This is a genomic window from Chloracidobacterium sp. (assembly GCA_016711345.1).
Taxonomy (GTDB): Bacteria; Acidobacteriota; Blastocatellia; order Pyrinomonadales; family Pyrinomonadaceae; genus OLB17.
Genome location: JADJTD010000001.1, coordinates 1672471 through 1787813, shown reverse-complemented (window position 1 = coordinate 1787813; position 115343 = coordinate 1672471). Strand labels below are relative to the sequence as shown.

Below are 115343 nucleotides of genomic sequence, written 5' to 3'. Positions count from 1 at the left end.
TTCGTCATCATTTATCTTCTTGAAGGCTGTTCGATAAGTAGTTTCGGCTTTAATGTAATAGGTTCTTGCTTCATCGATATTGCCGAGCTGATGATACGATAGCCCCAGCGAGAAGTATATTTCGCCGGTTTCTGCGTCGGTGTCATCGAGGACGGGCTTGCTAATTTCGAGGGCCTTGTTCAATAGGATAATAGCCTCATCCGCTTTTCGCTGCCACAGCAGCGCGCACGCTAAAGATTGATATGCGGACGACCTTTCCAGATAACGGTCTTTGGGCAGTTTCTCGGCGTATGTAACGACAAGACGGCATGAAGCTTCTGCTTCCTTTACCTTTCCTTCGCCTGTGAGCTGGCGGCATTTATCCCATTCGGCAAAATATTGTTTATTGTCTTGCGCATCTTCTTTATCCTTTTTTAGGATTTCAGCGATTCGTTTTTTGTTCGTGGTGGCTTCGACCGTGACAGTCTGCGAAAAACCGTACTGAACTCCAAAGAAAAAGGCTAGGCCAAAAAACAAGTATTTCATTAGAGATTCCCCCGTCGCCTTTGCTCTTCCTCGATAGAAACAAACAACGCTTTAAAATTGCCTTTGCCGAATCCTTTACACCCCTTGCGCTGGAGTATCTCGTAGAAAACCGTTGGGCGATCCTCGACCGGTTTTGTAAAGATCTGCAGTAGATAGCCTTCATCGTCGCGGTCAACGAGTATGCCTAGCTTCTTTAACGATTCGATATCTTCGTCGATCTCGCCGACACGGTCCAGCAGGTCATCATAATAGGTATCGGGAATCGTCAGGAATTCTACGCCGTTTGCCATCAATTGTGTGACGGTGCTTCGGATGTCTCGACAAAGAAGAGCGATATGCTGAGCTCCGGCCGAGCGGTAAAAATCGATGTATTCCTGTATCTGCGATTTACCGCCTTTGCCTGTCGCAGGTTCATTGATCGGGAATTTGATATTGTGCTGGCCGTCGGACATCACGATCGACATCAACGCCGAATACTCGGTCGAAATGTCCTTGTCGTCAAACGTAATGTAACGGAAAAACCCAAGCACATCGCGATAAAAATCACACCAGTGGTTCATCTTGCCAAGCTCGACATTGCCGACGATATGATCGACGAGCATTATGCCAGTGGGGTCTCCCTCGACTTTTTGCTCGACAAAACCGGGCAGGAACGGCCCGGAATAATTGTGGCCGTTATTGTTGTTGTACGAGATGAACGAATGAATCGTGTCGCCGTAGGTCGCGATCGCGGCATGACGAACATTGCCGTTCTCGTCTGACAAATCGTGGGGCAGTGTAACGGCAGTCGCGCCACGCTTCACCGCCTCGTTAAAAGCGTGATCGGCATCTTCGACAAGAAATGCAATGTCGCGAACACCGTCGCCATGCTGTTTAATGTGCTCGGCCGCCGGATGCTCAGGCGAAAGCGGTGTCGTCAGCACAAAATTAATATTCGTCTGGCGCATCAAATACGAAGTCGTCTCGCGATTCCCCGTCTCCAGTCCCGAATAACCTGCACGCGAAAACCCAAATGCCTTGCGGTAATAAAACTCCGCCTGCTTCGCATTGCCGACGTAAAACTCGACGTGGTGTATCTTCTTCAGGCCCAAAGGGTTTTGAACCGTTGTGTTAATCGCTGTATCTGTTTCTGTCATCATTGGAATGTCTCGATATACTTTTTTGTCACTGCTTTTAGTTCAGCATATGATCGGATTACATACAAAACCGGCTGCATGTCACTGTAATCGTAGGGCGTGTTTATAACTTCCTCTAAATCAAATGGACGGCGTTCTACGTTGTCTGTAAATGAGTGTTCTAGTTCGCCGTAGCTTGATAACAGGCCAGCTCCGTATGCCTTGATCTCGCCTTCATGTTCGACCATGCCGTACTCGACCGTGAACCAATAGAGTCGGCCAAGCTCTTCGAGCTGTTTGTCGTTCGCAATACGGGCTCCGTGACCTATGAACTGTGAAAAGTCGGCAAAATTTGCGTTTGTAAACATCGGAATGTGACCGATGGCTTCGTGGACGATGTCCGGTTCGGGCGTGTATTCGGGCCGCGAATGATGGCGGATGTATTGCGTGGAAAGCATCGTTCGATAGGAAAGCCAGCTCAGAAATCCGCGTGTCTCGACCAAACCTTCGATCGGCGCAAGCCGAAAACCCGTCAATTCCTTTAGTCGGCGGTTCATTTCGGAGAGTTGGGGAATCCGTTCGGTCGTGATACCGAGATCGCGTTTTGCCTGCAGATAAAACGGCGAGGCGTGCTTTTGATGCAATTCCTCCAGTCGCGTCGCCACATGCTGCCAGATGCCCTGTTCCTCGTCGGTGTAATCAACGTCGGTTATCTCGCCGGTTTCACGAAAGCGTTTTGCAAGGCTCGCTATGTAATCACGCCGTTTACGGTATTCAGGGTCGCTCGCTCCCGGATGATCGAGATGGAGTTCGTTGATATTCTCGAACTTCAAATCCTTAAATTCCGGCAAGTCTTCGTCGGACACGCGGAAATTCTCCAGAGCAAAATCGCCATCAGATGATGGGCTTGAAACGGTGTCGGTAAGCATTTTTGCGGCTGCTCCTTTCATGGTGTCGATGAGTGCGGTCGAAAAACTCGTTATCTGCGAATAAACTATTCTAATGGTTTTAATAGAATTTCTGAATAAGGAGTATAAGTTAGTATGGTAGGATTGCTTTAGATTGTAAGTTAATTTACATGTTTTGCTTAATAATACTTGTTCGCTTCACCGTACTCCAATGAAACACCCTAATAGAAAATGATTGACGATATAGACAAGAAAATACTCAAGGAGTTACAAGAAGACGCCCGCACGAGTTACGCCGAGCTTGGCCGTCGAGTTGGACTGACGACACCGGCGGTGATTGAGCGTGTCCACAAGCTTGAAGACGCACACATCATCTTCGGCTACCGTGCTGAGATCGACACGGCAAAAGTTGGCTTGCCTATCACGGCGTTTGTGCGGATGAGCATCACCGGCGTCGATTACAGCCACATTATCGAGGTCGCGCAGGAATCAAACGAAGTGCTCGAATGCCATCGCGGCACCGGTGGAGACAGTTTTATTATGAAAGTGGCTGTTGCCTCAGTGGGGCATTTGCAGGAAGTGATAGATAGATTGACACCTTATGGCATCACTACGACTACCATAGTTTTGTCGTCGCCTGTGAAAAGACGTGTGATCAATGTCTAGCACGATCTAGATCCGTATTGAGCCGCGGAATGCTCTGGCGGCATAGTATGACTCGGCGCCGTTGTGGTAGATGAAAACATGGCCGTAGCGCCAGTCGCCGAAGATAGCTCCGCCGAGCTCGCGAATATCAACAGGCGTTTCGATCCAGCTTGAAGTTTTTGTATCAAATCTTCCGAGCTTTTGCAGCTCCCGGTATTCTTCCTCGTTTAAGATACGAATTCCCATTTCGGCGGCCATGCCCAAAGCGCTGTTTTCCGGTTTATGTTCCTTTCTGGATTCCCACGCCGCTCTGTCATAACAAATACTCCGGCGGCCTTTAGGGCTTTCCGCGCTGCAATCATAAAAAACGTATTCGCCCTTCTTTTTATCAAACCCTACGACATCCGGTTCACCGCCTGTGCGTTCCATTTCACTGAGCGACCAAAATTTTGCAGGATCGGCGTCCAGCTTTGCCTGAACCTTGGCCCATTCAAGGCCTTTGTGGCGGCTCATGTTTTTCTCAAAACGTGTCTTTAATTCGCCAAGCAGTTCTTCACGGTCTGCTAGCAACATTTCATTATTCTTGTTATTGATCTTTTTCATTATATTTAGAAACACAGTTACATCGGAATAACGGAAGTAACTGTAATTTTATTTGGTTTTTGTAACAAAATAGTCCCAAGTTGTTTTGGCGATGTCGGCAATAATTTTTTCATTGGTTGCGGCATCTTCTTTTGAATCGGTCACAAAAATACTGATGAAAAAATGGCTGCCATTCGGCAAAAAGACGACTCCAATATCGTTGACCGCCGCTGTTATTCCAGTCTTCTTGTTCGTCCCCGACCAGCCTGTCTTGTGGGCGACAACGGTGCCTACAGGTAATTGTCCTTTCAGACGGTTTTGACCTGTCGAAGTTTCCCGCATTACCTTCCAAATGAACTCGTAACTTTTTGGAGAAAGTAGCTTTTTCTTGTTGTAATAAAACGTTTCCAGTACTTTGTTGGCGGCATTTGGGGTCGTCCAATTTTGAAACTGTAGATCCCAATTATTCTGCATTACTTCTTCGTTGATCTTTATGGAAACATCTTTGAATTTATTTTTCTCAAAATATTTTTCAACCGCTTGAGGTCCGCCAAGTAATCTTAACAAAGCGTCGCAACCGACATTATCGCTTTGAGAAACCGTATATTCTAAGATCTCTGCGATCGTTAGAGTTGCTCCGTCGGGATATTTATCTCTGATCGGACTATAAAGGCCGGGCAAGAGGTCTTTTTTCTGAATTTCAACTTTTTGGTCAAGCGAAAAATTGCCTTTGTCGATCTCAGAAAGCATCAACAATCCGATATGAAACTTAAAAACACTTTGCATCGGGAAACGTCTGTCGCCGTTAATTGATACTTTGTCTTTTCCGTTATTGCCGAGAATCGAAACGCCAACCACCGCTTTTCTGGAAGTAGCGATGTGCTGTATTTTTTGCTGCAAAGCATCTTTGCTCTGAGCAAAAATTTGACTGTTGATCAGCAAAAACAAGATCAGGGCTGAGTAAATTGATCTATTCATACAATCTAAGAAAATCGTGTCCTGCGTTCTTAATGATTTCCCGACGGTATTTTTCTACTCTCAGGCCTGAAATACCACGACACGATGGTCAGGGTCAGCAGCAGTAGCGACGGAGCTATTTCACTAAAGGGATCGCCCACCACGATATGTGAAATTGCCGCTCCGGACATTGTAAAGAAAAAACCTGCGTATGCCCATTCTTTTATCAAAGGATATTTTGGAACAAGGACTGCAATTACGCCCAAAATTTTCCAAATGCCCAGCATTGTCAAAAGATATGCTGGATAGCCTAAATGAGCCATTCTATCCACATCATCTTTCATTTTCATCAACTGCACTATCCCGGTCGATGTCATTCCTAACGCCAGCCAGAGAGTCGAGATCCAATAGATAATTTTGTGTGTCTTTGTCATAGCGTTATCTTAATTTGCTTACCGTTTCCTGTAATCGGTTATGGGCCATATTCAGGCCTTGGGCAAAGGGCAGCTGCAGCATTTGGTCTCTATCTGCGACCGATCTATATACGATCTGCATTGTGAGAAGGCTTGCGTCGTCAGTGAGCGATTCAAATTCCAGAAACTCAAGCTGTACGGGAAACGGCGTATTTTCCATTTCAAATGTCCGCGTGATCTTCTGGTTAGGCGCAAATTCGTGGATCGTTCCGTTGGCACGAAACAGCACATTTCCATCCGCGTCGCTCGTTTCAAATTGGTAGCCGCCGTGCTGTCTGTTCTCCAGTTTCAACACTTTTGTTCCCATCCATTGCTCGACGATCTCGGGCTCTACATAAGCTCTAAAAAGTAATTCGAGCGGCAGATCAAATTCTCGTGTGATCACCAGATCTTGTTGGCCGTCTTCGGCTTTTATCTGTGTCTTTCTTTCCATTTATTTCATAACCACATAGGAACATAGGGTACATAGTTAGAATGCTATGTGAACTATGTACCTATGTGGTTTATTTCTTCTTGTATTTTTTCATTACGGCTTCCAGTTTATTAAATCTGTCATCCCACATTTTGCGAAACGGCTCGATAAACTCGGCCACTTCTTTCATTTTTTTTGCGTTGATCTGATAGCGGATCTCTCGACCGCTTTGCTCCTGACTAAGCAATTCGCACTCGGTGAGGATTTGCAGGTGTTTTGAAACTGTCGGCCTCGCCGTGTCAAAGTTCGCAGCGATCGCCCCGGCAGTCATAGAATGCGAAGCCACCAACACAAGTATCGCCCGTCGTGTCGGGTCGGCTATGGCTTGGAAAACATCTCGTCGTAAATTCATTGCGTAGCTACTTGACTACAAATATATATGAAGTCATTTAACTACGCAAGTGCTGTGGTAATTTTTCTGTGAGTGGGAAATTTTTTCGCCGCTAGGCATTCCAAACAATTTGGCTTCGCAGCCTTAAGATCACTCTTTCTTTACCCAAAGACTCAAAAACCGAAAGCATTGACGGACCGACAGCAACGCCCGTTAGCAAGGTGCGTGCGCCGTTCATGATGACGCCGAGCTTTGTGCCTTTTTCTTCGGTGAAGGCTTTTACGACGGTTTCGATGTTTTCTTCGTCGAAGGGTTTGTTTTCAAACTCTGCTTCGAACCGGTCAGCGAGTTCCGGAAGCCACATTTTGAGGTCGGGAAATTTCGATAGGTTTTTTTCAATCGCCGCAGGATCAAAATCGTAGTCTTCGCTAAAGTAGGCTCGGCCCTGCGATGAAAAGTCTTTCAATGTAAAGAAACGCTGACGAATTAGGTTGATAGTGTTTTCAAACCATGCTTTATCGTCATCCTCGTATTCATCACGCCACAATTTAGCGGCTTTTAGTTCGGGTTTAACGAATGGCAGCAGATCATTGATCGGCATCGTGCGGATGTATTCGGCGTTCATCCATTGTGCCTTGTCGTCGGTCCAGCGGCGCGGGTCATTTTCGGTGAAATTGAATACGGCGTTCGAGCGATGAATTCCGTCGAGCGAGAATTTTGTGATCAACTCGTCCAATGAGTAGATCTCTTGCTCTTCGCCTGCCGACCAGCCAAGCAATGCGAGAAAATTGCGAAATGCAGCAGCGAGAAAACCGGCGTCACGATACGTTGTCATCGAAACGACTTCGCCGTGTTTGCGTTTTGACAGTTTGCCCTTGTTCGGAGCCATTATCAGCGGCAGATGGGCAAATGTGGGCGGCGTGACACCGAGCGCTTCGTATATAAGAATTTGTTTGTGCGCGTTGGTGAGATGATCTTGTCCGCGTATGACGTGCGTGATCTGCATCTCGATGTCGTCGCAAACGACAGCAAGATTATAGAGCGGATGACTATCAGAGCGGAGAAGTACCAGATCTTCGGTTTCGGCGTAATCGCGTTCCTGCAATCCGTACACACTATCTTCGAAAGAGGTTTTGCCCGTTGCAGCGACTTTCAAACGTATCGCAAAAGGCTCTCCGGCAGCGGCTCGTGCATCACTTTCTTCGGTCGAAAGGTCGCGATACGGATTGTCGCGCATATTCTTTTCGCCTTGTCCGGCTCGGGCACGATCTTTGATCGCGTCTTTTACATTTGCGTCAGACGGCGCGACTTTTGGAGTGAAATCGCGATAGGCCTTGCCTTCTTCGAGCAATTTTAATGCTGTCGCACGGTGCTTGTCAGCATTGTCCGACTGGAAGATGATGTCTTCGTCGTGGTTAAGCTCGAGCCACGCAAGCCCGTCGAGAATCGAACGTGTTGACTCTTCAGTAGAACGCGCAAGGTCAGTATCTTCTATTCTCAATAGAAACTTACCGCCCGTGTGTCTGGCGTAAAGATAGTTAAAAAGTGCGGTCCTCGCGGAACCGATATGTAAATAGCCTGTCGGAGACGGCGCAAAACGAACGCGTGTAGTCATAAACTCTGATTTTCACGCAAACGGGTAAATAACGCAAAAACTCAGTTATTTCGGTAACGGGTAAATTTGAAAATCTAACTAGTTTTTTCTCCGTGTTCTCTGTGTCTCCAACTCAGTGACCTTTGTGTTGAGCCGATCCTTTAACACAGAACTCGAATGCAAGACCCAAAGGGCACGGACGCTATACGGGTCATTGCCGGTCCATTCGAGATCAGGGTATTTATGCCATAAAAGAAATCGCGGGTTAATTTGAGATCAGAGGAGATCAGAGTAACGGCGACGGCATTTATGCAGCGGTTCCGAACTATTGCCACGACTTTCTTCAATAAAAAACGGCGATTTATCGATGGCTTTTTGGGGGTTGTCCGATGGCTTTTAGGGGGTCTCCGATGGCTTTTTGGGGTTACAAAATGGCTTTTTTGGACGTGTTTACAGATAAACCCTTGCAGATCATATATTTAGCCTAGAATCACAGCGCCATTGACAAGCGGAACCGCTTCTCGTCTTCGATCCGCGTTGTCGTCAATGACATACGGCATCTTTAGCTTCTTTTTGATAGTTCAAACCGTCCGTCAGCTCTTTCTGCTTGGTTTCCAACCGGGAAATGCCATTGGAACATACGCATATCGATCTACTATTTTAATTCCTTTTAGACGAACGTCCTCCAAGATAGACCGCTATCAGCTTGGTCGAGAAAGAGATCCCGACCATAGGAAGCAGGCTTAATAAAATTCCGCTTGCCGCAACTATTGTCACATCCACAAGAAAATAGACCAGCCATACCAGTAGAGCAGCCTTGATCGCTAACTGCGGTCCGACACGCTTGCCGATCCAACGTCCAGCTAAATACATCAGAGGAATGCCGCCAATAATACTCGCGATCGGCCCGAATCTGTTAGCTGCCTCGTGATAAAACAGTTCTTCGTGCCCAGGATCGATCACATGGCCGTAAAGCACCATAAACAAAAAGAATAGGAATACACTTAGTATGCCGACGACGATCGCAGTCGGCAAAGCTATCCATAACCTTGGTCGTATCGAAGTTTGGTCCATTTTCATTGATCTCATACTTGTTCGGCTGCCGGCAAAAGCTCTTTCTTGCGTAAAAGGCCTGCGCTTATCAAGGTTACGATAATGCCAACGGGCATTATCTCAACCATGCAGATCAGGAAGAAAAGTACAGGGTTTTTGAACAGGCCGGCCATCATTTCGACTTCTGCCTTTGCACTTTCGATCTGATCCTCGGAGGCTCCTTGTTCTTGCAATTTTCCTACTTTTAGATCAGAGAATTGCTTCATAAACCGCTCGTCAAAGCCCGGATTCGCGACTCCGTACGAAGTTGCTCCGCCCCAATACAAAACGCCGGCGATCAGCGAGATCAGCACACCGACCTGTACTCCCTTCCAAAATCTGAGTTGTCCTCCGGAATAATTGTCGCGGTATGATTTAATACCAAAGAAGACCATCGAGAGCGCGATCAGCATACTCGCATAACCGACAACCTCAAGCCTCTCAAAACCGATGGCACGCCGTTCGACGAGAATCGCCGTCACCCAAACCAAACCCGCGATTATTAAGCCCCCGATCAGGCCAAACGTTAAAACTACTTTTTTCATAATATTTCCTCCTAAGTTTGAGCAAATATACAGGTTTATTTAACTCCGGCGCATCAGCCGAAAGTATGAATTTACCGATTTTTCACCAAAATCAGCCGAAAGTATTATGGAATTAAACGGAATTCTTTTGCACGCCTGATCGCTTGGGTGCGGCGGCTGGCGTCTAGTTTGGCGAGAACATTTGAGACGTGCGTTTTGACCGTACTGTTGGAAATAAAGAGCTTTTCGGCTATTTCAAGGTTCGACAGGCCATGGGAAAGTAGTTCGAGAACCTCGTATTCGCGTTTGCTGATGCCAAATTTCTTGAGATTTGCGTCGTCCAGCTCAAATGGTGCTGATATTGCCGGTACAGATATTTCGACGATCTTTGGACGAGTTAAACGAAGGCCCGCCCAAACTCCCAATGCTGTAAACATCACAGCTACCAGTCCGATATAAAACTCAAGCGGGATATCACGGACAAAATATCGGTACTCGGCCACCTTCAGCAGGGCGAGAAGTGCCGCCATTGCGATGCCGTAGATCAATATTGTTCTTCGCATTGGGCCAGAAATAAGAAAAGCTACCAAACCAGAAGATTGATAGCCAACACAAACCAATTTCAAATCTGATATATCAAATTTGAGATATAAATTAAATGGCGGAGACGACAGGATTCGAACCTGTGGTAGTTTTTAAGACTACAACGATTTAGCAAACCGCCGCTTTCAGCCGCTCAGCCACGTCTCCGCATCTGCCGGAAAGGCAGACTTCAATTCTAGCCTAAGGGCAAACTTTGTCAAGTTTATCGCATCGTAGAAATGAGAGTACCGCGCTCCATTACAGGCTTGACAGGCATCTTTTTTGGGAACAAAATACGAGTTTGACGCGCGCTCGTCTCTAATCAATGGGTTTTTCGATAAAAGGGAAAAGAGTTTTCCTGACTCTGTTCATTTTGCTCATGCCGTTGTCGGCGGCATTTGCTGCTGCGCCTACGGCAAATTCCAGTGTTGTTACGTCAAAGACTGGAACAATAAGGGGAGTTATCCGGGACGATGGCGGAAGCCCAATTGCAGCAGCCACAGTTGCGATCTTTCGTGCGGGCACCTCGCGACTTTTAAAGCAGGTTGTATCGTCTCCTGACGGCAGCTTTCTGGCAAAGATAGTCCCTGGAACCTATACTGTCCTTGCCGTTGCACAAGGGTTTAACCCCACATACCTTTTTGGTGTCGAAGTTGGCAAGGCCGCTGATCTGAGCTATGGATTTAAACTTGAGCGAGCAGGCAGCGGAGACACTCTTCCTGAAAAACGTCTGGATAGAAATAGCTCTAAATGGCGTATTCGCGGTGCACAGACGCAAAGGTCTATTTACCAAAATCAAGAAGGTAATGAGCCTATTGACGAAGATGTGACTGCTGCGAACACTTTGCCCAACACCGATTCGGAAGAGCATACGTCACGTCGAAGAGGCCAGACGGTTGTCGAATCGTATGTAGCCGGATCCGAAAGTGGAAACTATGCAGTGGTGAATTTTGCGACGCTAATTCCGGTCAATGAAAATACTGAAGTAGTGGTTGCCGGACAGACCGGAACGGGCAAAATTTCTCCGCAGCGATTCGAAGCTGATATGAAACTGCGTTCTGGCGAAAACCATCAGCTTCGATTTAATTCTGCTGCAAGTTGGTTGGGAAATATTGTTGCTGCGAACAAAGAAAAGCCGCTCGGACAGTTTTCGTTTCAGGCACTTGATGAATGGAAAGTTCGCGAAGGAATAGTTCTTGTTTTTGGCATCGATTACTCACGTTTTGTTGGTGCGGGTAACGATGATTCATTATCACCGCGATTAGGGCTTCAGTACGATCTCAATTCAAAGACGCGTTTCCGAACTTCTTACACCACTCAGACAGAAGAAAAAACATGGGCCAGAGCCATTGAACTTGAAGGCGAGAGTGTCTCATTTGTCGAGCCGGTCTCGGTTGCAGATCTTGTCCTTGCTGACGGCAAGCCGCAGATCAACAAGAGCCGCCGCCTCGAATTTGGCATCGAGCGTGTGATAGACGACTCTTCGAGTGTTGATACTAATGTGTTTTTTGATACAACTCTGGGAAGGGGCGTGGGCCTGAACAGCTTATCATTTGACACACTTGGCGGAGAGGGATTTGGCGATTTTGTCGCCGATCAGCAAGGCAAGGCTCAGGGAATCAGCATTGTTTACACGCGACGTCTCAGCAAACTGCTTACGGCATCTGGCGGCTATTCATATGGCAGCGGCCAGGCACTTTCCACGGAGGCTATCACCGATCCGTCCCATGTCTTTGAAAACGATTTCTTTCAGTCATTCTTCGGCCAATTGGCGGCCGAATTAACGTCTGGTACGAGTTTTAGAACCGTCTTTCGTCTCTCACCGAGAGCGACAGTTTTTGCTATAGACCCATTTAGGGGCAGACTTGCTATCTACGATCCCGGCCTTAGCGTTATGGTCACTCAGATCCTGCCCACTTTTGGGCTGCCCTTACGAGCAGAGGCGATTATTGACGGCCGAAATCTGCTGGATTTCCAGTCAGGCATCTTTGGTGAAGAGGGAAGTCTAAAATTAACAGGCCATCAGCGAATGCTCCGTGGCGGCATACAAGTCCGATTCTAGTCATAATTGCCGAAGCCCGAACGTTAGCAAGGGCGATTCATTCAACACTGTTTGTACCGCTCTAAATGGCAGTGCGGGCTTTTTCATGGACTCGTCCAAATTCTCGGATTATCAAGCAAAAAGTTGAATAAGTCGGGGTAATATAACCTTGTGCTGTTTATGGTAAAGGTCATTTTTTCGAGAAAAACAGACGTTTCCAGTTACCTATTGATATAAGGATGATTGGAACGTGTTTTGCGTTGAAAATATTACGGCGAAATATGCCTTGATCGCATGAAAGAGAAAATGTTGACAAGTTGGAGCCTGATATGGCTTCTGGCCTGCGTGCTGTTTGTAACAGCCGCTGCCCTAAACTTGTCTCAACGATCCTTTCAAAATCTGCCTCCGACAGACGGAATTAGTTGGATCCAAAGATCCGACGGCATTTACGCAGCTAAGGTAACTCCTGGATTAGCAGGTTCGCGAGCCGGGATTTCGGTTGGTGACAAGCTGCTCGGCATCGGTCTCGATGGCGAAAAAACTGAAGAGGTAACCTCGCCTGCCGACGTGCAGATGTTTCTGGAGACGGCCGGAGTTGACGGAAACCTCACATATTTTTACCAAAAGCCCACTTATTCGTTTGCCAATAATTACTACTTCGCGGATCTCCGGCATATAGATCCGATCCAAAGATGGAGCCCGTCGATAATTTTTCTCTCGATCGTCGGAGTGATCTGGCTGGGAGTGGGTATTTTCGTGCTTTTCAAGCAGGGAAGCCGTTCGCCATTTGTCTTGCATTTTGCGACGGTTTGTCTCGCCGCGTTTATTTTTCACACCTACAAGGCAATTGGGATCGGCAAGGATTTTGACCTTGCTATTGATCTTCTAGATAACATTGCTCTTGCTTTTTTTGTTCCGCTTTTTGTTCACTTTTGCATTCGCTATCCGATACGAAGCGCCGTTTTTACAAATCCGCGTTGGAAAACATACGTTCTGTATGTTCCGGCGACAATATTTTCGCTGGCCCTGATATTTTTCTCTCTCGTTCCCCAGTTCTGGCCGGACTCTTCGCTGACTGAAAGACTTGCTCGTCTCATTGACAGTGTTGACCTATTTGGTGTGTTGTATCGTGAGAATTTCTATCATTTTGTTATTGGAATTTCGGCGGGAGCCAGTTTACTAGTGTGGCGTTTCTTCCGTTTTCGTCAGCCTGTCGTACGCCAGCGGCTAAAGTGGACCATGTGGGGTACAATCGCGGCGATCGTGCCGGTCGTACTAATGCAGTTGGTCGAACGGCTTGGTTTTCCTATCCCTGATGATAATTTCAGTACGGCGATAACCACCTTGCCCCTTGCCTTGATCCCGCTGAGCTTTGGCCACTCGGTTGTCAGGTATCGTTTGATGGACGTCGATGTGGTCGTCCGGCGCGCTTTGGTTTATGCAATGACTACTATAGCCATCGCAATGATGATCGGCGCAGTAGCTCTAGGTCTCGTGTTTTTAGCTGTCGGGAATAACCTCTCAACGACGGAGATCACTCTCAGGGCTTTGATCGCCCTGATCGCGATGGCTGCAATTGTCCTCCTCAGTGAGCCTTTGAAAAAATTTCTGCAAGAGCGTGCGGACAGATTCTTTTATGGCGAGCGTTATGACATGCGTCAAGGCTTGCTTGATTTTGGGAAGACCCTGTCTGCCACAACCGCCCTTGGACCGCTATTGGATGGCTTGACTGAGCGCATCTGTCAGGTACTCGATGTTCAAAAAGTCGCGGTTTTTGTCGAAGACGAAAAGGCAGTCGAACATTATCGAATAGCAAAGTCTGTCGGCTTTACCGAAGAGTATAAGATACCGGCTGATTTTCGAACGATGATACGTCAAAAATCAACGCTGAGCGGTGTTGTAAGAGCGGATGAATTTGACCGGCAAGACCATGAGATAATACACGCCGTTTCAAATGGAAACGGCTCCGGCAAAAAACCCTTGCGGCAGGAATTGCACTATTTTGTTCCCTGCGTTGTAGGCGGCAAGATGGTTGCCGTGATCGGATTGGGACGAGCTAGTGACGGCTCGCTGCTGTCGTCGGAGGATCTTGAGATCCTGAAGACGATATCCGGCTACGTTGCCGTTGCTATCGAAAACAGTCAACTTTACGGCCAGCAAAAACAGCATACGGAAGAGCTTGCACTGCTCAAAGAATTTAACGAATCGATCGTCGAATCGGTCAATGTAGGCTTGCTTGCCGTTGACGAGAATGGGCGTATTACACGATGCAATTCGCCGTTCGAAGAAATGATCGGCCTTGATCGCAATCAGGCGGTCGGTAAACTAGTAGAAGAGATTTTTGACGAAAGCTTCGCCCTAAATCTGGAGAATATTCTCGGAAAGTCTCGCTGGCATCTGACCGAGGTACGAAACGCCTACAAACTTCATACTTATGATGCGGGCGGGCATTCATTGATCCTTAACGTAGCCGTTGCGCCGCTTCGATCGATCTCAAACCAGCAAACCGGTGCGATTATCGTGCTCGAGAACGTTTCGTCTCGAGTTAAGCTCGAAGAAACGTTGCAGCAAAGCGAGAAACTGTCCAGTATTGGCCTGCTTGCGGCCGGCGTCGCTCATGAGGTCAACACCCCTTTGACAGGTGTTTCGAGTTATACGCAGATGCTGCTAGGCATGATCCCGGAAACTGACCCAAAACACGCGCTGCTTCAAAAGATGCAGCGCCAGACAGATCGTGCATCGAATATTGTCGGTAATCTTCTTAATTTTTCACGCTCGGGCAATTCGGAAGAATTTGGAGAGATCGACCTCAATAAGCTTTTGAACGATACCCTTCAATTGCTTGAACCGCAGATCAGAAAATCAAATATCGAGATCTTAAAGGACTACTCAGCAACTCCCCCAACGATCTCAGGCAGCGGTGGAAAACTGCAGCAGGTTTTCACAAATTTGATACTCAATGCTCGCGACGCGATGTTTAACGGCGGAACAATCACGCTTAAGACGGCTGTTGATGAAAGCGGAGTTGTTGTAGTGGAGGTGTCTGATACGGGTGAAGGTATTCCCGCTGAAAACCTAAAGAAAGTGTTTGACCCGTTTTTTACCACAAAAGAAGTGGGTTCCGGCACCGGTCTTGGCCTTGCCGTTTCATATGGAATTATCCAGGAACATTCCGGAACGATAGAAGCCCGAAGCACGCCTGGCGAAGGTGCGACTTTCAGACTTGTATTTCCAACGGCTAATGCAAACGACCGTAAACGAGCGATCAGTTAGATACTTTCACACAAGAGTTTCCTTCTTTACCGTTCTAGCAAAATACACCGCCACCAAAAACGCAACAAACATTATTGCAGACGCAGTCCAAAACGTTCGATAAAGCGTAAAATCGTCGATCGCATTGAGTGAGTTGTTTAGAAGAAAACCGCCGACTATCGGCCCGATCGCTCTGGCTAAGCTGGCTGCGGATTGCATTATTCCCAAGGCTCGTCCCTGCTCATGCTCGTCCGCCGTCTTTGAAGCAAGGCTTGTCAATCCCGGTGAAGCAAGTGCGTTGCCAAATGACAAAATGGCTGTTCCGATAAGTAAACCGCCGAGACCGCCGGCATTTGGTCCAACAAGCGGGACTACGAACAGGCTCACGACCATTAACAAGCAGCCGACAACGACCAACGGAACTTCACCGAATCTATTTGCGAGCCGTCCAAACAATAGCCCTTGCCCGACAATTGCCACGGTGCCGACAAACGCAAATAGATAACCGTTCTGTTCAGGCGTGTATTCGTAACGGTATGCTGTATATAGAACAAACGCATAAGTCATTATCGAAAAAGACGTTACAAGCAGGAAATAAACGATATTGACTTCCCGAAATTCTTTGTGCCTAAGTGATTCAAATAAGTCGCGGATGCGATTTTTACGCTCGGAAATTATGGCTCTTGAACTCGGTTTTAGTGATTCCGGCAGAATGAAATAGAGAGCGACTGCATTGATGAAAGAAAGAGCGGCGGCAAAGAAAAACGGAACATGAACACCATATTTGCTCAGTATTCCAGCTATTGCCGGGCCAAGAATAAACCCGAGTCCAAACGCGGCTCCAAATAATCCCATGCCTTTTGCGCGGTTTTTCTTTGAGGTAACGTCAGCGATGTATGCCTGAGCGGTCGAAATATTTCCGCCGGTGATGCCGCCGATAATGCGGCCAAGAAAGACAAGAAAAAGAGTATTTGCAAACCCAATCACAAAATATCCAAGTGCCGACCCGAGCAGACTGATAAACAAAATTGGCCGCCGGCCGTATTTATCTGAGAGACGTCCGAGTACGGGCGAGAAAAAGAACTGCATCAGCGAGTAAGAGGCCACCAAAAATCCTATGTCGCGCGGTGTCGCACTGAATGGCGGCGTATTGGCGTAGTACGGCAAGATCGGGATGACCATTCCAAAGCCAATGAGGTCAATAAAAATTGTTGTGAATATAATAAGGAGAGGCGTGGTAAAGAATTTTTCTGCTTGGTCGTCTTCGGTAATTTGTTCCTCTTGCATGTAACTTTTAAGAGCGGAAGTTAAAAATGCCCGCCGCGACAACTTATAGTAAAATAGCAGGGAATTAACAACAACATCTCGTAGTAGATTCGAAAAGCAATGTCAAAAAAATACCAGTTAAAAGCTATAATATTCGTGACCTTTGCCATCCTTTTTTCTATGTATCAAGAAACTCCGGCTCAAAGGAAGAGGCCAAAAAGCACAAAACCAGCCGCAACGGAAGCAAAACCAGTCGCGCCTGAGATCGCTTACACGATCTCGATGCATAAGCCGTGGACGCATTTGCTGGAAGTAGAAATGAGTGTCAAATGGGCGCAAATGCCCGAAAAGATCGAACTGAAAATGCCTGTGTGGACTCCCGGCAGCTACATGGTGCGCGAATACGCTCGGCATCTTCAAGATTTTTCGGCTAAGGACGTCGCCGGAAATCAAGTGACGTGGCGCAAAGTGAATAAGAACACATGGCAGATCGACAGTAAGGCGGTAAAGGACCTGCTGGTGACATATCGAATTTACGCCAACGAGCTTACCGTAAGGACCAACGAACTCAATGACCAACATGCATTCTGGAATAACTCTGCGACACTTCTTTTTGTAAAAGATCAGATAGCAGCACGGTCAACAGTAAAAGTAAATCCTTACGGCAACTGGAAAATCGCAACGGGTTTGCCTCCGGTCGCTGATGCACCAAACACTTTTGTAGCCGAAAATTTCGACGTTCTTTATGATTCGCCGTTTGAGGTCAGTGATTTCAACGAGACAACATTTGATGTCCAAGGAAAGAAACACCGCATCGTAATCACTGGCGAAGGCAATTACGACCTGAAAAAACTTGCAGCAGACACGGCAAAAATCGCCGAAGAGGGCTACAAGATATTTGGTGAACTGCCTTATAACGATTATCTCTTTATCATCAATCTTCGCGGCGGCGGCGGTCTCGAACATTCTAACTCGACTGCACTTCAGACCGACCGGTTTTCGTTCAAGCCGGACGCTAGATATAAGGGCTTTTTGGGGCTTGTAGCTCACGAGCTTTTTCACGCTTGGAATGTAAAGCGCATTCGCCCTGATTCTCTCGGGCCATTTGATTACGAAAATGAAAATTATACAAAGCTGCTGTGGGTTGCCGAGGGAATGACCGCATATTACGAAGGTATTCTACTGCGGCGAGCCGGGCTTATTACAGAAAAGAAGTTTTTGGAGGATAAAGCCGCGCAGATAAAGCAACTTCAAGAAACACCAGGTAGATTTGAAACCAGCCTGGAAGAAGCAAGTTTTGATGCTTGGATCAAATATTATCGTCAGGACGAAAATGCTGTGAACAATCAGGTCTCATATTATGATAAGGGTGAAATTGTAAATATGATGCTCGACGTGACGATTCGTACCGCGTCCAATGGAGCCCGATCTTCCGACGATGTGCTGAGATACCTTTATACGGAATTTTTTAAGAAAGGAAAGAACTATACTCCAGAGGATTTTCAAAAAGCAGCAGAACTGATGGCAGGAAAGAGCCTTGCCGATTTCTTCGACAAATATGTGCGCGGTACGGATGAGATTGATTATTCGGTAATTGTTAACGGTATCGGGCTTGAGCTTGCAGCAAAAGAATCAAACAGCAGCAAAGCTTACTTTGGAGCGGAATTGACTCAGAATAGCGATCGTTTGACGATCAGATCGATCCCCGCTGGCACACCTGCATTCGAACAGGGCTTGAACACCGGCGACCAGATCGTTTCGATTGACGGCTATCGTGCCAGCCAGACATTTTTGCAAACTTATATTGGCAGTAAAAAGCCGAATGATACGATAAAGCTCACGATCTTTCGGTTTGATAAGCTTCGTGAGATCAATTTTACATTGGGAAGCGACAATAGGAAGGAATACGACTTTTTGCGAGTTTCTGAACCGACGGACGCACAGAAGAATCTGTATAAACAGTATCTCAATGCAGACTTCTAGTTTTATGTATTTTTCAAAATTGCCCTTGGCAGCCTTGGTCTTTGGCGTGTCGCTTACTTTCGGGTGTCAAAACAAAATGTTTCAGCCTGAGCCGGTTGCTCCGCCTGAAATGAAAACCATTCCGGCCGTGCGTCTGAATTATCGCTACGAAGCCGACGTTCCCGCGCCTTCTATTGAAAATAATAACTTAGCTTCAGAAGAGAGAAATCCAGAAGTGCTGTCCGATTTTGATGCGAACCGTCAATTCGAACTGCTTGAACGCTCCATTGCTTCGCCTGATAAGAAACATATCCTTGCGGTCTATCGAAACATCGCAGATACCATGGCGGAATACCGATTGGACATATACTCACCGGACGGAAAGTTACAGAAAAAACTTACTTCGGATGCGATGGCGGTACATTTTCCAGATTCGATAGTATGGTCACCGGATTCGACGACTTTCGCTTTTGTAGCAATGACAAGGGCCGCCAAGACCGATAGCGATATTTCTGTTCCATCGCCGGATCCTACATATGCTCCGACTGTTGCAGACAGCGATTCAGCTCCTTTTGAAGACGAAATGGAGTCCAACAAAACTACAACAGCTTCGTCACCAACGCCGCCGACGGCTCCGACAGGGGTTCTCACCTTTCGCACCGAACAGATATATATTTGCGGGGCTGATGGAAGCGGTTTGAAACCATTAACAGAAAACGAAGGACTCATCTATTTTTATTATGCGTGGTCGCCGGATAGCTCGATGCTTGCCGCTTTGGCGACGACGGCTAGGGAATGGAAATACGCAGAGATCACGGCAGCAAGCAAAAGTGAAATGATGATCCCGGTCGGACGTCTGCGTACAATTGAAAAAAATGGACGTGAGCGGCGGCTTGATGACAATTTGACGGCCGTACATCCTGTTTGGTCGCCTGATTCGGCAAAGGTCGCTGTTGCTTTTGAAACCCAAATTCGAATCTACGACGCAGGCGGTGCCAATCCTACACAAGCGGCCATACCGCTTCGAAACCAGCTTTTGATCTCGTCGCAGGCTTACGACCGCGACCAGCAGCGGTTGGCACAATCTTCGAATTCCGATGCGAATGTGTCAACAAATACTTTGCAGCCGGATCAGCCTTTATCGACTTTGCCCGACGAAAAGTTGCTGGTTTCGTACAATCCTATAGTTGAGCTTTTATGGCCGGAGGACACATTGCTCTATTTGAAAACAGCTTATTTGAGGCGGCCGATAAATGATCCAGTCGGTGTAACGAGCTTTGCCCGCTGGCATCGTTTACCTTTGTCTATCCAGACCGTTACGCCTGCAAAATAACTATGAAATATGAAACGATCGCCGATATTTACTCGGCAAATGAAAAGGCACGCGAATATTTGACAGCAACCGTTAGTAGCATTTCTGATGAAGAAGCAGTAGCTTTGCCCGAAGGCGAAAAATGGACGATACAAAAGATCGTCGAACACCTTTCGATGGTAGATTTTGGCATTTCGCGCATATGCGCGAAATTGATCGGGGAAGCCAAATCAACAGGAAAGTTCTCTGACGGTACTGTGAATCTTTCGCCGGATTTTCTTGAGAAGTTAAATGGAATCGGCAGTGTAAAAGTAGAGGCGCCTGAACGTGTCCAGCCGACCGGTACTATTTCGATAACCGAAGCCTTAGTGAGAATGCACTCCAATCGTCCTGCAATTGAAGCAATGCGCTCCGATCTTGAGAAATACGACCTGAACGAATCGAAATTTCCGCACCCTTATTTTGGAAATATCACAGCCGCGGAATGGCTAATTGTCGCAGGCGGGCACGAACTTCGCCATACTGCTCAGATCGAAAGATCGCTTGCCAAGCTTAGAAAATAAAAAACCCCGGCTAAAAGGAGGGGTGTTTAGCCGGGGCAAGACCTCAAACTGCTTCATAATAGCTTCCCGACCATCAGAAAGTTTGAAGTCGATGTTGAGATGATTTACCTCAGCAAGGCGTTGCAAAAAAACGGGCTGTCTGAACTTAAGTGCTCAGACAGCCCGTTACTATTGCTAAACAAAATACGTTCCTTGTTATGGTTCAGCGATCAGATCCACATTTACCGCTTGCTCTACAACGCTGACAGTTAACGGTGTGAATCTCCAGCGTCGAGAGACCGCACTGATAGTGTAAGTTTCTCCCATGTTAAGCCCGCCGAATCTAAAGGCTCCAAGATCATCGGACGATATCGTATGACTCTTGCCGTTGGCCGCTGTCAACATGATCTTAGTATTAGAAATACCTTCGCCAAAGCTTGTTAACAAACGGCCACTTATTTCTGCCTGATTTGGTACTGCAGATGAAAGTACAACTTGTCCATCGACCGGTAATGCCCGTGGATTACCTTCATTAAGCAGTAAGCTTTCCCACTTGAGCGGTGAAACCGAACCAGGTGCACCGACAGCGGTAAATCTAAGATTCAAAAGGATACCGTTCTCATTGATCGGCATCGCTCCAAAAACTGCCACCTTAAGGATTCCCGGGGTTAAGGGATTAACTACCACCGACAGATCGCGGCTGACCGTGTCTGATAAAGACACAGGATTGGCCTGAGGCTGGATCACGGCAGGATCGTATTGCAGCTCAAATTCGTAAGCGACGATGCCCTTACTAGGAGCACCCTGTATTTCGATCGGAACAGTCACGTGTTGGTCAGGCCCAGCCGTCATTTGCGGTGCTTTAATAGCTATAGCCCTCTCGGGTCCGTTTGCAGCACGGCCCGGTAAGGAAACGGGGTCATTCCAGTTTCCGGTGACATCGCCCATCAGCAATGCGGAAATGTTCTCATTAGAGACATTCGCAAAGACGTTCGGGTAAGTCCTACTTGTCGGGTTAAAGATCCAGTTTCCTGTCGTGTCACCCATTGGCTCAAGCTGAACCACATATCGCGCCACCAATGTGGCATCAAATGATGAAATGCTGCCTGAACCGCTTACATTCGCCACTGTCTGCTGAGTCGGGTTAAAGGGGATAAGCATGACGACATACTGCGCGATCTGGGCTGCATCGAAGGCGTTTACTGCTCCATTCACTCCGCCGGACTTGGTTGGCGTAATTGTATACTGACCTGATCCAAAACCATTCAGCGAATATGTGCCCAAAGAGTCGGTTGTAGTAAATACTGGCGGCGAACCTGCGGCGCTCAGAGTAACATTTGGCACATTTCGAGGTGCGGGTGCCGTCAGGATATTGCCGTATGTTACCGTTCCCGAAATCGTGCCTGAGATCACATCGACTCTGCCGCTATTTAGTAAGCCGCAAGGCGGGCCTTCGTTGTACTGGAACGACGATAATGCCACCGAACTCATCGCTCCCGGCAATCCGATAACATTGAAGTTGATATTGACCAACGCTCCGCTGCCGATAAATTGATTTCCTCCAAAGATCGAGATGATCATTGTTCCGGCTCCCGGATTCTGCACATTTATCGTCCGTCCACCGCCGTTCGAACTACCGACGCTGCCGAATGTTACTCCGTTCGGCGTCAAGACTGCCGGATCAAAAGTGACGGTGAAGTCTGCTGAAACCGCTCCCATGCCGGTCACATCCGACGTGTTAACAGGTACCGTAGCAGAAACTCCGGTCAATGAAGTTTGATCCGGGATCGAAACCGTAACACATATCGGCGTTGCAGTCGCAGTCGCAGTCGCTGTAGAAGTTGGCGTAAAGGTTGCCGTCGAAGTCGCCGTCGGTGTGAAGGTTGATGTCGCCGTAGCCGTAGCGGTTGGGGTAAACGTCTCTGTAGCCGTTGCCGTTGGAGTAAACGTCTCTGTAGCCGTTGCCGTTGGAGTAAACGTTTCCGTGGCTGTAGCCGTTGGAGTAAATGTTTCCGTTGCCGTAGCAGTTGGAGTAAACGTTTCCGTTGCCGTAGCTGTCGGCGTAAACGTCTCGGTCGCAGTAGCTGTCGGCGTAAACGTCTCCGTTGCGGTTGCTGTTGGAGTAAACGTTTCCGTTGCGGTTGCTGTTGGAGTAAATGTCTCCGTCGCTGTGGCCGTTGGTGTAAACGTCTCCGTTGCGGTTGCTGTTGGAGTGAATGTTTCCGTTGCAGTTGCTGTCGGAGTAAACGTCTCCGTCGCAGTTGCTGTCGGAGTGAATGTTTCCGTAGCTGTTGCTGTCGGTGTAGACGTTTCCGTCGAAGTTGCTGTCGGAGTAAACGTCTCGGTCGCAGTAGCTGTCGGTGTAAATGTCTCCGTGGCTGTCGCGGTTGGAGTAAACGTTTCCGTAGCCGTAGCCGTTGGAGTAAATGTCTCCGTTGCGGTTGCTGTTGGAGTGAATGTTTCCGTTGCGGTTGCTGTTGGAGTGAATGTTTCCGTTGCAGTTGCTGTCGGAGTAAACGTCTCCGTCGCAGTTGCTGTCGGAGTGAATGTTTCCGTAGCTGTTGCTGTCGGAGTAAACGTCTCCGTTGCGGTTGCGGTTGGAGTAAACGTTTCCGTTGCAGTTGCTGTCGGAGTGAATGTTTCCGTAGCTGTTGCTGTCGGAGTAAACGTTTCCGTCGAAGTTGCTGTCGGCGTAAACGTCTCGGTCGCAGTAGCTGTCGGCGTAAATGTCTCCGTCGCAGTTGCTGTTGGTGTAAACGTTTCCGTCGCAGTTGCTGTTGGAGTAAACGTCTCTGTAGCCGTAGCCGTTGGAGTGAACGTCTCCGTTGCCGTAGCTGTCGGCGTAAACGTTTCCGTTGCCGTAGCCGTTGGAGTAAACGTTTCCGTTGCCGTAGCTGTCGGCGTAAACGTCTCGGTCGCAGTAGCTGTCGGCGTAAATGTCTCCGTGGCTGTCGCGGTTGGAGTAAACGTTTCCGTAGCCGTAGCCGTTGGAGTAAATGTCTCTGTAGCCGTAGCCGTTGGAGTAAACGTTTCCGTTGCCGTAGCGGTTGGAGTAAACGTTTCCGTGGCTGTCGCAGTCGGAGTAAACGTTTCCGTCGAAGTTGCTGTCGGCGTAAACGTCTCGGTCGCAGTAGCTGTCGGCGTAAATGTCTCCGTCGCAGTTGCTGTTGGTGTAAACGTTTCCGTTGCCGTAGCAGTCGGAGTAAACGTTTCCGTCGCTGTGGCCGTTGGTGTGTTTGTTGCAGTTGCGGCCGGCAGTGTTACGCTTCCGTTTGTTGTTAGAACGGATGGTATGCCTTCATTGAACCGGAAGCCAAAGAAAAACTGTGATGAAGGATCAGTGTAATCTTCGAATGTAAGAGCAGTCGACTGTCCGGGAGATCCAACGACATTGAATCTCAGATTAATGAGTGTTCCCGCACCGCTGAGTGCTGATGTTTGGAAACCACCGATTATCAAATGGCCCGCGTTGCTAGAATTCGACGTCACCGATGTTCCACTGCTCAACGTTCCCGTCGTACTAAAAGCGGGTGAAGCGGGAGTTACGATTGCCGGATCAAACGAGACCTGAAAATCATAAGAAATAACATCCAGACCAGAGAGGTCGCCCACGGTCACCGGAATTACTACGACACCGGGCGTTGCTATAATGTTCGGCATCGATACAGAAACTGGCGTAGCTGTCGCAGTCGGTGTCGCTGTATTGGTCGCTGTATTCGTAGCCGAATTAGTTGCGGTTACAGTCGGCGTCGGAGTTTCTGTCGAAGTCGGCGTTGGAGTAAATGTCTCGGTTGCGGTTGCGCTCGGTGTTGCAGTGTTTGTTGACGTTGGTGTCGCCGCCGGAATGGCGACGCTTCCACTTGTTAGGGTAGATGACGGCACTCCCTCGTTAAACCTAAAACCATAATGAAAACCCGAGTTTGGATCAGTGTAATTTTGGAATGTCAGACCAGTAGATTGTCCTTGCGAACCGACGACATTAAACCTGAGATAGATCAGGGTACCTGAACCGCTGAAAACCGAGGTCTGGAACCCGCCAAGAATCAAATGGCCTGAAAAGCTCGTATTCGGGGTGACGAACGTCGAACTGCTCAAGGTTCCGGCCGTATCGTAGGCCGTTGATGCAGGCGTAACGACCGTTGGGTCGAATGTTATCTGCATGTCCCACGAAATTATGCCCTGTCCTGTCAGGTCATCTACCGTGATCGGAACCACGACAAGACCGGGTGTTGCAGTGATGTTAGGCAGCGAAACATTTACTGCTAACGGCGCTAAATTTCCCGACGTACGAACCACTACCGGACTTTCAGTTATCGAACTACTAAAAGTCGCTTCTGAAAACTGTCTGTGTTCAGCGGCGATCTTCCAAACATCGATCTGGTTAGACTCTGGGTCAGCTACGCTAAGCGCATCCGATGGAGCGTAAAAAGAAATGACACTTGTCCCTGTGTTCTGCACAGAATCAGCCTTACTAGCCGACGCAAAATTGAAAAATGCGAGTACGGCGCAGCAAAAAAACACAAAAACAATATAACGCTTACGATCAGACCGTAGCATAACTTAAAAATCCTCCCTAGCTGGCAGAACAAAACCCTGCTCTCGGAGCAATAAGATCCGGTTAAAAGAGTTTAATACGAAAGAATGTCAAGGTCAACAAAATTCTTTGGGCAATATGAGTGTGAGAAAAAAACATATGTTCAATTGTGACAGTGCTTTAGCGCAAATAGCGGTCTAGCGGTTTGTGTGAGGTAACCGTCGTTTCGCGCCAATTGCCAAAAGCCTTCCGAAACAGGATTAACCTATTTTATTGCAATAATTACGTCTCGTTAGGCACATCGTGTTAATCACAACCAACCTTGCGAATTTAGTCGGCGAATCTCCACAATTTTTAGAAAAAACCATGAGATCCGCCCGTGATAAATCACCTAAACTTTATTAAAAAAAAATACGATCAACGCCGTTTTTCGACAGCGATCATATCCAAATTCAACAATTGACCGTTAGTACTAACCATAACCGGTGTAAAAGACCTGCCTCGAGAATCGATGCTCAAAGTAAATGTCTCGCCGATCTTAAGATCACCGAATCTGTAATAACCGAAGCCGTTTGAAACCGCACTTAACGTTCGGCCGGTCGTATCGGTCAGCTTAACTTGAGCGTTCGGCACACCTATACCGAACGCCGTCAAAACTCTGCCGCTGATCTCAGCCAGCTCGGGAACGGAATCCGATAATTCAACCTTTCCGTTCGCCGTAATTGTTGTCGAATCGCCCTCGTTGAACATTATACGTTCCCAAGTGAGCGGCGAGACCGAGCCATTTACACCTAAGGCGGTAAATCTGAGGTTCAGGAGTACGCCGTCGCTCTCGATCGGCATCGGACCATAAGCAGCGACTCTCAACAGCCCTGCTTCCTCTGCATTGACAACAGCCGTGAGTCCGCGGCTGTTTGTGCCTGCAACATCGACCGCATTGGTCTGTGGCTGGATCACGGATGGATCGTATCGGAGATCAAATTCATAGGCGATGATGCCTTTATTTGTTATACCGCTGATATTTACCGGTATTAGAACTTCTTTATCATCCGGTGTTACCAGGGTTGGAGCACTAACCGCAATACGATCCATTCTGACAACTTCATTCTCAGATCGGGCAACGTTGACCCAATTTCCTGAAACCTCACCCATCAACAGTGCGGAATAATTTTCATCCGAGATATTACTGTTTACCGATACATGCGTACTGCTCGCGGGATTGAATATCCAGTTGCCGGTTGTTCCGAAGGGCGGTGACGAAACAATGTACCTCGCCAGTTGGGCCGAATCGAACGATGAAACAACTCCATTTCCGCTAACATCGGCTACAACCAACTGATTACCGGTCAACGGAGCACCTCCGGTAGTATGCTGCGAGATACGTGCGGCATCAAATGACGAAATTGAGCCATTTGCAGCGCCTGTTTTAGACGGTGTGATCGTGTACGATCCAGCCCCAAATCCGCTCAGCGAATATGTACCGTTCGAACCCGTCGTCGCAGAAACATTTGGTGAGCCGACACCACTAAGTAAAACGTCAGAGACAAAGCGTGTCGCGGCTGGTATAGCATTACCGTATGTCACGGTTCCGCTGATCACTGGCGGCGGCGTAGGCGTATTTGTTGCGGTAGGTGTAAAAGTCGGCGTGTTCGTCGATGTCGGTGTAAAAGTCGCAGTATTGGATGCTGTAGGTGTAAAGGTCGCAGTATTGGTTGCTGTTGGCGTAAAAGTCGCGGTATTCGTCGCCGTTGGTGTGAACGTCGGCGTATTTGTCGCCGTTGCTGTGTTTGTCGAGGTCGGCGTAAATACTGGCGTATTCGTGGCTGTCGGTGTCGGACCGCTTACATTACAAGTGTAGCTTCCGGCGACCTGTATTGAGTCAATTCTCCAACCGGGCGATGCTCCGCTGCCTGTTGTATTGTCATCGGCTCCGAATCGCCATTTTAGACGGACATTTTGTCCGCTAGCCGCCGCCGGAAGTCGAACGATAGATGTTATGTACCCAGCCGAGTTGCCAGTCCAGGCGCTTCGGCTAGCGATCGGATTATTTGCTCCGGCACCGAGACTGCCGTTGTAACCATTTTGTACAAATGCACCGCCTGCAGTTATCACATCCTGAAAAGCACCGGCACCGATGCTGATCTCAAGGACACCGCCATCCCAACCGGGCTCTGTATCATAATTATTGCGAAAAGTTACGGTTGCCGCCGCCGAGTTGATCGCAATCGAAGGAGATGTAAGATCTGTACCGCCGCCGACCGTAGTTGGATCAAGTGCGAAAGCTACATTCGGTGCTGTATCAGGCGTCGTGTTTGAAGTGACAAAATTGATTCCGCTCTGAACAACCGCAGCCGCCCAACCTGCCGGAAATGCCGGTGCGGTAACTCCATCGAAATTTTCAGTCAACGTAACAGTGGGCTGGCCGACTGAGAAGGTTCGCGTAAAGCTTGTTGCACCGAGGCTACTGTTTACATTGAGCGTCAAGGTGATAGTGCTACCGCAAACTGTGCCTGGCGGAACGGAATAGCTTACTTGCTGGCTAACGGTCGCGCCGGTGACAATCGTTCCGTAATTTGCAGAGCCACCGCCTACTATTTGAAGTGTAACGCTTGCCGCATTCGATCCTGTTGAATTAGTCAATGGAATTGCTAAGGATAGTAGCTCGCCGGGTTCAGGAAAACCATCATTATCACCGCTTGCATCCGAGATGGTCAGATTTGGTGTTTGATAAAGATTCGGAAGGTCAAACGCCTCTGTGACGCGGGTTGTTCCGCTACTGCCGTTTACCTGAATGCTCGCGCTTGCGCCGATGCCGCGAAGTGCAAATCCGCCCCAGACATCGGCAACATCAATAGCGGCTTCTGGTGCAAATGAACTCGCCTGAGCTGCTGCCAGGATGGCGTCGCGCTCCGAGAGAAAAGTCGGCCCGATCGGCGCAAGTTTCATTCCGTCGGTGACTAGTTGTAATACCTTTCGGTTTCCATCCGCCCATCCCAGTCGCGTTACAAACTTTGCACGGACTTCCCACAGAGCGCTGCTCCATATCTCGCCCAATGCGTGAACCTGATCGGCCGTCGATGACCCATAAGGCCCGCGGGTATATGCACCGTCCGTAAGACTAATTTGGGTGGAATCTGCATCCGCAAAGGTCAGCGGATTGTGCGGCCGGTTATTCGGGCCGCCCGTGAAAGCTATCACGGCCTTTGGGAAACGACGGATTCCATAATAATAATTATTGGTATATGTCCCTGATTGGCCCAGATATGTGTCGTAACCCCCGGTCGTGTAAACGCCATTGATCGGGTCTCCTGGTTCTGACAAGAGGCTATGTCCGTAAAAATCACCCCAACCTTCGCCCATACCGCTGGACATATTTGTCGAAAGGCCGCTTCCGTTGCCGTGAAGGCGATTCGACGTTCCGTGCGTAAGTTCGTGTATTACAACATCCGCATCGACGTTGCCGTCAATGTCAGGATTCGACCCGGTCCAGATATACATCTGCATACGACCGCGTCCACCGTCTGCCGGAGTTGAAAAATTTGCATTGTTCGTTCCCGAAGAATCCTGGCCTTCGCCTCTAACGCGGTCATTGCCAACTCCGCCACGACCAAAATTGTCGTTCTGGAAATTGCGTGCCTGCTCAGTAAAACCGAGGCGGTAAAGCTCGTCGTGGTACCAGTTGGAAATATAAAACAACTGCGTGACCGTACCTTGCTGAAAGGCACTGCCTGGATAAGTTTGTGTTGCCGGGATCGGTGCATCACCGGTATTGGTATTCGGGTTTAAGGGGTTGTATGAAAAATTGAATGTTCGGCTAGTGCCTGCTGCTTCGCTGTTCGTATCGACGCCGTCAGTTCCGTCACGGTCGAGACCGGCCTGTATCGCATTGCCATCAGTCTTGTTGAGGCCATCTGTGATCCAACCGAGATTGTTGAATGTATAAGGGGCTTCGTTACCGATCCTGGTAATTGAGGTGCGGCCTATCGCAGCTCCCTGGCTGCCATTTGGCGATGTTGGGCCGGGCGTCAAAGGGAATGGGTTATCAGCGACATTGATCATCGCATTCGGGTTGGCATAAACACTGTATGTCGCCGACTGTGTCTGATCTTGCGTGATATTCTTTCGCCACAGCATCGTTCCCGTTGCCGCGTCGACGATCACATAATACGCATTGACCGGCTGCCATATCAGCACTCGCCAAGCCGGAATCGCAACGCCGGGCTCGGTCGGGAAATACATCTTCTCAGCCGTAGGCGCCGAATCGCCGGTGCCGAAAACTGTCTTAATATCGGTCGATTCCTTTGAGTTTACTCGCAGGTTTAGTTTCGATGTGTCATTGTTGATCAATGCTGCAGCGGCTCTGACTGCAGCTAGTGGATCATTGAAATCAGTTGATAGTGAATTGTAATCAAGGGAGGGAGCAAGATTATTGATCACACGTATCATCTCACCGCGCCTCGTAAAGCCTGCTTTGACCTCGCCTCGAAATACAGGAACGCCGTTGATCTCCTGATTAAGTTCTACAAAAGAAAGATTGCCGTCGGGATTAGTGTAATCAGAAAAGACCTTTAGTCCGTCTATCTGGTTTGCGTTTGTTCCGACAAGCTCTGTGTTCTGTTTTAGGAAATTTATAAGGACGTTTGCATGGCTAGTCCGAGCAGGCGTCGTCGGGCCGGTTAGGAACGCGCGGCCTTGTTTTACATCAGGAGCAATAACTTCGGGGATGCGAATATCTTCGTTGTATTCGATCTTGAGTGTCGGCACACGCTGTTTTAGAGCTTCTTCTCCACGGACAAATGCCTCTCTTGCATCTGCCACTTCCGAAGCACTTTTACCTGAAACATTCCGAAACTCCGCAATCTTATTGATCTTGCTCTTATCAACACGAATGTCGTAATTAGGTAGATCTGCTTCATGGCTTTCGGTTCTCTGGGCAAAACCTTTCGCAGCATTGGACCGCATCTGAAAGGGTAAAGCAAAAACAGCGGTGAAAACACCTAAAACACAGAGGCAAAACAGCGCTCTGCGACGCGATTCGAACATAAAAAGACTGGCCATGTATTTATCCCCTTAATTCAGCAGTGTGGCGTACGTGAAAAAAAATCCTAACCGCGTCTTCACGTTCCTATTTTGTGCGGCAAAAAGCTTGATCTGTAAGACCTGTAGCGTTGATTACAGGTAAGAATACTCTCACGAGGGAAATTATTCAAGAATATTCTGAATGATGTGTTCGGATTGAGAGGGTTAACACTATCCTAGAATTCGCGGCGTATGATAAGATTTTCTTTACGATAGTATAAAGGAAATCGAACGCCTCGGCCTTTTGCGGCATGGTGTTGCGGCTTATATGGATAAATTTTTGGTTCGCGGCGGCAATCCGCTAAAAGGAAAGATCGAGGTCGTTGGCGCAAAGAATTCGGCACTTCCGTGTCTTGCGGCGACTCTTCTGACGCCGGAAACAGTGACCCTTCACAACGTGCCGTATGTAAAAGATCTAATCACGCAACGGCGCCTGCTCGAAGATCTCGGTGCGACCGTTCTGACGCCCGAATTGCGTACGCATAAGGTAACGGCCCGTAACATCCAGCTTTTCGAAGCCCCTTATGAACTCGTCAAAACAATGCGTGCGAGTGTTTTGGCTCTTGGGCCGCTACTGGCGCGATTTGGACAGGCAAAAGTGAGTTTGCCAGGCGGCTGCGCCATCGGAACGCGGCCCATCGACCTTCATTTAAGGGCATTTGAACAGCTCGGAGCAACCGTTTCACTTGAGTCGGGCGACGTTGTCGCTCGAGCACCAAAAGGCCGCTTGGTAGGCAATACAATCGACTTTGAAAAGGTTACGGTCACCGGAACCGAAAACGTAATGATGGCTGCCGCTCTCGCATCGGGCAAAACCGTGATAAAAAACGCGGCGCGGGAACCTGAGATCGAAGACCTAGCCGATCTGCTGAACAAAATGGGCGCGCGTATCAAAGGAGCAGGCACGTCGATCATTGAAATTGAGGGCGTCGAGGCACTTGGCAGCGCCGAGCACACGATCATTCCCGACCGTATTGAAACAGGCACGTTTATTGTCGCGGCAGCCATGACAAACGGCGAGCTCGAAATAAAAAGCTGTCGTCCAGACCACATCGTTGCCGTCATCGACAAATTGCGCAAGGCAGGTGTCGAGATCGAGGAATTGAACTCAAGCACTTTGATGGTAAGGCGTTCGTCCGGCGGCTTGAAGGCAAAGGATGTCACGACCGAGCCGCATCCTGATTTTCCGACCGATATGCAGGCTCAGTATATGGCCCTTATGACGCAAGCCGAGGGTGAATCGACAATTATCGAAACCATCTTCGAAAATCGTTTCATGCATGCCTCGGAACTGATCCGAATGGGTGCTGACATCAATATTTCCGGCAATACCGCTGTCGTTCGCGGACCTGCTAAGTTAATGGGAGCTAAGATAATCGCCTCCGACCTTCGTGCCTCGGCATCATTAGTTTTGGCAGCGTTGTGTGCCGACGGCGAAACCCTAATTGACCGTGTTTACCACATCGACCGCGGCTACGAAACGATCGTCCGCCGATTCCGATCGCTAGGCGCTGACATCGAGCGAATCACATCCGGCATCGCCATTGCCGCCGAGGAAAAGGCTTGATCGCATATGACTGACTGTATTTTTTGCAAGATAGCTGCTGGGCAAATTCCTTCGGCTCAGGTTTATGAGGACGATGTTTGTGTTGCGTTCGACGACCTCAGTCCGCAAGCTCCGACGCATATTTTAATCATTCCGCGCGAGCATTTGGATTCGCTTGATAAGGCCGGCGACGATCAAAAGAAAATGCTTGGCCATTTGCTGCATACTGCGGCAGATATTGCTCGCGAAAAAGGTTTTGCGGACAACGGATATCGTGTCGTTATCAACACAAATGCAGACGGCGGGCAGACGGTATTTCATCTTCATGTGCATCTGCTTGCGGGGCGGCCTTTTGTTTTCCCGCCTGGATGATCTTATGAAACGGTTAGCTTTATTTGTGATGTTCGTGTCGATGATGAGCGGTTGTTCGTCATGCAATAGAAACGCAACAAATTCTAATAGCGAAGTCAACGCTAATGTCGCGGCCGAATCGTCGTTTGCCAACATTACCGATGCTAACGTCGCTCTGGCGGAAGGTACCCGGTTGCTGGACGAAAATCAAACGGAATTGGCGATCGAAGCCTTTCGACAGGCTGTAAAGATCAATCCCGAACTTGCAGAAGGATGGTTTCAGCTCGGCATTGCGTATGCTTTGCTTGAGATGCAATTGGAGCGATCGGGTGAGTATTCCGCGCCGGCTAGCAATTCCAAAGAAGGCGTGAAGAAGACGAACTCAGAAAAGGCGTTTGAAAAAGCGGTCGAAACCTACAAAAAATGGCTCAAGGCAAATCCGAATGACGATGCCGCACAGTTTAATCTTGGCCGCACATACGCAAAATTGAATAAGGACGAAGAAGCAGAAGAGGCATTTCGTGAGGCGGTAGAACTCAAGCCAGAAGACACCGAATATCAAACAGAACTGGGAGCGGTGCTTATCAAGCTTGCGAAATATCGCGAAGCAATAGACCCGTTGAAAAAAGCTGTGGCCCTCGACGAATCCAACTCACGAGCTATAGATCTTCTTGAGGATGCTGAGGCCGGTAGACAGCGTTTGGACTATGTGCCACCGAAGAATACAAACAGTTCGTCTGCGAATACGAGTGCAAACACGACCGCAAATGCTAATGCAAATTCCAAGCCGAATTCAAACAGCAACCAAAAGCCTTCTGATGGCAACACCAAACCCCAAAAGGATGAGGTGAAAAAACCAGCGCAAAGCTCAAACCGTCCGCGTTAGAAAAATTCGACCTTTCCGCTTACCGTGTTAACGCGATTTTCGCCTTCGTTAAAAACGATCCGCTCAAGCGTCAATGGTGATGTCGAGCCTTTTTCACCGACAGCGGTAAATTTCAGGTTCAAAAGCACGCCGTCTGCGGCGATCGGTTTCGGACCGTAAACAACGACACGCAGAATTCCAGGCTGTATCGCGTTGGTCACCGCCAAAAGATTGCGGCTTTCTGTGCCGGCCAGACTGACAGATTCGGCTTGAGGCTGTATTACTGTAGGGTCATATCGCAGCTCTAACTCGTACGAGATAAGGCCTTTGTTTACAGCACCTTCGATATTGATAGGCACGATAACATCGTGTGAGGCAGCGGTAACAACATTAGCCAATTTGACGGTGACAGCACGCTCAGGCCCTTCGGATTCCGGAGAACGGGCGCCTGTATTGTTCCAGTTTCCGGAGACTTCGCCCATCAAAAGGCCGACGTAATCTTCGCCTGCTACACTGCCGGCTATTGACGCATAAGCCCTGTTGGTCGGTGTAAATCTCCAAGTCCCGGTCGATCCTATTCCCGGCGGTGCATATGGAGGCCCCGCAACGAATTTGGCAATCATAGCAGCGTCAAACGAGGATACGGTTGTGTTTCCGCTTACATCTGCGACTATCAACTGCGTAGCATTTAATTGCGGATTTGGCGGCCCAGCCACATGCTGCGAGATCCGCGCGGCATCAAGGGAAGCTATGCCGTTTACACCACCGACTTTAGTAGGTGTGACGGTATAAGCACCAGACCCAAATCCGCTAAGAAAATATGTTCCGTCGGGGAAATTACTGGTAGTTGCAACGCCCGGCGAACCCGCGCCTGTGAGTGTCACGTTAGAAATAAAACGCGGCGGCGAAGCCGCGTTGCCATAGGTAACAGTGCCGCTCAATGACAGTGGCGAGCTTGTCCAAAAGCCACTTTCAACTATAAATGTGCCGCCGCCCGATGTCGTACCAGCCAAAGGCTGTCCGATGGTGCCGTCCACAGTAAAGGTGCCGCCAGTCGATTGGCCACCGCCACCGCCGGTAACCGACTTTGTTATGTTAAAGGTTCCACCGGACTGTGCCGATACAATAGCAACCATTAAAAAAATGACCGCCGCTCCAGTGATCGATCTAAACTTTTGAGTTCTCATGTTTCACCTTAAATTTCTAATGGACTTGATTAGATTTCTCTTTATAGCACATTTTTCGCATCTGTGAAAGCAATCTTTTTCATGCGACCGGTTATATTCGCGCAGGCCGTGTTGAAATTTATGGGGAACGACAGGCCGTAGCCGATTCGTTCCCATATTCCTACCGATTAACGTTACGGGTCGCAGGCTGCGAATCCTTTGCTTCCTGCACGGGCTTGAAGCCCTCAGGCATCGGCCCGGGCTTCCAGTTGCGTTTCTGGTCGGCCTGAAACTGCACGTTTTTCTCATAATCTACGGGCGGAGGCGTAGCGTACTGAGAATACCTGCGAGTATCTCCCGCTCCCCAAACCGGGTCGTTTCCGAAACGATGGTCCTGAAAATTCAGACGCTTTGCAATGATGCGATATGAGAATGAAGCATTCGATGTGCCGTTGTTCCTTTCTTTCACGGTAAAGCTCGTCGTTCCTTTCTTGACAAAAACCTCCTGTGAATCATCCTCCATCTGGATAAAAACATGCATCGGATGTTTATCGTCGATCAGCACAGTTTCGAGGAACAGTTTTTCCAACGTGATCACAGCTTCGCCGTTGATCAGTTTTCCGCTGCCTATATCCTCGAACCAAACCTCGGGCGATTCGGTCGCGTATAGCAACTGATTGCCGCGGCTGGTTCCGACCGAAGCGGATTTTGTGCCGTTGGCGATGACGTGGTTACCGTTAAAATAGCCGGAGTAGTTTCCGTTGTTGGCTACCCATCCGACAACGCCATAATCCAGGTCCGTTGCAGGCGGCAGCGCTCCGCCAAAGCCAATACCCACAACCCCAGCACCAAAGTGGCTAGTGTTATATTCTCCAAGGACGCCAATCCTTCGATTTCCAGTAGTGCTGGGAAAAGAGCCACCATGAAGGCCGGTCGGGGATGATCCCGCCGCAGGAGAGCCGGTATACAGTCCGTTCACTCCAAAACCTGGTCCCGTTCCGTTATATTCTCCCTGAACAGCTCCGAAGTTCGTAGTGCCGGCAGTGATTTGGCCATAAACACCGCCGCCATTGCCGGATGTATAGCCGTTGACCGCCCATGGGAAGGTGGCATTGCCAACTGCATTCATCAGATCGCCTGGAAGAGTTGTATTGGTAGTGCCGATAAAGAACTCTCCAAGATTCGAAAGCCGCCCGCGCACAACGTTATTGGAAACAAAGTCAACGTGATTGTTGCTCGTGGTGCCAAAATTGCCGGTTGCGGAGAGCGAATTGCCGCCAATTGACCAGCCGGTTGTTGCCGTTTGCCATGTCGCCGCTGTCGGACCGGTCGCCGTAAGCACCTGTCCCGCTGAAGGAGCAGCAGCAGAACTTACATTTATCGTCGACGACGCTGATCTTAGACGATCGGTCGTCACGCTGTTGCTTGGGCTGTCGATAGTTTTGTTGGTCAGCGTTTGCGGAGCCGTTCCGAGAACGACGTTGCCTGAAAGCCTTGCGTCATCGACCGTTCCGGTCAATTTTGCGGCGTCAAGGCCGTTTATCTGTGAATTCGAAACACAACCAACACAGGCAGCAGAAAGCGAGTCCGCCGTCGATGCAGAAAGCGTTTTCAACGAATATGGAGATGAGGCAATTTGTTGCCGCGGACTGAGTACCGTGTAGCTCTCGCCCGAATTACGCCTAACCGAAACCTCAAGAAACCGGTCTGCCCCCGGAAACCCTGGCGCTCCGAAATCGAGGTCAACCTTAAAGATTCCCTGTGTGACCGTCAATGCTGAATTAGTAATGGTCGGGCCGATCTGGGGGCCGCCGCTGACCACATCGAACAATTTGAACTGCATGTCGAATGTGCCGTTCGCCGATGTGCCTCCGTCGGTGAGACGGCCCTGATAAGTAAATGTCGATGTTTGTGCACTGATAGCAATAGCAAACGCAGCAATAGCTACGATTGCCGAGACGCAAAATTTAACTTTCATTAAACTCCTCCTGGTAATTTTCCAGATGTTTTATTTTAATTTGGACGAAAGAAGTACGTTGGATTTTCGAACAAAATCTAAGTTCTGGCGAAATGATACAACAAAATAAACTCAATACAAAGAAGTTTTTTTCACAGCTGAGTGTGCGTGTAAAAAAATCGCGGCATACAAAAGATCCGAGCTCTAAATGACTTCCAGTGCCGGTTACGTGGAGTTTTCCGAATAAACCGAAAAAATAATCGATGGTGCGAAAATACACACCCTGCCTCCAAGATGTGTCAACTTGACATCTTTGATGCAAGTCCGCACAGTAATTTTATGATGTCAGAGCCTGCACTTTCACTGGAGCGCAAGATCAAAATGCATGAGGCCCGCGAGGGCATCATCGACCGTCTGGCTCGCGACCTGCCTACAAATATTGAGCTGGAAAGATTCTTGAACGTTGTGGTTTCCGAGATCGGACGCATGCTTGAGGCCGATCGCTGCGACTTGCTTCAGCTTTCCGAAGGCCGTGAACTCGTCATCAGCCACGAATGGCGCCGCGACAAATCCGTTCCAAAAAGCCAGGGCACAAAAATACCTTTTGATGCCGATAAATTAAAAGAACGTTTCGACGTGTCAAAACCGATCCGTTTCAACGACATCTCAAAAAACAAAGACGACACGCTGAAGTTTTTTGCAAAGGCGCTTGAAACGCGTTCGCTTTTGATCATACCGATCATGCTGAGCGGTAAAGTTTTGGGCCTTTTGGGGCTGCATGACACTAAAAAGGCGCGCGTGTGGCTCGACGAAGAAGTTGCCTTTCTCGAGTCCATCGCTCGGCATTTGGCCATTGGTTATCAATACACCAGTCTTTACGTCACACAAGAACAGGAAGGCCGGCGAACAAATGCACTGCTCGAGATCGCCAACACGCTGAATTCGCATTCGGATTTCAAAGAGGTTTCGGATCTGGTAATGGAAAGGGCGATCGGCCTTGTGGGTGCCGACTACGGTGCTTTGGGCGTCCTCGATCAGAGTGGAAAGCGCATTTCGCTCGCGTCATTTAAGTCGGCTGATGGCATCAAGCTCGGCCGCGTCCTCAAATTTATCGAGCAACACAATAAGTCCGTCGATATTGATACATTCTCGGTCCTTAGCGATCTTTTGCGCGACGGCAAAACTATGCGTTTGATCGATTCGCAAATGCCATTTGCGATCAGGCTATTTTTTAATACTCAACTGCACGGAAACTCGGCGCTTGTCACGCCAGTCGAAGTAGGCGGAAAGGCATTCGGCCTTTTGGGCTTTGTATGGAGCAAGGAAAGCCGGTTTGGAGAGCACGATGTCGCTCTCGTCGAAGGCATCGCCGACCAGATCGGCACTGCGCTCGAACGCGACCAACTATCGACCGAAGTGATGCGTCTCAGAAGCGAACTGCATCAGCGGCAGAGTGAGGTAATGGGCCAGGCTCCAGGCATTCGGCGTGCGGTCGAGCTGGGATTGAATGTTGCCGACACAAATACGACCGTGTTGGTGCTGGGCGAATCCGGCACAGGCAAAGAACTCATCGCCAATCTCATTCACTACAATTCTGGCCGCGAAAATAAGCCGTTCATAAAGATCAACTGCGGCGCGATCCCTGAAACGCTTCTTGAATCAGAACTTTTTGGCCACGAAAAAGGTGCGTTTACCGATGCTCGTTCTCAAAGGCAAGGCCGTTTTGAAGAGGCGAATGGTGGTACGCTTTTCTTGGACGAGATCGGAGAAATGTCTTTGCAGGCGCAGGTCGGACTGCTTCGCGTGCTGCAGGATGGAGAATTGACGCGCGTCGGCGGCAAGCAGGTGGTAAAAACCGACGTTCGTGTGATCGCGGCCACAAACATCGATCTTGAAAAAGCTATCGAGGAAGGAACCTTTAGAAAGGACCTTTATTATCGACTTTCCGTTTTCCCGATTTCGGTGCCTCCGCTCCGCGAACGGATCGAGGATGTCCACCTTCTCGTCTTTCATTTTCTCGAAGAATATAAGACAAAATCGGGACGTTTTGTTTCAGGTATCTCAAAGGAAGCAATGCGTGCACTCGTGAATTACGACTGGCCGGGAAATGTGCGCGAGCTTGAGAATGCCATAGAGCGGGCAATAATCATTGCTTCAGGCCGACAAATTGAACTTGACGATCTGCCTGAGGCGATCAGCCGAAAAGCCTCCGAAGCATTTGCCCACGCTCGTCAGGAACGCGCGACTGCCGCCGGCGAAGGCCGAGCGATCGGAATCCAGATCGAACTGCCGTCAGCAATGGATGAGATCGAAAAACAGGTCATCGAAGCCACGCTCGATTACACCCAAGGCGACAAATCGCGTGCGGCCAGATTGCTTAATATCGGCCGCAAAACACTCTACCGCAAGCTTGAAGAATTCGACAAAACCAAGTAATTTCTTCGCGCGCTATGGACGTAATAATCGGCACCGCAGGACATATTGATCACGGCAAGACAGCCCTTGTTAAAGCGTTGACCGGTGTGGATGCAGATCGTTTGCCTGAGGAAAAACGTCGCGGCATTACCGTCGATCTTGGGTTTGCCGAAATGACGTTTGGCGATGTGCATTGCGGCTTTGTTGACGTACCTGGACACGAGCGTTTTGTAAAGAACATGCTCGCCGGTGCGAACGGCGTCGACCTCGTAATGCTCGTCATCGCAGCGGACGAAGGCGTGATGCCTCAGACCCGCGAGCATTTTGATATATGCCGTCTGCTCGGAATAAATGCAGGCGTTATAGTTCTCACAAAAACTGATCTTGTCGATGAGCAAACTCTTGAGTTGGCAAAATTAGGCACGGCCGAGCTTGTTTCAAATTCATTTCTCGAAAATGCGCCTGTGGTCGGGGTAAGTTCACGCACCGGCACCGGAATCGATCAGCTAAAAACCGTCATTCGGCAGATCGCCACGTCGCTGCCCGTTCGAAAAGATCAACTCGTGCTTCGTTTGCCAATTGACCGAAGCTTTTCGATGAAAGGTTTTGGTGCGGTCGTAACCGGCACGCTTGCCTCAGGCGAAATTTCCGAAGGCACCGAATTAGAATTACTTCCGAATGCTGTCAAAGTGCGTGTCCGCGGCCTTCAGACTCACGGCAAAGCAGTAAAAACAGCCATGGCCGGACAACGTATTGCTGTAAATCTTGGCGGAATAGATCATTCGAAAATAACGCGTGGAATGACCCTTGTTCCATTGGACACACTGCGTTCAACGCAGATCATTGACGCGGAGATCGAGGTTCTGACAACCGCTGCAAAATCGTTGCGTTCCCGCCAGCGTGTTCGCGTCCACATCGGAACGACAGAGGTACTCGCTCGAATACAAGTGTTAAATAACTCCGGCGAGATCGCTCCGGGCAGCAAGGACTTTGCTCAATTGCGGCTTGAAACACAGGTTCTTACAGTGCCAAGTGAAAGATTTATTATTCGCAGCTACTCACCGCAAGCGACGATCGCGGGCGGGAGCGTGATCGATGCCTTTGCCGAAAAGCATCGGCATAAAGAAAATGAGGCTGTCCGACATTACCTTGCAAATATGCTGACTGCTTTCGATGACATCAACGAAAGAGTGAGATTGCTTGTCAATGCTGCCGGAGCATCAGGATTCAACTTTGCTGAAGTCCAGGCACGCACGGCATTGAGAAAAGAGATCCTAGAAGCCTCAGTCGATGCCAATCTGGCTTCCAATAATTTAGTCGAGGCAAATGGACGAAATGTTTCCTCAGGCGAATTCACGAAGTTATTAAGTTCGGTCGAAACGACCATTGAAGAATTTCACGTTCGCGAACCGTTGGCAAAAGGAATCGCGCGCGAGGCTCTCCGCGAAAAGCTGTTCGCATTTTTGCCGATTGAGATTTTTCATTCGGTAGTTGACTCATTGCAATCGACAAAACGAATCAGTCTCGACAAGGAAACGATCCGAATCGACTCGTATCATCAAAAACTTTCACCCGAAGAGGCAGCATTTAGCGATAAAATTCTGTCAACATACAGATCGGCGGATTTGGAAGTTCCTAAGCTTGAAGAAGCTCTTGCAGAATCGCTCGCGGGAACTAAATTGCAGATGCCGCAGGCGCGAAAGCTGTTTCAAATGTTTCTCGATTCCGGCGAGATCGTAAAAGTTACCGACACATTCTATTTTGCTAAAAATGCTATAGACAAATTAGCAGACCAACTAAAACAGTTTGCGGCAACGACAAACGATCGTCTTATCGACGTGCCAAAGTTCAAAGAACTCGCAGGCATTTCGCGCAAGTACGCGATCCCACTGCTAGAATATTTTGACCGTGAACATATAACAACCCGCGCAGGAGACAAACGACATATTGCAGAACCCCGCACGGGGTAAGGGCATGACCTTTAAGATGCAAAAATTTCTAACAGCCCGCTGGCAAGATCTGATAATGGCGAACTACGAGGTTGAGCCGTCGCTGCTTGCATCGCGACTTCCTGCGGGCACTCAGTTAGATCTGAACGAAGGAAAGTGTTTTGTCAGCCTCGTTGGATTTATGTTTTTGGACACGCGAGTGTTGGGCCTGCCTATACCTTTTCATATCAATTTCGAAGAGGTAAATCTTCGCTTTTATATCAAACGCGAAGTCGATGGTGAGATCCGCCGTGCCGTGTGTTTTGTGAAGGAGATCGTTCCGCGTTTTGCTATTGCGACCGTTGCACGTGTTGTTTACGGCGAACCTTACGAATGCTGGCATATGGCGCATTCTAAAACCGAAAGTACGGTCGCGTATAATTGGTCAAAGAATGACATCGACAATCGTCTCAGCATCGAGATCGACAAAAGCGTCGGTGTTCCGGCGGTTGGGTCACATGGCGAATTCATAATCGAACACTATTGGGGCTACACAAAACGTGATGGAAACCGCGTTGACGAATACAAGGTCGAGCATCCAAAATGGGAGCTCTTCTCCGTCAAAAATGAATTGATCGACGTTGATTTTGCCAAAACGTATGGAAAGGAGTTTGGGTTTCTTAGCGGTGCTGTTCCGTATTCCGTTTTGCTCGCAAAAGGGTCAGAGGTTGCCGTGTTTAAAGGCAAGTCGATCTAGTATCGGTTTTTTCTCTTTGCGGTCTTTGCGTCTCTGCGTTAAAAATTTCTTATGATCATTGGCATCGTCGCCATTTCAAAAAATCACGCCATCGGCAAGGACGGCAAATTGCCGTGGCACTACAGCGCCGACTTAAAATTTTTCAAAGAAACAACGACAGGAAACGCCATTGTAATGGGTTCGAATACATGGCGCTCGATCGGTAAACCGCTGCCTAACCGTCTTAATGTCGTGTTGAGCCGCTCCAATGTTGAAACGCCGCCAGATGTGATGAAACTCAACAGCGTTGAAGAGGTTGTCGAACTTTCAAAGCTGCTAATCAAAGATGTCTTTATTATCGGCGGAGCACAGGTCTATGAATCGTTTGCCGACGTGATCGAAAAATGGATCGTGACCTTTGTTCCCGAAACAGTCGAAGGTGCAGACACGTTTATGCCAAAGAATTTTCTCGATGAATTCGAGATCGAGAAAACAGTTGATCTTAGCGATGATCTGCAAGTAAAAATCATGCACCGAAAATAAATTTGGTGTAAAATCGACGCAAAACTTACGGAGAAATCATATGATGGGCGGACGAACTTGGGACGAATGGATAGATGAATATTCCGAAAGTCATCAGCATCCGATCAACAAACTGACTCATGCTTTCGGCATACCGATGATCGCTCTATCGATCATGTTGATACCAACATTTTTCTTTGAACCGGGAATGTGGCTTACGGCACTCATTTTGTTTGTATTAGGCTGGTTGCTGCAATTCATCGGACACTATTTCGAAGGCAAGCCGCCCGAGTTTATGAAAGACTATCGTTTTCTGTTTGTCGGCCTGCGATGGTGGTTTAAGAAGGTGCTAGATTAGCTATTCGGAAATTTTTGCTTCCCTAATTAAAACGTGGAACTTCCTTTGATACTCGCTCTCGACATCGGCTCGTCGAGCGTCCGTGTGTCGCTATTTGACAGCAACGCTCAGCCGCTGCCAAAAATGTCCGTTAAAATCGAACACTCTTTTACCGCAACAAAAGATGGCGGTTCTGAAATGGACGCTGAAAAAGCGTTGTCTCAGATCACAAAGGCCGTTGACGCAATTCTCAAAAAGTCGGAAAAGGTGAAAGGCGAGATCGGATACGTTGCTTCGTGTGCCTTTCTGCACAGTCTCGTCGGCGTGGATGCGAAAGGAAAGCCGACTACAAAGGTATTTGGCTGGGCAGACACTCGTAGCCGTAAATACAGCGCAGTTTTGAAAAAGCGCTTTGACGAAAAGACGCTCCACAACCGCACAGGCGCGCATTTTCATTCTAGCTTCTGGCCGGCGAAATTAATCTGGCTTCGCAGAGAATTTCCAGACACATTCGCAAAAACTGCGAAATGGCTTTCGTTTAGCGACTTTGTTGCATTGAGACTGTTTGGTGAAGCCGCAACAAGCATTTCGATGGCGTCGGCGACCGGCATTTTTGATATTAGAAGATGTATTTGGGACTCCGAGCTTTTGAAATACCTCAAGCTCAAAACGTCTTCGTTACCGAGTATCACAGACACCGATTCCACGACATGCACCCTTAACAAAACTTTTGCAAAACGATGGCCTCGACTCAAACAAGCAGAATGGTTCCCCGCGATCGGCGACGGCATGGCCGACAACATCGGAGCTGGATGTGTTACTAAAAACAAAGCTGCGTTAATGATCGGCACTTCGGCTGCAATGCGTGTCGCATACAAAGGCGACCCGCCAAAAAACATTCCCGACGGCCTATGGTGCTATCGCATCGATCGCAATCGCGTCATTATCGGCGGAGCTTTGTCCGATGGCGGTAATTTGTACGCTTGGCTGAAAAAAAATCTAAAACTGCCAAAAAACGCTGAGGCCGATATGCGTAAGCGCGGTGCCGCATTTCACGGCCTCGGCTTCATGCCATTTTTCTTTGGCGAACGAAGCACGGGCTACAATGAAAATGCTGGCGGAGCCGTCCTTGGACTTAATTCTTCCCACGATTCCATAGATATTATGCAAGCCGCGATGGAATCGGTCGCGTATCGTTTCGCTGAAATATTCGACCAACTAAACTCAGTGGTTAAGATAAAACAGATCGTCGCGTCCGGCGGCGCGTCGCGCGAATCGCCTGTTTGGACGCAGATAATTGCTGACGTTTTCGGACGTGATTTGTTAATGAATAATGCCTCGGAATCATCTTCCCGCGGTGCTGTTTTGCTTGTGCTCGAAAGTATTGGCAAAATAGGAAGCATCGAAAATTTATCGACACCCGAAGCAGCAAAAACCGAATATCATCCCAAGTGTCACAAGATCTATAAATTAGAGCGAAAGAAGCACGGAGCAGTTTACGATTCGCTTTTGAAAAGAAAACCATGAAGACCGTAAAAAAAACCGACATTGACCAGCTTTGCATCAATACGATCCGCACACTCTCGCTTGACGCGATACAAAAGGCAAATTCCGGACATCCGGGATTGCCTTTGGGCATGGCGCCGGCGGCTTATGTATTGTGGACCAAGTTCCTAAAGCACAATCCGAAAAATCCAAAATGGTTTGGCCGCGACCGGTTCATTTTGTCTGGTGGCCACGGTTCGATGCTGATCTATTCGCTGCTGCATCTGACGGGTTACGATCTTTCGCTTGATGATCTGAAACAGTTTCGTCAGTTGCATTCAAAAACGCCGGGACATCCTGAGAATATTCTCACGCCGGGCGTTGAGGTGACGACTGGTCCACTTGGACAAGGGTTTGCGAACGGCGTTGGCATGGGCATCGCGGAGGCTCATCTTGCCGCTAGATTTAATAAACGCGGCCTGTCCGTAGTCGATAACTACATTTACTGCATCTGCTCGGACGGCGATCTGATGGAAGGCGTCAGTTACGAAGCGGCCAGTCTCGCCGGTCACCTCAAACTCGGCAATCTGATCTATCTCTATGACGATAACCAGATCACGATCGACGGTTCGACCGATCTAGCGTTTACCGAGGACAGGACAAAGCGCTTTGTTGCTGCTGGTTGGCATGTTGTGGACGTCAAAGACGGCAACGATCTAAAGGCTATAGAAGCCGCGATAAAAGAAGCTCAAAAAGTAAAAGACAAACCGTCGCTGATCCGCGTTCACACTATCATCGGCTTTGGAATGCCGAAACAGGGCACGAGCAAGGCTCACTCTGACGCTCCCGGAGCAGAGGCAGTAAAAGAAACCAAACGCAACCTCGGCTGGCCGGAAAACAAGTCCTTTTACATACCGAAAGAGGCTCTCACTCGTTTTCGCGAAGCTGTGAAAACAGGAGCAAAGCGCGAAAAAGACTGGGACGCGTTGGTAAAAAAATACGAAAAGGCAAATCCTGCGTTAGGCGAAGCGTTCAAACAGATCCGCTCTGGAATGCCTGTCGCAGGTTGGGAAAACAGTTTGCCAAAATTTGACGGTGTTGCGGCCGCAGCGACCCGCGCCTACAGCGGCGAAGTCATTAATGCCATAGCCGCCGCCGTGCCGCAGCTTATCGGCGGTTCGGCCGACCTTAAACCGTCGAACAACACATACATCAATTCGTCCGCCGATATACAGGCGGGCCGCTACGAGAATCGCAACGTCCACTACGGCATCCGCGAACACGCAATGGCCTCGGCGATGAACGGCATGGCTCTTTACGGCGGCGTGATACCGTTTGGCGGGACGTTTCAGACATTTTCGGATTATTGTCGTCCGGCGATAAGGCTTGCGGCGCTGTCGCACATACAGACGATATTTGTTTTCACGCACGACTCGATTGGCCTCGGCGAAGACGGCCCGACGCATCAGTCTGTCGAGCATCTTGCGGCACTAAGAGCGATACCCAATCTCGACGTCATCCGCCCGTGTGACGCACACGAAACCCGAGAAGCCTGGCGAGCCGCGATAAAAAGCACGAAAAGACCGACAGTTCTTTCATTCTCGCGTCAAAAGGTAGCACTCATCGACCGCAAAAAATTCGCGGACGCAAAAGGCCTGCACGAAGGCGCGTATGTTTTGGCTGAGGCAGAGACCAAAACAGGCAAGGCAGCAACGCCGAAGCTCATTCTCATAGCAACCGGCTCCGAGGTCGGCCTCGCCATGGATGCACGGGCACAATTAAACGCCGAAGGAACACCGACTCGCGTCGTGTCTATGCCATGTTGGGAATTTTTCGATGCTCAACCGCAAAAATACCGCGAAGAAGTCCTGCCGCCAAAAACAACCGCCCGTTTAGCCATTGAAGCCGGTGTCTCACAAGGCTGGCACAAATACGTCGGCGACAAAGGCGATACACTATGCGTTGACCGCTTCGGCGCGTCGGCCCCGGCGGAAGAGGTGTTTCGTGACTATGGTTTTACGGTCGAGAATGTGGTTAAAAAGGCTAAGGCCCTAGCGTAAGCTCTACAGTTCCGACCGTTTGACCACTTTACCGTTTTTCATCACAAACGAAACCTTCTTAAGCGTATTGATATTCTCTAACGGATTCTCAGGAACAGCGATAATATCCGCCGCGAGGCCTTCGCGAAGAGCGCCGCGTTGCTTTTCGACGCCAAGAAGCCTTGCCGCGTTTATTGTCATTGCCTGAAGAATTGCTTTTGGCGGAACGCCAGCTTCGACCCATGGATCGATTCCGGCGATCGCTTCGGTGCCGCGGGTCATGCCGGGACGTTGGTCGATCACATCGGTTCCATAGGCCATAGTGACGCCGATCTTGTGTGCCCGACGCAGTCGGTCAACCCATTGTTTGTGGTTTTTGTCGCTATCCCGCAGGGCAAGATAGTCGGTGCCAACAAGCACAACGCCGTTGCGTTTTGCAATTTCCAGAACTTCGTCTGTCATGTCAAATCCGTGCTCGATAGATGCGACGCCGGCCAACGCCGCATTGCGTGCTCCCGGGAGCGTCCAGCAATGGGCAGCAAGCTTCACCCCGGCACGAGCGGCTTCATCGACCATAAATTTTATGTCTTCGACCGAATATATGTATTGCTGATCGTCCACCACGATCTTTATCACCGTGGCTCCGTAGTGAATATTCTCGCGGATCGCCTTGACCATTTCGTCGCGTGTGTCGGCAAAGAAATATTCGGGTTCAGCCAACTTCTGCTTGTCCGGCTGTAGTTGAAATTGGCCGCCATACGGCGCGATTATTCTGCCCGCGGTGTAAAACGTCGGTCCCGGGATCATCCCGCGCTCGATGGCCGCGCGCACGCTGACGCAAGCATAATTGCCTTCGTTGCCAATATCACGGGCAGTCGTAAATCCGGCCTCAAGCATCGTGCGGGCATTTACAACTCCCTGTATCGATCTAAAGGAATCAGGATCGTTGAGCGTCGTGTAATAATAGCGGTTCGCGTCCCGGCCCGGCTGCACATCCATGCAAAGATGCGTGTGCATGTCGAACAATCCCGGCAGCACGGTCGATGTTGACAGGTCGATAATAGTCGCTCCGGCCGGAATTGTGATGTTTTCGCCGATGGACTTTATCTTGCCGTTTTCAACGAGCAAAATCTGGTTGGTTTTCGATGTTCCGGATTCGGTATCGACAATGCGGCCGGCTTTGATCGCCGTAATTTGAGCAAAAGCTGACGAACAAAACACGATGCCCATCAAGGCTGACAAAAACGATCTCATAGTTCACTCACTCCTCTGGATATACATATCGTAGTCATAATACACTAAACCCATGATCAAAGATTTACTGCTTGCAGAATTCAATGTATGTTACGACGAAAATAGCTGGTTCGTTGCAGTTCGCAATGCTATAAACGGGCTTGGCGTTGAGCAGGCATCTTGGAAGCCGGACGACTCGGTCAACTGCATTTGGGAAACGCTATCACATCTTACGTACTACAATAATGCCTATTTACAGCGATTCAAGGGCGTCGATTACCAATATGACGTTAGCGACAACAATGAGACCTTCAGCACCGGCGAGTACACCGAGGAACATTGGCAGGCTGATGTTATGCGCTTTGACGAAGTAATGAACCAATTTCGCGAAGCGATTGCTGTAGCCGATGAGAACAAATTTAGTGAACAGGTTTCATCCGAAAATACACGTTCATGGGCGCGGCTCATTTCAGACATCAATACCCACAACGCCTACCACGCCGGCCAGATCGTTCTGCTCAGAAAACTTCAAAGCTGTTGGGACTCATCAAAAGGCGTTTCTTAACCTATCTCGAAAAAAATGCTTGCAATTTTCACTGTAGCGTGATACTTTGTTGCATATATGGCACGTATGTTTCGCGGCAATTTTTGTCCTGTGCAGATCGTTACGTGTGGCGCAATGTGGTGCAAAACTTTTTTTCTAAAATCGGCCGGACAAGGGCCAAAAATGTCCGTAAACCATTGTATAGAGGCGAGTTATATTGTCCGGCAGCCGTGCCGGACAGAACAGGACAAGATCGGACGAGAAAATGCCATAACCTGTTTTGGATTAGGTATTTACAAGGAATATTCGCGTAGTTTTGTCCGGTCGATGTGGAGAAATTTGTCAAATGAGAAAGACCATTAATATATCGGTTTCAGAGGATATGTTTTCCTTCATTCGTGAAAAAGGGCGCTCGGAGTTTTACGACTCGGCGAGCGATTACATTCGCGCGCTTGTGCGGCGCGACCGGTTTCGCGCTTATCAGGCAAGGTCGCGTCAGCGAGCGCGCAGGACGAACGATATTTTTGAGGATAAGACTGAACACAGAACCGTGGACTGATACACCAGCTTGCCCGACGAATATCTGTGGTTTACCGTATTGGCTGATGACCTTCGCTGCTCTGCGGCGCTCTTTTGCTGTATTATTTAGATGATGAGTTCTTACGAAAAATTGACCGAAACCCAGCAGTTTGCCTGCCGCGTGATCGCCGACCATGCGCGTTCGACGGCGTTTGCTATCGCCGACGGCATTTTGCCCGGCAACGAAGGCCGCACCTACGTCCTTCGCAAGATAATGCGCCGCGCCATCTACCACGGTCGCGAACACCTCGGCCTAAAAGACGCTTTCTTTTACAAGGTTTGTGACACGGTCGTCGATCAAATGAACGGGGCGTTTCCCGAACTCGAAACGCAGCGCGATTTCATCGGCAAAATGGTGCGGATCGAAGAAGAGCGTTTTGGAAATACTGTGACTGTTGGGCTTTCAAAGCTCAATGACTTAGGCATCAGTCCGAACACGACAAAGAACGACGATCTCTTTCTATCGATCGGCAAACTTTACGATACTTTCGGAACGCCGCGTGACCTGATCCGCGTCTTTCTTGAAGAAAAAGGCCTCGAACTTGACGAGGATAGTTTTAACGAACGCTTTGAGAATGCGTTGCAAGAACTTCAAAAACAAGGCGATGTCGGACAAACAACCCGCAAATCACAGCCGTCGCCCATTTATTCTGAAATTCTTGAAAAAATAACTGCTAATAAGTTTCTCGGATACGACACGACACATCTGACCGACGCAAAGGTCGTTGCGATCCTTGACGGCGAAAAGCAGCTCGACGAATTGAAAACAGGAGCGCAGGGTAGTGTCATTCTCGATCAGACACCGTTTTACGCCGAAGCGGGCGGGCAAGTCGGCGACGTTGGCATTCTTGTCGGAACCGCCTACGGTAGTGGGCGGTTGAACATGGATAGTTCGCAACCTGATCTTAAACCACCCGCTACCGCAGGTGGTTCTGACTTGCGGGCGACGGTCAATGACACATATTCGCCTGTGAGCGGGCTTATCATTCACAAAGTTACTGTCGATAAAGGCTCAATTAAGGTCGGCGATACCGTAACCGCAACAGTTGACGCGGAAAAACGCGACGCAACGCGGCGAAATCATACGGCGACGCATCTGGTTCACGCGGCGTTAAGAGAAGTATTAGGAACGCATGTAAAACAGGGCGGTTCGGTAGTCGCGCCAAACGTATTGCGATTCGATTTTACACACTACCAGCCAATGACCGCTGCCGAGATCGCTGAGGTCGAAGATCTGGTCAATCGCGAGATATTAAAGAACGAGCCTGTAAATACAAACATCATGGCCATCGAAGAGGCGATGGCTGGCGGTGCGATGGCGCTTTTCGGTGAGAAATACGGAGCTGACGTTCGTGTGTTGAGTGTCGGCGACGGCGTGTTTTCAAAAGAGCTTTGCGGCGGCACGCATGTGCGTGCGACAGGTGACATCGGCAGTTTTAAGATCACGGCGGACGAAGCAATTGCATCTGGAGTAAGGCGTATTCGTGCGATAACGGGCTTTGATGCGTTCGACCGGTTTCGCGAGGACGAGAAATTGATCGACGCTTCGCTAGGCGCGCTGAATACACAGCGTGACAATCTGCCCAACGCTATTGCACGTTTGCAGGAAGAACTAAAACGCACGCGTAAGGAAATGGACGATCTTAAATTAAAGATCGCGACCGGATCAATTGGCGATTCTTCATCAAACGGTGACGAAGCAAGAGATATAAACGGCATCAAGGTTATGGCTAAGATCGTTGACGGCCTCGACGCTAACGGTTCGCGCCAGCTTTCCGATACACTGCTCACTCGACTAAAGAGCGGTGTTGTTGTGCTTGGCCGCACCGACGAAGGCAAGGTGAGCATCATCGTCCGCGTTTCCGACGACCTGACTGACCGCGTAAAAGCCGGAAATGTGATCAAAGAGATCGCCCCAATAGTCGGCGGACGCGGCGGCGGTAAACCCGACATGGCCGAAGGCGGCGGCTCCGAACCAGATAAATTGTCCGAAGCTATCGATGCCAGTTACGGCGTGATTGAGAACATGTTGGCATAAGCTGGTGTATTGATATGGGTCTTTCACAAAAATACAAAAAGTCTCTTGACGAAAAGTGGTGTATGAGATTCAAGACTCTACACCCGGACGGTGATGCCTACGACGGGATTGTACTTCATTTGTCCAATGAACTAATAGCATTGGGAGAGATGCGCGACTTTGAATTCGACGGAATTAACGTTTTTCCGCGGAACGCAATCAAGGGGTACAGGGACAACAAATTTGACAGATGCTGTAATCAAATACTTTTTGGAAATGGGCAATTAAAACGTTTACGAGTAGCAAAATGGCTTAATGCGTGTGAGACATTCAATCAACTGGCTTTGGTGTTAATGAAGCGGGATATTTGGCCGGCAGTCGAAGTAGTTTTCAAGGATGGTGACCGTGCGTTATACGTGGGCCCCATCGTAGAAGTTAAAAATAAACACTTTTCCATTAATTGTTATGATGCCGCAGGCAAGTGGGAAAAGGTTTACCGTTTGAAGTTCAACGAGGTGTTCCGCTTTGAGTTTGGTAGCAAATACACTAATCATTTTAATAACTACATGAGGCAGAAAGAAGTCTCAGGCCAATGAGCGCTGTAATCTCAATAAAAACAGACGAGGTCATCTCCTACAATCCAGCAACCGGAGCAGAGGTTGGCCGTGTGCCGCAGATGTCGGCGGATGAAGTAAAGACTGCTGTCGAGCGCTCACGATCCGCATTTCAAAACTGGAAAAAAACGTCATTCAAAGAACGTGCTGCATACATTATGAAAGCACGCGAAGTGATCTTGTCGCAGATGGACGAGATCGCTCATCTCATCTCTGCCGAATCGGGCAAACCGTTTGGCGAAGCGATCTCGATGGAGATCGCGCCCGTGCTCGACCTGATGCAGTATTTTGCCCGCAACACGGAAAAACTGCTCGCGCCGGCAAGACTCAACATTGGTCTCTACGCTTTGCTCGGACGTTCATCGAAGATCGTTTATCATCCGCTCGGTGTCGTCGGCATCATCCCCGCGTGGAATTATCCGTTCTCGATACCGCTTGGCGAAGCCGTAATGGCATTGATGGCAGGCAACACTGTCGTCATAAAACCGTCCGAACTAACCCCACTGACCGGATTAAAGATTGGCGAGATATTTGAAAAGGCTCAAAGTCCGACAAACTTAAGTTTGTCGAACATTGTCCAGATCGTCACCGGTGCCGGTGAAACCGGTGCAGCACTTGTAGAAGCCATCCCCGATAAAATAATGTTCACCGGCAGCGTCGCCACAGGTAAGAAAATTGCTGCAGCGGCTGCTAAAAATCTGACATCAGTCGTCCTCGAACTCGGCGGCAAAGACCCGATGATCGTTTTCGCCGATGCCAATCTCGAACTCGCATCGAGCGCCGCAGTCTGGGGAGCGTTCTGTAATTCAGGACAATCATGTTCGTCGGTTGAGCGTCTGTATGTTCAGGAAAGCGCCGCCGAAGAATTGACGCGCAAGATAATTGAAAAAACACGTGAGTTGAAACAAGGCGTTGGTGACCGCGAAGATATTTCCGTCGGCGCCATGTCGTCCGAGCGGCAGATCGCGATCGTCGAAGACCACGTCGAAGATTTCCGCGCCGCTGGTGCAAAGATAGAAACCGGCGGTCGCCGTTGCACAAGCCCGCACGTTAGTAAGGGCGATACACACGACGCGGGGAAAAATACACTGTTCTTCGAGCCGACCGTCATAAGCGGTGCTACGAACGACATGCGTGCAATGCAGGAAGAGACGTTCGGGCCAACGCTCCCGATAGCGACATTTTCAACGGAAGAAGAAGCGATTCGCCTTGCCAATGACAGCGAGTTTGGCTTAACCGCAAGTGTCTGGACACATGACAAATCGCGCGGAGAAAGAGTAGCTCGTCAGATCGACGCAGGCTCCGTTTGCGTCAACGAAGTTCTTTACACACACGGCATCGCACAAACACCTTGGGGCGGATTTAAGAACAGCGGCCGCGGACGCACACATGGTCGCGAAGGCTTGATGGAACTCGTCCAACCACAGCACATTCATATCAACCACCTGTCCTTATTGCCTGACGCATGGTGGATGCCGTATTCGTCAAACGCCGTCGCCACGTTTCGCAAAATGACAACAACATTTGCCAGCGGTTCGCTTGTTAAAACGACAACGCTGCTGCCGCAGCTTGCGAAGAGAATTAAAGAGTTAATGAGGAGGAAGTAAGAAATCAGGCTTCTTCGATCGGAGAAGATTGGGTGTTTACAGTTGATTCTGGGCGATGCGTTTTTATCATCACAAGGTGGATCGTGACACCGATGGCGATAGCGGCTAGTAACAGCGTGAGCCAAAAAGCTCCGGCAACATACCAGATGCTAAAGCCGATCGACGCCCAAAGGATAGCTATTGTTGTAGCTTTTTGCCGAACGCTGATGCCCTCGCCGGACTTGTAATTTTTGATATATCTGCCGAGCCAGCGATTGTTCAAAAGCCAGTTATGAAATCGTTCGGAACTTCGCGAATAGCAGTATGCCGCCATCAGCAGAAAGACGGTCGTCGGCATCAGCGGCAGAAATATGCCCAAAACACCAAGCCCGACGCAGACGGTGCCGAAAAATATCAAAGTTGCCTTGCGAATGTCCATAAAACTGCAAAAGACAGTTTAATCTTTTGGGCATCTTCATGTCCAACCATTCGTGATAGCCTTGTTTTAGATAGGGAATAATATGACTGACAAAATAAAAATAATTGGTATTTCCGGTAGTTTGCGTGCCGGGTCTTTTAACACTGGTGCTCTCGTTGCTGCACAGCAGCTTTGCGGCGACGACGCTGAGATCGACATATTCGACATCTCAGATTTTCCGCCGTTTAATCAGGACAGCGAGAAAGATGTGCCTGCGAATGTTACTAAACTCAAGGCCGCGATCAGGGCGGCTGACGCAGTTATCTTCTCGTCACCGGAATATAACTATTCTGTGCCTGGCCATCTAAAGAACGTCATCGATTGGGGTTCGCGTCCATACGGCGACTCGGCGTGGGACGGCAAACCGGCACTTATCATGGGAGCTTCAGCCGGAGCGATCGGCACTGCGAGAATGCAGTATCACCTTCGCCAAGTGATGGTATTTCTGAACATGTTTCCGCTCAATAAACCGGAAATAATGATCGGCGGCGCCTCTGGTAAATTTGACGAGAGCGGCAACTTAACGGACGAGAAAACGCGTGATTTTATCAAGCAAGGTGTTGCGGCTCTCGTGGAAGAAACTCGTCGGCGTAAGAAATAGTTTTGGTCCCGCTAAATTCGGAATTCCGCAACAACAGATGAGTGGTCGAAATGGTTATCCAGATCACATGTGACCTTTTCTGCCCCACGATCGGAGCTAACGGCCATAAAAAGGCCGCCGAATTGATCCGGCGGCGTATTTTCGAACATATATAGGTCAGTTAGGTTATGGCCTCAACGATCAATCGTCATCACCGTCAGTGTCCTTTTTGCCTCGGTCATCAGCGTCGCCGCGGCTGTTGGGCCGATTTGAATTTGCCGATTTTGACGAAGATCTCAAATCGTCAGCATCACCCGATTTCGCCGGCTTGCCCAAGCGCGTGTTATTTGTGTTTGCCTGATTTACAGGAGCAAGATCGTCGGTGTCGCCGTCATTTTTAGTAGCGATTGTCGTGTTAGAGCTTGAGGTAACGAGGTTCGCTTGTGGCCTCGGCGTCTCTGTTTCTTTTGACGAACCGCCGCATGCGATCAGCATCGATACCAGTCCAATTGTCATAGATAAAATAATTACTTTCTTCATAACTTTCTCCCAGTGTTTATTAATCGTCATCATCATCTCCATTTTTTCCTTTGTTTGGCACGGCTCCGGTATTTGCTTGTGAGGTCATCATTGCCCTTACGCCAAACTCATGCACCAGACGTCCGCCCTGATGGGCCGTATTCATCAGCAGAACAACCCCCGAGCCGTAGAATAAGAGGAACGCAAGGTTCAGCGGAATCAAGATCATTCGCGAGAGTTCTTTCTTGAACAGCATCGGAGCGAAAACTATTACGCCAAAGATCGCCGTCAGGGCGGCGAACACCGTTCGAGTCGTTTCGGCGAGTTCTTCGTGCTCTTCCAGCACCGACTCGACATTGTTGATTTGTTCGGCAAGTTCTCCCGCCGCTTCTCCTGTCGATACAGCAATAAAACATGCAATTGTACCGATCAGCATTAAGAGAAAGGCGGATATCAAAAATGTGCGACCGCTTTTCGGCATAAGAATTCCAATGAGGATGATGATTGGTGCAACCATCAATAATGCGATCGGAAAGTGAACAATAATTGGATGAAGGCCGTCCCAACTTGGAATGGGTGGAAACATAGTATTTTCTCCTTTTAGGCTTAAGCTGCGGGTGCCGGTAGCAAAGTTATGAATTAGCCCCCGCAGCTCCCCCCTTGTAAATTAGCTGATCGATTCAAACTTCTCTTTCGGCGTAAAATCGACGGGACATTTTTCGATCGTTGTATCCTTGGTCGTAAAGCCGCAGACTGAACAGACAAAAAATGTTATCTTGCTGCCCTTCCAGTCTTTCAGATTTGCGAGTGCCTCGGTGTAAAGCTTGGCGTGTTCTGCCTCGGCCGTTTTTGCAAGGTTGAATGTGCGAACCGCGTCTTTGTTGCCGACACTTCGAGCCTCGGCCAGGAAGTCCGTGTACATCTTGTCGCGTTCATAGGTTTCGCCCTCGATAGATCCTTTCAGATTTTCGGCGGTTGTCTTAATATCGGCGGGTTTGATCTCGGCTTTCGGCGTGCCGCCCATTTTTGTAATGACGTCGGCATGGTTGGTCTTATGAATTTCCTCGGCGCGTGCGGCAGCACGGAATAGGCTGGCGACCTTTGCATAACCCTCTTCATCAGCTTTTTTCGCAAAAGCGAGGTATTTTGCATTCGCGTTGCTTTCACCGTCGTAGGCGGTCTGCAGATTTTCAAGCGTTATGGTTCCGGTGTTTGCGGCGGCAGTGTTCGTCGCACCGGGGGTTGTTGCTGACCCGGCCGACGAACAGCCGATCGCAGCAAAGGTCACCGCAAAGGCTGCGGCGAATAAATTTAAAGTGCGTATTCGAATGGTCATGATCTCAGTATCTCCTCAAAATAATCTAGTAATCGAACTGTACGACCATCTGTAAAGCAAGGCGTGTGCCTTCGACTGCTTTTAACGCAATCCTTTGTTTACAATGTTTTAGATATTAGGAGTGACCTGAGACAGGAGCTTGTTGTATAAATTTTAATACAACAATGTGAGAAGCGTTTGAATTTTTTTACATGGAATTAGAGCCCATGTTTTTTTATCTTGTAGGCGATATCGCTCCGCGAAATGCCGAGCTTCCGGGCAGCCTCGGCCTGAACGCTATTTGCATCAAGCAGGGCACGTTGAATAAGCTTCGATTCTACCGAGTCGAGATATGCAGGTAGGTCGACGCCGGACGGGAGTCTAACGGCATTATCTACATCAATTTCGGATGGAACTTTATCCGAAACTAGTACGAGATCTTCAGCAGTGATCTCCTTGCCCGTTGCCAAAATGCATGCCCGCTCGATTAGATTTCTGAGTTCTCGAACATTTCCCGGAAAGTGATACCGCTGCAGCTTTCCGAGGGCCTCCGGATGGATCGGGAGCGGACTGATCTTGAGTTCGCGGGAAACTTCTTTGACAAGAAAATCAACGAGGATCGGCACGTCCTCGCGCCGTTCTCTAAGCGGCGGTATGTCGATCGGGACCACGGCAAGACGGTAAAACAGATCCTCGCGAAAGGAACCTGTTTTGACAAGCTCCTGCAGATCTCTGTGCGTTGCGACGATCACGCGGACGTCGACAGTTCGGGGAACCGTCGCTCCAACACGCAGAAATTGCCCGTCAGTGAGTACACGAAGGAGCTTTGCCTGAAGGCCGAGCGACATTTCACCCGCTTCATCAAGGAACAGCGTTCCATTGTGGGCTGCTTCGAAAAGACCCTGTCGCGGTTTGTCAGCGCCGGTGAATGAGCCTTTTTCGTGGCCAAAAAGCTCGGATTCAAGCAAGTGTTCAGATACTGCGGCACAGTTTACTGCGAGAAATGTATCACTCGACCGTCTGCTGCCCCGATGGATCGCGCGGGCAACCAATTCCTTACCAGTACCGGTCTCGCCGGTAATGAGTACAGTTGCATTTGTCGGGGCAACGCGGGCTATCTTTTCCTTGAGATCCTTTATTGCAGTGTTTTCACCAAGTATCTCATCGGCAAATGCGAAACGTTTGGCTTCTTCGCGAAGAACCTCGTTTTCGCGAATGAGTTTGGTCCGCTCGGTTGCGCGTTTCGCCACTGACGTGACAACCTCGGGCACAAACGGTTTTGAAATGAAATCAAAAGCACCTGCATGCATCGCCTCAACCGCGAGTTCGACAGTGGCAAGAGCGGTAAGGATCACAACGGGAAGCGAAGGCTCGTTTTCACGACAGTACGATAACACCTCAAATCCATCACCGTCTGGCATTTTTTTATCCGAGATGACTAGATCAAACTGGCTCGTGGCGAGTGCTTCAAGGGCTGTAGTGATTCCCTGGGCTTCAGTCACGGTATGACCTGCTTCTTGCAGTATGAGCGTCAATATCCGCCGCATACTTTGTTCATCGTCGATGACCAATATTCGTGCCATTAGTTTAGCCAACCTTCAGTTTCAGAATCTGATCTCAAACCTAACATTATCATTTTCATTATTTGCAAGAAACACATCTCCCCCGTGCGACCGGGCGATGTTGCGAACGATCGAGAGGCCTAGGCCCGTTCCTCGCGGGCCATGAGTAAAAAACGGTTCAAAGATCTTCGAAACCAGGTCGACAGGTATCTGATCGCCTTCATTCGCAACGAACAAAACGGACCTGCGATCTTTTTGCAAAGCTCCAAGAGTAATCCTGCCGTTGCTTGGAGTAAAGCTGATCGCATTCGTGATCAGGTTGAGCAACGCTTGCTGCATCTGCGAGGCATCCATTTCGAATACAAGCGTACCATCGCAGTCGACATCAAGCGTCAATTCTTTTTCGATAAGGAGGGCTTTCGCAAGGCTGGCAATATAGTCAATAATCTCGCTAACGACGACTCTTTTCCTTGTCGGTTCTCTGCTTCGGGCAAAAGCCAGAAAGTCATTTGTGAGAGTTTCCAAACGCTTTGCTTCTTCAGTAGCAATGTCGAACATTTCTTGTCTTATAGGAGAATCCAGCGGTTGGCGTTCGGCCATTTTTAGTGAACTTGCGATCATGGTCACCGGATTTCTTATCTCATGAGCGATCGCACTAGACAGTTGTCCGACGGCGGCCAATTTTTCCTCTGCCACAAGTCTTTCCTGGAGATGTCGTAATTCATCGAGACTTTGCCCGAGCTTTTCCTCTTCATTTCTAAGACTTCCGACTAAAAGCCACACAACAACAGCGACAACGAGAAATACGAGCGAAACGGTTGCGGCCTCAAAGTACTCACTGACGTCGACAGGCGGATGTGCCTTAAAAAAGAGCCAAACTTCGAGAAAAGTCAGAATAATGATCGCTACAGTGATCAACAATGTGCGAACCAGACTAAAGCGATAGGCCGCTGATAGAATAGGGAGGATCATCAAGACCGAATAATGGCTGTCAGCCGTACCGCCTGACAATGAGGCCAGAAATGCAAAGGAAATATTGAGCAGAATGGAGAGATGAATGTGAATGCCGACCGCGGTCGGACTACTTTCATCTGTCAACCTCTGTACCCACAGCAGTTCGAATATGAGGATCGAAAAGCGAATAGCCAGAACCAACAGAAGAGAAAAGGTTGGCCGCCCGAGAAGAGAAATAAAGCCAATATGAACAGAAAATAGTGCGGCTAAAACCGCCATATTGAGCAGGATCAGAACGGTTTCTTGCTTTTTGTATGCTGCAATGCTTATCATTTTCGCCTGCTACAAGTATACTCCCGCTCCCTACGGACATTGTGAATGAGAGATTGATCTTTACATAAAAAAGCAGCTGGGATGCCACGCAGTGGGATTTTCTAAATGCGAAATTCAGCAACGACCGGAGCGTGATCGGATGGTTTATCTAATTCGCGCGGAGCTTTGTCGATCCAGCAATCTGAGCAGCGTTCTGCAAACGGCTGCGAAGCCCAGATGTGGTCAATGCGAAGCCCGCGATCTTTTTCAAATGAATGATGAAAATAGTCCCACCAGGAAAACTCTTTTGCATCGTCGTTGATCTGCCGAAACACATCAACAAAACCCCATTTTTTGAGATCATGGAGAGCGTCTCGCTCGGCCTTTGTAAAATGGATCTTGTCCTTCCACAATGACGGCTTCCATACATCCAATTCGTGGGGTGCAATATTAAGGTCGCCACAAAGAATAACATTTTGTGTCGGTTCGAAACTTTCATCAAGATATTTCCTAAGCCGGGCAATCCACTCGAGTTTGTAGCTGAATTTATCACTGCCTAACGCGGTGCCGTGAGGAACGTAGGCATTGACGATGTGAATATTATTGATCGTCGCGGCGATCAGGCGTTTGGGAGCAGTTGCAGTGTCATTCGGAAAGTTCTTCTGGACATCAGTAAGTGGTTCTTTCGAAATTATCGCGACGCCGTTGTAAGCCTTTTCCCCAATAAACGACAAATGCTCATAACCGATCGCATCAAAACGTCCATGCGGGAATTTTTCATCGACGCACTTCGTTTCCTGCAAACACAAAACATCAGGCTGATTCTGTGTACACCAATCAATGACATGCTCAATACGAGAGTTGATCGAATTAATGTTCCACGTTGCGATCTTCATACTAACGATCTCGACGGAAGAAAATTAATCCCAAATAACAGATAAAGGTTGGAACCAGCAATAACATCGAGAAAAACGTAAGGCCGAAAAGTACGCCATACGCTTCATCATTTGACGTGCCCGACTCACGTAACCCTCCCATAATGTCGAACACAGCTCGTTCGAGATTCAAGGCCGTTAAGGTCGTGACTATTGCAATGACTGGCAAAAGAGTTACTACGATGCTCGCAAAGATTGAGAGACCAGCCGCCTGCTTGAAGTAAAACAAAAGCAATGCTAATCGCCACGTAGCGACGATGGCAAGGAACCAGACATTTAGTGAACGAGCAATACTAAGGTCCGCAAAACGCTCAACCGGAATTGCGTATAATAACGCCGGTGGCGAAGTTAAAGATACAAAAGTGAGAACAGGTTTATATGTCCAGTTCTCGGGATTAAGCGGCGCGGCGATAAACAACAAAATGCCTGTAAGTACAAAGATGTAGATGACCGAGCCAAGGCCAAGATGCTGTAGTAAATTGGCGCCGGGGTCATCCCACCAACGCCCAATGCCGACTACCAAAGTGCAGGCAAGCCCAAATACCAAATGACGCAAACCAAGTTGCTCATACTCTTCTTTGGACAATTGAAATGTCAATAGTTTTCCGGAAGTGCGGAAAACGTCTATGAGGATCGAGCTGTTGAATGCACTCATCATCAAAAGTTAGAGACCGAACTCCGCTAAAACAGGTGCATGATCACTTGGCAGCGTAAGTGCGCGAGTCGATCTGTCGATCCAACAATTTGTCGCCTTGGCGGTAAGCGATGGTGATGTCCAGATATGATCGATCCGCAAGCCATGATTTTTTTGCCATGCTCCTGCGCGATAGTCCCACCATGAGTATTCGCGGACATCGCCATTCTTCTCGCGAAACAGATCGGTAAAGCCCCATTGTTTTACGTTGGTAATTGCTGCCCGCTCGGGTTTTGAGAAATGAAGCTTGCCGGTCATTGCCTCCGGGTTCCAAACATCAAGATCGGTTAGAGCGACGTTAAAATCACCGCATAGAAGCACATCCTTTTGTTCGTCACAGGTCTCGTCAAACATCTTTCTAAGACGCTGCAGCCAGTCGAGCTTGAATTTGAATTTATCGCTCCACAACTCGCTGCCGTTAGGCACGTATGTGTTGACTATTCGAATACCGTTAACGGTCGCGGCGATCAGGCGTTTTGGCGATTCGTCATCGTCATCGAGGAAATTCTTTTGTGTGTCAGTGATAGGGAGCTTAGAAATGATCGCGACGCCGTTATATGATTTTTGGCCCATGAAAACCGACTCATAACCAGCAGCCTTTAATTCTGCCTCGGGAAATTTGTCGTCAACGGTCTTTGTTTCCTGCAAGCAGGCAACATCCGGTTCGGCTGACTTTAACCAGTCAAGTAATTGCGGCATTCGGACATTGATGGAATTAACGTTCCAGGTCGCGATCTTCATAAAATGATTTCACCACAGAGACACAAAGGACACAAAGAATAGAAAGGTTGCGGCTATTTCTTTCCAGAGTTTCGTTCCCAAAACACACCGTCCGAAAAGCCCTGGATCGACTTATCGGATTCTGCTGCCTCAAGGCGTTTCTGGGCGAGCAGACAATACTGCTCGTCGGACTCGATCGCAACAAAATCACGTCCGAGTTTTTTAGCAGTGACCGCCGTCGTTCCCGAACCGGCAAACGGGTCAAGGATCAGGTCGTTCGCGTTTGTGCTGGCGAGAATGATCTTCGCAAGGAGCTTTTCAGGCTTCTGTGTCGGATGATCGGTGTTCTCAGGCATTGACCAGAAAGGTACGCTGATGTCCGTCCAGATATTTGACGGATGCGTGTCGCGATAGTTGCCGTGCTCCGACAGTTCCCAATCTTTTGGTTGACCTTTTTCTTTGTAAGGAGCAAGCACCTTGCGCCGGACCTTAACCGCATCGAGATTGAAGGTGAAACTGTCGGAAACCGTAAAGAACCAAATATCTTCAGCGGCATTCTTCCAGTTTGCTTTAGCTCCGCGTCCTTTTTCGCGCTCCCAAGTGATGCGATTTTGAAGTTTAAGATACTTCGAACCTACCTTTTGAATGGCTGAACCAGAGCGCCAATCGCCGCATATATATATCGAGGCGGTCGGCTTTAACAGCGGCAGACACAGCGATAGCCATTTATCCAGCCATTTTTCGTAGTCGGATATGGATCTTTCACGAAATTTCTCTTTTCCAAACGCTTTTGTCAGATTATAAGGCGGATCGGCGAAGAGCAGATCAAAACTTGCATCTGACAGCCGGTCCAGCACCTCAAAGGCGTCACCGCATATGACCAAATTGCGCACCGATGACAGATCATCGGCTTTATCGGCGAAAATAAGCTGCTTTTTTAGGCCTGTCACTTCGTTCCCGGCTACTTCAATTGTGCGGTTTCGAGATGCTCGGACCTTTGCTTTTTTGGGGCTTACGGGCATAAGGACTATGAAAACCTTAGCATATAGGCAGGAATTTAAAAACCTGACAATTTTCGCGACAGCAAGCGAAGCTTCCTTGACCCTAAAAACGCCCGCGTGTTACCCTTAACTCTTTTGAGAATAGGGCGCCTCTCGCTCAATTCGGCCGCAGTTGGCGGATATTAGACGACTATGCATTTGTTTCTCTTTGCCGAATCCATCCAGCTTTTTCCGGACGGAACGATTTTTATCCATATCGCCATGATACTTGGCATGATATGGCTGTTAAACCGTACGCTTTTTCGCCCGATAAACAACATCCTGCAAGCGCGTGAAAAGCAAAAAGGCGGTCATTCGCTGGAGGCGGTTGAGATATTAAAGAATGCCGGAAACAAAGAGTCTCAATATACAAAAGAAATGCTCGATGCACGTTCTGCCGGTTATGAGCTTATAGAAAAAGATCAAAAAGCTTCGGCGGCAATGCGTGACAAAAAATTGAATGCCGCAAAGTCAGAGATCATGGAAAAGTTTAACGCTGGACGCTCCGAGATCGAAAAACAAACTGCTCAGGCCCATAGCGAGATCGGTTCGAATGCCGAAAAAATGGCCGACAAGATAGCGGCTAGTATTTTGAAGGGTTAGGTTTATGCTTTCATTTTTCACAGGTTTTGTATTTCTTCTTGCCGGCAGCAGCAGCAGTGGCGGCGGATTTATGCATTTCTACAACGAGTATTTTAATATCCCCGGCTTTGAGCTTTGGAAGTTTATTAATCTCGGTGTCTTTTTGGCCATTATGATCTATTTGGTCAAAATGCCTCTTAGTAATGCATTTAAGGCAAAGCGGGAAGAGATCAGAGGCGAGATCATCAAGGCCGAAGCAGAAAAACAGGCCGCTCTTGAGAAATTGAAATCGGTAGAGGCGAAACTTAGCCAACTCGAAGCCGAAAAAGCAGCTGTGCTGCAAAAAGCAAAAGCTGAGTCCGAAGCTGAAAAGAAACGTATCGCCGAGAATACAGAGAACGAGATCGAACGGCTCCGCCATCAATCGCAATCCGAGCTGGCACGCCTCTCAGGCCAGTCACGTGCTGAGTTAAAACGGTTTTCGGCTGAAGAGAGCATTCGCCTTGCCGAAGAAAAATTGCGTTCGATGATCGATACCGAAAATGACGCCCGTTTGGTCCGGGCCGGCATCAACGAGATCGGAGGGTTGAACTAATATGAGTACCGAAACGATCGCCCGCCGCTATTCAGTCGCACTTGCCGATGTGGTTTCCGGAACGCAAGGTGTGGACACCGTGAGTTCCGAGGTCGCCGCTTGGGCCGATATGTTTGCGACCAACGCGGACCTCCGAAATGTGTTCAGCAATCCGACCATCGCACACATGGATAAGGAAAAGCTGCTTGAGAGTTTGATCTCAAAAACAAAGCCCGGCCAGACGACCGCGAATTTTGTACGCGTTCTGCTTCAAAATGGCCGCCTTACCGATATTGCAGATATCAACAGCCGCTTTTCAGATGTGCTTGACGAACGACGCGGCCTGGTGTCCGCTGAGATCATATCGGCCCGCGAGTTGCCCGAGGGCGAACGCATAGAATTTGAAAAAAATCTTGCAAAACTTACCGGTAAACAGGTAACCGTCAATTATTCGATCGACAAAGAGATAATAGGCGGCGTCGTTACCCGTATCGGCTCGACCGTTTATGACGGATCGGTAAAAACGAAATTGGAGAATCTTAGGGAACAATTGATCAATGGATAGTGGTGAATGATGAGCGAAGAAAAACCGCTCACCACTCACCGTTCATCACTGATAACAAAACGAACATGGAAGCAATAAAAGCAAACGAGATCAACGAGATCATAAGAGCACAGATCGAGAATTTTGACGCCAGCATGACGGTCAACGAAGTTGGCACGGTCATCAAGGTCGGTGACGGTATTGCCGAAATTTATGGCCTCGAAAAGGTCATGGCCGGCGAGCTTTTGGAATTTGACCACGGCGTACGCGGCCTCGCACTCAACCTTGAAGAAGACAAGGTCGGCTGCGTGCTCTTTGGTGATTTTCAAAAGATCAAAGAGGGCGACGAAGCAAAGCGCACAAAACGCATCATGAGCGTGCCTGTCGGCGATGCTCTGATCGGTCGTGTGGTCGATGCTCTAGGCAATCCGATCGACGACGCAGGTGAGATCGTTACTGACACATACTTCCCGGTTGAACGCATCGCCCCTGGTATTATCGACCGTCAGCCGGTGAAAGAGCCGCTGCAGACTGGTTTGAAGGCTATCGACTCGATGGTGCCCGTTGGCCGCGGCCAGCGCGAACTTATCATCGGCGACCGCCAAACGGGTAAAACTGCTGTCGCTATCGACACGATCATCAACCAGAAAGGCAAAGACGTGATCTGCGTTTATGTCGCTATCGGTCAGAAGGCTTCGACCGTTGCTCAGGTTCGCCAGAAGCTCGAAGAATTTGGTGCGATGGACTACACGATCATCGTAAACGCCTCGGCTTCCGATCCTGCGGCCATGCAATTTCTTGCTCCGTATTCAGGATGTGCGATGGGCGAATATTTCCGCGACAATGGCCGCCACGCCTTGACGATCTATGACGATCTTTCGAAGCAGGCTGCCGCATACCGCGAAATTTCTTTGCTTCTGAGACGTCCTCCGGGCCGCGAAGCTTATCCGGGCGACGTTTTCTACTTGCACTCACGCTTGCTCGAACGTGCCGCCAAGATGTCAGACAAGCAGGGCGGCGGTTCACTGACGAGTTTGCCGATCATCGAGACACAAGCAGGCGATATTTCGGCATATATTCCGACAAACGTGATCTCGATCACCGACGGACAGATATTTCTTGAGAGCGACCTTTTCAACTCCGGCGTGCGTCCCGCTATCAACGTGGGTAACTCGGTTTCGCGTGTAGGCGGCTCGGCACAGATCAAGGCGATGAAGCAGGTTGCCGGAACGCTCCGTATCGACCTCGCACAGTTTCGTGAATTGGCAGCTTTCGCACAGTTCGGCTCAGACCTCGACAAATCGACGCAGGATCAACTCGAACGCGGAAAACGCCTGACCGAAATTCTCAAACAGCCGCAGTACGTGCCGATGGACGTTCTTGAGCAGGTTCTTATCATCTGGACGGTTAGCAACGGCCACGCCGACGATGTCGAGGTCACAGACCTCAAGCGTTTCGAGGAAGAACTAACCAAATTTATCGAAGAAGCTCATCCAGGCGTACTCAACACGCTCCGTGAAAAGAAATCGATCGACGACGACCTGAAAGCCGCGATGAAAGAAGCGGTCGAGGACTTCAAAGCGACGCGTTGGGCGACTGCGGCCTCCGCGAAAGCGTAAAAGTTTATGGCAAGTCTATTAGACATGCGCCGACGGATTAAGTCGGTCAAAAATACACAACAGATCACCAAGGCGATGAAAATGGTCGCCGCGGCGAAGCTGAAGCGCGCGCAGGATCGTGTGACAGCATCGCGTCCTTTTGCAAACAAAATGTCCGACGTTCTCGGCGGATTGAGTGCAAAGGTTGCGGGTGAGATCTCGCATCCGCTGCTCGACGAACGCGGTGATAATAGGTACTTGATCGTTCTCGTCAGCGCCGACAAAGGCCTTGCGGGTGCGTTCAACGCAAATGTTATCAAGGCAACACAGGCGTTCCTCAAAGAAAATTCCGACAAGTCAACCGAGATGATCCCGGTCGGCCGCAAAGGCCGCGATTTTTTCAAACGTCGCGAAGTTAAGTTTGCAGAAGAATACGTCGGGTTGACGGGTTCGGGCCAAGTCGTTCACGCTGACGCTGTTGCGATCGCGAACAAAGTCATTACAGCATTTACTGAAGACACGACGATCGACAAGGTATTTATTGTTTTTACCGAGTTCAAGACCGTTCTCTCACAAAAACCTGTTATCGAACAACTGCTTCCCATTCCGCGTACCGCAACACAAGAGACATCTGAAACGGGAGTAGAGGCCGAGTATATCTATGAGCAATCGGCTGCTACGATCTTTGCAAAACTGCTTCCAAAGCAGGTCGAGATACAGATCTACAAAGGAATGCTCGAGTCGGTTGCATCTGAGCAGGGTTCGCGAATGACAGCAATGGATTCGGCATCGAAAAATGCGGGCGAGCTTATCGATTCACTCACACTCAACATGAACCGCATCCGTCAGGCTGCGATCACAAAAGAGATCATCGAGGTCGTCAGCGGCGCAGCGGCTGCCTAAGGCAGAGAATCCAAATACTAATCAACGTAAACAGACCATATTTGAAATTTTTTATAATTTCATATAAGGTCTGTTTGTTTTTTCTATTTATAAGCACAACTCAACTAACTACGCGGGAGGCATTTCCGAATGAACTGGTATCTTGGAGTATTAAAGAAATATGCGGTATTTAGCGGACGGGCACGACGAAAGGAATACTGGATATTTGCTCTGTTCAATCTAATTTTTGTAGTCGTTGCGGTGATTATTGACAATGTCTTGGGGCTCACTATCGAGGATGTTGGATATGGTCCAGTGTATATACTTTACGCATTGGCGACCTTTGTTCCCAGTTTAGCCGTTACTGTTAGAAGGCTTCATGATACAGGCAAAAGCGGATGGTTTATTCTTGTAGCGCTCATACCTTGCGTTGGCGGGATTGCTCTACTAGTGTTCGGCCTTACGCCTGGAGATGTAGGGGCAAATGAGTACGGAGAAGACCCAAAGGCGCATTCCGAATATGATCTTTTCGGAAATAACTAAACTTCGCAAAACACTCATTCTTTACGCGCCGCTTTTTTTGTGGATCGGCGTTATATTTTATCTCTCAAGTCCCGAAGGCTCATTTGGCCAAACCTCACGCTTTATCGGCCCGCTGTTAGATTTCTTTTTTCCGGGTATGTTGCCGGAGACGCGTATAACTGTCCATGCTTTTGTGCGCAAGGCCGCTCATTTTACTGAATATGCTGTACTCGCCTTTCTCGCCGTTCGAGCGTTTGCGGTCTCGACATTGCACCTGCTTAGGGAAAAGCTCTTTCTGTTCGCATTGATCTTAGTTGCCCTTATCGCCTCGCTGGACGAATTTAACCAAAGTTTCGAGGCGTCAAGGAGCGGTTCGATCTGGGATGTGCTGCTCGATATTTCCGGCGGTTTGGTGATGACTGTTACCCTTTGGCTGTTTAGACGACGTTTCTTGCCCGTTGCTGACCGATAAAAACATCCTTCTTCCAATTCCGGCAACTTTATGTCAAAATTTAACGTTAAGAGTTAGAGAAAGGAGACTTTGAAATGAGCATATTAGACAAGGTTAAAGAAGCGGCATTGAACCAATTTATCGAGGTGATCGAGTGGCTCGATGCATCGCAGGACACGCTGGTTTATCGTTTTCCGGTTGCCGGACAGGAGATAAAAAACGGTGCCCAGCTTATCGTTCGCGAATCGCAGGCGGCAGTTTTTGTCTTTGAGGGACAGGTTGCAGACGTTTTTACGCCCGGCAAATATGAGATCGACGGCGGCAACACGCCTATTTTGTCAAAGCTCGGTGCGTGGAAGTACGGTTTTAACTCGCCCTTCAAATCCGAGGTCTATTTTGTAAACACCAAGCAGTTCACCGATATGAAATGGGGCACGTCTAATCCCGTGATGCTCCGCGATGCTGATTTTGGCATCGTCAGGCTGCGAGCGTTTGGTGCTTACAGTTTGCGTATTTCTGATCCAAGCGAATTCATCAAACAGATCGCCGGCACGAACGCTCATTTTCAAACCGAAGACATCGACGGCCAGCTAAAGCGTGCTATCGTCACCGAGTTTTCCGACTCTCTCGGTGAATTGAAGATCCCTGCTCTCGACCTTGCCGCTCAATACAAAGAGATCGGCGAGAAAATTCGCGGCATGATAAATGAGGACTTCAAGGGCTACGGCCTTGAGGTCACTAAATTCTACGTCGAGAACGTCAGCCTGCCGCCCGAGGTCGAGGCCGCTATGGACAAGCGTGCATCAATGGGTGCGATTGGCAACGTCGATCAATACATGAAATTTCAAGCCGCAGATGCCCTGCGTGATGCAGCGCAGAACGAAGGCGGCGGAGCGGGACTTGGAGCAGGTCTCGGAGCCGGTTTTGCTGTAGGTAACCAAATGGCAGGGGCTTTTGGAGCCGGACCACAAGGCGGAGGCGGACAAACCGCAACTATCCCGTGTCCGTCATGCGGCAAGGCAAACGCCGCCGGTGTGAAATTCTGTTCTGACTGCGGCGGCAAGATGGAAGTTGCTAAAGTGCCGTGCGTCAAATGCGCCGCCGAGCTTCGCGAGGGTGCAAAATTCTGCTCAGAATGCGGTTCAACGCAAGAAAAAGCAAAGTGCACCGGTTGCCAATTCGAACTCGCCGCCGGAGCAAAATTCTGCCCCGAATGCGGAACTAAAACTGAAGCCTAGTCAGTACCACCTGCGGTAGCGGGTGGTTGAATATTTAATAGCTTAAACCGCCCGCTACCGCAGGCGGTTCTGACATTATGCCAATAAGCCCAGAACTTTTAAGGATCTTGCGCTGTCCGCAGTGCAAATCCGAACTGCAGATCGACGACGCGCAAACGCGTCTGAAATGCCTCAATCCCGACTGCTGCCTCGTCTATCCGATACGCGATGAAATTCCCGTCATGCTCGTCGAAGAAGCGACGGTCGAAAAATAATGAATGGCGACGAGATCGAATGGGGAAATGTAAAACGCGTCCTCATCGTTAAGCTTCGCTCGATCGGCGACACTGTTCTTTCTACACCTTCGCTCATTGCCCTAAAACGTTTTGTTCCCGATGCCGAGATCGACATCCTTCTCGAAGATTGGGTCGCGCCTTTGCTCGACGGTTTTGAAGGCGTGAATGTGATCGCTGTCGGCTCCGCATTCGGCGAGCGTATGCGGACAGCGATGCAATTGCGTCGCCGTAATTACGATGTCGCATTTAATCTCCACGGCGGCACGACCGCCACATTTTTCACCCGCGCAAGCGGAGCAAAACACCGCGTCGGTTACGCGAATTATCAGTACTCTTTTCTCTTCGATCACCTGCTGACATCAGCAAACGATTTCTGGCAAACAACCGCCACACATTCCGCCGAACAGCAGCTTGCCCTGCTAGGTTTTGTCGGAGTTCCGGTCAGCGATCGTCCAAAAAGTTATCTAGTAGGTACCGAATCAGCTCAAAGATCTATTAACGACAAACTTTCATCCCTCATCCCTCATCCTTCATCCCTCGCCTTACTTCATCCCTCGACCGCGTTTTTCACAAAGCAATGGCCCGTTGAGAATTTTGCACGCACCGCCGAGTTCCTCGCCGATAAAGGCCTAACCGTCGTCGCGATCTCGTCAAAAAGCGAATCTCACATCCTCGGCCAACTCTCTGACGAATCAAAAGTTCCCATCGTCACATTCGACGACCTGACCTTGCCCGAGATCACCGCGTTAGCATCAAAAGCAAAACTCTTCGTCGGCAACGACAGCGGCATGGCACACATAGCAGCCGCCGTCCAAACACCAACAGTCGTCATCTTCGGCTCATCAAGCCGCGCCCACTGGAGCCCCTGGACCGACGCCCCAAACGAGATCGTCTACGAAGAATTCCCCTGCCAACCCTGCCCCGGCTACGAATGCAAACAATTCGGCGACCCCAAATGCATCCTCAGCATAAAACCCGAAAAAGTCTTCACCGCCATCAACCGCATTCTTGCCCACGTCTAGCGGCGATGCGTTCGATCTTTCCGATTTATTGTTCGTCAAAAGTACAATCCCCATTTGGATTGTTGAGTACGCGAACTTCATCGCCAAGCTTAAAGGCGCTCCTTCAATATCTTCAAAATACCTGTTTGCATCAAAACTTACTTCCTTAGATTGAAAAAATACCAGAGACTCTTATTTTGAAAGAGTACAGAGCGAACGACAATCAGAAAAACGAATTTCTTATGTCATCATGCCAGATCACTCACATGTTGTTACCGACGGGCATCGCGAAATACCGGACGTACTCCGGTTCCTGAACGGAATTTCCGCGAAACGAATTCTTGATTATCTCAAAGAGAATGCTTTTGAAAGTTCATTGAAAAAACTTCGGCAGGAAGAAAAACGGAAAGGCTATAAACATTCTGTTTGGCAGCATCATCCAGATGCTTTTCGAATAACCGGCGAAGACACTTTCATGCAAAAGGTAAATTACATTCATCAGAATCCTGTTCGAGCCGGACTTGTCGAACGTGCGGAAGACTAGCGCTTTTCAAGCGCTCGCCTTTGGAACGGAAGTCCTTTGGATGATGAGCCATTCCTCACTGATCACAAACTCATAAAGTGGCGCTAAGCGGCGGCGGAGCCGCAAAGATTTAGATGATTTGACGGTGAGTCAGAGACTCACCGCTCATCGAGCGGCATAGCCGTAAACTCGCAAACGAAAGTGCTTCGCTCTTTGGTGTGGGTGATCTTTTGTCTCTTATGTATCCGATAGGACAATTATATAGTCTGACTCAGGTCTTCACGACCCTTTCGCGGAGCCAGTCGATGAGTGCTTCTTCTGAGAGTGAGCCTTCGGCGAGGGTGATGATGGTCAGATATTTATCGGTTGGGGTCGCGTTGAGATTGAAACCGTTGAGACGAAGAAAAGTGCGCATTGCTACTAGAGCGGTGCGTTTATTTCCGTCTATGAAAGGATGATTTTTGGCGATGCCAAAAGCGTATGCGGCAGTGAGGCGGGCGATATCAGCTTCGGGTTCATAGGCGGCAATATTCTCAGGACGGGCTAATGCCGATTCGAGCAGACCAAGGTCCCGCACACCATCGCTGCCACCGTGCTCAGCGATCTGTCTTTGATGCATCGCAACAACTGCATTTATAAGGAACCACTTCATCTATTGGGCAAGTTTGCGAAGCACATCGCGGTCTTCGCGCATTACTTCTTCGGCGATCTTCATCTGCTCGGCAAATTCTTCATCGAAGGGACGCAGTTCGATGCCGTTTGGCGTCTCGGTTACAAAAAGCATGTCACCTTTCTCGACGCGCAGCCTTTCGAGTATTTCCCGAGGCAAGACAATGCCCGCTGAATTTCCCACTGTCGTAATTTTGAGTTTCGCTGTCATGTTGTGATTATAACAAAAGTTATAATGAAATTTCAATCATAAACTGAAAGTCGCCAACATTGGACGAAACCTGCCGAGGCTTTTCTGTGGCCAACGTTGGTCGCTAAATCGGCTGTTTTGCGGGCGAGGCAGCGAATATGGCAGAGCTTGCCGGTGGCCGACTAGTGGAAATCGCAAAAAACGACATTTTTAATGCTGAAATTGTCTAAAATATGAAAATTCTCCGATGGCTTTTTAGGGGGTCTCCGATGGCTTTTTGATGGTCAGCGATGGCTTTTTGAGCCGCGATCAATGCCAAATCTGACGTAAACCATTTTCAAGTTAATCGACTCCCTTTCGGTGTTCCTTTGCCTGTACATAACAAATATGTTACTTTAATAAAATGGCGTGGAGCATCACATACCATAACGAATCAGTTGAATCTTTCGTTCTTGGGTTGCCGGACGGCTTGCTTGCCCGATACTTGCGTCTCACTGACATGATGCTGGAATTTGGTGCCAATCTCGGCATGCCTCATACTCGAGCGATGAGCGATGGACTTTTTGAGCTTCGTGTCAAAGGCAAGGAAGGCATCGCTCGAGTCTTTTATTGTACCGTGGTAGGACAGAGGATCGTTATGCTCCACGGCTTTATTAAAAAGTCCGAAAAGACACCTCCCAAAGAATTAAGGCTTGCCAGAGAACGACTGGCAGAGGTAAAAAAATCATGAAACACTCTGATCTAAAGAAAAAGGCACTGCAACGGCCAGGCGTTAAAGCCGAGTACGAAGCCCTGAGTTCCGAGTTTGAACTTCTGCGACAGATGCTCAGCGCCCGAACAAAAGCGGGCATGAGCCAGGCCGATGTAGCAATGCGCATGGGTACGCAAGCTCCGGCTATTACGCGACTGGAATCTGCTCTTAGCAGCGGTAAACATTCTCCCTCCTTTGATACGCTCAAACGATATGCGGAGGCGGTTGGCTGTCAGCTTCAGATCAAGTTTGTTCGGAGTGCCGTGCCAAAAGGCCGAAATTCGAAAGTCAACCCCAATTCTTGACACTTTCCCTGTAAACACATAGTATTTATAGTTTCGACTATTGTAGGCGGAGTGTCTCTTGTAGTTGGTATTTATGTTCGAATCGCTTTCCGATAAACTGAAAAATGCGCTGCGAAACCTTAGCGGCAAGGGCACTTTGACGCCTGAGCACGTTGACGCTGCGCTTCGGGAAATTCGGATGGCTTTGCTCGAGGCCGATGTTAACTATAAGGTAGCAAAGGACTTTGTCGAGGCGGTTCGCGTAAAAGCCGAAGGCCAAGAGGTCTGGAACGGCCTTAAACCGCACGAGCAGGTCGTGAAGATCGTCTATGACGAGCTTGCCGAGTTGATGGGCGGAACGTCTTCGCGGCTGGTGTTTACCAAGCAGACGCCGAACGTCGTGATGATCGTCGGCCTGCAGGGTTCGGGTAAGACGACTTCGACAGGAAAGATCTCGCGTTGGCTCGCAGACAATCAGGAACGCAAGCCTTTATTGGTGTCGGTTGACGTTTATCGTCCCGCTGCCCGCGAACAGCTTAAAGTCGTTGCAAATGCCGTAAACGTTGCTGTTTACGAGGGTAAAGATTCTAATGATCCGCTGACCATCGTTCGCGGGGCCGTCAAACACGCGGTCGAAATGGGCTTTGACACGCTCATGATCGATACCGCCGGCCGTCTGCACGTTGACGACGAGTTGATGGTCGAGCTTGAGCAGATCAAGGCCGAGACCAAGCCGGTAGAGGTTCTATTTGTCGCCGACGCGATGACCGGTCAGGACGCCGTTCGCTCGGCAGAGGTCTTTCACGAACGCATTGACATAACGGGCGTTGTCCTGACCAAGATGGACGGCGACGCTCGCGGCGGTGCGGCATTATCCATAAGGCAGGTCATCGGCCAGCCGGTAAAATTTGTAGGTGTCGGCGAAAAATACGACGCGATCGAGCCATTTTATCCCGATCGTATCGCCCAGCGGATCCTCGGAATGGGCGATGTCCTGACCCTTATCGAAGAGGTCCAGGGCAAGATCGACGAAAAAGAAGCTCAAGAGCAGCTGCGAAAAATGACGAGCAATCAGTTTTCGCTCGAAGATTTTCGCAACCAGCTTGGGCAATTCAAAAAGCTCGGCTCAATGTCCAAGCTAATGAAAATGCTGCCCGAACAGATGACCGGCGGCATGCAGATCACCGACGAACAGTCGGCAGTCGTTGACCATCAAATGCAGCGAACCGAGGCCATAATCGGCTCGATGACGCGGCAGGAACGCAATGACCATAAGGTCATCGACGCCAGCAGGAAAACGCGTATCGCAGGCGGCTCGGGCTCCACTATCAGCGAAGTAAATCAACTGCTCAGGCAATACGAGCAGATGAAAAAGATGATGGCCAAGATGAACAGCGGCGGTTTATTTGGCGGTATGGCAAGAAAAATGGCAGGCGGTTTAGCTGGCGGCTTGGGCAATATGCTCGGCGGCGGAAATCCGCTAGGGATGTTAGGCAGCGGCTCGGCAATAGATTATTCGGATGACGAATCAAACGATTCGCCATCGAGAGGTATTAGAAAAAAGAAAAGGCACAAGAAAAAAAGGTAGAGAAATTATGTTAGCAATCAGTTTAATGAGAATGGGCTCGAAAGGTAAACCTTTCTATCGCCTCGTGGTAAAGGAAAAACGGTCAAAACGCGACGGCAAGTATCTAGAAAACGTCGGAACATACAACCCAATGCTCGATCCAGCGGAAGTGCTCTTGAATCATGACCGCATTCAATACTGGATCGGCGTCGGCGCTCAGCCGACCGATACGGTCAAAAGCCTGATCAAGAACAATCCGGTTCAGACCGAAGAAGAACGTGCAGCAGCAACGGCGGCTCGCGAAGAAAAGCGTGCGGCTGCTGAACAAGCGAAGGCCGAAGCTATGAAGGCAGAAGCTGAAAAACTTGAGGCTGAACGTGTTGCTGCTGAAGAAGCTAAGGCTGCCGAGGCAGCGGCGGCTGAAAAGGAGGCGGCTGAAGCTCAAGCAGAAGCAGAAGCAGAAGCAGAAGCAGAGGCGGCTTCCGAGGCTGAAACGGCTGAAGCATCGGCTAGCGACGAGCCTGCGACTGAAGAAAAAGAAGTTGCGGCGGAATAGCTTGTTGGTTTTGTTGTTGTTAAGGACATTGATGAAAGAAGCTGTAGAAAAGATCGTCAAATCGCTAGTGGGCGAGCCCGATGCTGTTGAGGTTGTCGAGAGTGGCGACGCCAAGAGCATTCGTATTGAAGTGCGAGTTGCTGACAGCGATATGGGCCGCATCATCGGACGCGAAGGCCGCACAGTAAAGGCGATCCGCAGTATTCTTTTTGTTGCCGGACAGAAACAGCACAAGCGTTTTCAGCTTGATCTGGTCGAGGATTGAGTTCATTGAGTTTGTAGAGTTTTCGAGTTTATAGAGAAAATCAAAACTCAATTAACTCTAAAAATTCTATGAGCCCAATAAACTCATCAGACTTAGTGGCAGTCGCCAATATCGTAAGGACTCGCGGGCTTAAGGGCGAGGTTGTTGCCGAGATTCTAACGGATTTTCCTGAGCGATTTGAGTTGCTTGACGTGGTGACGGCAGTTCGCGCAGACGGCGGACGGTTCGAATTGAAAATTGAAAATCACTGGTTTCAGAATGGCCGCGTCATCTTAAAATTCGCCGGTGTTGACTCGGTTGAGGGTGGCGAAACGCTTCGAAATGTTGAGATCTGTGTGCCGTTGTCAGAAGCGGTTGAGCTTGAAACAGACGAGTATTTCGACTGGGAACTTGCGGGTTGTAAGGTCGAAACTCTTGATGGCGAACAGATCGGCAAAGTTCGAGAATTGATGAGAACAGGTGGCACGGAATTGCTGGTTGTCGAGGGTGAGACAAAAGAGTTTTTGATACCTTTCGCAAACGCAATATGCACCGAAGTTGATATTGAAAACAAGCTGATCAAGGTCGATCCGCCTGATGGATTGTTGGAGTTCTAGTTGAAAATTGACGTATTAACAATTTTCCCCGAGTTCTTCACTGCGGTGTTTGATTTTGGAATAATCCGCCGGGCAAAGCTTGCGAATATTGTTGAAATCAATGTCCACGACATACGCGAATACGCTGTGGACAAGCACAAGATGGCGGATGACCGGCCATTTGGCGGCGGTGACGGGATGGTTTTGAAGCCCGAGCCGATCTTCGCCGCGATTGAAAATTTAGCTGGCACTAGTAACCGCGATGCCTATCCGGCAAAGACGCGAGTGATCCTGCTTTCGCCGCAGGGAAAGCCTTTTAAACAGGCGACCGCACAGAATATCGCTGATGACACTGAGCATGTGGTCATGATCTGCGGGCGCTACGAAGGCGTTGACGAACGAGTTAACGAAGCCCTTGTCACCGACGAGATATCGATCGGTGATTACGTTTTGTCGGGTGGCGAACCGGCTGCGGTCGTTGTAATTGACAGCTTAGTTCGGCTTTTGCCAAACGCACTTGGCAGTGAGACGTCGGCGGAGAATGATTCGTTTTCAGATGGATTGCTCGATTGTCCGCATTACACGCGTCCGGCAGAGTTTCGCGGAATGGCGGTGCCCGAAGTTTTATTGAACGGCAATCATGCCGAAATTGAAAAATGGCGCAGAGAAAAGGCGCTTGAGAAAACAAAACTAAATCGTAAAGATTTATTAACAGGAGAAAATGGTGATATGTGAGCGCTGAAGAGCGTTGACCTCTGGCCGAAAAACTAAAATGAATAGACTAGATAGTGTTGAACAAACACAAATGAAAGAGAACGTTCCTGCATTTCAGCCGGGCGACACGCTTCGTGTACATGTCCGTATTAAGGAAGGCAACAAGGAACGTCTGCAGGCTTTTGAGGGCATTTGCATCGCGATCAAGCATGGCGGCGTTCGCGAGACCGTTACGGTCCGCAAGGTAAGCTTTGGCGTTGGCGTAGAGCGCATATTTCCGCTTCACGCGACTGTGATCGATCACATTGACGTTATTCGCCGAGGTAAGGTTCGTCGTGCAAAGCTTTATTATCTTCGCGATCTGCGTGGTAAAGCGGCCCGCATTAAGGAACGCGATACACGCGCTAAAAAGAAGGCAAGCTAGAAGGTACAAGAGAATGAAAAACGCGGGAACGGTCGATTCGTTTGAAAGAGATGGATCGGCCGCCCGCGTTTCGTTGTTTGACGATCTTAAAGTTGAATCTATCGGGCTTGTTTTTGAACAGCAAGCACACAAAGAGGGCTTTCGTTTTGTTGCCGGAGTTGACGAGGTCGGCCGTGGCTGTTTGGCTGGGCCTGTAGTTGCCGGGGCATGTATTCTAGACCCTGAAAAGCCACTTCCCAAAGGCCTCGACGATTCAAAAAAGTTAACTGCCGAAATGCGCGATGAGATCGCCGCGCAACTCAAGGCCGACTGCATAGCTTACGCGATCGGCCAGATCGAGGCTGACGAGATAGACCGGATCAATATCCTCGAAGCCACCAAACAAGCCATGCTCAAGGCCATCGCAGCACTTACTCCTCAGGCCGATTTTCTTTTGATCGATGCGCTCCAATTAAAAATGTCTCCGCTGCCACAGAGGCCGATCATTAAAGGTGACACGATCTCAGCCTCTATCGCCGCCGCTTCGATCCTCGCCAAAACTTACCGTGACGATCTTATGAAGGCCTACGATATTGAATACCCTCAATATGGCTTCGCCGGTCACAAAGGTTATGGCGCGGCGGTTCATTGCACAGCTCTAAGAGAATACGGCCCGTGTTCGCTGCATCGGCTTACATTCAATGGCGTGCTCGATAACAAAGAAGAAAATCTGCCACTGTTTTGATCGAGGACAGCTAGAATTGAATCCATGCGGTAGGTTGTTTTGGATACGAGATAGTAATCGTTGTCTCGGATTTGAATAGCGGCGGACGCATCTGCAGTGCTGTTTCCGCAGTGATTTTGGCCAGATGAGGTTCGTTAGCACGCTGGGAAAGGTGTGCCAGCACGATGTGCCTCGCTCGTCCGTCAAAATCAACTGAAAGCCAATCGTAGAGATCTTCGTTTGAGAGATGGCCGGTTCGGGACATTATTCTTTGCTTTAAATCCCATGTGTACATCGAACATGCACGGAGCATGTCACGGCTATGGTTCGATTCGATAACGATCGCGTCACAGCCTTTTAGTTTTTCTTTGATAAGCTCGCTGATGTGGCCAAAATCCATTAGCGTCGCGATTCGCATACCGTCTTTCTTAGCCACAAAGCCAAAGTTATCCGCGGCGTCGTGCGGCACACTGAACGGTTCAAAATCGATATCGCCGATCCGAAAATCATGATTCGATTCTATCTCGACAGTTCGGTTCTTTAACGCCGCTTGTCGTTTGGACGATTCGCTGTCGCCGTTTTGTCCGCCTTTTCGAGTGTCGTAGAAAGCAGCCTCAGTCGGTCGCGAAATATAAACAGGACAATTGACCGAACCCATCAAAACGCGCAGTCCGCCTGCGTGATCGCCGTGCTCGTGAGTGAGAAGTATGGCGTCTAGCTGATCGAAGGCGACACCTACCTCACCAAGCCGTCGCAAAATTTCGCGCGCGCTCATTCCCGCGTCAACCAAAACATTGGTCCGCTCGGTTGAGATCAAAACGGCATTGCCGCTTGATCCACTGCCTAAAACCGTGAACTTCATTCGCCTTCCTGATACTTCGAACGCAATGCTCTGGCCATCAAACGTGTAATAACAATATTCGGTACAAAGTTTACGACGCGTGACACAAGGTCGTTCGTAAATCCCGATACAATCCTTGTCCGTCCACTTTTGACGCCGCGCAAAGCCGCTTCGACAACTTCTTCCGCAGTTTGCTTGCCTTTGATCTCGACGGGAAGATCAAGTCTGGCAACGGCTTGAAAATTTGTTTTTGTCGGTCCCGGACAGAGTGCCATTACCTGTATGCCAAACGGTCGATTTTCTGCGGCAATGGCCTCGGAAAAAGAATTTACGAAAGCCTTTGTTGCCGCATAAGTTGACATAAAAGGGATCGGTTGAAAACCCGCAGCGGACGACACGTTGATGATCGTTCCACTTTTCCGCTTCCTCATTCCCTGCAAATACCGGTGCGTCAACGCGACAAGCGAACGAATATTTAGATCGATCATTCGCGTTTCGGTATCATGGTCAAGTTTCGCAAAATCACCATACGAGCCAAAGCCGGCGTTGTTGATAAGCCAAGCTATCTCAAATCCATGCTTCTCTGTTTCTTCGAATAGTCGCTCATCGGCGTCTGCTTCGGTCAGGTCAAGTGTCACGTAATGGGCCGTGATCTTGTGTTCGAGCATCAGTTCGTCGCACAATTCGTGAAGGGCTTTTTCTGAACGGGCAACCAACACAAGATCATGCTTTTCAGCAGCGAGCCGCCGTGCAAATGCCTCGCCTATACCGCTGGATGCACCTGTGATCAGAGTTGCCTTCATAGATCGTCTTCCGCAGGTATAAACGAAAAATAGATCGCCGATGCTCCCGCAAAAATAATAGTAACAGTTCCGATGAAGCGAATAATACCGGCGACGGTTTTTGTGGAATTTATAAGGCCGGTCGCGGTCAGCAGATAATTCCAATCGTGAAAACTTCCTTCACTGCCGGTGAAGCCGCTTGTTAAAACAAGCTGCATCACAACCGCATCAGCAGCATAAACCCAAACATTCAAAATACTCTGCCCGACCCACAGCAAAACGATAGCGGCAGAATAATAACTTTTCTGCCATAGAAAATAACCGACAAAAACAGCCGGAAATATCACCTGAAACAACGACCCGCCCGCAATCCCAATAAACTCACCGAGGATGCGAAACAACAGATGCCCGGTTTCGTGAATAGGCAGATCGACATTGTCCAAAAAGCTGCCTTGCATCGGATCGTACGCGATCCAGAGAAAATAAAAACTCAGGAGAGCGGCGAAAATTAGCTTGGGAATATTTGGCTTCACTGGATTTTGAAAAATTCATCTCGCGAGATGGCATAAAATACACATTGTTCGCCGTAATGCTTTTCGGTTTTCTCGTAGAGCATTCCACATTTTTCCATTATGCGCCAGGAACCTGTATTTTCGGGATCGGCTACGGCAACAATGCGAGTAAGGCCGGCAGTTTCAAATCCGTATTTTAGCCACGCATGCGCGCATTCATAGCCAAAACCTTGCTGCCAATATTTCTCAACTAAATTGTAGCCGACCTCGATCTCACCCGTATCTTCGAGCGGCTGGAGGCCGCTGGTGCCGATCATTTCCCCAGTAGATCTGAGGATCATTATGCTAAATCCGAATCCAAATTTTTCATGACATTCCAGATAAAATGGCAGCCGCGCCGCAAGTGATTCGGCGTTCTGCATCCGCGCTCCGCCCATGTATCGATTTACTGCCTCAGCCGACCGCATCTCTATCAACCAAGCCAGATCGTCGGGTGTGATCTTTCTTATTATTAACCTTTCAGTTTCAAACATATTGATATTAGGGCGACAGACGGCAAAGTTCCCATGCTTCTTCGCGGAGTTCGTAACAGACGCGGTCGTGCAGACGATTTTGTCGGCCTTGCCAGAACTCGAATTTTTCGGGCTTCAATCTGAAACCACCCCAGAATGGCGGCAGTGGAACGTCGTCGCCAAATTTATCGCGAACCTCATCAAAGCGCTCTTCCAAAACTTTGCGGGACTTGATCTCGCTACTTTGCGCCGAAGCCCAAGCCGCCAGACGACTATCGACCGGACGGGAGTTAAAGTATTTTTCCGATTCCTCACGGCTGGTTTTTACGACGCTGCCATATATCGCAACCTGTCGATTTAGCTGTGGCCAGAAAAAATGAAAAACAGTATGAGGGTTGTTTGTAAGATCCGTGCCCTTGTTGCTTTCGTAGTTTGTAAAGAAAACAAAACCTGCTGCGTCAAAACCCTTGAGCAGAACGACACGCACCGAAGGTCTGTTGTCCACGCCGACCGTCGAAACGGTCATCGCATTAGGGTCAAGAATATCCGCGTTTAGCGCGTCATCGAACCACCCCGAAAATTGTTCAAAAGGGTCGGCAGACATGGTGGATTCCAACAAACCGTCGGAAGCAAAATCTCTACGAATGTCGAAAAGGTCGGTCATTTTAGATCATGTGGACGAGCAATCCATCTTTTAGTTTCGGCTCGAACCACGTCGATTTTGGCGGCATGATCTCACCCATGTCTGAAACGGCAAATAGATCGTCCATCGTTGTTGCGAACATCGAAAACGCGACCTTTGCAATGCCTTCATCAATGATGCGCTCAAGCTCACCGGTTCCTCGGGCTCCGCCTACAAACCCGATTCGCTGGTCCGTTCGAGCATCACGGATACCCAACACCGGTTCGAGGAGAAAGTTCTGCAAAATGCTGACATCAAGACGCTCGATCGGGTCTGGTTGACGGACATAAGCAACGTTAAATCGCAGCTTATGCCACTTGCCGTCGAGATACATGCAAACCTCGCCATGATTTTGGGGTACTTTCTCGCCGGAATCCACAAGAACAAAATTCTCCTGGATCCGTTCAAAAAACTCTTCGGTCGAAAGGCCGTTGAGGTCTTTTACGACACGATTATAAGGCAATATCCGTAGATCTTCTGCTGGATACATGCCCGCGACAACAAAATTGTAATCCTCCGCACCCGTATGTGCGGGGTTGTCAGCACGCATCTTTTCGCGCGCAAGTCGGGCGCTCTCTGCTCGATGATGACCATCGGCGATGTATAGATCCGGAACCTCAGTAAATGCCGCGGCCCACTCGTCGGTGTGTTCGGCCCGCCAAACGCGCTGGACAATGCCCGCCGGACACTCAAATTCGTAAAGCGGCGGAGCAGTTGTCTTTTCTGCGAACAAAGCGTGTATTTTATCAGTGCCGCGAAATGCCAGGAAGATAAGTCCGGTTTGAGCCTTAACGGCTAGCATATGCCCGGTGCGATCTTCAACCTTGTCAGGCCTCACTTTCTCGTGCTTTTTGACATGGCCCGATTCATAATCGTCTATCGCAACGCAACCAACAAGTCCCGTCTGCGTATGGCTCTCGGCGACGAGTTGATATACATAAAATGCTCGCTCGGGGTCTTTGACAAGAATGCCTTCTTTAATAAAATTTTCCAGATTTTGGCGGGCTCGCTCAAAGACTATTTCAGGAGCGATTGTCGTTCCTTCGGGAAATTCTGCCTCGGCGCGTGTCACACGCAAAAAGCTTAATGAATTTGACGCAATGAATTTACGGACCTCCGACTCATAGACAACGTCGTAAGGCACACATGCTACACGCTTTGCTTCTTCAGCTATTGGCCGTAAAGCTTGAAAAGGCTTAATAATTGCCAATGTTTTTACTCTCCCTTGGGCATTTCTTCGATAGGTGCGGAATCGTCCACATCCTCGCCAAATGCCTTATTGTGTATGGTGCCTTCGTCGCCGAAAGCTTGCTTTTGCCTGTTTAGGATGTCCTTCATCATTTGGTTGGCCTGGCCAAGCTTATCGATCTTCCAGACGCCTTCTTCGCGAACGAAAGGAACGGTTTCCCACGAACCGAACGAATTTTTGACCTGTAGGGTTGCCTTGTCTCCATCTATCTTTTCGTCGCGATACTCGACCGATTTCTGGCTCTCGATAAATAGCGTCTCGCGTTTTACAATGTCATCGACGGACACTCCCTGAGCCGTTGCCTCTTGTTCGTTCATCTTTATCGTCGCCTCGGAAAGCAGAAGCTTCATTGCCGCCGTGTCCTTTCGTTTGATAGCTTTAGTGTATGTTTTGTATGTTTCGAGCGGCGTCGCGGGCTGTTGTTCACCGCATGAAGTTAAAAAGGCGGCGAATGAAAATATTAAAACTATTGACCAAATACGCATAATAAAAATGCCTTCTATGAAATTACCAAAAACATAAAGTATAGCGTAAAATGCCAAAAAGGTCAGAATTATTACAGTGCGCGGGTGACAAAAAGGGAAATGAAGTTATGCAGCGTCAAATATTAGGAGAAAGCAAACTGGAGCAGGCACTTCGCAGCCTCAACGCCTGGACAGTCGATGGAAAATTACTAAAAAAACGGTTAAAATTCGAAAACTTCTCTTCAGCATTAGATTTTGTAAATGAAGTTGGAGCACTAGCAGAAGTTGCGGATCACCATCCTGACATTACATTTGGATGGGGCTACGCCGAGATCGCTTTAACAACACACGATAGAGGTGGTATAACCGATGTTGATATTGCTCTGGCAAAAAGGATTGATGAAATATGAAGAAAATTACGTACAGATTTAGCTTTATTTTGATTTTAGCATGCGCTGCGGGCTTAGTTGGATGCTCAGGCGGCACTGACACCACTGCCAACACCAGCATCAACACCAACAACACGAATGTTCCTCCACCGGTAACAGCAAACTGGAAAAAAGACGTAACCCCTGCTGATATTGCTCGCATCAAGTGGCTTGAAGGCACTTGGCGCGGTTCCGGCGAAGGGGAGGAAGGTTTTTACGAAAGGTATAAGTTCGAAGATACATCGCTGATTGTAGAGAGCTTTGAAGATGCTACCCTAAAAACAGTCAAAGACAGGACGCGTTACGCATTGGTAAATGGCGAATTTCGCTTTACTACCACAGACGCTCGCAGGGTCGCCGCAAGTGAAATCACAGACGACCACATTCAGTTCGTTCCCATCGTTGGCGAAGGAAATTCCTATCGTTTCGAACGTCAACCCGGGGGGAAATGGCGGGCTGTGCTCGAATGGAAAGCGACCGCTGACAAACCAGCTAAGCAAACGATTTATATGATGGAGCCCTATAAAAAATAGCCAAAAAACGGCTACAAGGACCAAGACAGCCATGAAGATTATTTCTGGCCGCTCTCTCAAGTACTTTTAAAATTCATAAGCGTTTCGGGATAAACAGTTAACTCCGTCCACAATTCCATTCAATGTAGCGGAAGGTCTCATCGCCGCGTAAGTTTTTTCCGCATCAGGATGATAATAGCCGCCAATATCCTGTGATTTTCCTTGTGCCGCAATTAGCTCTTCATTAATTTTTGCTTCGTTCTCCTGCATCGCTTTGGCTATCGGGGCGAATCTTGCAGAAATTCCTGGATCCGTTGTTTGATCAGCGAGGGCTAGAGCCCAATACATTGCTAAATAGAAATGTGAACCTCGGTTATCAATTTGTCCGACCTTTCTTGCCGGAGACTTGTCGGTATCTAAAAATTTGGCGTTCGCGTCATCAAGAGCATCAGCCAAAATTTTTGCTTTTTTATTATTTTGAGTTTGAGCCACATGCTCGAGACTTGCTTGTAACGCCAAAAATTCTCCCAGCGAATCCCAACGCAAATAACCTTCCTTCAAGAATTGTTCCATGTGTTTCGGGGCAGAACCTCCGGCGCCGGTTTCAAACAAACCGCCCCCGTTCATGAGAGGAACTATAGAGAGCATTTTTGCAGAGGTCCCAAGTTCCAATATCGGGAACATATCAGTCAGATAATCTCTCAAAACATTTCCCGAAACGGAGATCGTGTCTTTGCCCGTCCTGGCACGTTTCAGCGTTTCGAGCATCGCATCTTTGACATCTAAAATTCTGATGTCGAGGCCCATCAGATCGAAATTCTCCAGATATTTTTCTACTTTCTTGATGATCTGTGCGTCGTGAGGTCGGTGTTTATCAAGCCAGAAAATTGCAGGCGTGTCAGAAAGTCTCGCACGGGTTACCGCCAATTTTACCCAATCCCGGATCGCAGCATCTTTGGCTTGGCACATCCTGAAAATATCACCGTTCTGAACTTTCTGTTCCAGAAGAACATTTCCGGTTTCGTCTTCTACCTTGACTATTCCTTCCCCCGAAATTTGGAAAGTCTTGTCGTGAGAACCGTATTCTTCGGCTTTTTGCGCCATCAGGCCGACATTAGGAACAGAACCAAAAGTCTTCGGGTCAATTGCTCCATTTATCTTCATGTCCTGAACAATCGCATCGTAAAAAACGGCGTAGGTTCTGTCTGGGATCATGCAGACAGCATCTTCCTCATTACCGTCTTTATCCCACATTTTTCCGCCGCCGCGAACAAGTGCAGCCATCGAAGCATCCACGATCACGTCCGAAGAAACGTGAAAATTGGTAATTCCGTTGTCCGAATTAACCATCGCGATTCGCGGTCCGTTTTCGATCGTCTTTTCGATCTCTGCCCTGATCTCGGCTTCTTGGGTGTGTCCGGCAATCTTTTCGAATAGCGTCGATAATCCGTAATTTGGATTGATGTCCAATTCAGCGAAAGTTACTTTGTATTTTTCAAAAACGTCTTGAAAATATGTTTCAACGATCGCACCAAAAATGATCGGATCGGATATCTTCATCATCGTTGCTTTTAGATGCGCGGAAAGAAGAACGTCCTTATTTTGGGCTTCATCGATCGCGTCTTTTGCGAATGCTTTTAAGGCGGATAAATTCATGACGGACGAATCGATCACTTCGCCTGCTTCCAGCGGTGAGAGATCTTTCAGAATCTTTTGGGAACCGTCATTTCCATAGAAAATGATCCTGAATTTCCCTTCCGTTTCCACGGTGACAGACGTTTCCGTGCCATAAAAATCTCCTGAGTTCATGTGCGCTACAGATGTTTTAGAATCCGCATTCCAAACGCCCATACGGTGGGGATGAGCTTTCGCATAATTTTTTACCGCTTTCGCTGCGCGGCGGTCGGAATTTCCTTCTCTCAACACAGGATTTACAGCGCTTCCCAAAACATTTGAGTACTTTCTATTGATGGCCCTTTCTTCGTCCGTTCTGGGTTCCGCGGGGTAATTCGGCACTTCGAAACCCTGTTTTTGAAGCTCCGTGATCGCAGCTTCTAATTGCGGAACAGAAGCCGAAATATTAGGCAGTTTTATGATGTTGGCGTCAGATTCGTTGGCGAGTTCGCCCAATTCTGCGAGCGCATCAGGAATTCTTTGGTCTTCCTTTAAGTATTCAGGGAAGTTGGCTAAAATTCTTCCTGCCAACGAAATATCAGGAACTTCAATTTCAACGTTCGCGGATCTTAAAAATGCCCTTACGATCGGTAAAAAAGAATGAGTTGCCAACATTGGAGCCTCATCGGTCAATGTGTAATAGATCTTTGATGTTTCTGCCATTTTATTGCTCGTTTTATTCTGTTCAGTGATCAACTTTGATCACGAATAAAAGTCTGTGTCACAAACACAGCGTTGTTAGGAAAATTTGTAATTAACACTATTTTAAGTTGCTTTGGGTCAAAACGCTACTCAGTGTAAGCCGTTCGTTTTTAAGTCGATAATAGGCTGAAAGGTTTCAAAAGAGCGTTTCTCTACCCTTTATCCATACTATCCCTGTTATATTGTTATGATAAATTTATGAGCGAAAAGAAACTAAGACCGCTCGTCGCCATCATCATGGGCAGTAAGTCTGACTGGCCGACGATGGAGATCGCTTCGCAGACGCTGACTGAATTCGGTGTGCCGCACGAGACTAAGATCGTTTCTGCACACCGGACGCCTGATCTGCTGTTCGAGTTTGCGAAAAGAGCGGAGGAAAGAGGCTTAGAGGTCATCATCGCCGGAGCGGGCGGCGCGGCACATCTGCCCGGAATGTGCGCTTCGCAGACCGTTTTGCCGGTGCTTGGTGTTCCTATTGAAAGCAAGTCGTTGAAAGGCCTTGATTCGCTTTTGTCTATCGCTCAAATGCCCGCGGGCGTGCCGGTTGGAACGCTTGCGATCGGACATGCGGGTGCCAAAAATGCCGCGCTTCTTGCCATAGCGATCCTAGCAAATTCACGGCCTGATCTTCGAAAAAAACTCACCACATTTCGCTCAAAGCAAACTCGAAACGTCCTCAAAACCAAATTGAAATGAACGTTGACGAGATCATCAAAGAGCTGCGGGCGTTAGGCGATCCGTCTAATCTTGCAGTTCTCGACCGCTATGCGATCAAAACGTCGCAAGCCTTTGGCATTCGTACTCCTGAACTAAAAACATACGCACGCGAACTGAAAAAGCTAGTGGCAGATCGGCACACGACGGCGCTCAACTTGTGGAAGTCCGGCATTTACGACGCACGGGCGGTTGCGTTCATGATCGACGACAATAAGCAGGTTACGCGTGAGCAAATGGATGAGTGGGCGGCCGGTTTTGACAACTGGGCGACGGTTGACGGAGCGTGTAGTTATTTGTTTTGCCGGACGCCGTTTGCTTATGAAAAAGCGGTTGAATGGGCTGAGCGGGAGCCGGAGTTTGAGAAGCGTGCCGGATTTTCTATGATGGCCTATCTTGCGGTGCATGATAAAAAGGCTCTGGACGACCAGCTTGCGGCCTTTCTGCCGGTTATTGAAAAGCATGCCGATGACGACCGAAATTTCGTAAAAAAAGCAGTTAACTGGGCTTTGCGGCAGATCGGCAAGCGGAATTTAGAACTCAATAAACTCTCCGTTGAAGCGGCAAAACGTATCAGATCGCAAAATACAAAGTCAGCCAAGTGGATCGCCGCCGATGCTTTGCGAGAATTAACCAACGAAACCACAAAAGAACGCCTGATACAGAAATCGTTAAAAATTACACCGCGTTAAAACTTGTTGCAACATCCCCTCAAAAGGTCTAAAATATAGCTTATCTCCCGATCCTTCCTTATTGAGGCTCGAAGTATGAACAAAATCAAATGCACTAAGTGCGGGCTCGTAAATGTTGAGTCTGACTACGATTGCCGTCGCTGCGGGCATGATATGGGAACCAGATTCATGGTTAGCAGCCAACGGATCGGCCCGCGCGAGGCTGCAAAAAGCAGTTCATGGCTTTACACTCTCCTTTTTCTCGCTCTGATCGGCGGCGGAGCTTACTACATTTTTTCCGGAGTCGGCAAATCATACGACGATGTAAAAATGGTTGAGAAAAATCGCCCTGGCGCTCAGGCAAATCAGGTAGTTGACTCTCCGTCAACACGCAGCCAGTTTGAACAGCAGCAAAAGCAGAACTACAAAACTGCGATTCAAAACAGCCAAGGCCTTGCCGAATCGCAGAAGCGAACGGAAGAAACGCAAAAGTTAATGCAAACCGCCCAAAAGTAGCTTTGCGCATATTCAGCATCGTCACGAATTCATAATGCGGCAGAGTTGGGGTAAGCTATGTTTCTATAGCGAATAGCTTTGCGCCCAACGTGACGAAAACGATACTTCCAAATTCGACCATTGGCGTGTTCGGCAGCGGACAGCTTGGGCGGATGTTTGCGATCGAGGCGCGTAAGATGGGCTATCGCGTCCACACATTCTCGCCTGAGAGTGACACGCCAACCGGCCAGATCGCAGATCTTGAGACTTCGGCCTCCTATGACGATCTTGATGCAGTTCGTGCATTCGCAAGATCGGTTGACGTAGTTACGTTTGAGTTTGAAAATGTGCCGGCGGCGACCGTTGAAGCGGCTTCTCAGTTTATCAATGTGCATCCAAAAGGCGAGATACTGCACACAACACAAAACCGTTTGCGCGAAAAGACATTTCTTGCCAATAACGGCTTTCCAGTTGCTGCTTTTAAGCACATAAAGACCATTGAAGATCTCCTTGACGGCGCAAAAGAAGTTGGGTTACCGGCAGTTTTAAAAACGGCTGGTTTCGGATATGACGGCAAAGGTCAAGCCAAACTTTCTGCCGTAGATGAGATCGAGCGAGTGTATGCCGGCCTAAACGGAAAGGAGGCTGTCCTCGAAGTATTTATCGAATTTGAAAAGGAAGTGTCGGTCGTTTGTGCACGCGACCAATTTGGCAACTTCGCACATTATGGCGTTATCGAAAATGAACATGCCAATCACGTTCTTGATATCTCATTTGCGCCGGCGGTCGTTTCAGAAAGGATCTATGCTGAGGCAGTAAACATCGCGCAAAATATAACTGAGATGATGGGCTATATCGGTACGCTCTGCGTAGAGTTTTTTGTGACGAAGGACGAAAAGCTGCTTGTCAACGAGCTCGCTCCGCGTCCGCATAATTCGGGGCATCTCACGTTTGATGCGTGTGTTACGTCGCAGTTTGAGCAGCAGTTGCGAGCGGTTTGCGGCCTTTCGCTTGGATCGAATGAATTTTACAGGCCGGCGGCGATGGCAAATCTGCTTGGTGATCTTTGGCAGAATGGCGAACCCAACTGGGCAGCATCAATCGCAGATGGAAACGTCAAGCTCCACCTTTACGGCAAGATCGAACCGCGTAACGGCCGTAAAATGGGGCATTTGACTGCTATTGCCGATACAGCCGCGGAAGCTGTCAGGATCGTACGAGAAGCACGAACAAAGCTAAACACGGCGACCCAAAGCAACGCCGGCCATAACCCCTAGATAGCCGAGCAGAACGCTCAGAAAAAGATATAGAAAAGCGATCAATAGTTGTCGTTCACGCATCAAGCCGAATACTTCCATTTCAAATGTAGAGAATGTGGTGAATGCTCCCAAAAATCCAACAATGATCGCCATGCGTAGATTTTCGTTTACTTCCATCTTATCGGCGAAAATAATCATTAAAAATCCGATCAGGAAGGAGCCCACAATGTTAATAACGAAAGTTGGAAAAGGGAATTTATCGAATACCGTGGCGAGCGGCGAGATATTTATCAGATGGCGAGCGACCGCACCGAGCGAACCGCCGATCGCAACCGAAAGTATCTTTGATGCGGCTTCCATCGTCTGAATTATACATTCTTCGCACACACATTTCATTTGCCCGACACCTTAGGACAAAGTAAACTTAAGGTTTATGGCTGAATCGCTTGCATTTTCACGCGGCGCAGACAGGACTATTGTTTACGAAGAGATAGCGCCCCAAATAGCCGCGCTCGTCGAAGGCGAGACTGACCTGATCTCAAATCTAGCGAACATCGCCGCAGTTCTGAAAGAAGCCTTTGGCTTTTTCTGGGTCGGCTTTTATCTGGTCAAGGACGGCCAGTTGGTCCTCGGGCCATTCCAGGGGCCGCTTGCTTGCACGCGGATCGATTTTGACAAAGGTGTTTGCGGACACGCTTACACAACTCGGGAAACCGTTATCGTTCCCGACGTAGATCAGTTTCCCGGCCACATTGCGTGTGCTTCGGCGTCAAGGTCGGAGATCGTTGTGCCAATTGTTGACCGCAAGGGAATGATCTTTGGTGTGCTCGATGTCGACAGCGATAAACTGAACGATTTTTCACAGACGGACGCCTACGGCCTCAAACGGGTCGTCAAAACAATTGAGAGATTCATCTAGGGCCACACGAACCCTAGCTAAAAAATGACACCTGTTGATCATCCCTATTGGGTCTGGACATTGTTTTTTGCTGTCGTATTGACGGCGCTGTTTGTCGATATCGGTATCGTTAACCGCAAATCGCACGCTCCGACGCGAAAGGAAACGTTCGTGTGGAGTATCGTTTGGGTCTCCTTAGCACTCGCATTCAACGTGTTCGTCTACTTTCAAGTGGGCAATCACACCGGCGACTGGAATATTGCCCTTGCACAGGCAAAACTCTTTCTGACGGGCTATTTGATCGAGCTTTCACTCTCGGTCGATAATCTTTTTGTCATACTCCTCATCTTTACTTACTTTAAGGTTCCAAAGAAATTTCAGCATAGGGTCCTGTTTTGGGGCATCATGGGCGCGCTCGTTATGCGCATGGTGATGATCTTTGCGGGAGCCGAGCTGGTCGAGCGGTTTCACTGGATCATCTACTTGTTTGGGGCATTTTTGCTCTACACGGGACTGAAGATGTTTGGGAACCAGGAAGATAACTTTGAGCCTCACGAAAGCGCGATAGTTAAATTTGCGATGAGGTTCATCCGCATCAGTAAGCACTATGACGGCGAGAAATTTTTTACTGTAATCGACGGTGTAAAAACGGGTACGCTTTTACTTCTCGTACTGATCGTTGTTGAGGTTACTGACCTGATCTTTGCGGTGGACTCGATCCCCGCGATCTTCGGAATTACGACTGACCGATTTATCGTTTACACGTCTAACATTTTTGCAATTCTTGGTCTGCGGACGTTCTTCTTTCTACTTTCAGATCTGGCCAACCGGTTTCATTATCTTAAATTCGGCCTAGCGTTTGTGCTGACATTTATCGGCGTGAAAATGTTATTGCCTCTATTGGCGCAAGGCGTGATAATGATATTAGGCGAAGGTAGTACCTCGGCGTTTGCAGTTTTCGTACAGCGATATCTAAACCATGAATTCGAACAAATGGTCATCAATCTGTCGCTTGGTATTGTTGCCGGAGCTATCGTTATATCGATAATTCTATCCTTGATCGTTCCTCCGTCGGTCAAAAAGGATGACACCGAGGATGAAAGCCCGGCCTAATGGACGATAAAAAATACCGCAAATTTTACGTTGACTGGTGGAACATACGCCGGAGCACCATTTACGGGCTTATTGCTCTAGCAGTGGTGACGGGTGCTGTGGTAACGGGGGTTAAACTTGCGTCAAAATACAATTGGTTTGCGACCGTCGATGCGGGAGAAGCTCCGAAGGACGCGGCACGTATAGTTTCCTTTGAAGGCGAAGTGCGAATCACCCGAGCATCGACGAGGGAAACGATACTTGTAAAAATCCCAACTTGGGTTGCTGCGGGCGACACGATCCAGACGCAGTCGGACGGACGTGCGATAATCCAGATGATCGACGGTTCTGTTTATTCGGTCCGGCCAAACAGCACGGTTGTTATTCGCGATACCACATCGCTATTTGGCGGCAAGAATGTCCGAGTTCGTGTCGATGACGGACAGCTCAACGTCCGGACCGAGGAGCAGCCTGCCGACACAAAGAACATCGTCGAACTTGGCGAAAGTGAAAACCAAGTTGGCCCCAAAACCGACGCAAGTTTTAATGCGGACGGCCCGGACGGCGGCGAGATACGCATCAGCCGCGGCAATATCGAAACAACATTGGGCGGCGAAAAGACAAGCATCGGCGCCGACACCTACGCGTCGGTAAACGGATCGAATTTGTCCGCGCGTGAGAGATTATTAGCACCGCCGAGGCTGATCTCGCCGGGCAACTCTGAACAGGTCATCGATTCAGGCAACGGCGTGACCGTCAATTTTACCTGGGGGGATCCAGAAGGAAATCCTGCCTCAAGTTTTTATTTGCAGATCGCAAAATCACCATACTTTGCATCAGATTCGATTCTGGTTGACAGAAATCAAATGCAGGCGCGTGACTTTCGTCTTTCAAGTATTTCGCCCGGTACATATTACTGGAGACTGAAAGCGACAGCCCGTTCAGGCCAAACAACTGACTGGAGCGAACCGTCAAAGTTCATGGTCGTTCGCAGCGGCGAAAGTATCGATATCGCCGCGAGCGATTGGCGGGTCGAATCGGTCGGCGGCAATGTCTATGTTGTCACCGGCAGGACTCAGCCGGGAATGATAGTGCGTTCGCAGGGCCGTCAGGCCAATGCGGGAGCCGACGGAGCATTCAAGATACAGATCCGTTCACCTTCCATTGAAACGGCCGTCGAGATCGCTGACGATCGCGGCAACCGCACAGGTTTTATCATTTCCCTGCGAAACGGCAACGTGCTGCGACGCTATTAAGCAGAGGTGAAAAATCGCACACCAACATTCGCCAGACAGTTCTAAAGACAACCGCACGACACGTTTAACAGCCGCGCTTGTCCTGACGTTCGTCTATATGATCGTTGAGGCGGTCGGCGGCTGGCTTACCAATTCGCTCGCGCTTATCGCTGATGCCGGACACATGCTGACCGATGTTGCCGCGCTTGGCCTGACGCTTGCCGCCATTTGGTTCGGTTCGCGACCGGCAACTGCCAAGAAAACATTTGGCTACTATCGTCTCGAAATTCTGGCAGCTTTCGTCAACGGCATCGCTCTCGTTTTGCTTTCTATTTGGGTCATATACGAAGCTGTGATGCGTTGGCAGTCACCGCCTGCGATAGACGGGTTTCGTCTCACCATCATCGCTGCCGGTGGACTGCTGGTAAATATTGTCGCGGCCAAGCTGCTCCACCACGGCCACAAGCACGACTTGAATATGCGCGGTGCATGGCTGCATGTGATGGGCGATCTGCTGGGTTCGGTGACGGCAATTGTTGCCGGTGTTTTGATCTCCACAGCCGGATTGCTGTGGGCAGATCCGCTTTGCAGTATTTTGATCAGCCTGATAATTATCTTTAGCGCGTGGAGATTGATACTGGAGTCCGTTAACGTCCTTTTAGAAGGCACACCGACACATATCAACCTGTCTGCTGTCGAAACGACGATCCTCGAAACTGAAGGCGTAAGCGGAGTGCACGATCTGCACGTTTGGACAATCTCGTCCGGTATCGAGGCGCTTTCTGCCCATATTAGTCATAATGATTCGGTTGTTCATTCGGACCTGCTGGTCAGAGTTCGAGATCGTCTGCACACCAATTTCGGCATCGACCATCTAACGATACAAATGGAAACACAAAACCGCGAAGCCGAGGCTGTTTACATCTGCGAAACCGGAACAAAATGCTTCGAGCCGTCGATAAAGAATTAGCACATTGCCAGATTTAGCGGTTTTAAAGAGATTTCCCGCAAAGACGCAAAGCACGCAGAGAAAAACTTTCTTAATAAGCATTGATTCTTTAATATTGAACCCCTCTTAACTTTGCGTCCTCTGCGGCTTTGCGGGAAAATCTCTTAATGCCAACTATCGATCTCAAATACGGTAAAACCTCGATCCCGTTTGAATACGACGAGATGCGTTTTGAGACGCTCGGCAAAACTACCGAACAACCATCGCTTTCTGATGCTGAGATCGGCGACAGGCTTGATGATCCGATCGATTCGCCGCGTCTGGATGAGATCATCGAAACCGGCCAAACCGTTTTGATCGTCGTGCCGGACGCTACGCGTCAAACTGGCTGCGGACAGGTTGTAAATCTCGTTGTCCGTCGTCTTATCGCAAACGGAACTGCTCCGCATGACATACGCATCATTTTTGCTACGGGCATACATCGCAAAGTCACAGAGGCCGAAAAGCAAACCATCCTCACGCCATTCATCGCTCAGCGAACCAAAACACTCGACCACGATCCGCGTGATCTGATGCAGATAGTTCGCCTTGGCGAAACGTCGGGCGGAATTCCTATCGAGCTTAATCGCGCTTTGACCGAACACGATCACATCATAATGATCGGCGGCGTGACGTTTCATTATTTCGCCGGCTTTACCGGCGGGCGAAAGCTCATTTGTCCGGGCCTTGCGTCTTCGCGAACTGTTTCTGAAACGCACAAGCTCGCCTTTGACTGCGAAACTCTAGATCGTCGCAATGGTGTCGAAACTGGAAAGCTCGATGGCAATGCGGTCAACGAAGCTTTCATGGAAGTTGTCGAAAAAATCGACCCTGCATTTGCAATCAATACCATAGTCAATGACGCAGGCGATACCGTCGATCTGTTTTGCGGAAACTGGCGAACCTCGCACCGTGCCGCCTGTGAAGTTTATGCTGACCGTCACACTATTCGCGTCCCAGAAAAAAGAGACCTGGTTATTGTGAGCTGCGGCGGCTATCCCTATGACATCAATCTCATTCAGGCCCACAAAGCTCTTGAAGCTGCGTCCCAAGCTTGCATAGACGGCGGAACAATTATCTTTCTCGCCGAATGCGCCGACGGGCTTGGGCGAGACGATTTCCTAAAATGGTTCGAAGTTGACAACAGCGATGAACTTGTCCGTCTGCTCTGCGACAAATATCAAGTCAATGGCCAGACCGCGTGGAGCCTTTTAAAAAAAGCCGAGCGATTTGATATCAGGGTCGTCTCAGATCTTGACGCGGCCGTCGTACAAAAAATGCGGCTGAGAAAAATCGATGTCAAAGCTATCATCACAGACGCCGTTTCAACCGGCTACATTTTCCCAAGCGGAGCAAAGTTTCACATCACCAGCTGAGTAGTCGATGCTAAAACCCGCACGTCGAGGAAAGAGTGTGAATGGAGGTGTGGAGTGATCTTTGGCGTTGTTCGGCTGATGCGGTTCTTGTACATAGCCTCACCATAGCGCCGAAATTAGTTTTTTGGAAAACCAATTTTCCAGATATGATGTAACTTCCCAAGCAGAGCTACATTGTTTAACACTACCATCTGTGTTTTAAATCTTACGTCAACGTCAACGCCTTAACTTCCGACTCGAGCCTCCCGCTTACGCAGATTATTTCACTGCAAATGTTCTTGCGATCGAGTCGGTTTGGGCTCTTAGGGAGCGGAGAGAATCTTTTTGGCCGGTGAAGCGAAGCAGGTAAACGGTCGTGTCGTTTGCACGGAGGAAGTAAAATCTGCCGCTCATGTTGCGACCAGATGAGACGTATTCGTAGTTGAAAATTGCGCCCTTGAGCCTTCCGGAGAAGGTTTCTTGCTTTCCGGCGACGAAGCCGCCGAGGAATTGTAGCTTTTGCTCTTCGTCCTGGATGATGTCGGAAATGACGGCGTTTTTAACAACCGACAGCCTGCGGATGCCGAGATGGCCGTCGCTTCTGTCTCCGTAAACGTATTCGACGTTGGGGCTTGTGGCGGACGGTTTGACCGTCATCTTCCATTTTGCGTCGGGCAGGTCGAATGTGTAATCGACGTTCGGATCGCTGAACGAACTGCCTTGGGCAATGACCGAAACTGCTGCAAAGATTACAGTTAGACCAAAGAAAAGGCTGATTGAAAATAAACGTGATCTCATCTGCTGTTTCAAAACTCTCAATACCGAAGACATTCTAGCGAATTATCCATCAAATATCGACATTCATTTGATGAGATGTGCTGCCAAATTGTTGTCTCGCTCGGGCGTATGATCCCGGCAAGTCAGTTTTTGCGGCCTATCATAAATGGTTTTATCAAAGCCACACCTGCAATAAAGCCTCCGATGTGAGCCGCGTAGGCTACTCCGCCGCCGCCAGACGGAGTGAGATAGCCGAGAACTAATTGATAAACGATCCAGATACCTATAGCGACGAAAGCCGGAACCGTCGTGATCATATTAAAAATTAGCGCCCGCACCGGCCGCGAAGGGAACAGAAGGAGGTATCCGCCCAAAACCCCTGAGATCGCTCCGGATGCACCGAGCATCGGAATGATCGAATCCGGCCCCATAATTATCTGTGCTGCAGCGGCGGCGAAACCGCACAATATGTAAAACACGAGATAGCGAACGTGCCCGAGCATGTTTTCCAGATTGTCGCCAAAGATAAATAGAAACAACATATTGCCGAAAATGTGCATTATGTCGCCGTGCATAAACATCGAACTGAAAAAATTGAAATAGACCGGCAGCGGAGAGGCGAAGTGATTGATCCGTGCCGTTTCGGCACCGACCTGTATAACTTGAGGCCCAACCAGGTCAATGCCGTTTGTGATCTCTCTCGGCACGAGAGAAAACGCATTGTCGAACGCCTCGTTGCTGCCAAGCTGCTGCAAGATCAGAAAAACGAGAATGTTCAAGCCAAGGATCGCGTAGTTTACGATCGGCTGGGTGCGTCGGTCAGAATTGTCGTCGCCAATTGGAAACATAAATTCAAACTATCCGATGCCGGCGTTCTCCGGTGTCTGAAGCAGCTCATATCCTTCGCTGCGAGCAACGAATGTTGCGGCTGTAATATCGCCGACAACGTTCAATGTCGTCCTGCACATATCGAGGATACGATCAACGCCCAAAATAATGGCTATCAACGCAGGATCGATATTTATCATAGCCAAAATGCCGATGATAAATGGTATTGAGCCTGATGGAACGCCAGCCGTTCCAATACCGCCGAGTATCGCCATGTAAACAACCATCAACTGGACACCGAAAGAGAGATCGGCTCCGGCAAGCTGTGCGATAAATAAAACCGTAACGCCCTCGTAAAGTGCGGTGCCGTTTTGGTTTGCGGTGGCTCCGACGGTGAGGACGAAGCTATTGATCTCTTTTGGAACACCGAGATTTTCATGCGAAACGCGAAGAGCGGTTGGCAGCGTTGCGTTTGACGAGGATGTCGAAAACGCGGTGACTATTACGGTTCGTACCCGTCGGAAAAACTCCAGCGGATTGATCTTTGACAGCAGAGCGACGGACAGAGAATACACACCAAAGAAATGAACTCCAAGGCCGAGCAGAACTGTCACCACAAACCAGCCAAGTGACTTAAGAAGGTCGATGCCGAAAACAGCGATGTTATTGAACAGCAGGCACGCAACAGCATATGGTGCGAACTTCATTATGATGTCGATGATCTTCGATGTGATCGCAAACAGCGATTCCATGACTCCGACGAAGGGGGCCGAAACAGGAGCAGGCAAAAGAGTTATGGCGACACCGATAATTAGGGCGAAGAACATGATGTGAAGCATGTTTGGATTTTCGCCTGCGATGGAGTTAAATACATTTTTTGGGACGATCGTTTTCACCGCCTGCATCAGGGGAGAATCCGACTTAGCTGCGTCAGTAGCCTTCTTTTGGGCTTCCGTTGCCGTTGCTGCGCCGCTGCTGAATTTTTCTTTAAGCTGCGCCGCGATCTCAGGTCTGATACGTTCGCCGGGGCGAATGGTATTTGCCAAGCCAAGGCCGATCATGACAGAGATCGCCGAGATGACCAGACAGTAAGCAAATGACTTGAGACCGATGCGCCCCAATTTTCGAATGTCGCCGATGCCCGCAACGCCGACTACGAGTGATGAAAATACAAGCGGCACGACTATCATCAAAAGCAAATTTAAGAACAGTGTTCCGATCGGCTGTGTGATATTTGCTATCGTCCAGGAGACGTTTTCATTGGAGCCGCCAAAAAGCTGATTTGCCGCTATGCCGCCGAAAACGCCAACGAGCAAGCCGATCAGGATCCTTGTATGCAGCGCCATGCCTTTCGGCTTATCAGGCGTTTCGTCATTCAGATCAGTCGCTAATTCACGCTCATACGTATCATCCGAAACCTGCGGTTTTTCCTGTTCGCTCATCGTTTGCTCCTTATTTTCTCGACGTTGCGGTTTTGTGTGAGTGTAGCAGAAATGCCCGGATTTCGTTAAATCTGCTAGGATTTAGATTGAATAAAATGTTCGAGTCTATACATTTTGAATCCGCAGGACGTAAGACAACAAGCGCGTCAAACCCTGAGGTCGTGAGCAAATTGCGCTCGATAGTCGGTGATGAGAATGTCTTAGTCAAACCCGAAACAGTAGAACCGTATGGAGCCGACGCAGTCAAAGAAAAATTCCCGCCCGAGGCAGTTGTTTTTCCTGAGACAACCGAGCATGTAGTGTCGATCCTAAAACTTGCGAACGAATATCTGTTTCCGGTGACTGCACGGGGCGGCGGCGTTGGTTATACGGGCGGCGCGGTTCCGGTTGACGGAGGGATTGTCGTCGGCACGGATAGAATGAACAAGATCATCGACATCAACGTCGATGATCTTTATGCAATTTGTCAGCCGGGAATCAGGACAATTGAGTTGCAGGAAGCAATCGCGAAACATGGATTGATGTTCGCGCCTGATCCGGCGAGCTACAAGAACAGCTTTATCGGCGGCAACATTGCAGAGAACGCGGGCGGAATGCGAACGCCGAAATATGGTGTGACAAAGCATCACGTGCTAGGGCTTGAAGTTGTAACAGCAACCGGCGAAGTTATTCACACAGGGGGAAAAACTGTGAAGAATGTCGTTGGGTTTGACCTGACGGGTTTGATGTGTGGCTCGGAAGGAATGCTCGGCATCTTTACCGAAGCGACCTTGAAGCTACTGCCGATTCCGGAAGCCACATCGACCGTGCGTGCCAATTTTCGCACGATGGAAGAGGCGTGCAAGGTGCTGACAAAATTCACGCCTGTCGGTTTGCTGCCAATGGCGATGGAAGTCATCGACAAGTATTGCATCGAAGCGGTCGAAGGCAACTTTGCGTTTGGATTGTCGAAAGACGCGAAGGCGATCTTGCTCGTTGCGGTGGACGGTTCAAAAGAAGAGGTCGCAAAAAATGCCAGGACCATCGAGCAGATCATAAGTGAGAACGGCGGCTTTGACATTATGCGTTCTCAGTCAAAAGAAGAGGAAGATAAGTTGTGGGATGTTCGCCGCGCGATCTCGCCGTCTCTGATGAAATACGGCACTCTCAAGATTAACGAGGATGTTGTGGTGCCTCGTTCAAAGGTTCCGGAGCTTGTCGCAAAGATCGAGGAGATCGGTAAACGTCACAACACATTTGTCGCCAATTTCGGCCACGCAGGCGATGGTAACATCCACGTCAATTTTATGTGCGACCGCGAAGATCAGGCATCCATAGATCGTGCCCGCAAATGCGTTGCCGAGACTTTCCGACTTGCGGTCGTTCTCGGCGGCACGATCTCTGGCGAGCATGGTATCGGTTATGTAAAGGCTCCATATTTGAATTACGCAATCGACCGCCCGACGCTAGAGATAATGAAGCAGATCAAAAAGGTTTTTGATCCGAACGGCATACTAAATCCGGGAAAAATGTTTGTTTAGAAAACAAGTCATTTCTTAGGCGCGGATTTTGCGAAATAGCCCTGCCGGTGCGTGACCTTTACTTTATCTTTTTGCAATTGAGAGTTTGTTAGTTGGATCTCGATCTTGCGATAGGAACCGTCGCGGTTTTGATTCGTGGGCTCGTAGGCGATCAGATATTGCGAACGCATCTCTTCCTGAATCTGTGCAAACGCATCACGAAGCTCGCGTTCGTCGCGCGGAAAATATGCACGGCCACCAGTCCGCTCAGAAATTTTGTTTAGCGAGCCTTTATCGACGCCGCTGTAAAAATTATCTCCGATTCCAACCGAATAAATGATTGCTTCCGATCGCAAAGCTGCCTGAACAGCTTCGTCCAATTTCTTTTTTCCGTAAGTGTTGACGCCGTCGGATAGCAGGATGATCGCGCGACGGGTTCTTTCCGGTGCCGGACCGAGGATCTCGTCAGATGTAACCCAAATTGCGTCCCAAATCGCGGTTGAACCTTGGGTTGCCTGATTATCGCCCGAGATCGGCGGAGTTCCGGCAATAACGCCGCCGCCAATGTAGCCCGATGGTGGAATAAAACGCACCTTTTCGATCGCACGCCGCAGGCGCTGCATATTGTTTGTCATTCCCTGTTCGAGAGTCGATTCGCCAGTAAATGAAACTACCGAAACTTCATCTTTTGACGGCCGGACGACTGTTTCGAGGAACGAAATTGCCGCAGCCTTTTCTTCCGGCAGCGTTCTTTCCTGCGAAGCGCTGACATCGATCAAAATTGCGAGACTCAGCGGCAGATCGATCTGCCGTGAAAATGTAGTGATCTCCTGCTGTTTGCCGTCTTCGAATATCTTTACGTCTTCTTGTTTAAGACTCGTTAGCAAGCGTTTATTTCGATCTTGTGCAGTGAAAAGGACGTTTACGATGTCGGTATCGACTTTGATGACCTCGTCGTCATCGGATGGCGGAGGTGTGGGTTGCGGCAAAGGCGCTTTCGCGGGCGGATTAGGAGGCGTCTGTTGAGCGTTGGCAACAGAAAGACCTATAAGGCCGACAAACAGAAAAGCCGCAGCAAAAAAAGCAAAGGATCGAATTCGCGAAAACAACATTTGTAAAACTCCTACTTCAAATTGTCTTTGATCGCTCTGTAGCTCGACTTTGTGCGGATCTTATATTTACCGGTTTTTTCTTTATCCGTAAAGCGAACTTCGATCTTGCGTGCCCGGCCGTCGAGATTTTGATTGGCCGGCCGATAAGTGATCAGGTATTGCGATCGCAGTTCATCCGATATCTTTTTGAATGCCTTTTCCAGTGCAAGCATATCGCCTGTAAAAAAAACTTCGCCGCCAGTGTCTTCGCAGAGCTGCGATAAAAACTTGTCGCCTTTGTCTTTGATCGTTCCAGCATCAACACCGGGAACAGAACCAAGAAAACCTGCTTTGGTAGAGATCCCGAATATGGTTGTCTCGGTTCGCTGAGCTATGTCGATCGCGTCTTTTAGTTCGGCGCGGCTGAATGTATCGTCGCCGTCAGTTATGACGACGATCACGCGACGGCCCGGAACAGTGCGCAGCTTTTCGTCAGCAAACTGCCAAACCGCATCGTAAAGCGCCGTTTGCGAACCTGTTTTGCTTATCTTATCGACCGCTTTGTCGAGCAGGTCCATTTTGTCTGTAAAATCCTGTCGTAGCGTGACCTCGTGATCGAATGTCATGAACGCGGCCTTATCTTTTCGCAGTTGGATGACGGTGTAGATAAAGTTTCTTGCCGCTTCTTTTGAAAACTTCATCTTTCCGGCGGTCGAAGGCGAAGTATCCATCAGCACGCCGACATAAACCGGCGGATTTGATTTTTCCGACGAAAAGAACGTTACTTCTTGTTGTACACCGTCCTCAAAGATCTGAAAATCGCCGCGCGTCAGTCCACTTATAAGATTCTTCTTTTGCGTGACCGTAACCGGCAACCGAACCTCAAAGACTTTTGTCGCTCCAGTGTCGTCAGACGGTACAGGCGGTGTCGGTGTTGCTTTTTGCGCAAAAACGGCCGTCGCAAAAACTAACGAAACAAGGACAGACTTGAGCAAATTTAGACCAAACGAACTTTTCATAAACTAAAATGCTGATCGCTGAACAAAAGCATATTTTCGATGCCGGAAGGCACGCGTCTGTTGTCTCGATACAATTCGAGAGTATAGCAAAAGAAGGAGATCAGTTGTGAGCGAGGCCCAAGTTACCTTGTCGCCGATGTAGGAGCAGTATTTGTCCAGTTACCGGAAACCTCGCCCATTAGCAATGCTATAAAGTCTTCGCCTGCAACACTTGATGTGACTGAGGCGTAAGCCCTGTTTACGGGAATGAATCTCCAGGTTCCGGTGACGTTTGGCTGAATGATCGTGCCGCCTGAGACGAATTGAGCGATCTTTGCTGCGTCGAATGATGAAATGCTGCCGTTGTTGCTAGTGTCGGCTGCGATCAACTGGTTGCCGGTCAAAAGTGTTCCCCCCGAGACATGCTGAGCGATTCTTCCTGCGTCGAACGACGAGATGCCGTTCACGCCGTCGGTCTTTGTCGGTGTGACAGTGTAAGAGGTCGCTCCAAATCCAGTCAGAGTATAAGTGCCGGCTGGAAAACTCGTTGTTGTTGAGACGTTTGGTGAACCTACACCGCTTAAAAGAACATTAGAAACAAACCGCGGCGGCGGGCCCGAAACTGCGTTGCCATAGGTGACAGTTCCGCTGATCGCAGGTGTCGGAGTTGGCGACGGAGCGGCTACGACTGTAACGGTCGCGGTCATGAAGGCATGAAGCCCGCAATGATATGGAAACGAGCCTGCGCTGGTGAAAGTGAAACTAAAGCTTTGTCCTTGCGACAAAAATTCGGAATTCCATACACCGGTATCGCTCGTAGAGGTATGCCCGGAACCATCATTATTTGTCCACGTTACTGTGTCACCGACATTTATAGTCAAATCAGCCGGACTAAAAGCAAAGCCGGATATTGCGACCGGAACTACCATCGGGGCCGTATGCGGCGGCAACACGACGGGCTCAGGCCGATAATTCGGCGGAGGTGTGCCGCAGAAGGCTTCGGTGTAATCGGCGGATGAAGGCTTTGCGACCCAGTTGCTTGCGGCGACTATGGTCAAAGCAGTGCCGAGAAGAACAAATAACCCAATACCTAAGGTTACGAAACGCGAAACGCGAAGTCGGACATTTGCTGACACAGTAGAATCTCCTTTTTTAGTGAATTTGCGTAATGAGTATATACGAAAATCGTTCGAAAGTGTAAAGTTTTGTGTGCAAGATCTATGAACTCAAATATCTTCAGGGAATACGATATTCGCGGCATTGTCGGTGAGCAATTGACCGACGAGACGGTTGCGACGCTTGGGCGGGCGATCGGTACGTTTTTTAACCAGAACGGCGCTAAACGAATTGCAATCGGCTATGACGCACGTGCGAGCAGTCCGCGATTTTGTGATTTGCTAACAAACGGACTGATCGAAAACGGCTGCGACGCAGTGCTTATCGGAATGGTGCCGACACCTGTTCTGTATCACACGGTATTCACAAAAGACGTTGACGGTGGTGTGATGATAACCGGCTCGCATAACCCGCCCGATCATAACGGATTTAAGATCTGCCTTGGCAAAGACACGCTGTTCGGATCGCAGATACAGGAAATAAAAGAGATCGCCTCACGGGCAGAAACGCGACCGTTAGGGAGCGTGCCGACTGATGTCGAGGGCACGCGCGTTAACACTCGCGTTTCTGCCCTAGATGTTCTCGATGACTACTGCCGCGACATAGTTTCGCGCGTCTCTCTCGGCGATCGCAAAATCAAAGTCGTCATCGACGGGGGAAATGGAATGGGCGGAGTGACTGGCGTTCCTGTTTATCGCGAACTCGGTGTTGAGTTGATCGAGCTTTATACCGAACCGGACTCTACTTTTCCAAATCATCATGCCGACCCGACCGTTACAGAAAACCTGCAAGATGTGATCACAGCAGTGCGTGAAAACAAGGCCGATCTAGGCATCGCTTTCGACGGTGACGGTGACCGTCTCGGCGTGGTGGATGAAACCGGACGCATCATCTGGGGCGACGAACTGATGGTTTTATTTTCCCGCGATATTCTTGCAAATCATCCCGGTTCGACGATTATCGCCGAAGTTAAATGTTCGCAAATCCTTTTCGACGACATCGAAAAACACGGCGGCAATCCGCTAATGTGGAAAGCCGGCCACTCGCTCATCAAATCAAAAATGAAAGAAACGGGCGCGTTGTTGGCAGGCGAAATGAGCGGCCATATGTTTTTCGCCGACAGGTTCTACGGATTTGATGACGCAACATACGCCGGTGCGCGTGTACTCGAAATTCTCTCAAAAACCGACAAACCGCTTTCCGCTTTGCTTGCCGACCTGCCAAAAACGTATTCAACACCGGAACTCCGCGCCGATTGTCCGGACGAGACTAAATTTGAGGTCGTTAAAAGAATCGCCGACCACTTCTCGCAGACGAATGAAGTAATTACCATCGACGGCGCCCGCATCAGTTTCGAACACGGTTGGGGGTTGGTTCGAGCATCAAATACGCAGGCGATCTTGGTCCTTCGTTTCGAAGCAGATTCCGCAGACGCCCTTTCCGATATTCGACAGGTCATCGAAAGTGAGGTTGGAAAACAGGTCTCGTATGACCGCAGTCAAGCGCTGTCTTGACGTGGTATGTCGAGGAATTTAGAAATTGCGTGTCCGATACGATCTTCGGTACTCCAAAAATTAAGAACCGGTTTGGATGCCCGAATTTCCTGAATTGGTGTGAGGCCGAGGAACATCCCTTCTGACCGAAGGACTACCGAATGCTTCACCCAGTCGTTTTGTATTACTGTTTGCACCCCGACGCCGCAAAATTGGCTAAGCGTTCCTTCGATTACTTCTTTTTTATAAAGAAACTGCCGTGCAAAATGATATGTGTCCGACGGCTTGTCGAAAACATAGATCTCGCGGATCGTTCCACGAAAAGAAAGGCCGATACACGCTGCTGCCGGAATGCCAGTCATCCATATTCCCAACGAATCGATAAAGAAGTTGTATCCGAATAAAGAAAAGATAAACACGAGGGAAAAGAATATCGCCCCTAATATGCTCAAAAGCATTGGCCACGTCGGTCGCCGATCTTCGATAATCAATTGATCGGGTCGGGTCATAATCCTGACCCCTATTAGCCAGTCGGTCATTTCTTTGACTTTTTGGTACGGGGCAAACACTTGTTTTACGATTCATTCACCTTCAGCACTGCCAAAAATGCCTCTTGCGGGATCTCGACGCGGCCTACTTTTTTCATTCGCTTTTTGCCTTCTTTTTGTTTTTCGAGCAGTTTGCGTTTGCGCGAGATGTCGCCGCCGTAGCATTTGGCGATGACGTTTTTGCCCATGGCTTTGACGGTTTCGCGGGCGATGACCTTGTTGCCGATAGCGGCTTGGATGGCGACCTCGAACATCTGCCGCGGGATGAGTTCCTTCATCTTGGCAGTCAGCAAACGGCCTTTGGCGGTGGCTGTGTCGGTGTGTAGGATGATCGAGAGTGCATCGACCGGCTCGCCGGAAACGAGGACGTCGAGCTTTACAAGTTTGCTGACTTGGTAGCCCGAAACATGATAATCGAGCGAGGCGTAGCCTTTCGAAACGCTCTTAAGACGGTCGTAGAAATCGAGGACGATCTCGTTGAGCGGCAGTTCGTAAACGAGCATTACGCGGTCGGTCGTGATGTATTCAAATTTTTTCTGAATACCGCGTTTTTCGTCAAGCAGCGGCAAGATGCCGCCGAGAAATGCATCATTTGTGAGGATCGTTGCCTCAATAAATGGCTCTTCGATCTTTACGATGCGGCCGGTGTCAGGCATTTTCGAAGGGCTATCGATCTCAGCGACCTCGCCGTCGGTGGTTGTCACGCGATAACGCACGCCGGGCGCGGTGGTGATGAGTTCGAGATTGAATTCACGTTCGAGCCGCTCCTGAATGATCTCCATATGGAGCAAACCGAGAAAGCCGCAGCGGAAGCCGAATCCAAGTGCGGTCGAACTTTCCGGTTCGTAAAAAAATGACGAATCGTTAAGCCGCAGCTTATCCATCGCATCGCGCAGGTCTTCGTATTGTGCCGAATCGATCGGATACAATCCTGCAAAAACCATCGGCTTCACTTCCTTAAATCCAGGCAGAGCTTCGGTCACGGGACGGGCGGCATCGGTGATCGTGTCGCCGATCTGCACGTCCGCAACGGTCTTGATCGACGCGGTGATAAAGCCTACCTCGCCCGGGCCGAGATTGCCGATGGGCGTCGGGCGCGGACGGTTGACGCCAATGGTTTCGACCAGGTATTCGCGCCCCGTGTTGAAGAATCTTATCTTCATTCCCTTTTTGATAGTGCCGTCGATAACGCGAAACAGCACGATCACGCCGCGATACGAGTCGTACCAACTGTCGAATATAAGAGCTTTTAGCGGTGCATTCCGGTCGCCTTTTGGTGCCGGTATCTTGGCAATTATGGCTTCGAGCACATCTTCGACACCAAGGCCGGATTTGGCTGAGGTCAGGACGGCTTCGCTGGCGTCGAGGCCGATGATGTTCTCGATCTGCTCTTTAATGCGGTCGGGTTCGGCGGACGGCAGGTCGATCTTGTTGAGAACCGGAATTAGTTCTAGGTCATTTTCGAGAGCGAGATACGTGTTGGCGAGCGTCTGTGCCTCGACACCCTGCGAAGCGTCAACGATCAGCAAAGCTCCTTCGCACGCCGACAGCGACCGCGAAACTTCATATGTAAAATCAACGTGTCCGGGCGTGTCGATGAGATTCAGGACGTAATCTTTGCCGTCCTTCGCCTTGTAATCGAGGCGAACGGCGTGCGACTTGATCGTGATGCCGCGCTCGCGCTCGAGATCCATGTCGTCGAGCAGCTGCGCCTCCATATCGCGCTCGGCGACCGCGCCGGTTATCTGCAGCAAACGGTCGGCAAGCGTCGATTTGCCGTGATCGATGTGGGCAATAATAGAAAAGTTTCTTATCTGATCGAGGTTCATACTCAATAAAGCCAAAACAATAAGACTAGCAAAACGCCGTTGAAACCGCACCTTAGGGCTTTAATAACGCTATAAGCTAATGGTTTTTTGTATAGTTCCGTACTGTGAACATTACAATCGGCTGATAGCATAAAATTATTGCCCTTGACCTTCAGTTTTGTTACAATTTGGGCATAGGCAAGAATTATTATTACTAAGCGGGTTTTTATTCGCTGGAGGAAAATTATGAGACATGAAAGAGAAGAGACAAGCGTGGCCACAAAGTTGACCTATTTGATCGTTGGCGGCGGCATCGGAGCGGTAATTGCACTGCTTTTCGCACCAAAATCAGGCCAAGAACTGCGTGACGACCTTGCGGACGCGACTAGAAAAGGACTTGAAAAAAGTAAAGAAACTGCTGCCCAATTGCAGGAGAAAGCAGGTGAGTATTACGAAGTTTCACGTGAAAAGGCTACCGACCTTTACCAAACTGCAGCCGAAAAAGCAGGCGAATTGACAGAAAAGGCCAAATCCGCAGCTGCAAACACTGCAAATCCGTTCTCAGCGGCGATCGAAGCAGGAAAGAGTGCTTACACGCAGGAAAAACGCAAGACGGAGTCAAAATCGATCTCTGAAGGCAGAGCAAGCTATCCGGTCGATAAAGAAAAATAAAGATGAGCAACGCGGACGCACAATTCTGGCAAATGATCTCGTCGATCATCATCGCAGTTATGTTCGTGGTGATGGCGGCCGCGCTAATGTGGATTGCCATCACGGTCAGACGCGTAGTTAATACGGTCCATAATATCGAGGAGCGTGTTACTCCTTTGATTTCAAAGGTTGATGCCATTAGTGCTCAAGGCCGAGAGATCTCGGTTCATTTTAACGAGATCTCAGCAAATCTTTCGCTGACGACAAAGTATCTTGCTGAATCGACCGAATTGATCAAGGAAGAAGTCGCAGAATTAAGACAGCTTATAGGCGAGACGGCGATAACCGCCAAAGACAAGGTTGAAATGGTCAGCCGATCGATCGACCGCACGCATGGCCAGGTGATGGACACAACAGAATTTGTCCAGCAAAAGATCGTTGTTCCGGCACGAGAGATCGCCGCTATTATGGCGGGCGTCAAACGCGGCCTCGAAGTTCTATTTGCACCCTCACCCAAACAGATCGACCGCGCATATACCGAGGACGAAATGTTCATCGGTTGAGCGGCGATTGCTATCAGATCTAAACAGACTTAAGGAGATTTGCCATGTTGCGCTCGATGGCTCGGCTTCGTTCGCCGCGTAATGCTATTTTTGTTTTATTTGCGATAATCGGACTTGCCGTCACGACAGCGTCAGCTGACACCGGTAACGAAAAATTTTCTTCAATCTATTACGAGGATGTTTTTTGCGGCAATCCTATCTCCATTCCAGTTGATCCAACAGAAAACCAGCCGCTTGTGACTCCTGACGCGAGAACGCTTGCAGCCGTCAATGTCAATATCGTTAAATTCTCATATGACCCGCAAAACCCAACTATTTATGTTGGTGATACCGTAACTTGGACCAATATCGACGGCTCAGGACATACCACAACCAGTAACGGTTCGATCTGGAATTCGGGTACCTTATCGAACGGGCAAGCCTTTAGTTTCACATTCACCAGTGCCGGTACTTTTCCATATCGCTGTTCCATTCACGCCGGGATGACAGGCAGCATTACTGTCCTGGGATCGACGCCAACAGCGACACCAACGAGCAGCGCAAACCCAACGCTTGGTAATTACGCAAACACAACATCACCGCTGAGTTCCGATACAACGGTTATTCCCGATGCCACGCCGACATTATCCGTAAGAATGAGTGTTTCGGCCTCTACCAGTTTCAAGGGCAAACTTGAAGGCGATCCGGTTACTGGCGCGGTTCGGATAACTAACGCGCATCCGGCTGGAACGTACGGTGTGAGAGTCACAAGTTACGAAAGCGGCGGAGCGAGTACGACAAAATTTTTCAGCCTTACTGTGACGACGCCCGCTGAGTGCAGCCCTGTTACTTTCGCATCGGCCGTGAATTTTGGCGTTGGCATCGGTCCGCGCACCGCAGCAGTCGGTGATTTTAACGGTGATGGAAACCAGGACATTGTTACTGCCAATGACAACGCAAATAATGTTTCAGTCTTGCTGGGAAACGGAGCGGGAAGTTTTAGCTCAGCTACAAATTTTAGCGCTGGTTCTACTCCGTACTCGGTCGCTGTAGGTGATTTTAACGGTGACGGTAAGCAGGATATTGCCGTTGCAAATCTCGCATCAAATAATGTGTCGGTCTTTTTGGGAAATGGCGCCGGTAGTTTTAGCACGGCGACAAATTTTGCCGCCGGTCCAAATCCGACCACAGTGGCGGTTGGCAATTTCAATGGCGATGGGTATCAGGACCTTGCGGTTTCTCACCTTGGTTCTACGAGCGTGTCTGTCCTTTTGGGCACTGGAGCCGGTACCTTCGGCACACTTACAAACTTCAGCATAGGTGTTACCTCATATTCATTGGTTTTGGGTGATTTTAATAACGACGGAAAGCAAGACATCGCTACGGCTAACCGAAATGCAGGCACGGTGTCAGTTCTTTTGGGAAATGGCGCAGGAGGCTTTGGGGCTGCATCGAGCTTGACCGTTGGTATAGAACCAGCCTCAATTACTGTTGGTGATTTTAATGGAGACGGCAATCAGGACATCGCTACAGCCAATGACTTTTCTAATGATGTATCCGTTCTCTTAGGTGACGGATTAGGCGTGTTTAGTTCGGCGACAGATTTCACCGCGGCCAGCGGCGCATTTTCCGTTGCAGTCGGCGACCTAAACAGTGACGGCAAGCAAGATCTGTTGACTGCCAATTTCAGCGCGTTCAATGTCTCGACTCTGCTTGGAAATGGGCTTGGCAGTTTCAGCTCCCCTGTGAACTTCAGCGCGGGAAGTCAACCTTTTGGGGTTGCTGTGGGTGATTTTAACGGTGACGACAGACAAGATCTCGCCGTTGCAAACCATAGTGGAAGCAGCGTATCCATCCTGTTGCGCAATGGCTGTACTGCGTCGTCACCAACTCCGACACACACGTTGACCAGCACTCCGACAAATACACCAACACCGACTAATACGGCGACAGCGACATTTACGGCAACCGCAACTTCAACAAGTACTTCCACACCGACGGCAACCGCGACCATCACGTTCACGCCAACGAATACGCCAACGCCAACTGTAGTTGCGATCAGCGGAACTGTTACTTACGGTAATGCGATCGGTGCACCGAATCCCCGTTCTGTTTCAAATGTTTTGTTAAGCGGTGTAGGTTCGCCTGATGTTTCCGGGATGTCTAATTTTCCAGGCGGCACCTATACTCTGACTGGTTTTGGAGCAGGTTCCTATACCGTCACGCCTACCAAGACAACAGGACAAAACGGGATTACGTCGTTCGACGCAGCGAAGGTCGCTCAGCATGCAACGGGGATAGCGATCCTGACCGGAACTCAACTGCTCGTCGCCGACGTGAGCAATAACGGATCTGTTTCATCATTCGATGCGGGATATATCGGCAAATATATAGTTGGAGCACCGCCTTTTGGTATAACGGGAGCTTGGGTATTCAACCCCGTCAGCAGAACATATCCGTCGGTTACTTCCAGCCTCTCAGAAGAAGACTATACGGCTGTGCTAATGGGTGAGGTCTCCGGAAATTGGACAAACAGCGGTGCAAGGGGAGTTGGCAGGTGGCAGAAGGCTGTTGGGGCTGAGAGAAATATTTCTGTCAACATTCCAAATCTCACGGCGACCCATGGCAAGGAGACCATCGTTCCCGTAAGCGTTGAGGCAATTGCCGATAAAGGAATTCTCTCCTGTGAGTTTATTCTCCTATACGACCCATCGGTCGTTCAACCGCTTGGCGAACCGGTCGATGTCGTCGGAACAATCAGCCGCGGGCTTACAGTTATTGCGAATACCACTGAACCGGGCAGGTTGCGAGTCGTTATGTATGGCCCACTCGAGATCGACGCTAACGGCTTGCTTTTGAATTTTCGCTTTCAGGCGGTTGGAGAACTCGGTTCGGTCTCGCCGCTTATGTGGGAGAACATTATGTTCAACGAAGGCGAGACACTGGTAGATGTTGTCAACGGGATGATCGAGCTGGAATAAACATAAAATAGAAATGCTAAATAAAAAAGGCGTGAAGATTGCCCCTTCACGCCTTTTTTGTCCCCCTTGTAGAAACCCTAGTTTTCTTTTGTGGTTTCGCTGGTTGCAGCCGGTTGCGTTTGCTTGCGAAGTTCACGTTGTTTACGAAACTCTTCGCGTCGTAGTTTCATTTCTGCCTTTTTTTGCTCAAACTGAGCTTTTTGCTCTGCGGTCAGAACATTCAAGATCTGTTCGCGAACGGATATAGCCTTTGCTATTTTCTGTTCCTTCAGTGCTTCAAACCTTGTCTTCTGTTCAGCTGTGATGGTTCCATCACGTTTTGCTTCAAAAAGCGTACGCATCTCGTCGCGAGTTGTTTGATCTGGTTTGTTCGCGTCTTTGATCGAGCGGATCTGTGTTTTTTGTGCCTCGGTCAGGTTTAGCCTATGCATCATTCGCATCATTCCGCGGTTACGATGTCCGAAGCCGCGTCCCATGCCATGCCTACCGGCACCGTGGCCTTTGTGATCCTTAAAGTGCTTTTCAGCCTTATCTTTTTCAGGAGCTGGCGTTGCCGCCTTGTCTTCCTGCGCAAGTGTAAAGGTCGAAAAAGCGAAAACTGCTACCGCAACAGTTAAAATAGTGGATAATTTATGGATAAATGACATTTTTTGTACCTCTTGATATTTACTCAGGCCAATGCCTGTCGTATCTTTGACGCACAACGAATGTCTTTGGTCTAGAACTTTTTTGTCAAAATGGAACGGATATTTACCAAAACCGTACAGACGATTGGATACATACGGCCTATGTATATGATTCTACGCTTAACATTTGCTTTCGGGCAGGCTAAAATGTGACATTCGGTCATAATAAAGCCAATAGTTCAAATGAAATTCTTATCCGAAATAAATTCTCCTGCCGATTTGCGTCAATTGCGTGTCGAAGATCTGCAAGAAGTCGCGGACGAAGTGCGGCAGTTCATTATCGATACGTGCTCACGCGTTGGCGGCCACACGGGAGCGAGCCTTGGTGCGGTCGAACTGGCTGTCGCGATGCATTATGTTTTTGACACACCAAACGATCGCCTTGTTTGGGATGTTGGCCACCAGGCGTATGCTCATAAAATTTTGACCGGTCGCCGCGACGATCTGCATACGATCAAACAATACGGCGGATTGAGCGGATTTCTGAGACGCGACGAATCGGAATACGACACATTCGGTGCCGGCCACGCTTCGACATCGCTATCGGCGGCGTTGGGAATGGCTGTTGCACGCGATAAGAAAGGCGAAGATTTTCATGTTTGTGCGATGATCGGCGATTCGTCGGTCGCGGGCGGCATGGCGATGGAAGCCATTAATCAGGCAGGCCATTTAAAGTCGCGACTCGTTGTACTGCTCAACGACAACGGTATGTCGATCGCCCCAGCAGTTGGTTCTATCAACGGTTACCTTAACCGGATCAAAGAAGCTCAAAGCTACCAGCATCTTAAGGAAGAGATCGGCGACGCGCTAGAGAGCGTTCCCGGTATCGGCGGATCGCTTCGCCGCGCAGCTAAGTCTTTTAAAGATGCGATTGCCGCAGCGGTTTTGCCGGGTGCTTTGGTAAATGAACTCGGATTCAAATACATCGGCTATGTTGATGGCCACAACGTACCGGACCTTGTTCGAGCACTTGAAGAAGCAAAGAAGATCGACGACGGACCCGTGATTGTCCACGCGCTGACTACAAAAGGTAAGGGCTTTCCCAATCCCGAGAAAAATTACTACGCATATCATGCGACCGGCCCATTCGATCCAAAAACCGGCCTGCCGTATAAATCGAGCAAGGTTTCGCCGCCGAGCTACACGCAGATCTTTGGCGAAACGATGTGCGAACTTATGGCTAACGACGAAAGTATCGTTGCCCTCACGGCCGCGATGCCGGACGGAACGGGCATTGACAAAGTTCTCGAAAAATTTCCCGAGCGTTCGTTTGACGTGGGAATTGCCGAGCAGCATGCAATTACTTTTTGTGCGGGCATGGCTTGCGAGGGATTAAAGCCTGTTGCTGCGATCTACTCGACATTTTTGCAGCGAGCGTTTGACCAGGTGATCCACGACGTTTGTCTGCAAGATCTGAATGTAACCTTGGCAATGGACCGTGCCGGTATTGTAGGTGCTGACGGCCCGACTCATCACGGCCTGCTCGATATTGCTTACTTACGCGGTTATCCAAATATTGTTTTGATGGCACCAAAAGACGAAGCGGAAATGCGCGATATGATGCTCACAGCCATTGAGCATCCAGGTCCTGCGGCCCTGCGTTATCCGCGAGGGAATGGCTTTGGAGTTGACATCAGTGCAGCGCCTAAACAGATCGAGACAGGTAAGGCCGAGATACTCAGAGGCGAAATAGAAAGTGGCGAAGTCGCGATATTTGCTTATGGCTCGATGGTCTATCCGTCAGTTGAGGCGGGTAAGAACCTTGAAAAAGACGGCATTGCCGCAACAGTAATAAATGCTCGCTTCGTAAAGCCGCTCGACAGTGAAATGATCATTGCCCTTGCCCGCAATATGCGGCTGATCGTGACTGTCGAGGATGCCTATCTGGCAGGCGGTTTTGGCTCCGCCGTGCTAGAGCTGCTTGAAGAAAACGGTTTATCAGATAAAATAAAAGTAGTCAGAATGGGTGTGCCCGACCAAATTGTTACGCACGGCGACCCTAAACTTTTGCTTGCTGAGTACGGACTTGATGCCGACGGTATTTACAATAAGGTTGTCGTGACGCTCGATGCAATGGACGAAAAGCGGGTAAACAAACCTCAAATAAAGGCTGTAAGATAATTGTCCGACGAATTTAGTTAGATAGAAATAAAAAGATGAAAAAAACACCGATACTTTTAATTGGAGCAGTGTTTGCGATCGCCGTGTTTAGCGGATTGATTTTTAATGGTTGTTCGCCAAGCGCCTCGAACACCTCAAATACAAATAAGCCGGCGACGAATGCCAATGCACCAAAACCGGCACAGACGATACCCCCAAATTCACCTCCGGGAGCAGAGCCGCCTGAGCAGCAGGGTTCAGCGACGGCCACTGTGAAGCTTGAGGAGTTTGCCGATATGCAGTGCGGGGCCTGCGCAACTGCCCATCCGGTGATGAACGAGATCAAGTCAATGTACGGATCGCGCATACATTTTATTTACCGTAATTTCCCGCTTCCAATGCACGATAAAGGCTATGATGCGGCTCTAGCGGCTTCGGCGGCAGGATTACAGGGAAAATTTTGGGATATGCAGAATATGCTTTTCTCTAATCAAAAGACTTGGGCCTCCGATCCAACTTACAAACAGATATGGAAAGGATATGCCCAGAAAGTCGGCTTGGATGTCGCTAAATGGGAATCCGACATGGCCGGATTTCCCGTCAAGAACCGCGTCGAGGCAGACCTGGCCAGAGGAAAGGCGGTGGGAATAAGTTCGACACCTACGTTATTTGTAAACGGTACTGCGGTTCCGTTTGCCGACATGAACGTCACGGCGCTCAAGACTCTGATCGATGCCGAGCTTCAAAAGGCATCGGGCCAAAGCTCGGCTGCTAACAAGGAAGTTGCTCCGGCAAAATCTGAAAATACTAATAAGTGACGCTAACTGACGCCAACGAAAAACCTCGAACGACGATCGCCAAACTGCCATTCGCAGCGGCGATCGTCGCGTTGTTGGGTTTGGCTGATGCGATCTACCTAACGATCCATCATTACACGGCCGAGGCGGTTCCGTGCGGCCTCGAATTCGACTGCGGTGCGGTACTTAATAGCAGTTATGCAGAGATCGCCGGCGTTCCGTTGGCCGCATTTGGAGCGGCCGCTTATTTTGCGGCCTTTTCGCTTGCCCTACTGACGGCGTTCGGCAATCGTATAACGTGGAATTTGTTTGGCATTCAGGCGACAATGATGGCAGTTGTGAGCGGCTATCTTATCTATGTGCAGTATGCGTTTATAAACGCTTGGTGCCAATACTGCCTCATTTCGGCGGGAATTTCGTTTACTTTGTTTTTGCTCTTTTGGGTCTCTGCCTTGTTGAAAACGCGAAAAGCCGTCTAAAAACGTTTGAATCCAAACGTTTCATACTATCGAAATCTATTTTGAAAGGCCTATGAGCTGGCCTTTCGTAATTGGCAATAGCTATGAAAATAAGGTAGCTTATAACATTATCCATTCCCCTCTAAAATAGTGACCGAAGCCATCTTACAACGCATAGCAAATGGTGACAGAGACGCCGTGCAGGATTGTCTGAAAAAATATGGCGCACTGGTATGGTCGCTTGCTCGAAAGATGCTCCGAAATTCCGACGATGCCGAGGACGCCGTGCAGGAAATATTTATCGATGTCTGGAAAAACGCCGCTCGTTTTGATGCCTCAAAAGCCTCCGAGATCACTTTTGTCGCGATGATCGCCCGACGCCGTCTTATCGACAAGATACGCCACTCTACACGTCGAATTTCCGCCGATTCCATCGATGATGTTTTATTGGAGCCATTTACGCGGGCGGATAAAACAATGCAGACAGGTTTAGAGGCTGAACAAGCGGCAGAGGCACTGCGTAACCTGCGCCCAGAGCAGCAGCAAGTGTTAAATCTCTCGATAGTACAGGGAATGTCGCATCAGGAGATCGCCGAGCGATTGGGAATACCGCTCGGGACAGTTAAGACGCACGCAAGACGCGGCATTTTAGAGGTAAGAGAACATTTAGGCCTAGGCGGAACACAGGTCTCACGGGAGGTAAGGGCATGAGCGACGATAAACAAGAAAAACTCATAGACCTCCTTATCTTGCAAGCCGTTTCAGGGCTCGATCAAGCCGAAAAAGGCGAACTATACGCCCTTGATCCGAACTCGGCTGATGAATTTAGTTCGATCGAAACGACCGTCGCGGCTATCAACATTGCGGGAGCGCCTATTGATGAACCGCTTCCATCACACCTCTTTTCAAAGATAACGGCAGAGGCACAAGATTTTGTCGGTGCGTCAGAAGCGGAATCGCCATGGCCGCCTTCGAAGATTCGTCAGCAAGAGGCTGAGCCAGCCGGAGTGTCGTGGTTCGGTTGGCTTGGTTGGGCCGCTGCAGCAGCAGCTTGTGTTGCACTCGCTCTAAACATCTGGTTCACTCGAACCAAACCAATCGATGTAGCGGAGGTTAAGACCCCGCCACCTGTAATTAAGCCTGTTACTCCGACTGAGCAGCGTGAGGAATTGATACGTTCGGCAACCGGAATGGTCAAAGCGAATTGGGCAGCCGGAAATGTAAAAGAAATTTCTCAGATAACCGGTGATGTGGTTTGGAGTGACGAAAAACAGACTGGCTACATGAGGTTTAAAGGGCTGCCAAAGAACGACGGCACAAAAGAAACCTATCAGCTCTGGATATTCGATAAGACTCAGAAGAAAGAGACCCCTATCGACGGCGGAACGTTCGATGTGACGGCTGACGGCGAGGTTATTATTCCCATCAACGCCAAACTAAAAGCTCAAGGCGCCGAAATGTTCGCCATCACGATCGAAAAACCCGGCGGCGTCGTCGTTTCGGACCGCAAAAAGATCGCAGCTCTCGCTAAGGTTGGAAGCACATCCTAAGCCGAACCTATTTCTTTATCAAAACAACAGGAACCTGTTCAGCGTCGCGTACCTTGGAAAAGAACTCCTTGGCCGTCGAGTATTTTTCGACCGGAAGAATTGTCCGGTTCAAAGACAAGATACGCGTGCACACCAGTCTATCGGCTTTGACCTCGCAGCTTGATTTATATTTGCCGAACGAGGCCTCAAAATTGGTCGCCGGCGGCATTTCATCAACCAGAAAACCGTCCGGCAAAACAAAGGTCGTGGTTTCGTTCATTGCCGTCGAGTCGAGCTCAACCGGTGTCACCCGCTTGTTTTCGGTCAAATGAGTTTCTTTTCGTCTACCGACGATCACGGGCTTGAAAACCAGCATATTGCCCCGCATCAATTGGGCATATCTCGCCACCGAAAAGTTTATATCGAGATCAAACGCGGACAAGCTCATTTCGTCCTTTGTTTTGAGATCTTCAAGCACCGCTCCGGTCGCACCGCGCGTTAACCAACTCTCAACCATCTTCTGAAAATCGGAAGCAGAATACAATCTCGACATCACGCGAATGTAGGTCGCATCCTGACCGCGATTCTTCTCCCGAATGCTGCCCTTGATCTCGCCGAGGCCGCTTAGTGTAACCTCAATATTTCTTTGCGTTTGATCTGTTTCGGGCGGTGTTACGGGCATACGTATAAGGCCGCCCTTGTCGCCAGCCATAATTACAGCGAGGCTGCCCTGTTCGTCGCCAGGCAGGTCTCCGACAGCCGTATAAGGGTCGGTTGCATCAAAAATCAAAAGGCGGCCTAGTTTTTCGTGTTCGATCACACTTGCGGCTTTGGTAGCATCACTTACTTTTACAGCGATGATACAGTGATTGAACTGTCGCGGAGACGCAAACTGCTCCCGCACATATGTCGGGTCACCTGAGTAAATGGCGATAGGGTAAGCATCAATCTTCAATACCCTGAGAAGGGCACGCATGAGGTTCGCCTTGTCCTTGCAGTCGCCATACCCCCGACCCAACACGAGTGAAGACGGCCGTGGCTTATAGCCGTTTCCATAGCCGACGCCGATATCGATGGAAATGTACTGCAAATTTTGAACGTAATTGGCGATTAGGCGGATCTTTTCAAACTCCGTTGTCGCATTTTCGGTCAACTCTCTTGCTTTTGCGGCAATGTTATCGTCAACAATGACCTGAGGGTCGTGAAGAGCTGTTCCCCAGACGGAGACG

The 115343-nt window shown here is 49.2% G+C and carries 112 protein-coding genes, 1 tRNA gene and 1 pseudogene (2 of these 114 only partly in view); 63 read left to right on the top strand and 51 right to left on the bottom strand.

All coding sequences use genetic code 11. The features are described from left to right. The 3 genes in view from IPL32_07355 to IPL32_07345 are tightly spaced (each overlapping or abutting the next) and all read right to left on the bottom strand, a layout consistent with a single transcriptional unit that may run on beyond the window. A protein-coding gene (locus tag IPL32_07355; GenBank protein MBK8465633.1) for a tetratricopeptide repeat protein crosses the window boundary here: on the bottom strand, nt 1-525 show its 5' portion. 147 nt of this gene lie to the left of the window's left edge; only the first 525 of its 672 coding nucleotides appear in the window; the start codon lies at nt 523-525; its stop codon lies beyond the left edge, outside the window. Then, complete coding sequence (gene hppD, locus IPL32_07350) at nt 525-1664, bottom strand: 4-hydroxyphenylpyruvate dioxygenase (GenBank protein ID MBK8465632.1); 1140 nt, start codon at nt 1662-1664, stop codon at nt 525-527. Before hppD ends, IPL32_07355 begins: the two co-directional genes overlap by 1 nt. Then, the gene (locus IPL32_07345; protein MBK8465631.1) at nt 1661-2590 is read right to left on the bottom strand and encodes a phenylalanine 4-monooxygenase; all 930 of its coding nucleotides are present in this window, start codon (nt 2588-2590) and stop codon (nt 1661-1663) included. Before IPL32_07345 ends, hppD begins: the two co-directional genes overlap by 4 nt. 189 nt (nt 2591-2779) lie before the next feature. Between IPL32_07345 and IPL32_07340 the strand changes: the two genes are divergently transcribed. Next, nucleotides 2780-3214, top strand: a complete 435-nt coding sequence (locus tag IPL32_07340) for an Lrp/AsnC family transcriptional regulator (GenBank protein MBK8465630.1) — start codon at nt 2780-2782, stop codon at nt 3212-3214. Between the two features lie 6 nt (nt 3215-3220). Here IPL32_07340 and IPL32_07335 read toward each other — a convergent pair whose 3' ends face one another. The 10 genes from IPL32_07335 to IPL32_07290 all read right to left on the bottom strand — a co-directional run bounded on the left by IPL32_07335 (nt 3221) and on the right by IPL32_07290 (nt 9968). Continuing rightward, nucleotides 3221-3796, bottom strand: a complete 576-nt coding sequence (locus IPL32_07335; protein MBK8465629.1) for a DUF4256 domain-containing protein — start codon at nt 3794-3796, stop codon at nt 3221-3223. 48 nt (nt 3797-3844) lie between these two features. After that, nucleotides 3845-4753 carry a class A beta-lactamase, subclass A2 gene (gene bla / locus IPL32_07330; GenBank protein ID MBK8465628.1) on the bottom strand — a complete coding sequence of 303 codons (909 nt, stop codon included), beginning with the start codon at nt 4751-4753 and terminating at the stop codon, nt 3845-3847. A 29-nt stretch (nt 4754-4782) separates the two neighbouring features. Beyond that, nucleotides 4783-5166 carry a DoxX family protein gene (locus IPL32_07325; protein ID MBK8465627.1) on the bottom strand — a complete coding sequence of 128 codons (384 nt, stop codon included), beginning with the start codon at nt 5164-5166 and terminating at the stop codon, nt 4783-4785. Between the two features lie 4 nt (nt 5167-5170). Continuing rightward, nucleotides 5171-5638: an SRPBCC domain-containing protein gene (locus IPL32_07320; protein ID MBK8465626.1), complete on the bottom strand. Its 468-nt coding sequence runs from the start codon at nt 5636-5638 to the stop codon at nt 5171-5173. A 70-nt stretch (nt 5639-5708) separates the two neighbouring features. After that, entirely contained in the window at nt 5709-6029 is a 321-nt protein-coding gene (locus IPL32_07315) for a winged helix-turn-helix transcriptional regulator (protein ID MBK8465625.1), read from the bottom strand. A gap of 91 nt (nt 6030-6120) precedes the next feature. Continuing rightward, the gene (locus tag IPL32_07310) at nt 6121-7623 is read right to left on the bottom strand and encodes a glutamate--tRNA ligase (protein ID MBK8465624.1); all 1503 of its coding nucleotides are present in this window, start codon (nt 7621-7623) and stop codon (nt 6121-6123) included. A 639-nt stretch (nt 7624-8262) separates the two neighbouring features. Then, nucleotides 8263-8691: a hypothetical protein gene (locus tag IPL32_07305; protein ID MBK8465623.1), complete on the bottom strand. Its 429-nt coding sequence runs from the start codon at nt 8689-8691 to the stop codon at nt 8263-8265. Beyond that, on the bottom strand, nt 8688-9239 hold the full coding sequence (locus IPL32_07300) for a DUF4199 domain-containing protein (GenBank protein ID MBK8465622.1): 552 nt from the start codon (nt 9237-9239) through the stop codon (nt 8688-8690). Before IPL32_07300 ends, IPL32_07305 begins: the two co-directional genes overlap by 4 nt. 104 nt (nt 9240-9343) lie before the next feature. Continuing rightward, entirely contained in the window at nt 9344-9781 is a 438-nt protein-coding gene (locus IPL32_07295; protein MBK8465621.1) for a response regulator transcription factor, read from the bottom strand. 96 nt (nt 9782-9877) lie between these two features. Beyond that, nucleotides 9878-9968, bottom strand: a tRNA-Ser gene (locus IPL32_07290). Between the two features lie 157 nt (nt 9969-10125). Between IPL32_07290 and IPL32_07285 the strand changes: the two genes are divergently transcribed. Further along, nucleotides 10126-11862 (top strand): TonB-dependent receptor, encoded by a 1737-nt coding sequence (locus IPL32_07285; protein MBK8465620.1) that lies wholly within the window; start codon nt 10126-10128, stop codon nt 11860-11862. Nucleotides 11863-12135: 273 nt separating this feature from the next. Further along, the gene (locus tag IPL32_07280; GenBank protein MBK8465619.1) at nt 12136-15114 is read left to right on the top strand and encodes a PAS domain S-box protein; all 2979 of its coding nucleotides are present in this window, start codon (nt 12136-12138) and stop codon (nt 15112-15114) included. A 6-nt stretch (nt 15115-15120) separates the two neighbouring features. Here IPL32_07280 and IPL32_07275 read toward each other — a convergent pair whose 3' ends face one another. Next, nucleotides 15121-16380, bottom strand: coding sequence for an MFS transporter (locus IPL32_07275; GenBank protein MBK8465618.1), 1260 nt, complete (start codon nt 16378-16380; stop codon nt 15121-15123). 159 nt (nt 16381-16539) lie between these two features. Here IPL32_07275 and IPL32_07270 point away from each other — a divergent pair, with 159 nt between their 5' ends. Genes IPL32_07270 through IPL32_07260 form a run of 3 tightly spaced genes read left to right on the top strand, consistent with a single transcriptional unit; the run spans nt 16540 to nt 20196 of the window. Continuing rightward, nucleotides 16540-18342, top strand: coding sequence for a M61 family metallopeptidase (locus IPL32_07270; GenBank protein MBK8465617.1), 1803 nt, complete (start codon nt 16540-16542; stop codon nt 18340-18342). Beyond that, nucleotides 18329-19654, top strand: coding sequence for a hypothetical protein (locus tag IPL32_07265; GenBank protein MBK8465616.1), 1326 nt, complete (start codon nt 18329-18331; stop codon nt 19652-19654). The genes IPL32_07270 and IPL32_07265 overlap by 14 nt, the downstream gene beginning before the upstream one ends. Nucleotides 19655-19656: 2 nt before the next feature. Beyond that, the gene (locus tag IPL32_07260; protein ID MBK8465615.1) at nt 19657-20196 is read left to right on the top strand and encodes a DinB family protein; all 540 of its coding nucleotides are present in this window, start codon (nt 19657-19659) and stop codon (nt 20194-20196) included. Nucleotides 20197-20391: 195 nt separating this feature from the next. Here the strand turns inward: IPL32_07260 and IPL32_07255 are convergent, their stop codons facing one another. Both IPL32_07255 and IPL32_07250 read right to left on the bottom strand, forming a co-directional pair. Then, nucleotides 20392-24732 (bottom strand): hypothetical protein, encoded by a 4341-nt coding sequence (locus tag IPL32_07255; GenBank protein ID MBK8465614.1) that lies wholly within the window; start codon nt 24730-24732, stop codon nt 20392-20394. Nucleotides 24733-25126: 394 nt separating this feature from the next. Next, the gene (locus tag IPL32_07250; protein MBK8465613.1) at nt 25127-29767 is read right to left on the bottom strand and encodes a M36 family metallopeptidase; all 4641 of its coding nucleotides are present in this window, start codon (nt 29765-29767) and stop codon (nt 25127-25129) included. A gap of 289 nt (nt 29768-30056) precedes the next feature. Here IPL32_07250 and murA point away from each other — a divergent pair, with 289 nt between their 5' ends. From murA to IPL32_07235, 3 genes are read left to right on the top strand one after another with little or no spacing between them, the layout of a single operon-like run. Then, nucleotides 30057-31355 (top strand): UDP-N-acetylglucosamine 1-carboxyvinyltransferase, encoded by a 1299-nt coding sequence (murA, locus tag IPL32_07245; GenBank protein MBK8465612.1) that lies wholly within the window; start codon nt 30057-30059, stop codon nt 31353-31355. 6 nt (nt 31356-31361) lie between these two features. Then, nucleotides 31362-31706: a histidine triad nucleotide-binding protein gene (locus IPL32_07240; protein ID MBK8465611.1), complete on the top strand. Its 345-nt coding sequence runs from the start codon at nt 31362-31364 to the stop codon at nt 31704-31706. 4 nt (nt 31707-31710) lie between these two features. Beyond that, entirely contained in the window at nt 31711-32571 is an 861-nt protein-coding gene (locus tag IPL32_07235; GenBank protein MBK8465610.1) for a tetratricopeptide repeat protein, read from the top strand. Here IPL32_07235 and IPL32_07230 read toward each other — a convergent pair. Together IPL32_07230 and IPL32_07225 are read right to left on the bottom strand one after the other, a co-directional pair. Then, nucleotides 32568-33737 (bottom strand): hypothetical protein, encoded by a 1170-nt coding sequence (locus tag IPL32_07230; protein MBK8465609.1) that lies wholly within the window; start codon nt 33735-33737, stop codon nt 32568-32570. The two genes, IPL32_07235 and IPL32_07230, sit on opposite strands and share 4 nt — an antisense overlap. Before the next feature lie 160 nt (nt 33738-33897). Continuing rightward, nucleotides 33898-35694 (bottom strand): hypothetical protein, encoded by a 1797-nt coding sequence (locus tag IPL32_07225; GenBank protein ID MBK8465608.1) that lies wholly within the window; start codon nt 35692-35694, stop codon nt 33898-33900. 318 nt (nt 35695-36012) lie between these two features. On the opposite strand from IPL32_07225, the gene IPL32_07220 reads away from it, so the two are divergent. Genes IPL32_07220 through tkt form a run of 7 tightly spaced genes read left to right on the top strand, consistent with a single transcriptional unit; the run spans nt 36013 to nt 45156 of the window. Beyond that, nucleotides 36013-38109 (top strand): sigma 54-interacting transcriptional regulator, encoded by a 2097-nt coding sequence (locus tag IPL32_07220; protein MBK8465607.1) that lies wholly within the window; start codon nt 36013-36015, stop codon nt 38107-38109. A gap of 14 nt (nt 38110-38123) precedes the next feature. Continuing rightward, entirely contained in the window at nt 38124-40058 is a 1935-nt protein-coding gene (selB, locus tag IPL32_07215; protein MBK8465606.1) for a selenocysteine-specific translation elongation factor, read from the top strand. A 16-nt stretch (nt 40059-40074) separates the two neighbouring features. After that, nucleotides 40075-40773, top strand: a complete 699-nt coding sequence (locus tag IPL32_07210) for a DUF2071 domain-containing protein (GenBank protein MBK8465605.1) — start codon at nt 40075-40077, stop codon at nt 40771-40773. A gap of 51 nt (nt 40774-40824) precedes the next feature. After that, entirely contained in the window at nt 40825-41295 is a 471-nt protein-coding gene (locus IPL32_07205) for a dihydrofolate reductase (GenBank protein ID MBK8465604.1), read from the top strand. Nucleotides 41296-41335: 40 nt separating this feature from the next. Beyond that, complete coding sequence (locus tag IPL32_07200) at nt 41336-41632, top strand: DUF962 domain-containing protein (protein ID MBK8465603.1); 297 nt, start codon at nt 41336-41338, stop codon at nt 41630-41632. Nucleotides 41633-41665: 33 nt separating this feature from the next. Then, nucleotides 41666-43138 (top strand): gluconokinase, encoded by a 1473-nt coding sequence (locus IPL32_07195; GenBank protein MBK8465602.1) that lies wholly within the window; start codon nt 41666-41668, stop codon nt 43136-43138. Further along, nucleotides 43135-45156 (top strand): transketolase, encoded by a 2022-nt coding sequence (gene tkt / locus IPL32_07190; protein MBK8465601.1) that lies wholly within the window; start codon nt 43135-43137, stop codon nt 45154-45156. Before IPL32_07195 ends, tkt begins: the two co-directional genes overlap by 4 nt. Nucleotides 45157-45159: 3 nt before the next feature. Here tkt and IPL32_07185 read toward each other — a convergent pair whose 3' ends face one another. Further along, nucleotides 45160-46389, bottom strand: coding sequence for an amidohydrolase family protein (locus IPL32_07185; protein ID MBK8465600.1), 1230 nt, complete (start codon nt 46387-46389; stop codon nt 45160-45162). A gap of 52 nt (nt 46390-46441) precedes the next feature. Here IPL32_07185 and IPL32_07180 point away from each other — a divergent pair, with 52 nt between their 5' ends. The 5 genes from IPL32_07180 (at nt 46442) to IPL32_07160 (ending at nt 51729) form a co-directional block, all read left to right on the top strand. Further along, nucleotides 46442-46933 (top strand): DinB family protein, encoded by a 492-nt coding sequence (locus IPL32_07180; GenBank protein ID MBK8465599.1) that lies wholly within the window; start codon nt 46442-46444, stop codon nt 46931-46933. Between the two features lie 325 nt (nt 46934-47258). Further along, a complete protein-coding gene (locus IPL32_07175) occupies nt 47259-47471 on the top strand; it encodes a hypothetical protein (GenBank protein MBK8465598.1) in 213 nt (70 codons plus the stop codon). 90 nt (nt 47472-47561) lie between these two features. Beyond that, nucleotides 47562-49529, top strand: coding sequence for an alanine--tRNA ligase (alaS, locus tag IPL32_07170; protein ID MBK8465597.1), 1968 nt, complete (start codon nt 47562-47564; stop codon nt 49527-49529). 14 nt (nt 49530-49543) lie between these two features. Continuing rightward, the gene (locus IPL32_07165; protein ID MBK8465596.1) at nt 49544-50104 is read left to right on the top strand and encodes a hypothetical protein; all 561 of its coding nucleotides are present in this window, start codon (nt 49544-49546) and stop codon (nt 50102-50104) included. After that, nucleotides 50101-51729, top strand: coding sequence for an aldehyde dehydrogenase family protein (locus tag IPL32_07160; protein ID MBK8465595.1), 1629 nt, complete (start codon nt 50101-50103; stop codon nt 51727-51729). The genes IPL32_07165 and IPL32_07160 overlap by 4 nt, the downstream gene beginning before the upstream one ends. 4 nt (nt 51730-51733) lie before the next feature. Here the strand turns inward: IPL32_07160 and IPL32_07155 are convergent, their stop codons facing one another. Continuing rightward, a complete protein-coding gene (locus IPL32_07155; GenBank protein MBK8465594.1) occupies nt 51734-52147 on the bottom strand; it encodes a YbaN family protein in 414 nt (137 codons plus the stop codon). A gap of 82 nt (nt 52148-52229) precedes the next feature. On the opposite strand from IPL32_07155, the gene IPL32_07150 reads away from it, so the two are divergent. Beyond that, entirely contained in the window at nt 52230-52787 is a 558-nt protein-coding gene (locus IPL32_07150) for an NAD(P)H-dependent oxidoreductase (protein ID MBK8465593.1), read from the top strand. 11 nt (nt 52788-52798) lie between these two features. Here the strand turns inward: IPL32_07150 and IPL32_07145 are convergent, their stop codons facing one another. From IPL32_07145 to IPL32_07100, 10 genes are all read right to left on the bottom strand, one after another. Continuing rightward, nucleotides 52799-52936: a hypothetical protein gene (locus IPL32_07145; GenBank protein MBK8465592.1), complete on the bottom strand. Its 138-nt coding sequence runs from the start codon at nt 52934-52936 to the stop codon at nt 52799-52801. 31 nt (nt 52937-52967) lie between these two features. Beyond that, a complete protein-coding gene (locus tag IPL32_07140; GenBank protein MBK8465591.1) occupies nt 52968-53306 on the bottom strand; it encodes a hypothetical protein in 339 nt (112 codons plus the stop codon). A 19-nt stretch (nt 53307-53325) separates the two neighbouring features. Then, a complete protein-coding gene (locus IPL32_07135; protein ID MBK8465590.1) occupies nt 53326-53871 on the bottom strand; it encodes a hypothetical protein in 546 nt (181 codons plus the stop codon). Between the two features lie 81 nt (nt 53872-53952). Continuing rightward, the gene (locus IPL32_07130) at nt 53953-54621 is read right to left on the bottom strand and encodes a rubrerythrin family protein (GenBank protein MBK8465589.1); all 669 of its coding nucleotides are present in this window, start codon (nt 54619-54621) and stop codon (nt 53953-53955) included. A 197-nt stretch (nt 54622-54818) separates the two neighbouring features. Further along, nucleotides 54819-56183: a sigma-54-dependent Fis family transcriptional regulator gene (locus IPL32_07125; protein MBK8465588.1), complete on the bottom strand. Its 1365-nt coding sequence runs from the start codon at nt 56181-56183 to the stop codon at nt 54819-54821. 21 nt (nt 56184-56204) lie between these two features. Continuing rightward, nucleotides 56205-57449, bottom strand: coding sequence for a hypothetical protein (locus tag IPL32_07120; protein ID MBK8465587.1), 1245 nt, complete (start codon nt 57447-57449; stop codon nt 56205-56207). Between the two features lie 101 nt (nt 57450-57550). After that, nucleotides 57551-58333: an exodeoxyribonuclease III gene (gene xth / locus IPL32_07115; GenBank protein MBK8465586.1), complete on the bottom strand. Its 783-nt coding sequence runs from the start codon at nt 58331-58333 to the stop codon at nt 57551-57553. Next, a complete protein-coding gene (locus IPL32_07110; GenBank protein ID MBK8465585.1) occupies nt 58326-59021 on the bottom strand; it encodes a hypothetical protein in 696 nt (231 codons plus the stop codon). The genes xth (IPL32_07115) and IPL32_07110 overlap by 8 nt, the downstream gene beginning before the upstream one ends. Before the next feature lie 6 nt (nt 59022-59027). Next, entirely contained in the window at nt 59028-59798 is a 771-nt protein-coding gene (xth, locus tag IPL32_07105; protein MBK8465584.1) for an exodeoxyribonuclease III, read from the bottom strand. Nucleotides 59799-59851: 53 nt separating this feature from the next. Further along, on the bottom strand, nt 59852-60799 hold the full coding sequence (locus tag IPL32_07100) for a site-specific DNA-methyltransferase (GenBank protein ID MBK8465583.1): 948 nt from the start codon (nt 60797-60799) through the stop codon (nt 59852-59854). Nucleotides 60800-60970: 171 nt separating this feature from the next. On the opposite strand from IPL32_07100, the gene IPL32_07095 reads away from it, so the two are divergent. From IPL32_07095 to IPL32_07045, 11 genes are all read left to right on the top strand, one after another. After that, entirely contained in the window at nt 60971-61420 is a 450-nt protein-coding gene (locus IPL32_07095) for a hypothetical protein (protein MBK8465582.1), read from the top strand. Nucleotides 61421-61424: 4 nt separating this feature from the next. Further along, entirely contained in the window at nt 61425-61994 is a 570-nt protein-coding gene (locus tag IPL32_07090) for an ATP synthase F0 subunit B (protein MBK8465581.1), read from the top strand. A gap of 1 nt (nt 61995) precedes the next feature. After that, a complete protein-coding gene (locus tag IPL32_07085; GenBank protein ID MBK8465580.1) occupies nt 61996-62538 on the top strand; it encodes a F0F1 ATP synthase subunit delta in 543 nt (180 codons plus the stop codon). A gap of 65 nt (nt 62539-62603) precedes the next feature. Then, a complete protein-coding gene (locus tag IPL32_07080; protein ID MBK8465579.1) occupies nt 62604-64136 on the top strand; it encodes a F0F1 ATP synthase subunit alpha in 1533 nt (510 codons plus the stop codon). Between the two features lie 6 nt (nt 64137-64142). Beyond that, on the top strand, nt 64143-65018 hold the full coding sequence (gene atpG, locus IPL32_07075; GenBank protein ID MBK8465578.1) for an ATP synthase F1 subunit gamma: 876 nt from the start codon (nt 64143-64145) through the stop codon (nt 65016-65018). Nucleotides 65019-65147: 129 nt separating this feature from the next. Continuing rightward, complete coding sequence (locus IPL32_07070; GenBank protein MBK8465577.1) at nt 65148-65540, top strand: DUF805 domain-containing protein; 393 nt, start codon at nt 65148-65150, stop codon at nt 65538-65540. Beyond that, entirely contained in the window at nt 65518-65991 is a 474-nt protein-coding gene (locus IPL32_07065; GenBank protein ID MBK8465576.1) for a VanZ family protein, read from the top strand. Before IPL32_07070 ends, IPL32_07065 begins: the two co-directional genes overlap by 23 nt. A gap of 74 nt (nt 65992-66065) precedes the next feature. Then, on the top strand, nt 66066-67208 hold the full coding sequence (locus IPL32_07060; GenBank protein MBK8465575.1) for an SPFH domain-containing protein: 1143 nt from the start codon (nt 66066-66068) through the stop codon (nt 67206-67208). 77 nt (nt 67209-67285) lie between these two features. Continuing rightward, entirely contained in the window at nt 67286-67462 is a 177-nt protein-coding gene (locus IPL32_07055; protein ID MBK8465574.1) for a Trm112 family protein, read from the top strand. Then, complete coding sequence (locus IPL32_07050; protein ID MBK8465573.1) at nt 67462-68505, top strand: glycosyltransferase family 9 protein; 1044 nt, start codon at nt 67462-67464, stop codon at nt 68503-68505. Before IPL32_07055 ends, IPL32_07050 begins: the two co-directional genes overlap by 1 nt. Before the next feature lie 229 nt (nt 68506-68734). Then, nucleotides 68735-69028 carry a hypothetical protein gene (locus tag IPL32_07045; GenBank protein MBK8465572.1) on the top strand — a complete coding sequence of 98 codons (294 nt, stop codon included), beginning with the start codon at nt 68735-68737 and terminating at the stop codon, nt 69026-69028. A 250-nt stretch (nt 69029-69278) separates the two neighbouring features. On the opposite strand, the gene IPL32_07040 is transcribed toward IPL32_07045, so the two are convergent. Next, nucleotides 69279-69659, bottom strand: coding sequence for a type II toxin-antitoxin system death-on-curing family toxin (locus IPL32_07040; GenBank protein MBK8465571.1), 381 nt, complete (start codon nt 69657-69659; stop codon nt 69279-69281). After that, nucleotides 69660-69887, bottom strand: coding sequence for an AbrB/MazE/SpoVT family DNA-binding domain-containing protein (locus tag IPL32_07035; protein ID MBK8465570.1), 228 nt, complete (start codon nt 69885-69887; stop codon nt 69660-69662). 382 nt (nt 69888-70269) lie between these two features. Between IPL32_07035 and IPL32_07030 the strand changes: the two genes are divergently transcribed. From IPL32_07030 to IPL32_06990, 9 genes and pseudogenes are all read left to right on the top strand, one after another. Then, the gene (locus IPL32_07030; protein MBK8465569.1) at nt 70270-70596 is read left to right on the top strand and encodes a type II toxin-antitoxin system RelE/ParE family toxin; all 327 of its coding nucleotides are present in this window, start codon (nt 70270-70272) and stop codon (nt 70594-70596) included. Beyond that, entirely contained in the window at nt 70593-70922 is a 330-nt protein-coding gene (locus IPL32_07025; GenBank protein ID MBK8465568.1) for a helix-turn-helix transcriptional regulator, read from the top strand. The genes IPL32_07030 and IPL32_07025 overlap by 4 nt, the downstream gene beginning before the upstream one ends. Nucleotides 70923-70995: 73 nt before the next feature. Beyond that, a complete protein-coding gene (ffh, locus tag IPL32_07020; protein ID MBK8465567.1) occupies nt 70996-72489 on the top strand; it encodes a signal recognition particle protein in 1494 nt (497 codons plus the stop codon). A 4-nt stretch (nt 72490-72493) separates the two neighbouring features. Beyond that, entirely contained in the window at nt 72494-73024 is a 531-nt protein-coding gene (gene rpsP / locus IPL32_07015) for a 30S ribosomal protein S16 (protein MBK8465566.1), read from the top strand. 31 nt (nt 73025-73055) lie between these two features. Next, nucleotides 73056-73289: a KH domain-containing protein gene (locus IPL32_07010; GenBank protein MBK8465565.1), complete on the top strand. Its 234-nt coding sequence runs from the start codon at nt 73056-73058 to the stop codon at nt 73287-73289. A gap of 68 nt (nt 73290-73357) precedes the next feature. Continuing rightward, nucleotides 73358-73885 (top strand): 16S rRNA processing protein RimM, encoded by a 528-nt coding sequence (gene rimM, locus IPL32_07005; protein ID MBK8465564.1) that lies wholly within the window; start codon nt 73358-73360, stop codon nt 73883-73885. Then, nucleotides 73886-74606, top strand: a pseudogene (gene trmD, locus IPL32_07000) (tRNA (guanosine(37)-N1)-methyltransferase TrmD). Nucleotides 74607-74636: 30 nt separating this feature from the next. Further along, entirely contained in the window at nt 74637-75002 is a 366-nt protein-coding gene (gene rplS, locus IPL32_06995; GenBank protein MBK8465563.1) for a 50S ribosomal protein L19, read from the top strand. A gap of 13 nt (nt 75003-75015) precedes the next feature. Continuing rightward, nucleotides 75016-75726, top strand: coding sequence for a ribonuclease HII (locus IPL32_06990; GenBank protein ID MBK8465562.1), 711 nt, complete (start codon nt 75016-75018; stop codon nt 75724-75726). Nucleotides 75727-75736: 10 nt separating this feature from the next. On the opposite strand, the gene IPL32_06985 is transcribed toward IPL32_06990, so the two are convergent. Genes IPL32_06985 through IPL32_06955 form a run of 7 tightly spaced genes read right to left on the bottom strand, consistent with a single transcriptional unit; the run spans nt 75737 to nt 80768 of the window. Further along, a complete protein-coding gene (locus IPL32_06985) occupies nt 75737-76567 on the bottom strand; it encodes an MBL fold metallo-hydrolase (GenBank protein MBK8465561.1) in 831 nt (276 codons plus the stop codon). Continuing rightward, nucleotides 76564-77349 (bottom strand): SDR family oxidoreductase, encoded by a 786-nt coding sequence (locus IPL32_06980; protein MBK8465560.1) that lies wholly within the window; start codon nt 77347-77349, stop codon nt 76564-76566. Before IPL32_06980 ends, IPL32_06985 begins: the two co-directional genes overlap by 4 nt. Further along, nucleotides 77346-77861, bottom strand: a complete 516-nt coding sequence (locus tag IPL32_06975; protein ID MBK8465559.1) for a hypothetical protein — start codon at nt 77859-77861, stop codon at nt 77346-77348. The genes IPL32_06980 and IPL32_06975 overlap by 4 nt, the downstream gene beginning before the upstream one ends. Then, complete coding sequence (locus tag IPL32_06970) at nt 77858-78373, bottom strand: GNAT family N-acetyltransferase (GenBank protein MBK8465558.1); 516 nt, start codon at nt 78371-78373, stop codon at nt 77858-77860. The genes IPL32_06975 and IPL32_06970 overlap by 4 nt, the downstream gene beginning before the upstream one ends. Nucleotides 78374-78380: 7 nt before the next feature. After that, a complete protein-coding gene (gene pdxH / locus IPL32_06965) occupies nt 78381-79016 on the bottom strand; it encodes a pyridoxamine 5'-phosphate oxidase (protein ID MBK8465557.1) in 636 nt (211 codons plus the stop codon). A 1-nt stretch (nt 79017) separates the two neighbouring features. After that, nucleotides 79018-80244, bottom strand: coding sequence for a DUF1015 domain-containing protein (locus tag IPL32_06960; protein ID MBK8465556.1), 1227 nt, complete (start codon nt 80242-80244; stop codon nt 79018-79020). A gap of 5 nt (nt 80245-80249) precedes the next feature. Continuing rightward, nucleotides 80250-80768, bottom strand: coding sequence for a DUF4878 domain-containing protein (locus IPL32_06955; GenBank protein MBK8465555.1), 519 nt, complete (start codon nt 80766-80768; stop codon nt 80250-80252). Nucleotides 80769-80875: 107 nt separating this feature from the next. On the opposite strand from IPL32_06955, the gene IPL32_06950 reads away from it, so the two are divergent. Together IPL32_06950 and IPL32_06945 are read left to right on the top strand one after the other, a co-directional pair. Then, complete coding sequence (locus IPL32_06950) at nt 80876-81157, top strand: 4a-hydroxytetrahydrobiopterin dehydratase (protein MBK8465554.1); 282 nt, start codon at nt 80876-80878, stop codon at nt 81155-81157. Then, a complete protein-coding gene (locus tag IPL32_06945; protein ID MBK8465553.1) occupies nt 81154-81708 on the top strand; it encodes a hypothetical protein in 555 nt (184 codons plus the stop codon). The genes IPL32_06950 and IPL32_06945 overlap by 4 nt, the downstream gene beginning before the upstream one ends. Before the next feature lie 66 nt (nt 81709-81774). Here IPL32_06945 and IPL32_06940 read toward each other — a convergent pair whose 3' ends face one another. Next, a complete protein-coding gene (locus IPL32_06940) occupies nt 81775-84024 on the bottom strand; it encodes an NADP-dependent isocitrate dehydrogenase (protein MBK8465552.1) in 2250 nt (749 codons plus the stop codon). Nucleotides 84025-84261: 237 nt separating this feature from the next. Here IPL32_06940 and purE point away from each other — a divergent pair, with 237 nt between their 5' ends. The 4 genes from purE (at nt 84262) to IPL32_06920 (ending at nt 87220) form a co-directional block, all read left to right on the top strand. Continuing rightward, a complete protein-coding gene (gene purE / locus IPL32_06935; protein ID MBK8465551.1) occupies nt 84262-84759 on the top strand; it encodes a 5-(carboxyamino)imidazole ribonucleotide mutase in 498 nt (165 codons plus the stop codon). After that, nucleotides 84756-85469, top strand: coding sequence for a DNA alkylation repair protein (locus IPL32_06930; GenBank protein MBK8465550.1), 714 nt, complete (start codon nt 84756-84758; stop codon nt 85467-85469). Before purE ends, IPL32_06930 begins: the two co-directional genes overlap by 4 nt. A 75-nt stretch (nt 85470-85544) precedes the next feature. Next, nucleotides 85545-85964 carry a hypothetical protein gene (locus IPL32_06925; protein ID MBK8465549.1) on the top strand — a complete coding sequence of 140 codons (420 nt, stop codon included), beginning with the start codon at nt 85545-85547 and terminating at the stop codon, nt 85962-85964. An 89-nt stretch (nt 85965-86053) separates the two neighbouring features. Then, nucleotides 86054-87220 (top strand): 5-(carboxyamino)imidazole ribonucleotide synthase, encoded by a 1167-nt coding sequence (locus tag IPL32_06920; GenBank protein ID MBK8465548.1) that lies wholly within the window; start codon nt 86054-86056, stop codon nt 87218-87220. Here the strand turns inward: IPL32_06920 and crcB are convergent. Beyond that, complete coding sequence (gene crcB, locus IPL32_06915; GenBank protein MBK8465547.1) at nt 87179-87562, bottom strand: fluoride efflux transporter CrcB; 384 nt, start codon at nt 87560-87562, stop codon at nt 87179-87181. The genes IPL32_06920 and crcB overlap by 42 nt on opposite strands. A 73-nt stretch (nt 87563-87635) precedes the next feature. Between crcB and IPL32_06910 the strand changes: the two genes are divergently transcribed. From IPL32_06910 to larA, 5 genes are all read left to right on the top strand, one after another. Continuing rightward, on the top strand, nt 87636-88121 hold the full coding sequence (locus tag IPL32_06910; protein ID MBK8465546.1) for a GAF domain-containing protein: 486 nt from the start codon (nt 87636-87638) through the stop codon (nt 88119-88121). Between the two features lie 24 nt (nt 88122-88145). Next, nucleotides 88146-89213, top strand: coding sequence for a TerC family protein (locus IPL32_06905; protein ID MBK8465545.1), 1068 nt, complete (start codon nt 88146-88148; stop codon nt 89211-89213). Continuing rightward, nucleotides 89213-90448 (top strand): FecR domain-containing protein, encoded by a 1236-nt coding sequence (locus IPL32_06900; protein ID MBK8465544.1) that lies wholly within the window; start codon nt 89213-89215, stop codon nt 90446-90448. The genes IPL32_06905 and IPL32_06900 overlap by 1 nt, the downstream gene beginning before the upstream one ends. Nucleotides 90449-90545: 97 nt before the next feature. Further along, nucleotides 90546-91397, top strand: a complete 852-nt coding sequence (locus IPL32_06895; protein MBK8465543.1) for a cation transporter — start codon at nt 90546-90548, stop codon at nt 91395-91397. A gap of 146 nt (nt 91398-91543) precedes the next feature. Continuing rightward, complete coding sequence (larA, locus tag IPL32_06890) at nt 91544-92791, top strand: nickel-dependent lactate racemase (GenBank protein ID MBK8465542.1); 1248 nt, start codon at nt 91544-91546, stop codon at nt 92789-92791. A gap of 258 nt (nt 92792-93049) precedes the next feature. On the opposite strand, the gene IPL32_06885 is transcribed toward larA, so the two are convergent. The 3 genes from IPL32_06885 to IPL32_06875 form a co-directional block, all read right to left on the bottom strand. Next, nucleotides 93050-93601: a hypothetical protein gene (locus IPL32_06885; protein MBK8465541.1), complete on the bottom strand. Its 552-nt coding sequence runs from the start codon at nt 93599-93601 to the stop codon at nt 93050-93052. Between the two features lie 89 nt (nt 93602-93690). After that, nucleotides 93691-94395 carry a rhomboid family intramembrane serine protease gene (locus tag IPL32_06880; GenBank protein MBK8465540.1) on the bottom strand — a complete coding sequence of 235 codons (705 nt, stop codon included), beginning with the start codon at nt 94393-94395 and terminating at the stop codon, nt 93691-93693. 9 nt (nt 94396-94404) lie between these two features. Next, on the bottom strand, nt 94405-95817 hold the full coding sequence (locus IPL32_06875; GenBank protein MBK8465539.1) for a dicarboxylate/amino acid:cation symporter: 1413 nt from the start codon (nt 95815-95817) through the stop codon (nt 94405-94407). A gap of 95 nt (nt 95818-95912) precedes the next feature. On the opposite strand from IPL32_06875, the gene IPL32_06870 reads away from it, so the two are divergent. Beyond that, nucleotides 95913-97337 carry an FAD-binding protein gene (locus IPL32_06870; protein ID MBK8465538.1) on the top strand — a complete coding sequence of 475 codons (1425 nt, stop codon included), beginning with the start codon at nt 95913-95915 and terminating at the stop codon, nt 97335-97337. Between the two features lie 8 nt (nt 97338-97345). Here the strand turns inward: IPL32_06870 and IPL32_06865 are convergent, their stop codons facing one another. The 3 genes from IPL32_06865 to IPL32_06855 all read right to left on the bottom strand — a co-directional run bounded on the left by IPL32_06865 (nt 97346) and on the right by IPL32_06855 (nt 100334). Further along, nucleotides 97346-98428: a VWA domain-containing protein gene (locus tag IPL32_06865; protein MBK8465537.1), complete on the bottom strand. Its 1083-nt coding sequence runs from the start codon at nt 98426-98428 to the stop codon at nt 97346-97348. A gap of 11 nt (nt 98429-98439) precedes the next feature. Continuing rightward, a complete protein-coding gene (locus IPL32_06860; GenBank protein ID MBK8465536.1) occupies nt 98440-99426 on the bottom strand; it encodes a VWA domain-containing protein in 987 nt (328 codons plus the stop codon). Between the two features lie 122 nt (nt 99427-99548). Then, nucleotides 99549-100334, bottom strand: a complete 786-nt coding sequence (locus tag IPL32_06855) for a cupredoxin domain-containing protein (GenBank protein ID MBK8465535.1) — start codon at nt 100332-100334, stop codon at nt 99549-99551. Nucleotides 100335-100625: 291 nt separating this feature from the next. Here IPL32_06855 and IPL32_06850 point away from each other — a divergent pair, with 291 nt between their 5' ends. Next, a complete protein-coding gene (locus IPL32_06850) occupies nt 100626-102035 on the top strand; it encodes a phosphomannomutase/phosphoglucomutase (protein ID MBK8465534.1) in 1410 nt (469 codons plus the stop codon). On the opposite strand, the gene IPL32_06845 is transcribed toward IPL32_06850, so the two are convergent. Further along, nucleotides 102020-102523: a hypothetical protein gene (locus IPL32_06845; protein ID MBK8465533.1), complete on the bottom strand. Its 504-nt coding sequence runs from the start codon at nt 102521-102523 to the stop codon at nt 102020-102022. The two genes, IPL32_06850 and IPL32_06845, sit on opposite strands and share 16 nt — an antisense overlap. A gap of 65 nt (nt 102524-102588) precedes the next feature. Continuing rightward, on the bottom strand, nt 102589-104391 hold the full coding sequence (lepA, locus tag IPL32_06840; protein ID MBK8465532.1) for an elongation factor 4: 1803 nt from the start codon (nt 104389-104391) through the stop codon (nt 102589-102591). Between the two features lie 225 nt (nt 104392-104616). Between lepA and IPL32_06835 the strand changes: the two genes are divergently transcribed. Genes IPL32_06835 through IPL32_06825 form a run of 3 tightly spaced genes read left to right on the top strand, consistent with a single transcriptional unit; the run spans nt 104617 to nt 108544 of the window. Then, nucleotides 104617-105042, top strand: coding sequence for a YtxH domain-containing protein (locus IPL32_06835; GenBank protein MBK8465531.1), 426 nt, complete (start codon nt 104617-104619; stop codon nt 105040-105042). 2 nt (nt 105043-105044) lie between these two features. Next, nucleotides 105045-105584 (top strand): hypothetical protein, encoded by a 540-nt coding sequence (locus tag IPL32_06830; GenBank protein MBK8465530.1) that lies wholly within the window; start codon nt 105045-105047, stop codon nt 105582-105584. A gap of 44 nt (nt 105585-105628) precedes the next feature. After that, the gene (locus tag IPL32_06825; protein MBK8465529.1) at nt 105629-108544 is read left to right on the top strand and encodes a VCBS repeat-containing protein; all 2916 of its coding nucleotides are present in this window, start codon (nt 105629-105631) and stop codon (nt 108542-108544) included. Between the two features lie 77 nt (nt 108545-108621). On the opposite strand, the gene IPL32_06820 is transcribed toward IPL32_06825, so the two are convergent. Further along, a complete protein-coding gene (locus IPL32_06820) occupies nt 108622-109191 on the bottom strand; it encodes a Spy/CpxP family protein refolding chaperone (protein MBK8465528.1) in 570 nt (189 codons plus the stop codon). A gap of 222 nt (nt 109192-109413) precedes the next feature. Between IPL32_06820 and IPL32_06815 the strand changes: the two genes are divergently transcribed. From IPL32_06815 to IPL32_06795, 5 genes are all read left to right on the top strand, one after another. Next, complete coding sequence (locus IPL32_06815) at nt 109414-111351, top strand: 1-deoxy-D-xylulose-5-phosphate synthase (GenBank protein MBK8465527.1); 1938 nt, start codon at nt 109414-109416, stop codon at nt 111349-111351. 35 nt (nt 111352-111386) lie between these two features. Further along, nucleotides 111387-112148, top strand: a complete 762-nt coding sequence (locus IPL32_06810; protein ID MBK8465526.1) for a thioredoxin domain-containing protein — start codon at nt 111387-111389, stop codon at nt 112146-112148. Beyond that, the gene (locus IPL32_06805; GenBank protein MBK8465525.1) at nt 112145-112606 is read left to right on the top strand and encodes a vitamin K epoxide reductase family protein; all 462 of its coding nucleotides are present in this window, start codon (nt 112145-112147) and stop codon (nt 112604-112606) included. The genes IPL32_06810 and IPL32_06805 overlap by 4 nt, the downstream gene beginning before the upstream one ends. 129 nt (nt 112607-112735) lie before the next feature. After that, on the top strand, nt 112736-113296 hold the full coding sequence (locus IPL32_06800; protein MBK8465524.1) for a sigma-70 family RNA polymerase sigma factor: 561 nt from the start codon (nt 112736-112738) through the stop codon (nt 113294-113296). Next, on the top strand, nt 113293-114135 hold the full coding sequence (locus IPL32_06795; protein ID MBK8465523.1) for an anti-sigma factor: 843 nt from the start codon (nt 113293-113295) through the stop codon (nt 114133-114135). The genes IPL32_06800 and IPL32_06795 overlap by 4 nt, the downstream gene beginning before the upstream one ends. A gap of 7 nt (nt 114136-114142) precedes the next feature. Here the strand turns inward: IPL32_06795 and IPL32_06790 are convergent, their stop codons facing one another. Then, a protein-coding gene (locus IPL32_06790; protein ID MBK8465522.1) for a DUF3857 domain-containing protein crosses the window boundary here: on the bottom strand, nt 114143-115343 show its 3' portion. The gene runs 779 nt beyond the window's last position; the window shows 1201 of its 1980 coding nt (coding positions 780-1980); its start codon lies off the right edge, out of view — the gene reads right to left on this strand; it ends in the stop codon at nt 114143-114145.

Bases quoted from the DNA above. Each gene is read 5' to 3' on its own strand.
- hppD (MBK8465632.1), bottom strand. From the start codon at position 1,664: ATGATGACAGAAACAGATACAGCGATTAACACAACGGTTCAAAACCCT.
- IPL32_07345 (MBK8465631.1), bottom strand. From the start codon at position 2,590: ATGAAAGGAGCAGCCGCAAAAATGCTTACCGACACCGTTTCAAGCCCA.
- IPL32_07340 (MBK8465630.1), top strand. From the start codon at position 2,780: ATGATTGACGATATAGACAAGAAAATACTCAAGGAGTTACAAGAAGAC.
- IPL32_07335 (MBK8465629.1), bottom strand. From the start codon at position 3,796: ATGAAAAAGATCAATAACAAGAATAATGAAATGTTGCTAGCAGACCGT.
- bla (MBK8465628.1), bottom strand. From the start codon at position 4,753: ATGAATAGATCAATTTACTCAGCCCTGATCTTGTTTTTGCTGATCAAC.
- IPL32_07325 (MBK8465627.1), bottom strand. From the start codon at position 5,166: ATGACAAAGACACACAAAATTATCTATTGGATCTCGACTCTCTGGCTG.
- IPL32_07320 (MBK8465626.1), bottom strand. From the start codon at position 5,638: ATGGAAAGAAAGACACAGATAAAAGCCGAAGACGGCCAACAAGATCTG.
- IPL32_07315 (MBK8465625.1), bottom strand. From the start codon at position 6,029: ATGAATTTACGACGAGATGTTTTCCAAGCCATAGCCGACCCGACACGA.
- IPL32_07310 (MBK8465624.1), bottom strand. From the start codon at position 7,623: ATGACTACACGCGTTCGTTTTGCGCCGTCTCCGACAGGCTATTTACAT.
- IPL32_07305 (MBK8465623.1), bottom strand. From the start codon at position 8,691: ATGAGATCAATGAAAATGGACCAAACTTCGATACGACCAAGGTTATGG.
- IPL32_07300 (MBK8465622.1), bottom strand. From the start codon at position 9,239: ATGAAAAAAGTAGTTTTAACGTTTGGCCTGATCGGGGGCTTAATAATC.
- IPL32_07295 (MBK8465621.1), bottom strand. From the start codon at position 9,781: ATGCGAAGAACAATATTGATCTACGGCATCGCAATGGCGGCACTTCTC.
- IPL32_07285 (MBK8465620.1), top strand. From the start codon at position 10,126: ATGGGTTTTTCGATAAAAGGGAAAAGAGTTTTCCTGACTCTGTTCATT.
- IPL32_07280 (MBK8465619.1), top strand. From the start codon at position 12,136: ATGAAAGAGAAAATGTTGACAAGTTGGAGCCTGATATGGCTTCTGGCC.
- IPL32_07275 (MBK8465618.1), bottom strand. From the start codon at position 16,380: ATGCAAGAGGAACAAATTACCGAAGACGACCAAGCAGAAAAATTCTTT.
- IPL32_07270 (MBK8465617.1), top strand. From the start codon at position 16,540: ATGTATCAAGAAACTCCGGCTCAAAGGAAGAGGCCAAAAAGCACAAAA.
- IPL32_07265 (MBK8465616.1), top strand. From the start codon at position 18,329: ATGCAGACTTCTAGTTTTATGTATTTTTCAAAATTGCCCTTGGCAGCC.
- IPL32_07260 (MBK8465615.1), top strand. From the start codon at position 19,657: ATGAAATATGAAACGATCGCCGATATTTACTCGGCAAATGAAAAGGCA.
- IPL32_07255 (MBK8465614.1), bottom strand. From the start codon at position 24,732: ATGCTACGGTCTGATCGTAAGCGTTATATTGTTTTTGTGTTTTTTTGC.
- IPL32_07250 (MBK8465613.1), bottom strand. From the start codon at position 29,767: ATGGCCAGTCTTTTTATGTTCGAATCGCGTCGCAGAGCGCTGTTTTGC.
- murA (MBK8465612.1), top strand. From the start codon at position 30,057: ATGGATAAATTTTTGGTTCGCGGCGGCAATCCGCTAAAAGGAAAGATC.
- IPL32_07240 (MBK8465611.1), top strand. From the start codon at position 31,362: ATGACTGACTGTATTTTTTGCAAGATAGCTGCTGGGCAAATTCCTTCG.
- IPL32_07235 (MBK8465610.1), top strand. From the start codon at position 31,711: ATGAAACGGTTAGCTTTATTTGTGATGTTCGTGTCGATGATGAGCGGT.
- IPL32_07230 (MBK8465609.1), bottom strand. From the start codon at position 33,737: ATGAGAACTCAAAAGTTTAGATCGATCACTGGAGCGGCGGTCATTTTT.
- IPL32_07225 (MBK8465608.1), bottom strand. From the start codon at position 35,694: ATGAAAGTTAAATTTTGCGTCTCGGCAATCGTAGCTATTGCTGCGTTT.
- IPL32_07220 (MBK8465607.1), top strand. From the start codon at position 36,013: ATGATGTCAGAGCCTGCACTTTCACTGGAGCGCAAGATCAAAATGCAT.
- selB (MBK8465606.1), top strand. From the start codon at position 38,124: ATGGACGTAATAATCGGCACCGCAGGACATATTGATCACGGCAAGACA.
- IPL32_07210 (MBK8465605.1), top strand. From the start codon at position 40,075: ATGCAAAAATTTCTAACAGCCCGCTGGCAAGATCTGATAATGGCGAAC.
- IPL32_07205 (MBK8465604.1), top strand. From the start codon at position 40,825: ATGATCATTGGCATCGTCGCCATTTCAAAAAATCACGCCATCGGCAAG.
- IPL32_07200 (MBK8465603.1), top strand. From the start codon at position 41,336: ATGATGGGCGGACGAACTTGGGACGAATGGATAGATGAATATTCCGAA.
- tkt (MBK8465601.1), top strand. From the start codon at position 43,135: ATGAAGACCGTAAAAAAAACCGACATTGACCAGCTTTGCATCAATACG.
- IPL32_07185 (MBK8465600.1), bottom strand. From the start codon at position 46,389: ATGAGATCGTTTTTGTCAGCCTTGATGGGCATCGTGTTTTGTTCGTCA.
- IPL32_07180 (MBK8465599.1), top strand. From the start codon at position 46,442: ATGATCAAAGATTTACTGCTTGCAGAATTCAATGTATGTTACGACGAA.
- IPL32_07175 (MBK8465598.1), top strand. From the start codon at position 47,259: ATGAGAAAGACCATTAATATATCGGTTTCAGAGGATATGTTTTCCTTC.
- alaS (MBK8465597.1), top strand. From the start codon at position 47,562: ATGATGAGTTCTTACGAAAAATTGACCGAAACCCAGCAGTTTGCCTGC.
- IPL32_07165 (MBK8465596.1), top strand. From the start codon at position 49,544: ATGGGTCTTTCACAAAAATACAAAAAGTCTCTTGACGAAAAGTGGTGT.
- IPL32_07160 (MBK8465595.1), top strand. From the start codon at position 50,101: ATGAGCGCTGTAATCTCAATAAAAACAGACGAGGTCATCTCCTACAAT.
- IPL32_07155 (MBK8465594.1), bottom strand. From the start codon at position 52,147: ATGGACATTCGCAAGGCAACTTTGATATTTTTCGGCACCGTCTGCGTC.
- IPL32_07150 (MBK8465593.1), top strand. From the start codon at position 52,230: ATGACTGACAAAATAAAAATAATTGGTATTTCCGGTAGTTTGCGTGCC.
- IPL32_07145 (MBK8465592.1), bottom strand. From the start codon at position 52,936: ATGTTCGAAAATACGCCGCCGGATCAATTCGGCGGCCTTTTTATGGCC.
- IPL32_07140 (MBK8465591.1), bottom strand. From the start codon at position 53,306: ATGAAGAAAGTAATTATTTTATCTATGACAATTGGACTGGTATCGATG.
- IPL32_07135 (MBK8465590.1), bottom strand. From the start codon at position 53,871: ATGTTTCCACCCATTCCAAGTTGGGACGGCCTTCATCCAATTATTGTT.
- IPL32_07130 (MBK8465589.1), bottom strand. From the start codon at position 54,621: ATGACCATTCGAATACGCACTTTAAATTTATTCGCCGCAGCCTTTGCG.
- IPL32_07125 (MBK8465588.1), bottom strand. From the start codon at position 56,183: ATGGCACGAATATTGGTCATCGACGATGAACAAAGTATGCGGCGGATA.
- IPL32_07120 (MBK8465587.1), bottom strand. From the start codon at position 57,449: ATGATAAGCATTGCAGCATACAAAAAGCAAGAAACCGTTCTGATCCTG.
- IPL32_07110 (MBK8465585.1), bottom strand. From the start codon at position 59,021: ATGATGAGTGCATTCAACAGCTCGATCCTCATAGACGTTTTCCGCACT.
- xth (MBK8465584.1), bottom strand. From the start codon at position 59,798: ATGAAGATCGCGACCTGGAACGTTAATTCCATCAATGTCCGAATGCCG.
- IPL32_07100 (MBK8465583.1), bottom strand. From the start codon at position 60,799: ATGCCCGTAAGCCCCAAAAAAGCAAAGGTCCGAGCATCTCGAAACCGC.
- IPL32_07095 (MBK8465582.1), top strand. From the start codon at position 60,971: ATGCATTTGTTTCTCTTTGCCGAATCCATCCAGCTTTTTCCGGACGGA.
- IPL32_07090 (MBK8465581.1), top strand. From the start codon at position 61,425: ATGCTTTCATTTTTCACAGGTTTTGTATTTCTTCTTGCCGGCAGCAGC.
- IPL32_07085 (MBK8465580.1), top strand. From the start codon at position 61,996: ATGAGTACCGAAACGATCGCCCGCCGCTATTCAGTCGCACTTGCCGAT.
- IPL32_07080 (MBK8465579.1), top strand. From the start codon at position 62,604: ATGGAAGCAATAAAAGCAAACGAGATCAACGAGATCATAAGAGCACAG.
- atpG (MBK8465578.1), top strand. From the start codon at position 64,143: ATGGCAAGTCTATTAGACATGCGCCGACGGATTAAGTCGGTCAAAAAT.
- IPL32_07070 (MBK8465577.1), top strand. From the start codon at position 65,148: ATGAACTGGTATCTTGGAGTATTAAAGAAATATGCGGTATTTAGCGGA.
- IPL32_07065 (MBK8465576.1), top strand. From the start codon at position 65,518: ATGATCTTTTCGGAAATAACTAAACTTCGCAAAACACTCATTCTTTAC.
- IPL32_07060 (MBK8465575.1), top strand. From the start codon at position 66,066: ATGAGCATATTAGACAAGGTTAAAGAAGCGGCATTGAACCAATTTATC.
- IPL32_07055 (MBK8465574.1), top strand. From the start codon at position 67,286: ATGCCAATAAGCCCAGAACTTTTAAGGATCTTGCGCTGTCCGCAGTGC.
- IPL32_07050 (MBK8465573.1), top strand. From the start codon at position 67,462: ATGAATGGCGACGAGATCGAATGGGGAAATGTAAAACGCGTCCTCATC.
- IPL32_07045 (MBK8465572.1), top strand. From the start codon at position 68,735: ATGCCAGATCACTCACATGTTGTTACCGACGGGCATCGCGAAATACCG.
- IPL32_07040 (MBK8465571.1), bottom strand. From the start codon at position 69,659: ATGAAGTGGTTCCTTATAAATGCAGTTGTTGCGATGCATCAAAGACAG.
- IPL32_07035 (MBK8465570.1), bottom strand. From the start codon at position 69,887: ATGACAGCGAAACTCAAAATTACGACAGTGGGAAATTCAGCGGGCATT.
- IPL32_07030 (MBK8465569.1), top strand. From the start codon at position 70,270: ATGGCGTGGAGCATCACATACCATAACGAATCAGTTGAATCTTTCGTT.
- IPL32_07025 (MBK8465568.1), top strand. From the start codon at position 70,593: ATGAAACACTCTGATCTAAAGAAAAAGGCACTGCAACGGCCAGGCGTT.
- ffh (MBK8465567.1), top strand. From the start codon at position 70,996: ATGTTCGAATCGCTTTCCGATAAACTGAAAAATGCGCTGCGAAACCTT.
- IPL32_07010 (MBK8465565.1), top strand. From the start codon at position 73,056: ATGAAAGAAGCTGTAGAAAAGATCGTCAAATCGCTAGTGGGCGAGCCC.
- rimM (MBK8465564.1), top strand. From the start codon at position 73,358: ATGAGCCCAATAAACTCATCAGACTTAGTGGCAGTCGCCAATATCGTA.
- rplS (MBK8465563.1), top strand. From the start codon at position 74,637: ATGAATAGACTAGATAGTGTTGAACAAACACAAATGAAAGAGAACGTT.
- IPL32_06990 (MBK8465562.1), top strand. From the start codon at position 75,016: ATGAAAAACGCGGGAACGGTCGATTCGTTTGAAAGAGATGGATCGGCC.
- IPL32_06985 (MBK8465561.1), bottom strand. From the start codon at position 76,567: ATGAAGTTCACGGTTTTAGGCAGTGGATCAAGCGGCAATGCCGTTTTG.
- IPL32_06980 (MBK8465560.1), bottom strand. From the start codon at position 77,349: ATGAAGGCAACTCTGATCACAGGTGCATCCAGCGGTATAGGCGAGGCA.
- IPL32_06970 (MBK8465558.1), bottom strand. From the start codon at position 78,373: ATGTTTGAAACTGAAAGGTTAATAATAAGAAAGATCACACCCGACGAT.
- pdxH (MBK8465557.1), bottom strand. From the start codon at position 79,016: ATGACCGACCTTTTCGACATTCGTAGAGATTTTGCTTCCGACGGTTTG.
- IPL32_06955 (MBK8465555.1), bottom strand. From the start codon at position 80,768: ATGCGTATTTGGTCAATAGTTTTAATATTTTCATTCGCCGCCTTTTTA.
- IPL32_06950 (MBK8465554.1), top strand. From the start codon at position 80,876: ATGCAGCGTCAAATATTAGGAGAAAGCAAACTGGAGCAGGCACTTCGC.
- IPL32_06945 (MBK8465553.1), top strand. From the start codon at position 81,154: ATGAAGAAAATTACGTACAGATTTAGCTTTATTTTGATTTTAGCATGC.
- IPL32_06940 (MBK8465552.1), bottom strand. From the start codon at position 84,024: ATGGCAGAAACATCAAAGATCTATTACACATTGACCGATGAGGCTCCA.
- purE (MBK8465551.1), top strand. From the start codon at position 84,262: ATGAGCGAAAAGAAACTAAGACCGCTCGTCGCCATCATCATGGGCAGT.
- IPL32_06930 (MBK8465550.1), top strand. From the start codon at position 84,756: ATGAACGTTGACGAGATCATCAAAGAGCTGCGGGCGTTAGGCGATCCG.
- IPL32_06925 (MBK8465549.1), top strand. From the start codon at position 85,545: ATGAACAAAATCAAATGCACTAAGTGCGGGCTCGTAAATGTTGAGTCT.
- crcB (MBK8465547.1), bottom strand. From the start codon at position 87,562: ATGGAAGCCGCATCAAAGATACTTTCGGTTGCGATCGGCGGTTCGCTC.
- IPL32_06910 (MBK8465546.1), top strand. From the start codon at position 87,636: ATGGCTGAATCGCTTGCATTTTCACGCGGCGCAGACAGGACTATTGTT.
- IPL32_06905 (MBK8465545.1), top strand. From the start codon at position 88,146: ATGACACCTGTTGATCATCCCTATTGGGTCTGGACATTGTTTTTTGCT.
- IPL32_06900 (MBK8465544.1), top strand. From the start codon at position 89,213: ATGGACGATAAAAAATACCGCAAATTTTACGTTGACTGGTGGAACATA.
- IPL32_06895 (MBK8465543.1), top strand. From the start codon at position 90,546: ATGATCGTTGAGGCGGTCGGCGGCTGGCTTACCAATTCGCTCGCGCTT.
- larA (MBK8465542.1), top strand. From the start codon at position 91,544: ATGCCAACTATCGATCTCAAATACGGTAAAACCTCGATCCCGTTTGAA.
- IPL32_06885 (MBK8465541.1), bottom strand. From the start codon at position 93,601: ATGTCTTCGGTATTGAGAGTTTTGAAACAGCAGATGAGATCACGTTTA.
- IPL32_06880 (MBK8465540.1), bottom strand. From the start codon at position 94,395: ATGTTTCCAATTGGCGACGACAATTCTGACCGACGCACCCAGCCGATC.
- IPL32_06875 (MBK8465539.1), bottom strand. From the start codon at position 95,817: ATGAGCGAACAGGAAAAACCGCAGGTTTCGGATGATACGTATGAGCGT.
- IPL32_06870 (MBK8465538.1), top strand. From the start codon at position 95,913: ATGTTCGAGTCTATACATTTTGAATCCGCAGGACGTAAGACAACAAGC.
- IPL32_06865 (MBK8465537.1), bottom strand. From the start codon at position 98,428: ATGTTGTTTTCGCGAATTCGATCCTTTGCTTTTTTTGCTGCGGCTTTT.
- IPL32_06860 (MBK8465536.1), bottom strand. From the start codon at position 99,426: ATGAAAAGTTCGTTTGGTCTAAATTTGCTCAAGTCTGTCCTTGTTTCG.
- IPL32_06855 (MBK8465535.1), bottom strand. From the start codon at position 100,334: ATGGTAGTTCCGGTCGCAATATCCGGCTTTGCTTTTAGTCCGGCTGAT.
- IPL32_06850 (MBK8465534.1), top strand. From the start codon at position 100,626: ATGAACTCAAATATCTTCAGGGAATACGATATTCGCGGCATTGTCGGT.
- IPL32_06845 (MBK8465533.1), bottom strand. From the start codon at position 102,523: ATGACCCGACCCGATCAATTGATTATCGAAGATCGGCGACCGACGTGG.
- lepA (MBK8465532.1), bottom strand. From the start codon at position 104,391: ATGAACCTCGATCAGATAAGAAACTTTTCTATTATTGCCCACATCGAT.
- IPL32_06835 (MBK8465531.1), top strand. From the start codon at position 104,617: ATGAGACATGAAAGAGAAGAGACAAGCGTGGCCACAAAGTTGACCTAT.
- IPL32_06830 (MBK8465530.1), top strand. From the start codon at position 105,045: ATGAGCAACGCGGACGCACAATTCTGGCAAATGATCTCGTCGATCATC.
- IPL32_06825 (MBK8465529.1), top strand. From the start codon at position 105,629: ATGTTGCGCTCGATGGCTCGGCTTCGTTCGCCGCGTAATGCTATTTTT.
- IPL32_06820 (MBK8465528.1), bottom strand. From the start codon at position 109,191: ATGTCATTTATCCATAAATTATCCACTATTTTAACTGTTGCGGTAGCA.
- IPL32_06815 (MBK8465527.1), top strand. From the start codon at position 109,414: ATGAAATTCTTATCCGAAATAAATTCTCCTGCCGATTTGCGTCAATTG.
- IPL32_06810 (MBK8465526.1), top strand. From the start codon at position 111,387: ATGAAAAAAACACCGATACTTTTAATTGGAGCAGTGTTTGCGATCGCC.
- IPL32_06795 (MBK8465523.1), top strand. From the start codon at position 113,293: ATGAGCGACGATAAACAAGAAAAACTCATAGACCTCCTTATCTTGCAA.